Source organism: Romboutsia weinsteinii (genome assembly GCF_002250835.2).
In the GTDB taxonomy this organism is placed as follows: Bacteria; Bacillota; Clostridia; order Peptostreptococcales; family Peptostreptococcaceae; genus Romboutsia_A; species Romboutsia_A weinsteinii.
Window position 1 is genome coordinate 1 of the sequence record NZ_NOJY02000003.1, and the last position, 115,343, is coordinate 115,343.

The window sequence follows — 115,343 nt, forward strand, 5'->3', positions numbered from 1 at the left end:
TTGTTTGGTTGTTTCAAATTCTATAAATTAACCTACTGTTTAATTTTCAAAGTTCATTTAAGTCACCATGTTGGCGCTTGTTTTTTTCGACTCACTTAGTATATCAAAGCATTTTTTGCTTGTCAATACTTATTTTGTCGTTTCTTGTCTTTAAGTTTTCTGTGTTTCTTAAGGACAAGTTATACTTTATCACCTTATTTTACATTCGTCAACACTTTTTAATAACTTTTTTAAAATACTTTTATATTTTTTTATAATTATGCCGAAATCACTGTTATTATATTACATTTGTGTAACTGAAAAATACAGCAAACTTCGCTATAATCTAGTAGTATAAGCATGTTGATTTTAGACAATAATCAGAAACAAATATATTATGTGTAAGGGGGAATATAATTATGCTAAAAAAATCAATTTATTTTTCACTATTATGTTTAATTTGTGTAAACATAGTTGGCTGTAGTTTAAATAAAGACGAAAAATCAGATACCACAGACAAAAACAAACCTGAAAGTACTACTGAAACAAGTACTGTAGAAAAACCTTCAAAAGATAAAGATACTCCACCGCCATCAATAGAAAAAGTAGATGCCTCTAATTTAGACAATACTTCTATTAGTTGGTTTTTCACTCCAAATGATGATCACAAAACTCCTGGTGTTAATAATAATCTAAGCTTTGAATTAAAAGACTATGATGCAATATATACAGGTCCTACCACTAATGATTGTAAAACTTTGTACCTAACTTTTGATGAAGGCTATGAAAATGGATATACCTCTAAAATATTAGATGTTTTAAAAGAGAAAAAAGTACAAGCAGTATTTTTCGTAACATTGCCATACATAGAAGATAATCCAGATCTTATTAAAAGAATGGTTGATGAAGGTCATGTAGTAGGAAATCATAGTAATCACCACCCAGCTATGCCAGACAAATCTTCAGATGTGACTTCTTTTGATTCAGAGTTTACTGATGTTGAAGCAAAATATAAAGAACTTACTGGCAAAGAAATGGTTAAGTTATTCAGACCTCCTATGGGAGTTTATTCTGAGAAAAGTTTAGCTATGACTAAAAATCTTGGTTATAAATCAGTGTTCTGGAGCTTTGCTTATTATGATTGGGATCAAGAAAAACAACCTAAGCCTACAGAAGCAAAAGAAAAAATTATGAATCATCTACATGATGGATCTATATTGTTACTACATGCAGTGTCAGAAACTAATACTAATATCTTAGGTGATGTTATAGATTCTGCAAGAGATATTGGATATAAGTTTGAATTACTAAAATAATTTAAATAAGCCATAGTAATATCAATGAATGTATTATTTTATAGTAGTACATTCATTTTTTATGTATTTAAAATTATAAAAGTAAATAAAGCTAGAATATCTTAAATAAAAAAGTAGATATCAGCAATTAAGCTAATATCTACTCTCTATCTAAATAATAAACATAGCCACAATAGTAGTAACAACAAGACCAACCACTACCGGCTTAAAGTTTCTCTTAGCCAGCTCAATAGGACTAACACCACATATCGCTGCTGCTGGAATAAGTGCCCAAGGTACTAAACATCCTCCACCTACCCATACTGCTGCTATCTGACCAAGTGCACACAAAGCTCCAACACTTGCATCTATAGCTGTTCCAAATACTGAAGCAAGTGAACCTGCTAGAGACATTCCAGAGAATCCCGAACCATCCAACCCTGTTATTGCTCCAACCACAGTTTGAATACTTGCCGCAGCTACATTATTAAATGGAACTGCATTTGAAAGAGCCAGACCTATATCAGATAACAATCCACCTGAATTTGTAGCCAAAACATTTCCAAATACACCTGTTAAAGGTGCAACTTCTCCCATATAGAAAAATGCTGCTATTGGTATAATTATCCCAAAGATTTTTATTCCAAATACAAACCCCTCTACTAGATTGTCACATACCTTATCCAAACTTTTCTTACCGTGATTCATTGTATTTATAATTATAATAAGGATTACTGCTGTTCCTCCTAAAAGTGCTGATGCATCTCCACCTTTTAGTTGTAAAGCAGACATTGCTACTATATCTAATACAAAAGCAGTTAATACTATAAATGTTGCTATTTTAGCTTTTTTATTAAAATTTTTAACTTCAACTTTCTTAGCTTTACTTAATTCTTCTCTAAACATTCCTTTTTTTATATCTTTTCTTAGAGTATAAAAAGACATTGATATTGTTACTACTGCCATTACCCAAAATAGTATCATCCCTTGACTCATAACCTCTGCCACTTCAATACCTGCAGCACTGGCTGTTATAGCTGGAGCCCCTTGTATAACAAAGTCAGTAGATAAAGCAAGACCATGACCAAATAAATTAAGTGCTACTGCAACACCTATTGCAGGTAGACCACATCTTATTGCTACTGGTAAAAACACTGCACCTACAAGTGCTACTGCTGGCGATGGCCAGAAAAACCAAGATATTAAAAGCATTACTATACCAATTGTAAAAAATGCTGTAGTTGAGTTTTTTATTACCTTAGCAAAAGGCTTAACCATATAGTGTATCGCATTGTTATCTTCAAGTGCTTTCGATAAAGCTACCATAACGGTTATAATTAAAATAGTAGGTCCAAGTTCATTAAGTGCAATAATACAAGAATTAAATATTGCACCTACAGCTCCTGAAATACTTTGTGTGTAAAATAATCCTAAACAGAATACCCCTAGCATACATGGTACTATGGTATCTTTCTTTAATATCATGGTGATTAGTATTATGACCATGAATAAAATATAGATGTAATGCGCACCTGTTAGAGCCATATCTTATTCCCCCTTATTTGATATAAGATAGTAATATTATATGATTCATACAGATCACTAGTTCCAGTACCATGTCTTCAGAATATCCTATAGTAGGTCATCTTTACTCCTATTCCACTAGTATGATAGTATTTTACTTCAAAGTTCGATTTGCTTAACCTATTTTAGTCGATAACTCCATACCTTAAACAATATAAAATTATTCAGTAAGTATATACTCATCCATTATTTTATAATCTTCATACAGTGGATATTTTTCAGTAAGACCTATTACTAATTCTCTAGCCTTTTCTACATTTTTATGAGTCAGGCATAGATCTATAGCCTCTGCCACTGTAGACATATCTTCTTCTTTCATACCTCTTGTAGTAACTGCCGGAGTTCCAATTCTTATTCCACTGGTTATAATTGCACCTTGAGGGTCATTAGGAATAGTATTTTTATTTGCCGTTATATAAGCATTATCAAGAAGCTTTTCTGCATCCTTACCAGTTACATTTTTATTAGTTAAATCTAACAAAATTAAATGATTGTCAGTACCACCACTTACTAATTTAAAATCTCTTTTTGTTAATTCATCAGCCAATTTTTTAGCATTTTTAACTACTTCTTCTTGATACTCTTTAAATTCTTCCTGTAAAGCTTCCTTAAAACAAACTGCCTTGGCAGCTATTATATGTTCAAGTGGTCCACCTTGTGTACCAGGGAATATTGCCTTATCTATAGCATTTGCGTATTCTTTTTTACAAAGTATAGCTCCACCACGAGGTCCTCTTAATGTCTTATGAGTAGTAGTAGTTACAAAATCTGCTACTTCACATGGATTTTGATGAAGACCTGCTGCTACAAGACCTGCTATATGAGCCATATCCACCATAAGCATAGCTCCTACCTCATCTGCTATTTCTCTAAACTTTTTAAAATCTATTTCTCTAGGATAAGCACTAGCTCCAGCTACTATAAGCTTTGGTTTTACTTCTTTAGCTAGACTTCTTACCTCATCAAAATCTATTCTTCCATCTTCTTTACTTACTCCATATTCATGAAAATTAAAGTACTTACCTGATATATTTACAGGAGAACCATGAGTCAGATGTCCTCCTTGAGATAAATTCATACCCATTACAGTATCACCCGGTTTAAGGATTGCAAAATATACACCTATGTTTGCATTTGCACCAGAATGAGGCTGAACATTGGCGTGCTCTGCCTTAAATATCTTTTTTAGTCTTTCTATTGCAATATGTTCTACTTCGTCTATATACTCACAACCTCCATAGTACCTCTTACCACAATAGCCTTCTGCATACTTGTTAGTCAGATGACTTCCCATAGTCTCCATCACTGCTACTGAAACAATATTTTCAGATGCGATTAGCTCTATGTTTCTTTGTTGTCTTTGTAATTCTCTTTGCATACTTGTATACACTTCTCTGTCTGCATTTTTCAAATTATCAAACATAACAATCACCCTTTTATTAATTTATAATTTTTTAGATTTGGTGCAAAATATACTGTAAATAACTATCTATATAAATAGTTATATTATATACTTATTTACTCCTCTTTTAGTTAATACTAAATTTACACATATTAATGAATTTTTTGAAATAAATTAATTAAGAATCTTAACATAATAACTGTATAATCATAATGAAATATTTGGTATAATCTTTATATTAATTTTTAATTTGGAGGTGTGACATGATTGAAGATAATGCTACTAAATACAAGAAAAGCGTCTTAAGGCTTTCTTTATTTCTAGGAGAACTAATGCTTTCAAATGGTGCCGAGACATATAGAGTTGAAGATAGTATTGTTAGAGTCTGTAGATCAAGGGGCTTTAACCACGTAACTGTCTTTACTTCTCCTACCGTAATAATAATCTCAGATGAAAGATTTGATGGTTTTACCTTTATGAAGACTATCAAAAGTAGGTCTATAAATTTAAATAAAATTTCTCTATTGAATAACTTCTCTAGAGAATTTGTAACAAACAATGAATTATCTGTAGAAGAGGCAATGAGAGAACTTAAAATTATAAGCTCAGTTAATCCTTATCCATCTTGGGTTGTATCAGTAGCTACCGGACTTGCATCTGCATCTTTTGGTTACTTACTTGGTGGTACTTCTATGCTTGACTTTAGTTTTACATTTATAATTTCCATATTTGCTATGTATGTTTATGGTAAAATAATGAAACTTAGCGGTATACCCGCATTTTCAACAATGATAGCTTCACTAATAATATCTGTATCAGGGGTGTTATTAACTGAGATAGGTATACTAGATACACCAAGGATGTTAATAGTTGGTTCAATAATGCCACTGCTTCCAGGTATGTCATTTATTAAAGGTATAAGAGATTTAATTTCTGGAGATTTAATTTCTGGAGTAGCTCGTGCCTTTGATGCCGGTATGACTGCCGTATCCATTGCAGCTGGTGTTGGATTTGTTCTAGATATATGGTTTAGAATAGGAGGGTCTCTATAATGAGTGATATTCCTTTAATTGCACATTTTTTCTTTTCACTTGTAGCTACTGTAGGATTTGGTATATTTTTTAACTCACCGATTCAAGCTTTAGCTCCTGCCGGAATAACAGGTGGTCTAGGATGGTGTATTTATATACTACTAATGAAGTTTTCTTCTAGTGCTATTTTTGCAAACTTTGTAGCTGCTATGTTTGTATCATGGGTTAGTGAGTACCTTGCTAGAAAAATGAAGCATCCAGCTATTTTGTTCGTTATACCAGGTATTATACCTTTAGTTCCAGGACTTGGGCTATATAACACAATGCTTTATTTAGTTCAAGGAGATTACAACTTAGCTATATCTACAGGCGCGGATACTTTCTTTATAAGTGGAGCTATAGCTCTGGGAGTACTTGTTATAACTTCTCTTGCTAGAACTTTATTCTTAATAAACTTAAGAAAGAAGATGCCTATTAAGATAGAAAAAGAGTAAGGTAAATCATATAAGATTTACCTTACTCTTTTTTATAACCATTTTTATATAATAAATACTACTTTATACTTACTCTTTATACAGTTTTTTGTAGTTATATAAACTATTTATCATTTGCCTTACGTTCAGCTTCTATATTTTTATCTATAGTAGATTTTAACTTTTCGCCTTTTTCCTTAGTTATAACATTTTGCTCAACCATCTCATCTATTCTAGAATGTCTTTTCTTTTTCATTTCTTCCATCTTCTTAGTATTATAATTTTCTATATTTTTTATATCCTTGTCATCTAGTACTCCAGACTTTTTAAGTTCATCAACACTATTGTCAAATATTTCTTTACCTCTTTTCATATGTTGCCCATGAGATGGGGGACAACATCTATCTTCCATAGTTGTTGTATTGTTGTTTGTTTCTTCAGCATTTATCATCATAGCTCCACTTCCAAAAACTATTGCTAAAGACATTAACCCAGCTATTATTTTCTTATTTCTCATATTATACCTCCTTAAAATTTGTTTGTACTATTATAATGTGCTTTTTTCTTAAGGCAACCTTAAGTTTTAAGTTTTTTTATTTGGTATATATATGTAAAAACAACTTCCTTTTCCTAATTTAGAATCTACTTCTATACGTCCATTTAAATTAGATATTATTGTTTTGGCTATTGATAATCCTATTCCAGAACCTTCAATATTGCTTTTTCTTGATTTTGGAGATCTATAGAATCTATTAAATATGTGATTAACTTCATCTTCACTTATTCCAATTCCGCTATCACTAATATCTATTCTTAAATAACCTTTTACATCTTGAAGCTTAATTTTTATAATATCTTTGCTGCTGGTATACTTTACTGCATTGTCTATAAATATAGCAATCAATTGCCTAATTTTTTCTTCATCAGAATATATAAAGTTATTGTGCTTTAATCTATTCTCAGATATTATTTCTTTGTTTTGCATAGCTATCAAGTCTACATACTCATCTATTATTGCTTCTACAAGCTCAACTATATCAAACCTAGAGTAGTTGACTTTAACTATAGAGTCTTCTTTTGTAAGCTTCAATAAATCACTTATAATCTTTCTAAGACTTCTACTTTCCTTCATAATAATAGATAAATTATTTATCTCATCTTCAACAGTACTCTTTGGTCTTGTCATTATGCTTTCTAATTTTGCAAATATAATAGTCAAAGGTGTCCTAAGTTCATGAGATGCATCTTGAACAAACAGTATTTGATTTTCCCAAGAAGATTTTATTGGTTGTAGTGTTCTTTTAGTTAAAAAACAACTTACTAGATAAACACTACCCGAGAATATTATCCCAGATATTATCAAAACAAATCTTAATTGCTTTAATAAATCTACTTCAATATCTACTCTTTTTATAATCTCAATTGTATAATCTCCACTAGTTTTCTTAAGTTCTCTAAAGTAATATCCATTATAAAAATAAGAGCTTATTCCATCAGCAACCTTATCCTTATAATTATAAGGTCTTATAGTTTCTATACTTTCTCGTAAATGCCCTCTCATTTCACCAGTATCTATTAATGAATTGCCATTCCAAACATATACAATATATCCTCTAATATTGTTGGGTCTGTTTCTAACTTCTTTATATTCTAGTTGCTTAATAATAAAATCATATTGTCTATTCAATGCTATATCTATTTTTTTATATGTTAAATTATTAAAGTAAAAGTATATAAATATAATAAATATAAAAAACAAAACCCCTACTGCCAAAGTATTTATTCTTATTAAGTCTCTTCTTGTTTTAGATAAAATATTTTTATTTATCATCAAAGATATATCCTATACCTCTTTTAGTTTTTATATACTTATTATAATCATACTCACTTAAGCTTTTTCTCAAATTACTAATATGTACCTCAACAATCTCCATAGGTATACTACAATCACTTCCCCATACTCTGTCATATATTTTTTCCTTAAGTAACACAGTTCCTTTATTGATAAGAAGATACTCAAGTATATCAAGCTGTTTTTTTGGAAGCTCTAACTCTTCTCTTCCTATAAACAACTTCCTACTATCTATATCCAAATTTAAATCTTTAAATTCAAGTGTATTACCAATGGACATCATATTATTGGTTCTAAATATTGCATATATCCTCGCTACTAGTTCTTCCATATAAAATGGCTTAGTTATATAATCATTAGCACCCATATCAAAAGCACCCACCTTATCATCTAGTGCTTCTTTGGCAGTTAGCATAATTACAGGTAATTTCATTCCCTTACTTCTAATATTTTTTAAGATATCTATACCACTTATATCGGGTAGCATAATATCCAATATAATTAAGTCGTATATATTATCACTTATATTTTTAAGTGCTTCTATACCATTATTGATACTATCTACTTCAAAATGAGATGATAATTCTTGCTTTATAGTGTTTGCAAGTAATATATTGTCTTCTACAACTAATATTTTCACTAACACTCACCCCTTATTAATAAGTTTAATAGCTATAATTTTCCCATTTTTTGTTAGATATATCCATATTCTATAGTACTAATACGTCATATAAGAATATATATATAATTTTTTATATTTTTTTATAAAAATTGTCACAAATTATGAAGTTTTATTCGTTATATATAATAGATAGAAAATAAAAGGGGTTATTATATATGAAGATTAATTTTATTTTAGATTTGTTACTTGCATTTAGTGTACTTGGCTTGCTATTATCTATTTGTGTAATAGTTTATCTTTTTTAATAATCAATAGGGGGAAATCTGCATATGAACGTCTTTATCATAATAGGTGTTTTATTTATTCCTTGTTTTATATTTTATAATTTATGGTGTCTAAAAAATAGAAAAGTGTCAAGCTGGATAGGTAATAAACATCAAGTTACTCAAGATATTTATTTTAAATTTCAATTTATAAGCTGTATATTTACATGTACTCTTATGGCACTATTCGCTATTTTCGCTACTATTTCAAACTTAGGTAATGAGTATATTGTTTTACTAGTAATATTATTTCATATTTCAATTTCTATAACTAAGTTTGTTGCAACGAAAAAAAACTACATATCAAGAATCTAATTTCTTAATAATATAAAAAAGCTATCATAGTAGCAGTTCCTAAATCTGAAGTCATTTTCTCTTCCTTTGTCAGCAATAGTAAACTCACTTCCTCCATGACCTAAATCAACAACTAATTTTTTCATAAAAAATTCCCCTTAAATCTTATAATTCATTACTTTAATTATAAGATTTAAGGGGTTATTCTTTCTTATAAACTACAGAAAACTGTAATTTTAAAATATAAAATCATAATTTATTTTCTTTTTAAAAGATAAATTATAACTAATGATAATATTAATGATAGTATTGGAAGAAAAATACTCCATTGAGATAAATAGAATTTATCTCTAAATAGTTTTAAAAAGTAATTTTCATATACTAAATTAATTAATAGCGTTATTACTGGCGCCGCTATAGCTATTTTCGTATATACCGATATAAGTATACCTACTCCAATCGAAATAATTGGTACAATTATTATTTGCATGATAAAAGGATCTACTGCATTATTTATAAAATCTATTATATTCATTTATTGTTCTCCTGTATTATCTATTATCATATACCGCAATGCTCTCAGAATTAGCTCCTTTATAAGCCTTCACTGTTGAAAAGATTCTGTAACTACTACCTTTTGAAACTGATATAGTTTTGTTAAGCTTGCATGAAGTTGTATTTCTAAATTTGTCTCATATTCATTTGCAAATATTGGATTAGCTAATAAAACATTAAATGCTAATACTGATATACCTAAGCTGCTGATTATTTTTCTTTTCATCTATATAAAAAAACCATAAATTTCTTTACACTAAGTAAACGAATATTTTATGAGGATTTGTTTCATTTTTTATAAAATTAATTTATATTTTTTGCAATTTTTACTAATTCCGACTTAAAATCTAAATATTTTTCTTTATTAATATAGTCTAATTTTAAATCATACAAAGTATTTTCATCTTGCCATACTAACCTTATTTTATTTTCTTTTTCAATATAGTCAGCATCATAACTTCCTATTTTAACTTTACTTATTTTTGCATTCTCTGTATCCATGTATAAATTATTATTTTCAATTAGCAAGTAATTTAAAGTTACATAATCTTCTCCATTAGAATAAGTGATTGCTATATCATTGTTGTGCTCAGCTCTCTTAACCTCTTTAAAACCATTTGGTAAATAATTAATACTCTTATGCTCTAAAAAATTCACTTTTTCATTGTCATTTTCATCTATTTTAAATTTATATATCGTAAATTTTTCATAAACATCTTTAACCATATCAAATAACTTCGTTCTTAATGCATCAACACTCATAGTTATTGTAAATAAACTAATTAAAAATGCTATAAATACTACAGCTATCTTTTTTGTATATGAATATATCTTATTAAGAAACGGTCCCCTTTTCTCTTCTTTGATTATTTTTTTTATTTTCTTTTCAAATTCTTTAGGGTATTCATAATCAATATCTTCTTCATCCGGTATTTGTTCTAATATAAAATTTTCCACATTGCTGCAATGTTTAAAAAGCAATTCATCAGTAATTTCATATTTATCCATGTACTTTCTCCATTTCATCTAATATGATTTTCAATTTATCCTTACCCCTTTTTATTCTAGTCCTTACTGTAGAAGGACTTATATCTAACATATCTGCAATTTCATCATCCTGAAATCCATGAGAGTATTTTAAGAAAAATACTTGTTTATATCGTTCTGGGAGCTTTAATATAGCAACCTCTACTTTATTAGGTAAAATATCAATATCATATACTTCATTTTCAAGACATTGTATTTCTTTTTCAAGTCTTTGAGCTTTATTTTTTTCCATTTGTAGCTTTCTATATATGTCTATTGAAGAGTTCTTTACTATAGTAACGATAAATCCTTTCGTTTTGTTGCATTTTACATCTTCAATTTTATCAATATGCTTGATTATTTTTAAAAAACTATTCTGAACAGCATCATGTGAGTAATATTCATCTTTTAATATACTATGTGCTACATAATACATCATTTTTTTATAACTATTAAAAATATCTTCAAACTTTATCTTATCTTCTTCTTTCTCAATTAAACTTAAGTATAATAACATACTTCCCTCTCTCTTTTAATTGTAATAGTAACCTTAAATTTAGAATTATTCTAGATAAATAAAAAAGTAAAAACCATAAAGTTTTTACTTTTTATACTTTGCAAAATCAATTACTTGAGCTAAACTCTTTTTTACTTCTGCTACTGTTACTTCCTTCGCACCCTATGTAAAACAACCTGGCCACTTATTGAATTTGTCACTTTCTTTAGGTGTGTTACGTTCTATCATAAAATTTTACATAACCAAAATTCTAGTTATCTTAGGAATATACTCCCCACTATCTCTAAACTTCTTATCATTTTTTCTTATCATTAAAAATGCTACTGCTGTTGATACAAGTCCAACTACTCCACTTATAATCTCTATGCCTGAAGTTAATCCTATAGCTTGAAGTACAAAATATGCTACTATAGTTCCAGCAAGCAGTGCCACTAATGGAATCACATATGCTATAGCTGTAGCCTTCATAACACGAACACCATCCATATTAACTTCAACACGATCCCCAACTTTTGCTCCAATAGAATTATCAACCTCAACTACAATGTCCTTTGTTTCTGAACTAGTAATACATTTTCCACAATGTGCACATGCAGAATGACGTTGCATTTTCATTTTTGCAGTATTATCATCAACAATCTCTATTATAAATCCTTGTTGATTCATCTATCCATTCCCCCATTATTAATTATTTTGTAAATTTATTTATAGTATTTATAAGCTCATTTATAGTTTCTTCAGCTTGTTCTGAATCATCATTTTTTATACTAGACATTACGCATCCTTTTACATGGTTATCAAGTATTAAAGTACCAACCTTATTGATTGCGGATCTAATAGCTGATATTTGAACTAATATATCTACACAATAACGCTCTTCTTCAACCATATTTTGAATTCCTTTTACTTGTCCTTCTATACGCTTAAGTCTTTTTATAAGAGCTTCCTTATCATTAACTTCTGACATCTTTTTTTCTTCCATAGTACACCTCTTCTTATTGTGATATTTATATTATATCTTATTTTCACTTTATCTTACATACTAGTTATATTTTTGTTTGATGTGTAAATTATATTACTAAATTCAACTTTAGTAAAGGAGACATAAGATAATGAATAAACAACCAAATTCTAACGCAAAACAAGCTTTAAACATGTTAAAAATGGAGGTAGCAAATGAACTTGGATATAACTACAATTCAGTTAACGATAAGATAGAAAGTAATGCACCTCAAGGTACTTTAGAAGGTACTGCAAAAAATGTACTAGCAGGTGAGCAAGTAGGAGGTCAAATGACAAAAAACTTAGTTGCAATGGGTGAACAAGCTCTCCTTAATAAATATAATTCTAACCAGCAATAATTTATTCACTAATAATAAAAAGCTATGAAATACAAGAGTTAAACTCTGTTTTTCATAGCTTTTTATTTTGAAGTATTTTTTTTATTACATTACTAATCTATTATAAATACTCAGAAGTATTCTTTTTCCTATTTTCTATTACTAAAAATAACATCATAATCACTACTGATATTGATACCGCCGCTAGTAAATCTATTCCTATTTTTGTATAGCTCTCATTAAGTAATATCTTTTTAAAAGCAGAGCACACCCAAGTCAAAGGTGATATAAGAGAAATATTTCTAAGAGTGTCATTCATAAATTCTGTTGGAATAAATCCACCACTAAATAAAGCCATAGGTGTAGTAGTTATAGAAACCAAAGTATAATACATTGTTGAATTATTTGATATTGACATTACTAGTAAACCAACCACAATACCAACCAAAGAAAGTACTACACATAATACTAGCATCCATATAATACTTATATTGAAATTATTATTTAAAACATACATACTTATAACCATTGTTAAACTTTGCATCAATAATAATAAGAAACATCCTAATATATGACCTAACTGATATTCAACCTTACTTATTTTACTTACTAAAATCCTCTTATCTATTTTACTTTCTCTTTCCTTTAAAAGCGGACTAAGAGACTTAGCTGCTATAAATAAGAAAAGCATACTAAACATACCAAACATCATAGTGTATCTAATTATCTCTGCTAGATTATCCTCTTCATAATCAAAGCTATATTTTAAGTCATTATATAAATCAAAAGATTTTAAAACCTCTCCTTCACTATCTCCAAAAGATAAAATTTGGTTAATACCATTATTTATAATACTTAAAACATGCTCTTTATTCATACTATCATCGTATCCTAATATCTCAATTACTTCACTCTTATTATTTTTTAAATCCTTGTATATATTATCACTATCTATAATTACCCCTACAGATATCTCTTCTTTTTCTACCCTATCTTTTAATTCTTCTTTTGAATTTATTAACTCTATAGACTTAAACTTTTCCTTTGGAAGCAATTTTTCATATATTGCTCCAGAGTCTTTAGTGTATACTCCTAGTGTAGGTTTTGTACCTCCAGGTGCATCTACTGGTCCAAATAAAATAGGCATTATAATATTTACTGCTATTGGTAATACAAGTATTAAACAAAACCATCCTTTAAGTACGGATTTTAAGTTATGTTTTGCTATGTTAATAATATTTTTCATATTAATTCACCGCCTTTTTCTTTAAAAATACAACTGATACTAATCCTAATATAACTGTATAAATCAATGTCATTAAAATTGCAGTACTAATATTTACATTTATATTTCCTTCTACTAATGCAAACATAGCCTCATTTATCCATTTAACTGGATTCATATTAAAGATTATACTCTCCATACTCATTTCTAAATCAACCGTTATTTGACCTGAACTAAACATAATAATTAGTGTAATGAATGAAACTATATTCTCACCATGACTTTTCTTCTTTACAATTGATGAAACTAATATTCCTATGGACACAGTAAATAAACTAAAAGTTGCCATTAATACTACTATAGGTATTACATTTTTAAGATTTATCTGTAAATCATATAAAATAATATCAAGAACAATTATTATCATAGCTTGTAAAAATATACATATGAATGATCCTAACAACTCTAGAGTTATTAGCTTTGATACAGGCATAGAAGAAGAAAGTACTTTTCTTCCAATAGCCTCTTTTAAGTAGAATGTATTTTTAAATACAATTATAGAAGAGGTCATAGTCGTCATCAAAAGCATAGTAACTGAAAAATATTGCTTATAATCCATCGGTTCCTCAGATTTAAAGCTTGTCTCTTTTACATACTTATTTTCTCCTTCTTGTGGTAATGTACTTACCTTACTAGCTACTTCATAAATCGATATCTGATTAAAAAATTCTTCTGTAATATTTTCAATTATAACCGTTCCAAAATTCATAGACTCATTTGCCTTAAAACTTATCTTCTTATTCTCATCATCTATATTTACTATTAAGTCACTTTTATCTGATTGTGATTTATTTATATAATTTATTTTTATATTTTTATTATTTTTGTCAAACTCTTTTATAAAATCTACATATGACTTGCTTATACTACTTGTAGCACTTGATTCTATATACATATTTACCTCAAAATCTTCATTCTGAGAAGAATACATTACTGAGAATAAATATGGTAGGAATAATGCTACAAATATTATACTAAGTATGTTATTTTTATCTCTAAAGCATCTTTTTATTGAAGAAAAAATTATACTCATATGCTCACCCCCTAATCTCTAAGCTTTCTACCTGTAAGATTTAAGAAAACATCTTCAAGAGTTAATACCTGACTTTTTATATCAAGTATTTTCACATCCTTTGAAGATATATAAGTAATAAATTTATTTAAAGAACTTACTTCCCTGTCTAAGCTTATATAAATTTTATTTTCTTTAAATTCTACTGAATCTACCCCATTTATTTCTATAAGGTCACTTTCAGAAATAATTGTTATATCATCAACTAACACCTCAAACTTATTTTTATTACTAACTATTGACTTAAGACTTTCCTTATCTCCCTTTGCAATAACCTTACCTTTGTCTATTATGGCAATATTTTTACAAAGTGTTTCGGCTTCTTCCATATAATGAGTAGTATAAATTATAGTACATCCATTAGTATTTAGAGTTTTTATAGATTTCATAATATGATTTCTTGACTGTGGATCTATTCCAACAGTAGGTTCATCAAGTATTAATAGTTCTGGGTTATGCACTATTCCACATGCAATATTAAGCCTTCTTTTCATACCACCTGAAAATGTCTTACTTAACTTTTTAGTATTTTCAAGACCTACAAACTCTAAAGCTTTAAGTGATTTTTCTTTTAAGTCTTTACCATTTAATCCATATAAAGAACCAAAGAACATTGTATTCTCAAGGGCTGTCATATCTTCAAATATTGCTAATTCTTGAGGTACTATACCAAGCTTTCCTTTTGTTTCTCTATCATTTTTCTTAAGCTCTTTATTATCTATCTTTATACTTCCTCTGTCTTTTTCTAATATATTACATAAGATATTTATAGTAGTACTTTTGCCTGCTCCATTAGGACCTAACAGACCAAATATTTCGCCCTTTTCTATAGATAGATTTAGATTTTCTATTGCTACTGAATCTCCAAAGCTCTTATAAAGATTATTTATTTCAACGTATTTCATAATATATCTCCCTCCAATTTTTTTACTCCTTGCTTCTATACTTACATTATATTATTTTCATAAAAATTCCTTAAGTACATATGGTCATTAATCTTATATGACTAAAGTCATGTTCTATATAAAAGTTAAATTAATCGACTTAATCTTTAAATAATAATTTCTTTATAATAAAAAAGTGCTACGATTATATTAAACGTAGCACCTCTCTATTATTTTTATATATATTTTTTCAATGCCTTTGATAATTGATCTGGACAAGATGTAGCTTTTTCTCCGCACCTTACATTTTCCAATTTTGACACTACATCTTCTGCTTTTTGACCTACAACCAAATTCCTTATACCAATTAAGTTCCCCGCACATCCTCCTATAAAATCTATAGATGTTATTATATGATTTTCATCCATCTCTAAAATTATCTCCCTACAGCATGTTCCACTTGTTTGATATGTTATTTTCATATATCTTCCCCCCTTAATTAGCCAATACTAAAATATATTTATTATGGTATAGATATGTGAAATATATTTCAACAATCTTATAATTAAAATAATAAAAAAGGACTGTATTAAAGTTCTTTATAATTACTTAGGTACAGTCCTTTTTTTATAATATTTTATTTTGATTAACGTTAATTATGTACTTTACTTTTGAATTTACACTCTTTACAGTTACCTCTACATTCATCTACCATCTCTAAACATTCATTAAAAGCTACCTTGCTATTATTTTTATGTCTTATTATTGGAATATCAAGCTTTTCAGCTTGTCTTTCTGCTACTATAGTCATTTTATGAGAAACTGCTGAAGTAAATATAACCATAGCATCAGGATTGCCAATACTTTTATTTAATTTAGATGACATATTTAGAAATACTTTAGTCTTGTATCCTTTTTTCTTACCTATTTCTATATAGTCCTTCTTCATTTTTTCATTGCCCCCAATTACTACCAAAGTCATACTATTCACTCCCTTTTAATATTATTTATAGTTAAATGATATTATTTTTGAGTCGTCTAGTCAATACTTATTGATAATAATTATCAATTTTATTTATTATTTAAATACTCAATAGCAATTTGAGTTCTGTGCTTTAAATCCATCTTAGAAAGTATTGAAGTAATATGATTTTTTACAGTTCCTTCAGATAAATATACTTCTCCTGCTATTTCCTTATTCGATAATCCTGTAGCAATTAACCTCACTATATCTTTTTCTCTATCTGTTAATTCATATCTATTAAGATTCTCTTCCTCTTTATCATTATTACTTAATGCTAATTTTGAAACTATCTCAGATTCAAATACACCATTTCCAAGATACACAGATTTAATAGCACTTATTATTTTATCTGGCTTACTACTTTTTAAAATGTATCCACTGCTCTTATATTTTATTGCACTACTTATAAGATTGTCTTCATCAAAGGTAGTAAGTATAAGCACATTTACATCTATATTTCTTCTTTCAATCTCTGCCAGTACCTCTTCACCATTCATAACTGGCATTCTCATATCTAGTAGTATTACATCTACTTGATTTTCACTTATATAATCTATACACTCTTTCCCGTTTTCTAAAGTATTAACTACTTCTATATCTTCATCAATTCCTATTATTATCTTTAAGCTCTCTCTTATTAAAACATCATCATCTACTATTAATAGTTTTATCACAATCTCACCTCTTCAATATTATAAGAGTGGAAAATCCATCTTCATTGTTAAATGAAACATCTCCACCAATATTTATAACTCTCTCTTCTATCCCCAAAAGGCCCATACCTTTTTTTATTTTTCCATTACAAATTCCATTATCTTTTATATGTACTCTAATAATTTTATTTAATAAACTTATCTCCATACTTATCTTGTCACAGTTAGAATATTTTATTGTATTAGTTAATATCTCTTTTAGAGAATCCAATATAACCTTCCAATATACCATACTTATCTCCTGCAAATCACCTTCTAGGCTAAGTTCATAATCAATCTTGTATGACTTAGAAAACTCTTCTAACATAAGCTTTAAATTATTTATTCTTACTTCAGCTTGCTCTGGTTTTATTTTTCTTAATGTAGTTCTTATATCATCCATTCCATTTCTAAGATTATCTGTAATACCATCTAGCATCTCTATTCCTTTTTTAGAATCAGAGTTCATAATTATCTTAAGTGCTTCTAATTGCATTATACTTCCTGCTAGCGTATGACCTATCTTATCGTGAAGTTTTTGAGAAATGCTATTTCTCTCTTCTATTTTTATAGTCTCTATACTCTGGTGATTAAGCTTATTTTCTAAAACTCTACTCTCTTCTATATTGTATAGTTTTTCTTTAAGGTCATAATTAATCTTCTCTAGTTTTTCTTTCTTCTTATTATTAATTAAGTTTATATAAACAAAAATACTACTCACAACACCTAATGAAATCATAAGATAGCCAATATTTAGCCTTAATTGAATGAGTACTGCAACAAATACACCTATAGCAGCAATCATATCGCTATACCTCTTTGATAATATATACTCTACTATTACTGGACTTAGTAGCAATATTAATTTAGGAAAAATACTACACGAAATTATTATGAAAATAATATTAACCATTAATACTTTCCTCTTTATATCTTTGTCTTTAATTAGATTTGAATAAATATAAATCGCCATACTAATTGAAATTAAAATTATAGTGGTAGTATACTTTTGACTAACCTCTATCTCATAGAAAAATAAGTTTATTGATAAAATAAGATTTATTATAATACTGGATAACATTCTCTTCCTCCGATTTATTACTTCTATATTAGCATAATATAATATCCTTATTTATTCTAGTAGATGATTATATTTAGATTTTATTTACTACTAATATAATTAATTTACATGAATCTATACATTACTATACTATATAGTAGATAATAACAACGGGGTATTTCTACCAGTAAAATAACTAATGGGTCAAACAGTTTAACCCATTAGTTATTTTTTAATTTTCTATTATAAGTTAATTGGTACCGTTATCTCAAATAATTTGTGCTACTATATTTATATATAAGCTAAAACGTCTAATTTTCAATACTTTTAGCTTTTTATTTCTATTTCCAAGTATTTTGGCATGCTTATTGCTTAATATATTATATAAATTTAATGGAGGTATTAACTAATGACTTACAATTTTGATACTGTAATAGACAGAAGCAACAACTTCTCAGCAAAATGGTCTGAAATGGACAAAAAGTATGGATCTAATGATTTATTACCTATGTGGGTAGCTGATATGGATTTTAAGGCTGCTCCATGTATAATAGATGCTCTTAAAGAAAGATTAGAACAAGGTATATACGGTTATACAACTAGACCTGATTCTTATAATCAATCAATAGTAAATTGGGCATCAAGAAGATACAATTGGAATATAAAAAGTGACTGGTTAATATTTAGTCCAGGTGTTGTACCTACTATAAGCTTAGTAATACAAGAAATGACTTCTAAAAATGATAAGATAATGATTCAAGAACCTGTTTATAGTCCTTTTAACAGTGTTGTTAAAGATAATAGTAGAGAGCTAGTAATAAGTCCTCTTAAAAAGCTTGAAGATGGAAGTTATATTATGGATTATGAAGATATTGAATCTAAAATAGAAGGTGTTAAGTTCTTCATTCTTTGTAACCCACATAACCCAGCTGGTAGAGTTTGGAGTAAAGATGAATTAAAGAAACTTGGAGATATCTGCTTAAAGCATAATGTTAAAGTAATTTCCGATGAAATACACAGTGATATTATACTAAAGGGTCACAAGCATACACCTTTTGCTTCTATATCTAAAGAATTTGAACAAAATACTATAACTTGTATGGCACCTACTAAAACATTTAATATAGCTGGATTACAAATGTCTTACGCTATAGTACCTAACGAAGAAGACTTCAAAATAATAGATTCTGCATTTACAAGAATAGATATTAGAAGAAATAACTCTTTCAGCTTAGTTGCTACAGAAGCTGCTTATAATCAAGGTGAAGAGTGGTTAGAAGATTTCCTTACATACTTAGAAGGAAATATCGATTTTGCTATTAAGTATATTGAAGAAAATATGCCTAAACTTAAAGTAAAAAAACCTGAAGGAACTTACCTATTATGGGTAGATTTTAGTGAAATCGGACTTACTGATGAAGAATTAGCAAAGGTTTTAGTTGAAAAAGGTAAAGTTGCTTTAAATAACGGAACTTCTTTTGGTATGGGAGGAAATGGATATCAAAGAATAAATCTAGCTTGTCCTAGATCAATGGTTGAAGAAGCACTTAATAGGATTAAAACTGCTATAACTTTATAGTATCTTTAAGCAATATCTTTACAAAATATTTGAGTTTAAAATAAAAATCTAATATGGTTTCGATTATATATCTATCCCGTATAGTCGAAACCATATCTATAAAATTATAATTAACTTTTTTCTGAGGGGGAAAACGTTCTATGAGCAAAAACATAAATAAGAAAAAACCTAGCTTTAGGTTCGCAGCTTTAGTAATGCTTGCAATAATATCATTAACTACTGTTGGTATAGTTGTATTTGATGCATCTATAACAACAATGTTCTTACTATCTTGGTTAATAGTGGTTCCTGCTGCTATGAAACTTGGATATACAAATAATGAAATAGAAGAATTCGGATTCCAAGTCGGAAAAGATGCTTTCCAATCTAACTTAATAATACTATCTGTAGGTGTATTAATAGGTACTTGGATAGCTGCTGGTACTATACCTACAGTTGTTTATAGTGGACTTACAATAATAACACCAAAGTTTTTCTTACTTACTACACTAATAGTTTGTGCTCTTACATCAATAGCTACAGGTACTTCTTGGGGAACTTTAGGTACTTCTGGTATCGCAATGATGAGTATAGGTACTAGTATGGGTATACCTGCTGGACTTACTGCTGGCGCAGTTATTTCTGGTGCTTTCTTTGGAGATAAAATGTCTCCACTATCAGATTCTACAAATCTAGCTGCTGCTGTTTGTAAGACTGACGTTATTACACATATGAAGCATATGCTATTTACAACAGTTCCTGCATTTTTAATATGTATTGTTTTATATACTGTAATAGGATTTAAATATGCTGGCAACACAATTGATTATAATCAAATAAATGAAGTTATGAGTGTGTTAAAGTCAAACTTTAATATTGGATTTATTGCAATAATACCTATATTATTCTTATTAACAATGTTACTTTTACAAAAACCTGCAATCGTTTCTATTTTATCTTCATCTATTATGGCAGTACTTATTTCAATAATCCAAGAAGGCGAAAAAATAGGAGATTTATTAGGCTATATGCTTAACGGATACTCTATAGAAACGGGACTAGTTTATACTGATAAGTTATTAAATCGTGGTGGTATAATGAGTATGGCAGAAACTGTTTTACTAGTATTCATAGTATTCGTAATAGCTGGTATATTACAAAAGACAGGATTCTTAGAAGTATTACTTCAACCTATGATAGATAAAATAGGTAACTCTAGAGCTAAATTAGTAGGATCTACTTTTATAGTAAGTTATGCAGCAAATGCATTTAGTTCTTCTATGATGTTTACATCAGTATTTGTTGGGACTATAATGTCTCCTTTATATAAAGAGTTTAAGTTAAAGCCAGAAAACTTATCTAGAATAATTGAAGATACAGCAACACTAGGCGGTCCATTAATTCCTTGGAACTCTAATGCAATCTTCTGCTCACAAACATTAGGTGTTAGTCCATACGAGTTTATACCTTACTGCTTCTTAAGTTGGATAACTCCTATAATATCATTTATTTATGGTGTAACTGGACTTACTATGAAGACTTACACAGATATAGAACTTAAAGAATTAGAAACAAAAGAAAGCTGTATCTAATATTAAGAATAAGATAAGGGGTAATTAATATATGCAATTTCATTATTATTATTTGATTCAAGATTTTGTTGGAGTTATGTTAGCCTTTGTTGGAATTAGAATGCTTTTCTTATGTTTGAGATTAGCATCATCTAAAAAATTCACTAAGAATATAGTTTTACTTATGACTAAATATTCACTGTTTATCTTTGCAGGAGCTAATCTACTTATGAATACCTTTGGGCTTAACCACTGGATTTGTAGCATACTTCTAATGATTATTTCTATAGCTTTTACTCCTAAGATTAATAGTGTTTGTAGTTAAACTTTTATATTTATAAATTACTAATAAAAATAACTGTATCTTAATATATAGTCAATCTATATACTAAGATACAGTTATAAAATTTTACTTCTTATTAATTTTATCAAGATTATCCATTGCATTTTTTAATGATTCTACTATTTTCACTACTTCGTCGTCAGTAATATCATCATTATTTAATGCTTCTTTTGCTTTTTCTAATTCAGCTTTAAGTACTATCCAACTCTCTTCTGTATATTTATCTTCTTTTAGTTTTTCTGATTTATCTATTAACTTTTGCAGATCCTTTTTAACCCCTTTATTTGGTGTTATACTTAAGTCTGAGTAAGATTTTGTTAACTCTTCATAAGTATCATTGACTACCTCTTGACTTACATTATCATCACTCAATACCTCTTTTGCTTTTTCCAATGTTTTTACAAGATTTATCCATGTACTATTTATATAGTCATCTTGGTTTAGCTCTGATAATTTTTCTTCTATTGATTTTACTAAAGTTTCTAGATTCGATTTATCTACTGGCTCTTCATATTCTTGAACATCTATCTTATCTAGTATGACATTTGTTCCTGATTCATTGTAGAATCTTATTGTATTAGCACCCTCTAAAAGTGGAAGCTTAATTTCAATATTTCCAAGTCCTGAAGTTTTAGGAAGTATTACTTTATTTACTTCTCCAGCATTTATTGTATAACTTAACTCTACGTCTTGAGAGCTATTATATTGTAATGAAGTTGTATATTCTACACTTACTTTACTATCAATTGATATATCTACTGAGTTAGCCTTTCCTCCTGAAATACTAGTTACCCATCTTCCATTTGAAGCTGAATTATTATTTTCAATTTTTGCTAACCCACTAAATTTATTCAGGTAAGATTCAAATTCTATTGTTTTATCATCCATATCTATTGCATTACCTTCTAATATAACTCCTGCAACACCATTTGATCCTATAGAATCTACCTCAACTACTACTAATCCATCTTCAGTTACTGTTACTTCTTTTACTATTGGCTCTATATTAATAGTTGAATCAGTTGTCATAGAATATACTTTTGCTGTTACTTTTTCACCTTTTTGATACGGTACATTATTCATATTTATAACTACATTTCCATATTCATTAGATGAATAATTTGTTAAAAATGCTACTGGTTTTCCGTTAGCATTTATAGCTCCTATACCATCACTTATTTTACTACCTGAAACATCTGTTGATTTTACTTTGAAATCTCCATTACCTAGTTCTAACTTTTTAGATAGTAAGTTCCAAGTTTTTGTAAATGTTGCTAATGTCGGATTTCCATTATTCCAAGCATATACACCTTTTCCTCTTTCTATCCAACCTGAGCTTGCTTCATAATCATCCATTGGTACATCACTTGGATAACATGTGTAGTATCCTCCACCATCATAACCATCCAGCATCATATCTATCATTAGTCTACCATGATATGACATACTCTTTGCTCCAGTATGATATTCATGTGGTTGTCCTGTACTTGCATTATATTCATTTAAGAATATTGGCAGATCTTTACCTGTTTTTTGTCTTAACCAATACTTAAAGTTTCTACTGTTAGCTCCCTCATTTGATGTACTTTGATTTGCTGGTCTTTCTCCATATTTGTGAATCGATACAAATTCAACTCTCTCTTGCCATTCTTTGCTGTATTCACTCGAGAATAAAGTTCCTAAAACTCCATAGTCACCACCCCAACTATCATCAGCACCTCCACCTAATTTCATAGATGGTTTTTTTCCTTCTAGTTCATATATAGCATCAATTGCTTGATACATTGTATCTGATGCTATTAAGTTTACTTTATTACTATTTGGATATAATGTTCCATCTGGTCTTCTTTGTTCTCCACCTTTTGGTACATACCAATGTGGCTCATTTAAAAATTCATAGTAATCTGCATATGGCTTAACCATTTTGTATACTTTTTGAATTATATCTCTAAATATTTCCCAGTCCTTTGGAGCACTATTACACGCCTTTTCAGTATGAGGAGCTCCTGGTAATGGATAACCAGATGCTAGCCATTCTGGTATTTGGAATGTCATAACCATAACTTCAAAGTCCATTTCATCAGCTTTTTTTACCCAGTTCATAAGTCTTTCAGTATTCCAATTTTCTGGGTTTGACATACCATTTAGATATTGTCCTGTCTCTGCAAAGTGATCCATATCATCTCTATATCCTTCTACAGAAAACTGTCTTTTTTCTCCATCTGGTCCTGTTACATAATAGTAATCAGCTTCTACATAGTTTGGCTGACCTGGTTGAATATCAGAGTTTGATGCCCAATTTGTATTTGGAGTTTTTGTCCATATAGGAAGTATTTCTTGCAGACGAGCATCCGCTCTCATAAACTTTACTCCCATATCATCCCTTAACATCTCCCAAACTTTCGAGTGATCTCCTATATCATTATCTTCCTTATTTAAACTTGGATAATGAGTTACTCCAAATATTCCTGGTGAACCATTTGCTATTGTACTAGAATAATCTATATTTATAGTTCCTGATAATTCTGGCTTAGTAACTGTTATTGAACAAGTTGCTTCATATCCACCATCTTCAGCTATTGCAATTATAATAGCACTTCCACTTTCTCCAATAACTTTAATATTAGCTTCATTATTATTACTGTTCTCTATTCTAACAAGGTCTGGATTAGATGTCTTCCAAGTTATATTTTTATTCTCTGCATCTTCTGGTAAAACTTTTGCAGATATCTTAGCTGTTTGATTTTGCTTTAATGTAGTTGTTTTTGGAGTTACAGAAATTCCTGAAACTGCATTTTCAACTACTATTTTAAATGTATTATTTATATCTGTATTTCCTACTATATTAGCTGTAATTTCAGCTTCTCCTACAGCTAATGGAGTTAACAAACCTTGATTATTTACTGTTACGACTTTTTCATTATTTGATGTATATTCAAGATTATAAGAACTAGATACATTATCTGGGAATATTCTCCCATCAACTTTAAAATCTTTTCGTGCTAATGGAAGTATATATTTTTTACTACTTCCTTCTCCCGTTGATGGAAGTGTATTTAAATTTTGGAATCCTATTGATAATTTTACATCTTTTGCTACTAATACTAATTTATCAGGTCTTAATTCTCCTGATTCTGTATATACTTTTATATTATTTTCATTGCCTGCTTTTAAATCTATATCAAAATCTACAGAATTTGATATAGTAGCACTACTTCCATTAACACTTATTGGATCTTCTCCATTTACAGATACCTTTATGGATGAGTTTTTAGAACCTGTATATAGTTTAGCTGTATATTTCCCTGCACCATCAGCTGCTATTTTGTTTAAAGTAACAAAATTATTTGCTCCACCAAAGTTCTTTACAACTCTATTAAAAGAAGCTCCACTTTGCCATGTAATTTCAGTATCTCCACCAAAATGATTATCTTGGCTTTCAAATTCATAAATAGTTTGTGCCGGTAATTTTTTGTTAGTTCCACCTTTAACTATTACACCTGTTGCTCCACCTGCTGGAATCGAAGGAATTGTAGCATTTATCATTCCATTAACAACATTCGCTGATACTTTTGCATATGCTGTATCTGTTGAAATTCCCTCTTTTGCAACATAACATTCTAACTCAACCTTACCATCTTCATATGGTACATTTTTTAGTTCTATATTAACATCCGTCTTTTCATTTCCAAAGTTGCTTGCTAAAATTATAGATTCATTTTTACTATTTATCATTGCAATAGAATCATCAACTATCCAATTACTTCCCATATCTGTTGAAACTACCTTAAATTCCCCACTACCTAAGCCAAGCTTATTTGAAAGTAAATTCCAAGATTTTGTAAATGGATTTAATGTAACATTATCTCCATCAACAGTATATGAGTAACTTGCAGGAGAGTTTTTAGATGATGTTGTACTATTAAAAAGTACCATATCCCACCCATCTCTCATTGCTTTAAATAAGGCGTTAGCTTGTTGCTTTATTCCGCTATTTCCTGTTACATTATTATCCGGAGTATTAGCACCTTTTGATACTGTTGTCCATCCTGTCATAAATAAAGGAATATCTGCATTATTTGACCATTTACGAATCTTCTTCCTGCCTTCTTTAAGCTCTCCAAAATAGTCAGATGCATAATTATTAACATCTACATTGTATGCTCTTAAAGATATAAACTGTAAAAGACTTTTATCCGATTCACTATTATATTTAGTTACTAAATCTTGTATTTTACCTAAGTTGATGTCATTTACCCCTGATAGAGTATATCCTGGACCACCAATAGTATAATTAGACCCTAAGCTTCTAATAGCCTTTGCTGTTGTATAATAAACTTCAACAAAATCTGATGAGCTCAATGATTCATCTGGTGATATTTCAACAAACTTGATTATATCTTTATATTCAATAGCATCATTTAAGAATTCTTTAATCATTGATACATACTTAGTTTCATCATCATATTTTTTATCATTATTACTGTCTAACCATGATGGCAAGTTCACAAACTCTAACATAATATCCATGCCAGCTCCCCTAGCTCTTGTAAACTGACCTGATGCAACATGTAGATATTCTTCTTTAACATTTGTATCTACTTGTCCATCTTTATTTGGGTAAAGTTTTGATAAATCAACTGGTATTTTAACTAATTTAACTCCCATTTTACTATTCATCAAAGACCATGCTGAAGCTTCATCAGATGAAGGTATTCCCGAACCACCAAATATATATTTACTTCCAGTTCCTATATTAGTATTATAGTCCACAGTAATCTGTGGACTTTTTGCACTTTTAGGAGCAGCACTTGCATCTCCCATCATAGATGCTACCATTCCTATTGCTAGCATTGAAGACACTACTTTTTTTAAGGACTTTTTTACTCTCACTATAATCATCTCCCCAATTTCATATATATTTGAGCAACGTATGTAGCCTAATACATGAAATTTTTATCTTTAGTTATATAGTTTTACTTAACTGATCCAGCAATCATTCCATCTATTATATATTTTTGAGCAAATAAATAAATTATTAATATAGGCAGTATAGTTAATATAATAAATGCACAAACATAGTTCCATTTATATGTCATATATCCTACAAAATTATAAATCCCCATAGGAAGTGTATTTTTTGCACCATCAGTTATAAAATATAATGATATTTGGAAGTCATTCCAAACACCCATAAAGATTATTATTATATTAGTAAATGTTGCTGGTTTTAGTAGTGGGAATATGATTTTGAAAAACATTTTAATAGGTGAACATCCATCTAACATAGCAGCTTCGTCTAATGATTGTGGAATCCCCTTCATAAAACCTGTATAAAGCATAATACTTAAAGGCAGTTTAACCGAAACATGTATTAAAATTACAGACAAGTAGGTTCCACTAAGACCTAACGCTTTAATTATAGCTACTTCAGGAATTAATGCTATTGGAGCTATAAGACCTAGTATAAAGTAATTACCTGCAAATTTTGTAAGTTTATCATTTCTTCTTGCTATTATAAATGCAGCAAGAGAACCAAATATAACAGTTATAAAAACTGTACTACCTGTTATAAGTACACTATTAAGGAATGCTCTCAATAACTTACCCTCTTTTATAACATAAGGATAATTTTCAAACATAAATTTTTCTGGCATACTTAATCCTACTACAGCTGATTCTGGAACTGTCTTAAATGAATTAAGTAATACTAGATACAATGGTAATAAAACAAGGAATGACATAACAAGGCAAGCTGTATATATTGCAATCTTTGAGATAGATTCTTTATTTTTTAAAATAGGTGTTTTTTTTGTTCTACTTATTTCCATTATATGTCCTCTCCTTTTTTTAATAATTTTAAAAGCGGTGTTATCACGATTACAATTAATACTAATTGTATGACATTTATAGCTGATGCGTATCCCATCGTTCCAGATCTCATAGCATCATAAGATAATTTACTTATAACTTGTGTAGCACCATTTGGACCACCATTAGTCATAGACATTATAATATCAAATACATTAAATCCACCGATTACACATAACGTTATAGTTGTATTAATTGTCGGTCTTAAAAATGGTAGTGTGATTTTAGAAAACCTTTGAAAAGCATTGGCTCCATCAATACGAGCAGCTTCATAAACTTCTTCTGGAATAGATTGTAATCCAGCCAATAATATAGCTACGTTAAATCCTATCCATATCCAAGATTCAACTGCTGCTACTGAATATAAAGCTATATCTGGGTTTCCTAACCAATTAAGTGCTAGTGATTCTAGTCCTACCGAATTAAGAAATTGATTTAGTACACCAGTATCTGGTTGTAATATAAAACTAAATACATAACCTACAACTAAAGTTCCTATTGTACATGGTAAAAAAGATACTGCTCTAAATAAATTTCTTCCTTTAAATTTATTATTTAGTAAAAGTGCTATTGCAAGGCCTAATCCAACTTTAATTATAGTTGTAATTATTGCAAATATTGTTACATTCTTAAGAGCTGGTAAAAAGCTTATTGAAGTAAATAAATCTTTAAAATTTTCAAACCCTATAAATTGCGGATTACTAAAATTATATATATTCCAGTTAGTAAATGAAAATACTATACCTCCTACTAGGGAACCAACATAAAAAATTGTAAATACTATTAGTGCGGGTACAATTAAATAAAGTGGATAATATCGTTTTTGTAATTTTCCCATTCTTTCAATCTCCTTCTAAAAATTTCGCTAGCAAAATTGCTAGCGAAAAATATTTTTTAACTTATTCTATTTTGTAAATCCATCAAGCCCAAGTTGCTTTCCGTTTTTGATTATTTCATCACTCCAAATTTTTGCTGCTTCTTTTGGAGTTTTTTGTCCTAGTAAAACTGAAAGTAATGCACTTTCTGATTCTGCTGGTGGTATTATAACATACGTTTGGTTGTAATGTTTTTGACTCATTCCTTCATCAAAATAAACTTGAGAATCTTTTAATGTAGTACTAATATTTTCATTAGTTATACCATTCCATACAGATGTACAAGCTCTTTTATCTATATCGTATTTAATAGTATCTTCAGAAGACATATAGTTAAGGAAATCTTTTACTTCATCTAAATTCTTAGATTCATTTGAAACATATAATCCACCAGGACCTGCTGCTGCTAAATAACTCTTTCCATCTTCACTTGGTGCTGCAAACATTCCAATTTTACCCTCTGCTGATGGTTCAGTTTTTACATACTCAGGATCTGCCCAGTCTCCCATATACATCATAGCTGCTTGACCTGAACCTATAGCCTTTTGAGCCATTTCATAACTTGCTGTACTTAAATCACTATTTATATATCCTTTATCAACCCATCCCTTTATTCTTTCAAATAAATTTACAAATTCAGGAACTTCATCCCATCTTATCTCATTATTATTTAACTTTTCTAATAATCCAGGATTTTTAGCTAATATATTTGGCCATTCTCCATTTATTATTTGATTTACAGTCCAAGCATCCCCCATTGAAACATACATTGGCGTAATACCTTCAGCCTTCAATTTTGCACATGCTTTTTCAAACTCTTCATAAGTTTTAGGTATTTCTATATTATTTTTTTCAAATACTTCTTTGTTATAAACTATACCAAATGAATTTACTCCTCCTAATGGCATACAATATACCTTACCATCTGTATGAGTAACAAAATCTTTACCTATATCACTTAAATTACTAACCCATGCTTCTGAAGAAAGATCTTCTAAATTTTTCTCATGGTTATATTTAGTAGATTGTGTTCCTGTGTCTCCTATGAACATATCCCACATTCCACCAGAAGTCATTTTTGTAAGCATTAATTGTTCAAATTGATTATCATCAACTGCTTGAATATCAAGTTTATTACCTGTTTTGGCTTCCCACTGTTCTTTATGATAATTCATATTTGTTACTTCTAGCTGAGTTGCCTTCATACCTATCGTAATCGTTTTCCCGTCAGACGTATTCGAGCTTTCTCCATCTTTTTCATTTGTAGAACTACAAGCTACCATTGAGATTGATACTAATCCTGTAGTAAGTAATGCTATGCTGCGTCTTAATAATTTGTTCATATTGATTTCCCCCTTAATCTAATCATTGTCTATAATTTACTTTTTCTATGATTTCTTTAATTTAATTATATAACTATAAATAAATAATAAAAATGTAGTTTTCTATAAATTTTTGATGTATTTTTTTGCATTTATTTAATTATCCTAATTGTTGTGTTAAAATATTGCAGTAAACATTTTCTTGCGACAAATATGTTGGGGGTATTTAATATGAAAAGATCTAAATTTAAATATAAATTAGCTATAAACATTACATTAATTATAAGTACAATAATTTTTTTAAGCTTTTTACTATACGGATATCACACCTCAAAAAATTTGAAGACTAATGAAGTTAATAATTCTAGAATTATACTTGAAAATATTTCAACACAAATAGACCTTCTTTATAATGAAATGGATACCGCTATATCATCATTAGTTTATAATCCTCAGTTAAAAAATTCATTATATACTATAAATAATTCTGATATATCACAAAGTTCACTTGAATTTATACAACAAAAAAAAATAATTGAATCCAATTTGGGCACTGTTTTGTTTTTCCCTAATATCTCTAATATATTTTTATATAATTCTAAAAAAGATTATTTTTATTATTCTGGATACTACTTAAATAATTATAATCACATAAAAAAAACTCTTTCAAATAATACATATATAAATAATTTGAATGATTATTCCTCAAGAGTCATGCTAGGTCCACATATTAGCCCTTGGTCACCAACTCCTACACCTGTAATATCTGTTTATGGTAACTTCACTGATAATTTATTACTCAAAGATTCAATTATCGAAGCACAAATCCCTTACAATGTAGTTGATAATATATGTACTCAAAACTCCTTTGAAAATAATAAAGAGATAATTATCTTTGATAATAATTTTAATGTAGTCTACCCTCTTAAAAAGAATTTCAAATTTATAGATGATAAAAAATTAAATAATATAAAAAAAAATTTAAATAAAAATATATATGAAGACTACAGTAAGACTTACAATTATCTAATGAAAAAATCTGATTCTACTAATTTAAATATTATGTTGGTCTCTAACAATAGCTATATTAATAAACAAAACTTTGATTCTCTAGTTTTAACCTTTATAATCACATTGATAATACTTTGTGCTACGTTAGGAATTTGCTTTTTTATATTTAAAAAACTTCTAGATCCACTTCATGAATTAATTGATTATATTAATTCTGGTAGCAAAACGAAACTCTCTATAAAAGATAACGGAATAGATGAATTTAAAATTATAAATAATTCTTTTAATAACATGTTGGATGAACTTAAAGATTCAATGTCCCTAGCTTATGAATCTCAAATTAAAGAGATGGAGGCTAGTTTTACTGCACTTCAAGCTCAAGTTAATCCACATTTTTTATACAATACTCTAAACTCAATTAGTGCTGCTAGCGATATTTATGGCAGTGAAGTAACTCAAAAGATGTGCCAGGAATTGTCTCTTATGATGAGATATATAACTTCAAAGCATCAGGATACAAAATTAATTAATGAAATAAATCATACTAGAAATTATTTAGAGTTAATGAAAATATCTCATGTTGATGCTTTTGATTATGAAATCAACATTGACATAGAAGCGTACGATTTGATTATACCTAAATTAACTATTCAACCTCTGGTTGAAAATTGTTTTAAACATGCATTTAGTACTTGTACTCCACCATGGCATATTTCAATAAATTGTGAATTAATTGATGGATGTTACAAGGTTACTATTGTTGATAATGGTGTTGGGTTTACTGAAAAAGCTTTAGGAGATTTAAATGATTTTATTAAAAAATATGAGGTTAGTAAATATTTAAACTCTTATAAAGACTTGTCAATTGGTGGACTTGGTATTAAAAATATTTATTCAAGGTTAGCAATTTTTTATGAAGGAAACTTCTCATTTAAAGTCTCCTACGACAATGGATGTAAAATTACAATCGAAAGGATGATTAATATTGATTAAGATAATTATAGCTGAGGATCAACAGCTCATATTAAAAGATTTATGTAACAAAATTTCTAAAATAGATGATGATATTAATATTGTAGCAACAGCAATTAATGGAGCCGATGCATATGAAAAAATTATTGATTTAAGGCCTGATATAGTATTTACGGATATAAATATGCCTATTATGGACGGAATTCAAATGATAGAAAAAGTAAAAAGTAAAAATATTGATACTCGTTTTGTAGTAATTAGTGGTTATAAGGATTTTGAATATGCCAGAGCTGCTATTAAAGTCGGTGTTGACGAATACCTTCTAAAACCAATCTTAATAGAAGACATAAAAAAAATATTAAATAACTTGAAATCAAAAATTTCAATGAAACAAAATGATTATGAACAACACATTATAGATAAATTAATAAACTCAACAGTTACTGATAAGCCTACAATCAACACTAACTTTGATTACAAGTATTATTATGTAATACTATTTGTAGCTGGTCCATACTCAAGTTTTACAATTGATTTTGACACACAATTTACTCAGATTCTAAATAATATAGATTTAATGAATATATCCAAAAATTATCTTGGTATTGATGATAGAATGTTTTTAACTAAAGGTAAAAATAACAATGAAATGGTTGGTATATGGGCAAGTAATCATGATTATTCTAATAATATTAGATTATTCTGTGATGAAGTTATCTCTATATGTAATGAAAAAGATGTATTTTTAACTGTAGGATTAAGTAGACCTATTAAACATATCGATAATATCGGTATCACTAGTCAGATAGTTAGAACTGTATTAAAGAAGAAAATAGTCTTTTCACAATCAAATATTTTAGATTGTTCAAAAAATGATATGTACGTTCATAATCATAGAATTTTTCTTACAGATAATATAGAAAAAAGCATTAAATTTATGGTTCAAAATAATCAAAAAGATAACTTTATTAGTACATGCCTTGATCTTATAAAAACTTTAAAAGAAAATAGTGCAACTCAATTAGAGATTGATAAATGCCTAAAATCATTAAAGGATATTTGTAATACTTATATTCTATCTGAGTACAATATTTCCGATATTGATATTAAAATCGATGAATGTATCTCATCATCTAGCAATTATGATGAACTTTCATCTAATATAAAATTTATTTTCAATGAATTTATAGATGACTATAATAAGAATACTTTAAAAAATAACTCTATGAACGATATTATTCAGTCATCTAAAGAATATATAAAAAGCCATTTTTCTGAAGATATTAATATTAATGATATTGCCAGTTTATTTTCAGTATCTCCTACATACTTTAGTCGCTTATTCAAAAAAGAAGTAGGAATACCGCCTGTTGTTTATCTTACAAGATATAGGTTAGAAAAAGCATGTGAATACTTTGATAATACTGAGTTTACTGTAAAAGAAGTATCTGAGCTTTGTGGATATTCAGATCCATTTTATTTTAGTAAAGCATTTAAATCAATTATAGGTGTTTCACCTAAAACATATAAATCAAAAATTAAAGCCTAGCATATAAAAAACTACATATAAATTAATCAAAAAAACACATTTTAATCCCCCTCAAATTAACTTATTATAAATATTAAAGTTAGATTCATGGTAATACAATATGAGGGGGATATTTATATGAATAAATATAATTTTAAAATAGTTGGAGATACATCAAATATTGATATTGAAAATTTATATAAAGTTAATGATGGTATAGAATATATAACAATTAATTTTAAAGCTAAAAGTAAAACAGTTTTTCCCAAGCTTACATTAATGCTATCAGTACCTGCTATTGATATACATTATAAATGGAATCCTAAAATTCATATGTCAAAAGCATTAAATCTTGATTGGTTTAATAATCTTCATATATGTAATGGTTTTACAGGTGCCCCAGTTGAAACATTAATGACATACAACAATCAAAATAGATTTACATTAGCATTATCTGATACATTAAATACTATAGAATTTAAATCAGTTGTTAGTGAAGAAAATGCAGAATATGAATACCATATAACACTATTTGATAATTGTAATATATTAAGAGATTCTTACTCACTAACATTAAGAATTGATTCAAATAAAGTACCTTACTATGAGTCTCTTGATAAAGTAGCGAAATGGTGGGAAACATTAGATAATAATAAACCAGCATCAGTACCAGATCTTGCACGAAAGGCAATGTATTCATCTTGGTATAGCTTCCATCAACTTCTTGATGAAGAGAAAATATTGAATCAATGCCGACTTTCTAAAGAACTTGGTTGTGAGTCTATAATTATAGATGATGGTTGGCAAACAGATGATAATAATCGTGGATATGCTTACTGTGGTGATTGGAATGTAGCAAAATCTAAAATAAAAAATATGAAAAAATTTATTGATAATGTTCATAATGAAGATATGAAAATATTATTCTGGTACAGTGTTCCTTTTATAGGTAAGAAATCAGGTGCATTTGATAGATTCAAAGATATGCTTATAGATCCAGAAAATGATAGAGAATGGCATGTATTTGACCCTAGATTCCCTGAAGTTCGTGAATACATTATATGTATTTATGAAAGAGCTTTAAAAGAATGGGATTTAGATGGATTTAAGCTAGACTTCGTTGATGAATTTGTTGTTACTCCCTTTAGTGGTAATCCAAATGATCAAAGACGTGATTATGAATCTGTTGCAGATGCTTCAGATAGATTATTAAAAGACTGTATAAGTAGGCTAAAAGCATTAAAGCCAGATATTATGCTTGAATTTAGACAAACATATAACGGTCCAATGATGAGAACTTATGGAAATATATTTAGAGCTGTTGACTGTCCTTTAGATGATTTAGAAAACCGTATAAGAATCTGTGATATAAGACTACTTGCTGGAGATTCTGCTGTTCATTCGGATATGATAATGTGGAATACTAAAGATTCTTTAGAAAGTGCAGCATTACAATTTGTAAATATATTATTTAGTGTTCCTCAAATTTCAATGCTAATAGATGAACTTCCAAAAAATCAATACAATATGCTTAAGTTCTATTGTGATTTGTGGAATAAATATAGAGACTCATTCATAAATGGTAAATTTATTCCGCTAAACCCTCACTGTAGATATAACGTACTAGCTGGTTATAGTAATGATACTTTTGTATGTACTTACCATAGTAATGAAGTAATAAATATAGATAAAATATACAATAATATGGTTTTTGTAAATGGAACTTATAACTCAACCCTTCACCTAAACATTAATACAAACTATATAAATAAACATCTAGTTGTATATAATTGTGAGGGAAATATTGTATTTAAAGAAGATATTATTTTACATAACGGATATAATATGTTTGAAATTCCTCCTTGTGGTGTTGCTGAATTCAAGTAAACTAGTTTAAATTATATTAAATAAAAATAACCGAGTTCTATATTTTATAAATTAGAATTCGGTTACTTTTTATCTTAAAGTATATTATTTTATAATTTTAAACTTTGAAGGTAAGTCAATATTAGCCTTCTCTTTTATCTTAGCGGCTTGTACTTTAACCTTCTCAAGTAATTCCTTTTCATCTAAAACAACTATTTCTCTTTCCTTCATTAACCATTTACCATCACATATAGTAGACTCAACATTTTCGCTAGTCATTGAGTAAACTATATTTCCAATAGGGTTATGCATAGGTAAAGAATGTATGTTGTTTCCATTTAATATTATCATATCTGCTTTCTTACCTACTTCTAGGCTTCCGATCTTATCTTCCATAAGTGCACACTTAGCACCATTTAAAGTAGCCATCTCAAGAATCTGTTCTGCAAATACTACCTCAGGATTTAAAGTTCTTCCCTTATGAATAAGAGATGTTAAGTACATATCTCTCATCATATCCATTCTGTTATTTGAAGGTGCACCATCAGTACCAATAGAAACAGGTATACCCTTGTGTAGCATCTCTGGAATAGATGCAAATCCTAATACAACCTTCATAGCAGCAGCTGGATTGTGAGAAACTTTAACATCATTTAATCTGAATAAATCAAGTTCTCTGTTAGTTAACCAAACAGTATGAACAGCAAGTAGGTTAGGCCCTAATACTCCAAGCTCATTTAAGTGCTCAACAGTACCAAATCCTTTACGAGTCTTAGCAAAATCAATTTCATCAGCTATTTCAGCTATATGCATATGAATACCCGTATTGTATTTGTCAGCAAGTTCTTTAGTTTTTACTATTAGTTCATCTGAGTTGTTAAATATAGTTCTTAATCCAAACCATATTTTAACTCTCTCATTGCTAGTATTATTAAACTTCTCGAATAATTCAACTTGAGTGTTTAATTCTTCTTCACAAGTTTTTTGCCAAGCTTTTGGAAGTCCATCACCATTATCCATAACAGACTTAGCAAGACATCCTCTTATTCCTGTTTTATCAACAGCTTCAACCATAGCATCCACATATTGGCCACCTGATTCTAAGAATGTTGTAACCCCTGATTTTATCATCTCTATACAACAAGCAGTTGAAGAAATTAATGAATCTTCATAGTTAAAGCTACTCTCATATGGCCATACTCTATCTCTTAACCAAGTAAGTAGATTAACATCATCAGCAATACCACGACCTAATTGTTGTGATAGATGAACATGAGTATTTACAAATCCTGGCATTAATATTTTTCCACAAGCATCGTAAATCTCAGCATCATTATTTACTATAGATTCATCCACATGACCCACAGATTTTATTATATTATCTTCAATAAGTACACTACCATTTTCGTATACTTCTCTATCTTTATTCATAGTTATTAAATAACAATTTTTTATATATAATTGACTCATATCAATGTTTCCCCTCTTTTATATTTTCTTAGCTAAGCATAAGATTTATAACTGATAATGCACCTATTATCCAAAGTGTAACACTTATTTTATTTGTTTCTTTAGCAGCGATATGCATCACTATGTAAGAAATAAATCCAAAACATAATCCAATACTGATGCTATAAGTAAGAGGCATTAATAATATAGTAACAAATGCAGAAACAGCTACCTTACTATCATTAAAATCTATTTGTCTAATACTTGAGAACATGAATACACCAACTAAAACAAGTGCAGGTGAAGCTGCATATCCTGGAACAACACCTAAAAGCGGAGTAAATAATAATGTAACTAAGAATAATCCTGCAGTAACTACAGAAGCAAGTCCCGTTCTAGCTCCGGCAGCTATTCCTGCAGCAGATTCTCCAAAAGTGGTAACTGTACTTGTTCCAAGTAAAGCACCTATTAATGTAGATGTACAGTCAGCATATAACATTCTTGATAATCCTTTTATATTTCCATCCTTATCTTCTAATCCCATTTGCTTACAACAGCTTATTAAGAAAGCTAATGAGTCAAACATATCTATAAACATGAATGAGAATATCGGTCCTATTAAAGATAACTTAAGAGCACCTATTATATCAAGTTTAAAAGCAACAGGAGCTATGCTTGGTGGTGCAGATATTATTGCTGATGGAAGCTCTACATATCCTAAAGCTATAGATATAACAGTAGTAATTATTATACTTATTAGTATACCACCCTTTACTTTCTTAACTTCAAATATTCCCATAAGTAAAAGTCCTAATAAAGCTATTAAAACAGTTGGTGTGAAATCACCTAAAGCAACTAAAGTAGATTCATTTGCAACTATAACTCCCATTCCTTTAAGTCCAACAAAAGAAAGGAAAAGCCCAATACCAGCAGCTGATGCAACGCTCAGTTCTTTTGGTATAGCTTCAGCTATATATTTACGAACGCCAGTTACTGCTAAAATTAAAAATATCATTCCTGAAATAAATACAACTCCAAGTGCTTGAGTCCAGTGTATACCTTCTCCCATAACAAGTGAGTATGTGAAAAATGCATTTAACCCCATACCAGGAGCAAGTGCAAAAGGAGCATTTGCAACGAAAGCAAATATTAATGTTCCAATGGCTGTAGCTAAAATAGTAACAGTTATAAGTGCAGCTTTGTCCATACCAGCATCTGCTAAAATAGCTGGGTTAACAAATACAATATAAGCCATTGTTAAAAACGTTGTAACTCCCCCTATTATTTCAGTTTTTGCATTAGAACCACGTTCTGTATACTTAAATATCTTATCTAAAAAAGATAAAGAAGAATTAATCTGTTCTTTCTGTGCTATCATTTTCTACCTCCTAAAATTCGGTTTGATCATGCCGCCAATGTCTATCTGGCAGGCTCACATACCGTTGCTTAAAATTCATAAAAAAAGATATACATTCTACTAGAATAGAACGTATATCTTAGAGATAGAAAATAGATTATCTTAAAGTATTCGTAACTATTCATAGCAAACTCATTTACGGCGAGTTCGTAGAGACTGATGGACCATATTACCATGATATATGAATGTCTTATCTTAATTGTATTGATATTATATTATATAATCTATATTTTTTCAAGAAATTCCGACAAAATATTCGTTTTTTCTCTGTTGAATAAAAAACTCCATAACCCATTATCAATCTATATATGGAATTACGTTATTCTTTTAGATAATATCTTCAATATCTCCTACCTTTATAATCTCACCTTTTTCAAGTACTACTACCTTATCTGCTAAAGCCTTAGCATCCTCCTTGTCATGAGTTACAAATATAGATGTTATATTCGCCTTTTGTATTATCTCTTTAAGCTCCGTTCTTATTTTACTTTGTAAATTTGCATCTAAATTACTAAATGGTTCATCTAAAAGTAATATTGATGGACTTGGAGCAATGGCCCTAGCTATTGCTATTCTTTGTTGTTGTCCACCACTTAATTCATGTGGGTATTTATCTTTATATTCTTCTAGGTTTACAAGCCTTAGCATTTCAAGCATCTTTTTTTCTCTTTGAGTTTTATCCATTTTCTTTAACCCAAACATTATATTCTTAGAAACATTCATATGAGGAAATAATGCATAATCTTGAAAAACCATACCAATACCTCTTTTTTCAGGCTCTATAGATATATTTTCATCATATACTACACTTTCACTTATTGTAATCTTTCCCTTATATGCATCTTCAAGACCTGCTATTATTCTTAACATGGTACTTTTTCCACTACCACTTTCTCCTAAGATACTTACTATTTCACCTTTTTCTATTTCTAAATTGAAGTCCTTTATATTATCTTCTTTTGAATTTTTATATTTAAAGTATAAATTATTTATTTTAAGCATTCTAATTCTCCTTGTCTACTACTTTGTAAAGTACAAATATGGTAATAAAACTTAGTAATATTATTATTAAAGATGGTATCGATGCTTCTACAATCATCTCATCATTTGCATACTCAAATACTTTGGTTGATAAAGTATGGAAGTTAAATGGTCTAAGTAGAAGAGCTAAAGGAAGTTCCTTTACTATATCTACAAATACTAATGAAAATGATGCTAATATTGCAGGTTTTATCATAGGTAAATCTACCAAGAAAAATGTTTTTGTTTTTGAGTATCCTAATGTTCTTGATGCTTCATAAAACTTTTTACCTGTTTTTTCAAATCCACCTTCTATGCTTTGGTATCCTACTGCTAGGAATCTAACTAGGTATGCAAATATTAGCATAACCAAACTCATACTTAAAACTAAGGTTGGAGAATTTGGATCAAACATCTTATATAACCAACTTAAACTTTTATCTACATCTACGAAAAATATTACCATTGTTATTGCAATAACAGCACCTGGTATAGAGTAACCTACTAGGGTTATCTTTGAATATAACTTAGAAAGTAAATTGTCATTTATTCTTGTATAGTTTGCTATTATTATAGACATTATCACTATTAATACACTTGATACAACAGCTACCCATAAAGAGTTATACATTAATATAAAGAAGTCCGAGTTTAACACTTTTGAATAACTCATTATTGCCCAACTTATAAGTTGTAATGTTGGTATTATAAATCCTAGAGATAGTATTGCTCCACAGTATAAAAAAGCTAAAGTTCCATAAAGTTTATTGAGTTTTTTTCTACTTAAAGGTCTTATTTTAGTATTAGTAGCACTATATTTCTTTCTTCCTCTTAAGAATTTTTCTCCATTCATAACAACAAATACTGCTAATAATAATATTGCCGCAAGTCTTATTGCTGAGTTTACATCACTCATGCTAAACCAACTTTTAAATATGGCTGTTGAAAATGTTTGTATACCAAAATATGATACTACTCCATAATCACTTAATACTTCAAGTATTACTAATGTTACACCTGAAACTATTACTATTCTACTTATTGGAATTACTACTCTAAAAAATACTCCTAAAGAATTTTCTCCAAGTAATCTTGCATTTTCTATTAATGATGCAGATTGCTTTTCTAAATATGATCTAACTACAATATATACATACGGTAGTAAAAATATTGTGAATATAAATATAGCACCTGGAACACTCATTATGTCAAAGTACTTTTGACTAACTTCTAATTCTAAATTATTTCTTAGAAATGTCTGTATAGATCCTGTATAGCTAAGCATTCCTGCATATGTATATGCTGCTATATACGGTGGTATTGAAAGTGGTAATATCAATGCCCATCTAAAGAATCTTCTCATTGGGAATTCATATGCTGAAGTTAACCATGCAAGGCTTGTACCTAATATCATAGTTAAAATCCCTGTAAATATACATATAATTATCGTATTTACAATATAGTCTTTTAATAAAAATTCTTTTATATGATACCAGTTTTCATTTGGTTCACCAAATAAATACGAAATTACATTAATATTTGGTATAACTATCATAAGTATAAAAATTGTACTTAGTATAGCCCAACCATTAAATTTTATTTTTTTCATCTTAAACCTCTCTAAATTTAAAATTATGCCTTATATATTAAATACATTATTTAATATATACCCTGTATAGATAAAATTAAAGCAGCCTTAAATAAGACTGCTTTAACTTTATAATATATTTATATTATTTCCAGCCTACTTCATTAAATATTTCGACTGCCTTTTTGTTGTATTCTCCGATTTTAGTAATATCTATATCTTGAGGTTTAAATTCGCCCCAACTCTTTAATAATTCACTTGCCTCTACTGAAGGATTTACTGGGTACTCATAGTTAGCTTCTGTCATAGCTTTTTGAGCATATTCATCAGTCATAAACTCTATAAACTTAACTGCATTGTCTTTGTTCTTAGAGTGTTTACTAATTACTGCTCCACTTACATTTACATGAGTATTTTCTGGGAAGAATACTCCTACTTTTTCTGCCGCTTTTACTTCCTCAGCATCTTCTGAGTTTAACATTCTACCTACATAGTATGTATTAACTATTGCAAGTTTTCCTTCTCCAGCTGCTATAGCTTTAACTTGGTCTCTATCATTTCCTTCTGGTTGTCTAGCCATATTATTTACGATTCCTTGAGCCCAATTTTTAGCTCCTTCTTCACCATTTGATTCTATGAATGATGCTAATAATGATTGATTATAACTAGATTCTGATGATCTTGATAATATAGATCCTTTCCACTTATCACTTGTTAAATCTTCATATGTAGATAATTGTTCAGGGTTTACTGCTTCCTTATCATATGCAACTATTCTAGCTCTTGTTGTAAATCCAACCCACTCATTATTTTCGCCTCTTAAGTTTTCAGGTACATTTTTATTTACCACTTTTGATTCTACGGGTTGTACTAAGCCCGCTTCTATTGCTTGGTAAAGATTTGCTATATCTGCTGTTGCAAATAGGTCTGCTTGAGTGTCTTCACCTTCTCTTTTTAGTCTTTCAAGTAGTTCAGGTGCCTTACCTTCTACAACATTTACCTTTATACCTGTCTCTTCTTCAAACTTCTTGTATAATTCTTTATCTACATCGTAATGTCTTGCTGAATATATATTTACAACTTTATCCGTATCTGATGAAGATGTGTCAACCTTTGGAGCACATCCTGTTACTATTCCTAGCGAAAGGACAGCTACTCCTAATGATGCTATTATTTTTTTATTTAATGCCATTTTAATCAATCCTCCTCGAATTAGTAATATTTATTAGTTAAAACTGATAATTCTTATCACTTAAGTATCTTTATTGTATAATATTTATTATTTCATGTCAATTATTAATATATCATTATTTTTCAAAAAAAGGATACATCAAAGTTATATTTTATAACTTCAATGTATCCTAGGTATTATATATATCTATAGCCTATTTTGGAATAGTTATTTACTATTCTTTATCAGCTAAATCAACCTTTATACTTAACTCTTCAAGTTGAGCATCATCAGCTACAGCTGGAGCATTAGTCATAGGACATACTGCACTTTGATTTTTAGGGAATGCTATAACATCTTTGATGTTGTTAGTTCCTGTAAGTATCATTGTAAGTCTATCAAGACCGAAAGCTATACCTGCATGAGGAGGAGTTCCGTACTTGAAAGCATCTAATAAGAATCCAAACTTCTCTTGTGACTCTTCTTCAGACATTCCTAAAGCACTGAACATTTTTCTTTGAACGTCAGCGTTAAATATTCTAACACTTCCTCCACCTACTTCATATCCATTGATTACTATATCGTAAGCCTTAGCTCTTAAAGAAGCCTTATCGTCTCCATCAAGTCTTTCTAGGTCTTCATCAAGTGGTGAAGTGAATGGGTGATGCTTAGCTATCATTCTTCCTGTTTCTTCATCTTCTTCAAATAGTGGGAACTCAGTTACCCATAACATCTTGTATTCACTGTTATTTAATAAGTCAAGTCTTCTAGCAACTTCAAGTCTAACTTGTCCTAATGCATCAAATACTACAGAGTTCTTATCAGCAACAAATAGTAATAAGTCTCCTTCTTTAGCATTCATTCTATCTAATATTGCTGTCATTTCTTCTTCAGTGAAGAACTTAGCTATTGGAGAAGTTACTTCTCTATTAGCTCCTATTCTCATCCAAGCAAGACCTTTAGCCTTGTAAGTCTTAGCATGGTCTTCTATTTTAGATAATTGCTTCTTAGAGATTGCATCAGATTTACCTTCAATATTTATACCTCTAACACTCATACCATCTTTAGTAGCGTTGGCAAATACACCAAACCCACAATTAGCAACTATATCTGATATATTTGTAAGCTCGTAACCAAATCTAGTATCTGGCTTGTCACTTCCGTATCTTTCCATAGCTTCAGCGTATGGCATAACTGGTAGTGGAAGAGTTACATCTACGTCTAATATTTCTTTAAACATAACTTGTACCATTTTTTCCATTATAGACATAACATCTTCTTGCTCAACAAAACTCATTTCACAGTCTATTTGAGTGAACTCAGGTTGTCTATCAGCTCTTAAGTCTTCATCTCTAAAACACTTAACTATTTGGAAGTATCTATCCATACCACTTACCATTAATAATTGCTTAAATAATTGAGGAGATTGTGGTAAAGCGTAGAATTTACCTTCGTTAACTCTACTTGGTACTAAGTAATCTCTTGCTCCTTCTGGAGTTGGCTTTATTAAGAATGGAGTCTCTATTTCAAAGAAGTTGTTTGAGCTTAAGTAATTTCTTACAATGTTTGCTACTCTACTTCTTATCATTAACTTATTTTGCATAGATGGCTTTCTTAAGTCTAAGTATCTATACTTTAATCTTAATTCTTCAGAAACATTGTCGTCATCCTTTATATAGATTGGAGGAGTTTCTGATTTGTTTAATATTTTTAATTCAGTTGCAACTATTTCTATATCTCCAGTTGGCATGTTAGGGTTTTTAGAAGATCTTTCACTTACTTTACCAGTAACTGCTATAACAAATTCTGATCCTAATTTTTCAGCTTTAGCAAAAGCTTCTGCATTTACATCAGTATCAAATATTATTTGGCATATTCCACTTCTATCTCTTAAGTCAACGAATACTAATCCACCTAAGTTTCTTTTCTTTTGTACCCATCCCATAAGTACAACTTCTTCGCCTATGTTTTTGTCTCTAAGATCACCACAATAGTGAGTTCTTTTTAGTCCATTTAAAGTTTCCATATAGACCCTCCATTTATGTTTATTTTACTAGATACCCCACTCTCGTGAAACACGAGGGAGGGGCCTATTTTGGTATAATTTTATAATCTTTTCTTTAATTCATCTACTAATTCACTTAATTTCACTGTAGTTTGTTCTGATGCTCTCATATCCTTAAGTGTTACACTATCATTGTTAAGCTCATCTTCACCTATTACTACTGTAAACTTAGCATTTATTTTATCAGAGTATTTGAATTGTGCCTTCATACTTCTGTCTAAGTGGTCATTATCAGCACTTATATGATTATATCTTAATTCCTTAAGTAATTTAAAGCTTTTTGTTTTAGCATGGTCACCTATTGTAGCTATAAATATATCTGTAGACTTAGGGTTTTCGATTTCTATATCATTATTTTCAAGAGTTAATAATAATCTTTCAGCCCCAATAGCAAACCCTATACCACTTACTCCTTTAGGTCCACCTAATTGCTCAACTAATCCATCGTATCTTCCTCCACCACATACTGTGCTTTGGCTTCCGATATCATTAGATATTATCTCAAAAGCAGTCTTCTTGTAGTAATCAAGTCCTCTAACTATAGATTTATCAACTACAAAATTTACATCCATCTCTGTTAAGTACTCTTTTAATTTTTCAAAGTGAGTACTACAGTCATCACATATATGATCTATCATATAAGGTATATCTGTTAAGTTTTCCTGACAAGTAGGATTTTTACAGTCTATTACTCTCATAGGATTTTTATCTTTTCTATCTAAACAAGTCTCACATAGTACATCTACTTTTGCATCAAGATATTCTTTTAATTTAGCATTGTACTCTGCTCTACAAGTTGGACATCCAACAGAGTTTATACTTACTGCTAAATCCTTAAGACCTACTTCATTGAAGAATTGTATAGAAAGCGCTATTACTTCTGCATCTATAGAAGGATTGTCACTTCCTAATGCTTCTAAACCAAATTGGTTAAATTGTCTTTGTCTACCTGCTTGTGGTCTTTCATATCTGAAGCAAGGTGTTATATAGAATAACTTTGTAGGTTGAGTATCTGCATATAGTTTATTTTCTATAAATGCTCTAACTACACCAGCAGTGCCTTCTGGCTTAAGAGTTATATCTCTTTCACCTTTATCCTTAAAAGAATACATTTCTTTTTGTACTATATCAGTAGTGTCTCCAACACTTCTTTTAAATAATTCTGTATGCTCAAATACTGGAGTTCTCATTTCTTCGTATCCGTATAATGCACATATATCTCTAAATTTCTTTTCAACATAATTCCATTTGTAAGCATCTTTTGGAGTTATGTCCTTAGTTCCTCTAGGAGCCTTAGTTAACATTTTTATATACCTCCTCTTTCTTTCTCTCTATCATTTCATCTACTCTATCTATATATTGTTCAACATTTTTTACGTTGTCTACTCTTTCAATTCTATCTTCATCAACATATACAAATTTAGAAATAGCACCAGCACCTAATGCATAGTTACTTTGCTTTTCTTCCATTATTTGCATATTATAGATACACTCATATCCTTCTTTAGCATAGCCTATATTTTCTAAGTTTCCAAGCATTTGCTTTTGACGATATAAGTAGTATGGGTTAAGTCCCATTTCACCAGCATATTTCATTGATAAATCTATCATTTTTACCATTTCTTCAAACTGTGTAAGTTCGTAATCGTCCATCTTTTCCTTTAGCTTAGAAGCTCTCTTTATAGCTAAGGTATGAACTGTTAAGCTTTCTGGACTCAACTTTTTAATTTCCTCTAAAGTATGTCTAACCATCTCTAGGTTTTCACCCTCTAGACCTAAGATAACGTCCATGTTTATATTGTCAAATCCTATTTCTCTAGCTAAGTTAAATGATTCAACTATCTCAGAAACGCTATGACCTCTTCCTATTTTTTGTAGGGTTTCATCGTTCATAGTTTGAGGATTTATACTTATTCTAGTTACATCGTTGGCCTTTAAGCATTCAAGTATTTCTCTATTTATAGTATCAGGTCTACCTGCTTCTACTGTAAATTCTTTGATTTTACTTAAGTCTAACTCTTTAAATAAGGCTTTGATTAATGTATCCATCTCTTTAGCATCAAGTGTAGTTGGAGTACCTCCACCGATGTACAGTGTTTCTATTTCTTTATTAGTTTCTTTAAGTAATATAGCTAACCCCTTAATCTCTTCAATTAATTTAGACACATATTCTTTCTTTAAATGTCCAAATTGCTTTATAGGGTTTGCAGGGAATGAGCAGTAATAACATCTTGTTGGACAAAATGGTATACTTACATAAAGAGAAATTTTATTTTTATCTATAGGATAAATAAATGATCTTTCTCTCTTTGCTATACTAAGTGATAAATCTATTTTTTCATCGCTTATTAAATAATTTGTCTTAAGATTAGCTCTTATAGCTTCATCATCTAACCCCTTATCTAATAAATTATGAACTATCTTTACAGGTCTTATCCCTGTTAGAATCCCCCAAGGAACGTATGAGTTGAAGTGTCTCATAAGTACCTTGAACATACTTCTTTTTATCATTTCCTTAGTAGCCTTTTTTATTTCTTGCTCATTTAAATTGCTTATATTAATATTTTCCACACAATCAAATCTTACATCGTAGTTTTCAGTATACTCAGTTTTTGATATTAAAGTGTCTTTGTGAGATATAAGAGTGTTTGTTATACATCTTCCAAAGTTCTTTCTTTCTTCAAAATTAAATTGAGTAGTAAATAATTTTAATAGCTCTGCAACTTCGTATTTAAAATCATGTCCTTTTAAAATTACACTTATCATTTTAACTACTCCTTTATAATCGTATTATCCATGCATATTACTACTTAGATGTCATATAATACATTCTTAGTTACATATATGGGTTACTTCTTTTTTCTATACCTAAAGTAGTACTAGGTCCGTGACCTGGATGTACCTTTACGTTATCTTCATATCTCGCAAGCTTCTTAAGTGACTTATCTATTTGCTTGTAATCTCCGCTGTATAAGTCAGTTCTTCCCATACTTCCTGCAAATAAAGTATCTCCAGTAAACATATCGTCAGCTACTCTTATACACATTCCACCCTTAGTATGTCCTGGTGTGTGGATAAAGCTTACTCTTAACTCACCTAAGTTCATTTTTTCTTTATCTTGTACGTATATGTCCGCATCAAATTCTTGTCTTCCACAACGCATTGTTGTACTTAAGTTTTTTCTTCCATCTAGTAATATTTCTGCTTCATCAGCATGAGCTATTATTTGAGCATTAGTTTTTTCCTTAAGTCTTTTTACATTTGCTATATGGTCTCCGTGTCCATGTGTTAATATTATATATTCTATATTTAAATTGTGCTTGTTTGCAGCTCTTAATATATCATTAACATCTGCTCCAGGGTCTATAACTGCACATTTTTTAGTTTTTGTATCACCTAATAAATATGTATTTTCTCCAAAGTATGTATCAACTACTTTTTCTATTATCATAATTCTTCCCCCTTAGAAATTTTTTGATGAATCTAATAATATAGTAACTGGGCCATCATTAGTTAGGTCAACCATCATATGCGCTCCAAACTCACCTGTTCCAACAGTTACGCCTTGCCCTCTTGCCTTTTTTACAAACTCTTCATATAAAGGATTTGCAAGGGATGGTCTAGCCGCACTTGAAAAACTAGGTCTTCTACCTTTTCTAGCATCGCCATAAAGAGTAAATTGAGAAACAGCTAAAAGCTCCCCTCCTACATCTTTTAAAGACAAGTTCATCTTATCATTTTCATCTTCAAAGATTCTTAAATTTAGTACTTTATCTATAATATAATCAACATCATTGCTTGTATCTTCGTGAGTTACCCCTAGTAAAACAAGTAGTCCTTTACTTATTTCACCTGTTGTCTTTCCATCTACTGTAACTCTAGAAGAAGAAACTCTCTGTACTACTGCTCTCATAAAATCCTCCTAGTTTACAACTCTATATATTTCCTCAACACCTGGTATTGATTTTAACTTCTTCATTAAGATATTTAACTCTTCTATGTCATTAACTTCTACAAGTAAATTTACACTTACTACGCTATCTTTGTTCTTTCTAGCATTAATTCCATTTAAACCAATCTTATCAACTGCAACTATATGTGTTATTTCACTTATGATACCTTTTCTATCTACACACTTGATTTGAACTTCAGCCTCAAACTTGCCTTTCGTAGATATTGCCCAAGATACTTCTACTATTCTGTTTCTTAGGTTATCCCCTTTTGGCGTTGCATTTGGACAGTCTTCTCTGTGTATTGCTACACCTCTTCCCTTAGTAATATATCCTATTATATTATCTCCTGGAAGCGGATTACAGCATTTTGCAAATCTAACTAATATATTATCAAGACCTCTTACAATTATACCTTGTGATACGTTTTTCTTTCTCTTTTTTTTGTATTCTGCATCACTTAAATTATGTTTAGTATTTAGCTCTTCAGATTGATTTTGTTCTTTTTGAGTCTTCTTAACTTCCTTTTCATAGAAATCTCTAATCTTAGGTGTAACTTGAGATGCCATTATTCCACCATATCCAATAGTAGCAATTAAATCTTCTACACTTGGTTGGTTAAACTTTTTAGCGATTTGAATCATGTATTTTTCTATAGATGTATCTTTTCTTGGTAATCTATACTTTTTAAATTCTTGATCTAGTATCGCATTACCACGTTCTATATTTTCTTCTCTTCTTTCCTTTTTGAACCATTGTCTAATTCTACTTTTAGCATTTGGTGTTTTAACTATACTTAACCAGTCTCTACTTGGTCCATTAGAATTTGAAGAAGTAATTATTTCTACTATATTTCCATTTTGAAGCTTATAATCAATCGGAACTATCCTTCCATCAATTTTGGCTCCAACACATTTGTTACCTACATTAGTATGAACTCTGTATGCAAAGTCAACTGTCGTAGCGCCTGCTGGCATCTCTACAACATCTCCCTTTGGTGTAAATACATATACCTGGCTATTAAATACATCTTCTTTAAGTGCATCTAAAAACTCTTGTGGGTCTTTTAAATCTTTCTCCCACTCCATCATTTGTCTTAACCATTGAAGCTTATCTTCTACTTTTACTTCTTTTCCAGTAGACATACCTTCTTTGTATTTCCAGTGTGCAGCAATACCGTACTCTGCAATATTGTGCATCTCCTCAGTTCTAATTTGTATCTCTACAGGTTCTCCATCAGGACCTATTACAGTCGTATGAAGAGATTGATACATATTAGGCTTTGGCATTGCTATATAATCCTTAAATCTTCCTGGAATTGGTTTCCATAAAGTATGAACCATACCAAGTACAGCATAGCAATCCTTTACTGTATCTACAATTATTCTTATTGCCGTTAAATCATAGATTTCCTCAAAGTCTTTATGCTTGTTTTGCATCTTGCTATAAATACTATAAAAATGCTTAGGTCTTCCATAAACATCACAATCTATACTTACATCTTCAATCTTACCTTTAAGTAGATTAACGATATTTTCGATATAATCTTCTCTTTGGCTTCTCTTCATAGCAACCTTATCAACTAAATCATAGTAACCTTCTGGATCTATATATCTTAATGCTAAATCCTCAAGCTCCCATTTAATCATCGATATACCTAATCTATGAGCTATGCCTCCATAAATTTCAAGAGTCTCCTTTGCCTTTGAGCGTGCCTTTTCTGGTGGCATAAACTTTAAGGTTCTCATGTTGTGTAATCTATCAGCAAGTTTTATAAGTATAACTCTTATATCCTTAGCCATTGCTAAAAACATCTTTCTTAAATTTTCAGCTTGTGTTTCTTCCTTTGATTGATACTTAATTTGCCCTAATTTTGTTACTCCATCAACTAAGTCCGCTACATCTTTCCCAAACTCGTTTTGAATGTCCTCATATGAATATTCTGTGTCTTCCACAACATCGTGTAATAAGCCTGCAACTATTGTCTCTAAATCTAATTCCATATCAGCTAAAATATATGAAACAGCTACAGGATGAATAAAGTAAGGTTCCCCGGATTTTCTAAATTGTCCATCATGCGCATTTTGTGCAAAGTAATAAGCTTTTTCCACTAGGCTTACATCTGTATTTGGAGCGTAAGCTCTTATTTTATTTATTAGTTCTTGCAGTTGATTATCTTGCATAATACCACCTATTTTAAGTAAGAAATTTAATATATATGAAAATAGTTGGCGTTATACCAACTATTGTAAAAGTACTAGTATTTTATAAGAGAATTTACATCGTATTTAGATATTTTTTCTCTACCATTTAAGTCTTCTAGCTCTATTAAAAATTGCATAGAAACTACTTCTCCACCTAGCTTTTCTATAAGCTTAGCAGCTGCTATCATAGTCCCTCCTGTTGCCAGTAAGTCATCTACTATTGCAACTCTTTGCCCTGGCTTTATAGCATCTGTATGGATTTGTAATGTATCAGTTCCATACTCTAATCCATAATCATAACTTTCAGTTTCAAAAGGTAATTTTCCTGGTTTTCTAACTGGAACAAACCCTACACCCATTGCATAAGCTACCGGTGTTCCCATTAAGAAACCTCTAGCTTCTGGTCCTACTATTATATCAACATTTTTATCTTTTAAATCTTCTACTATTAAATCTACAGAGTGCTTGAACGCTTCTCCATCTTGAAGTAGTGTTGTTATATCTTTAAAACTTATACCTGGTTTTGGGAAATCTGGTATTTCTCTTATTACTTTTTTTAAATCCATGGGGAACTCCTCCTAATAACTTTTTGAGTATTCATTCTTTAATTGCTTTAGATTATTAAGTATCATGCTTTCGTTTAAGTCTAACTTTTTATCCGGCTTTGGTAATAAACTTATTAATATAGAATTATTTTCATCATTGAAACTAAAATCAAGTAGTAATAATTCTCTAAATACATTAATTATAGTAAATAGCTTTAGAGGTATCATATTAAATACCTTTTTTATATCTACTATATTTAGCTCAATTTCTTTTTTCATTAAAAGATTTTTATAAACATATATAAATTCTTCTCTATCTGGAACTATATTTGTCATCACATTATTTAAATACAATAAATCTAATTCAGTATAATACTTTATAATAGAAGCTTCGTCGTCTTTATTTTCATATAAGTACGAATATTCTCCTTTATTATATAAATAATCATAAAGAATAATATTATTATATCTTTTTAAGTCTATTTTATCAACATTAGGAGAAAATATAAGTTGAACTTTGTCAATATTTTTCTCTATTATATTATAATTCACTTCAAATTCCTCTTCTACAAGAGAAATATCTGATATAGCTCTATAAAAACCATTTATAGTGTTTGCTATTACCAATGTATTCTTTCCTATATACTCAAAGATATTGATATTTTTATCTCCTTCAAATATATTATCTCTTGTATTTTCAAGTGAACTCTCGTCAAATATAGTATATAAATTCAAGGCATCTTTTGGAACTATCTTAGAAAATAATTTTAGAGATAACTCATCAGTACTTGCGCTTTTAGGGTGAGCTAACCTCATATCCTTAAGTAAAAATTGTACCTTCTTATTTCCCATATAATTATTCTCATCTATCTGAAACAGCACATCTACTTTATCATTTACATTATACCCTTCTTTTAGGTATCCCATATTAAAGCCTATGCATTCATAAGTTTTCTCTTTTTCTATAGTAAACTTTAGATGCTGTTGTGTTTTTCCTATTTTACGTATATCTCTAAGTGTAGCATCTCTAAGTATAAACCTAGGACTTGGATTTGCAAGACCAAATGGCTCTAATTGATGAAGTTCGTCTACAAGATTAAGACTTATTGCACCCTCAGCTATCTCATACTCGACTTTCACATTTTCAATCAAATCCTCTTCAGTCAAGCTATAGTCTGCAAATTTATTTACCTCATTGGCTAAAATATCTACATTAGTTGCATCTAATGCAAGCCCTGCTGCTTGTTCATGTCCTCCAAACTTATTCATAAGATGTTTACATTTAACAAGTGCATCAAATATACTAAACCCTTTTATAGACCTAGCAGATCCAGTGGCTTCGCCATCTTCGATAGTTAAAAGTATTGTTGGCTTATAATATTTCTCTGTAAGCTTAGAAGCAACTATTCCAATTACTCCATGCTGCCAACCCTCTTTTGCTATTACTAATACCTTATCCGTGTTGTATCTTTCATTTTGCTGGATAATCTCTTCTGCTTCATGATACATTTTAGATTCTATCATTTGTCTTTCGTTGTTCTTCTCTTCTAGTAAGTTTGCTATTTCACTAGCTTCTTCTTTTGATTTAGTAGTGAAAAGCTCTACTCCTAAATAAGAATGTCCAAGTCTTCCAGAAGCATTTATCCTAGGTCCTATTGCAAACCCTATATGAGATGAACCTATTTTTTCAGTGTCTACACCACAGACCTTAATAAGCTCTCTTAAACCTAAATTTTTGCCTTCTTTCATGGTTTTTAACCCATTTTTTACAATAATTCTATTTTCGTCTATAAGAGGCACAATATCACAAATAGTCGCAAGCGTTACTATTTCTAAATAATCATACATACTAGTCTTAAATTCTTCTTCTGGTGTAAGTGCTTGTATTATTTTAAAAGCTACTCCACAACCACAAAGCATATCAAATGGATAATGACAGTCATCTTGCTTAGGATTTATTACTGCATAAGCCTCTGGTATCTCACTTTGGCATTCATGATGGTCTGTAATTATTACATCAATACCTAGCTCATTAGCTATTTCTACTTCTTTTACAGATGTTATTCCACAGTCCACACTTATAAGAATATCACAACCTTGTTCATGTATTAATCTTATTGCTTCTTCATTGATTCCATAGCCTTCCTCTAATCTATTTGGTATATAGTATTTAGCAGGATAGTCTATCGAATCAAAATATATACATAAAATAGATGTTGAAGATACACCATCTACATCGTAATCTCCATATATCCATATTTTTTCATTATTTTTTATAGCTCTCTGTATTCTATCGACAGCTTTTTTCATGTCTTTCATTAAAAATGGGTCTCTAAGGTACTCTAGAGATGGATTCATAAATATTTCCGAATCTTTTTCACTATTTATTCCCCTATTTTTCAATATCTGACTAATTTCCGGGGAAATTTTAAGTTTCTTGCTTAATTCATTTTCTTCTACATTTCCCGTATGTTTTAGTGTCCATTTCTTATTAAATATCAAACTACTCACCTCTATTTCTTCTTGTACTCATTTCTAAATGTCTTTATAAGTAATAAAATTCCTATAATAAATGATATAAAGAATCCTGTTCCAGCCATAATGCCTATCCATATATTGCTACCTATGCTTGGAGAAGCTATAATTAATGAAGATCCTACAATCATTGCTGCTAGTACTAAACTAAGAGACAATTGTGTAGATACATCAGATACAAGTTCCTCTAATCTCGGAAGTTTTACTTCCTCTATATTAAGTCTTATATTGTTTTTTTCTATCTGTCTTAATATAACCCTTAATTGCTTTGGTAATGTCTTAAGATCCATCATTGTATTTTCTATAGTGTTCTTTGATGCTTGAAATATTCTTTCTGGATTTAACTCATTTATATAGTAATATTTTACAAATTCTGCTCCTATAGCTGATGCTGAAAAATCTGGGTTTAATTCTCTAGCTGTTCCCTCTAAAGTTATGATCGTTTTAGCTAATGTAGCTAATTGGTTTGGCATAACTATCTTATGTCTTCTAAAGAATCTAAATAATTCATTTAGTATTGCCGCGATGCTTATCTTCTCTAAAGGAACGTCGTAATAATAGTGTATTAAATACATCATATCACTTCTAAGACTTTCCACATCTACATTACTTTCTATAGCATCTATTTCCATAAGTAGATGAATTATTTTATCTACATTTTTTTCAACTACAGCAAGTGCCATTTTATTCAGTATACTTAATGTTTTTTTATCAATTATTCCAATCATCCCAAAATCTATATAAGATATAGACCTATTGCTTGTTACAAATATATTTCCTGGATGAGGATCTGCGTGGAAAAATCCATTTTCAAATACCTGCTTAAATAAAGACCTTACTCCTATTTGACCAATTTCGTTAGTATCCCATCCTAATTTCTTTATATACTCAGTGTCACTTAGCTTTACTCCAATTATCTTTTCCATTACTAAGACTCTCTGTGTCGTATACTCTAGATGTATCTCTGGTATATAAACTTCTTTACTGTCTTTAAATATTTTTCTAAACTTTATTGCATTTATTGCCTCAAAATTATAATCTAATTCTCTTATTAACTGGGTCTGAAATTCTTCTATTATCTTACCTAAATCTATCTCTATATCTTTGTTAAGATCACTTATTGCAGTAGCTGCATTCTGTAGTATATCTAAATCTGACTTTATCGTTTCTTCTATATTAGGTCTTTGTATCTTTACTATTACATCTTCACCAGTTTTAAGTGTAGCTTCATAGACTTGTCCAATCGATGCTGCCGCTAAAGGTCTATCATTAAAGTCCTCAAACACTTCATCTACACTCAATCCTAATTCATTAATAAAGATAGTCTTAGCTATATCTGTGCTAAATTCTTCTACATTATCTCTAAGCTTTGCTAGTTCATCAATTATCTCTTGATCTAATAAATCAGTTCTAGTACTTAATATCTGCCCTAGTTTTACATATGTAGGTCCTAATTCTTCAAAGACTCTTCTAATCTTTTCTCCAGTAGACATATTTTTTATTTCTTCTGAAGGATTTGTCATAGGTATTTTATAAGCTACACCTTCTATATTTAGTTTTTCTATTAAATAGCTAAACCCATATTTAACAAGAACACGGACTATCTCTCTGTATCTTTTTAAGTTTTTATAGCTTATTCTCATAATCGTTCACTCCAATAGTTGAGATTAAAATTCGCTACGCTCATTCGCCAACGCAGTTGCTCCACAATTTGCTACGCTAATTATTTATTTAATCTGAAAAGGGGCAATATAATATATCGCCCCTTTAATTGTTTATTTATGATTATTTGCAGTTTCTATGTAATTCATAGCTGATTTAGTTAAACTTTTCTTTTCTTCTTCAGTAAGATCTCTTATTACCTTAGCAGGTGATCCCATTACAAGCACTCCAGAAGGTATCTTCTTTCCTGGTGGTACAAGACTTCCAGCTCCTACAAGAGTAAACTCTCCTATCTCAGCTCCATCTAATACTATAGCACCCATACCTATTAATGTATTATCACCTATTGTGCAACCATGTACTAAGGCCTTATGACCTATAGTAACATTATTACCAATTATTGTTTCTTTATCCCAACCAATATGAACAACTGAACCATCTTGTATATTGGTATTTGCTCCAATAGTTATAGATTGTTCATCTCCTCTTACAGTTGTGTTGTACCATATACTTGAGTTCTTTCCTATAGTTACTTTTCCTATTATATCAGCACTTTCTGCTACGAAAACAGATTCATCAATTTTAGGTTCTATTCCTTGGTACCCCTTAATCATGTTTTATTCTCCTTCAATCATCTTCTTTGCTTGGATCATTATAGAACATTCAGTACGTTTCTTTTGCATCTCACAACCTAATTCATAAGGCTTCATTACATCATTATTGAAGTTAGTTGCATTTGCATGACATCCACCTGAACAGTAGAACTTATTCCAACATTTTTTACATTCTTCTTTGCTGTATACGTGAGCACGTCTAAATGTATCAGTTATTTCTTCTGGTATTACTACCTCTTCATCCATTATATTAGCCAATTTGAATTCTTCATTCCCAACAAATTGGTGACATGGATATATATCTCCCTCTGGAGTTATTGCAAGATACTCATTACCTGCTCCACATCCAGTTATTCTCTTTATTACACATGGTCCTTGATTTAAATCTACTATAAAGTGGAAGAATTTAAAGTCATCACCTTTTACTTGCATGTCAGCATACTCTACTGCTAACTTTTCGTATTCTTCAAATACTTTTGGCATATCTTCTTCTCTAAGAGCGTATGGATTTGATTCATCTCCTACTACTGGCTCTATTGAAGTAAGTTTAAATCCTTCATTTGCAAAATGCATAACATCCTTAGCAAAGTCTAGGTTATCTCTTGTAAATGTTCCTCTAATATAATAATACTTATCCTTAGGTCTAGTTTCTACAAGTTTTTTAAATTTAGGTAAAATTATGTCGTGACTTCCTTTATCATTTAAAGTTGGTCTCATATTATCATTTACTTCTTTTCTACCATCTAAACTTAATACTGCATTATGCATGTGTTCATTTATGTACTCTATCTTTTCATCATCTAATAATATTCCATTTGTAGTTATTGTAAATCTTATTACTTTTCCGTTCTCTTTTTCTACACTTCTACCGTACTCAACAAGTTGCTTAACTACATCAAAGTTCATTAGAGGCTCTCCACCGAAGAAATCTATCTCTAAGTTTCTTCTGTTTCCAGAGTTAGCTATTAAGTAATCTATAGCCTTTTTACCAACTTCAAAGCTCATCATTTCTTTAGCTCCACCGAAGTCTCCTTGTGCAGCAAAGCAGTATTTACATTTTAAGTTACAGTCGTGAGCAACGTGTAAGCACATAGCTTTTACAACTTTCTTTCTATTTACAAAACTTGGATGCTCTTCATAAGTATCTTCTGTATAAAGAAGACCTTCCTTTTCTAAGTTTTCCATTTCTTCGTAAGCTTCGTTGATTTGCTCTACAGTATACTCATTTTTAAGTATCTCTACTATTTCTTCTTTAGTATTTTCCGTGTAAAAATCTAATACTTTATAAGCAACATCGTCTACAACGTGCACAGACCCTCCATTTACATCTAATGCTATATTATAACCGTTCATTGAAAATTTATGTATCATACCCATAATCTGCCTCCTAAGTTTTATTTTTAACTTAATCTATAATCAATATACTCACAGTGAATATATTTAAATGCCAATCTTCATTATATATCCTATGCCAGTTATAGGCAATAATATTATATAAAATTAAAGGGCATCAACTTAATAGTTGATACCCGTAAACTCTTACTACAAAACCAATATTATCCTATAAAATTAGAATCCTATATATAATCCTACTGTTAAAAATGCCATACATGTTACTAGTAATATAGCTAATAATGGTAATACAAATCTAAACCATTTATCCCAAGGAATTCTTGCAACTGCTAGAGCACCCATTAATACTCCTGATGTAGGAGTTATCATGTTAGTTAACCCTGTACCGAATTGGAATGAAGTTACTATCTCTTGACCAGATACTCCAACTAACTCTCCTAGTGGTGTAAGTACTGGAACAGTAAGTGATGCAAGTCCTGAAGATGATGGTATTAAGAATGCTAATGCATTTTCAAGTAATAATGTTAAGTTTATAAATACAGCTTTTGGAAGTCCCTTTAAGAATTCTGCTGCTGAATTTAATATTGTATCTATTATAAATCCATTTTGAGCAACTATTACTATACCTCTAGCTAAAGCTATTGCAAGAGCTGCTGATATCATATCTCCTGCTCCACCTATAAATGAAGATACTATTTGAGTTTGCCCTAATCCTCCAACTATTCCTGATAATAATCCTATTATACAGAATATCATTGCTATCTCTGGTATGTACCATCCTTGAGATAATACTCCCCATACCATAGTTATCATACCAACTATAAATACTACTAATACAGCCATTTCTTTTCCTGTAAATTTCTTTATCCCTGAATCATCCATTACGAAGTGAGACTTGTTCTTCTTATCTAAATCATAAACTATTGATTTCTTAGGATCTTTTTTAACTCTATGAGCATAAATCATAACAAATCCAATTGATATAGCCATTAATATAACAAACATTATTGCTCTATACTGCACTCCTGACCCTGGCGCTATATCTGCAAGTGCTTGTGCTATCCCTACTGAGAAAGGATTTATTGTAGATGCTGCAACACCTGTTGCTGCTCCCATAAATACTACTGCTATTCCTGTTAAAGAATCATAACCAAGACTGGTCATCAGAGGTATAAATATCATATAAAACGGAAGTGTTTCTTCACACATTCCAAATGTACTACCTCCCAGAGCAAATAAAATCATAGACACGGGAATAATTAAAAACTCTAATCCCCTCATCTTAGAAACTGCATGTCCAATACCAGCTTCTATAGCTCCGGTCTTATTTACAATACCAAATGCTCCACCAACTAAAAGTACGAATCCAACAACTTCTGCAGCATCAATAAATCCATTTATAGGAGCTGTAAATATATCTGTTACACCTTGAGGATTTGAATCAACTTCTTGATATGTCCCCGGTACAACTACACTTCTACCATCTACATCTTCTCTTGCAAACTCTCCACTTGGAACTATCCAAGTAAGCCCTGCCATAAGAACTATAAGTGAAAATATTATAGTAAATGTGTGAGGTATTTTAAATCCCTTTTTCTTTTCCTTTTCTTTTGCTTTTGAATTACTCATATTCAGTCCCCCATTTCCCTAATCTTGAAATATATATTATTTTAATAATTCATAAACTGAAAGTGCATATATTTCCGTAGCTTTCATAAGATCGTCTACAAATATATATTCATTTGCTTGATGCTCTGTTTTTGGCTTTCCTGGGAATACAGATCCAAAAGCAACACAGTTATCAAGCGCTCTTGCATAAGTTGCTCCACCTGAAGAAAGCGGAGTAGAATCTAATCCTGTCTCTTCTTCAAATACCTTTCTTAGACTCTTGACTAAGAAGTTATCTTCTGGAACATAGATAGACCCTAACCAATCATGTTCACTATATTCTAAGTTATGCTTACTAGATATTTCTTTTAAATTATCTACTACATCCTCTTTTTTATATGTAACAGGTATTCTTATATCAACACCTAAGCTCTCTTTTTCTTTTGTAAGCTCTAATTTACCTATATTGAAAGTTAACTTTCCAGACACATCATCTTTACAATCTTTTAATATATTGTTAGCATTTGCATCTTCACCAATTACTTGAGATATAAAGTCTATAGTATTGCTTCTTTCCCCTATATTATAAAGTGCTATACATAGCCTAGAAATAGCATTTTTACCAGTATCAGATACTGCTGAATGAACACCCTTTCCTATTACGCATACTTTACCATCTTCACAAGTATACTCAAACCCTAACTTCTCAAGCTCAGCTTTAAGTTCATCTACTTTTGATCCAGTATATATAGCTTTGTCTGGAACAGAATTTAATGCACCCCCACATTTTAACTCTATGTTAGATGAGTTTTCACTAGATAAATACACTTGTAAAAGACCCTTTTCTGCATTTATCATTGGGAATTTTGAATCTGGAGTAAATCCATAGTTTGGTATTTCTTCATTATTTTCTTTGTACTTAGCAATATCTCTCCAAAGATTTTCTTCATCTGTTCCAAATATAAATCTTACCCTTTTATCAAACTTAACCCCTAAATCAAGAAGTGCCTTAACAGCATATATACAAGCTATAGTAGGACCTTTGTCATCTTGAGTTCCTCTTCCATAAAGTTTACCATCTTCAATTACACCTTCATAAGGAGGATGTATCCAGCTTTCTAATTCCCCTTCTGGAACTACATCTAAGTGACCTAATATACCTATAAGTTCCTCACCTTCGCCAACTTCAGCATATCCATAGTAGCCATCTTTATAAACAGTTTTAAATCCAAAACTATCACAAAGTTTTAGAACTTGTCTTAAGCTCTTATCAATTTCTTCTCCAAATGGACAACCTTCTGTTGCTTCAGCAATTACACTAGGCATCTTTATACTTTCGCATATAGATGAAATTAAATCATCATGCAATTCATCAATTTTTTTCTTTATCTCTTCCTTCATACAACAAGCCCCCTTATTTACTATTTAGCCAGATTATACCATATTTATTTATATAAAAAAATATATTCATCGTTTTTTGACAGAATATTTCAAAAAAATAAAGTAATATATTATTTTCACTTATTTTATAAAAAATAAAAAGAGATAAATCATAATATAAATATCATGATTTATCTCTTTTTATTTGCCTAATAAATTAAATTATTATCTTTCACACTCTTGGTTAGCAACTGTACAAGAAGTTTTGCAAGCTGATTGGCAAGAAGTTTGGCATTCACCACATCCACCTTTAGCAGCACTGTTCTTTAAAGTAGCTTGAGATAAAGTTTTTACGTGTTTCTTTTCCATAAGTCTAGACCTCCTCTACAAAATTTATATACTGATTATATCATAAATTTCCCAGTTATGGAACTTATTTAAAGTTCACTCCTAGGACTCCACCGATGCCTCCAGCTATGCTTGTTAAGCCTACTTTGTATAGTATGTCAATTTCAAACACAAAATTATCTTGAGCTAAATATACTATTAATATAAGACATACTATGTACATAACACCTACTAAAAGTCCATATATAAGACCCTTTTCTTGTATGTTCTTAGAAGCATAAAAACCTCCAAAAGCTGCTGATGCTGTAGTAATAAATGATGATGCCATAGCTATTGTACTTCCGGACATACTTGTAAAAGTAAGTAGCAGGTTATATATTAATAGTACTACTAAAGTTAATATGTATGAATATCCCAGTCCTTTTAACACCGAATTAGTTTTTTCCATAAAAATACCTCCCCTCACAATATATTTATATTCAAGGGAAGGTACTTACATTACAAATTATTCAACTTCTTCTTTTTTAGCTTCAACAGTACCTATAGCCCACTTTTCAAATGGTACTTTAGTTCTGTTAGGACCTAATTCTAATATTACACAATCTTCTTCAACCTTAGCAACATTAGCGATTATTCCACCTATAGTAGTAACTTTATCTCCTACTTTTAAGTTTTCTCTCATCTCTTTTAATTGCTTGTCTTTTTTCTTTTGTGGTTTTATTAATAAGAAATAGAACACTGCAAATACAGCTACCCACATAACTATTCCCATTATCATTTGTTGTTGTGGCATTTTATTCACTCCTTCAGCAAATATCAAAATTTATTTCATTTCTATAAACATTATATATTAAAATGATTATAAATAATAGTCTAAATCTTATAATTCATATCCATATTTCTTGAAGAATTCATCCTTGAAGTCTAATAATCTATCTTCTCTTATAGCTTCTCTTACTTGTTCCATTAATTTAAGTAAGAAGTGTAAGTTGTGCGTAGTTATAAGTCTAGATGCTAGTATTTCATTAGCCTTAACTAAGTGTCTTATATAACCTCTTGTGTAATTTTTACAGCAGTAGCAATCACACTCTGGGTCAAGTGGCGAGAAGTCTCTTGCATATTTTGCATTTCTAACTACTACCTTACCTTCACTAGTCATTGCTGTACCATTTCTAGCTATACGAGTTGGAAGAACACAGTCAAACATGTCTATCCCTCTTATAACACCTTCTAATAAGTCATCAGGTGAACCAACACCCATTAAGTATCTTGGCTTATTTTCAGGCATTAGAGGTACAGTGTAGTCAAGTACTTCATACATTAAGTCCTTTGGCTCTCCAACACTTAAACCACCTACTGCGTATCCTGGTAAGTCTAATTCTAATATTTCTTTAGCTGATTGCTCTCTTAAGTCTTTGTACATTCCACCTTGTATTATTCCGAATAATGCTTGGTTTTCTGTATTCTTATGAGCTTCTTTACATCTGTGTAACCATCTAGTAGTTCTTTCTAAAGATTTCTTTACGTAATCTCTATCAGCTGGGTATGGAGCACACTCATCAAATGCCATCATTATATCTGAACCTAAAGCATTTTGTATTTCCATAGCTTTTTCTGGACTTATAAAATGCTTTGATCCATCTATATGAGATCTGAAGTTTACACCTTCTTCAGTTATTTTTCTAAGTGGTCCTAGACTGAATACTTGGAACCCACCACTATCTGTAAGTATCGGCTTATCCCAGTTCATAAACTTATGAAGCCCGCCTGCTTCTTTAACTAAATCATGTCCTGGTCTCATATATAAGTGATAAGTATTACTTAATATTATTTGAGATCCTATTTCCTTTAATTCCTCTGGTGTCATTGACTTAACAGTTGCTTGAGTACCAACAGGCATAAATATAGGAGTTTCTATTACTCCATGTGGAGTATGTAATCTTCCTAATCTTGCTCCACTTTGCTTACAAGTTTTTATAAGTTCGTATCTTACTGCGCTCATATTAATTCTCCTTAGTGTTAGTGTTTGTCACGAACAGTTTGCTTATCCTCTATACACTTTTCACGCTCTTCTTCTGTCTCACAGACTTCACAATCGTCATAGTGTATACTAGTTATGTTCATATTACTGTTGTCTTTAGTTAGTAAATATTTTCTAATAGCAAATAATCCTGCTATAGCTATTACCCCTATTAACACATCTGCCATACCCTCACTCTTAGGAAGTAAAAGCATCTTTCTCGCTATTGCATATAAAAGAACTTCTATCAATGCTCCTGGTATGTGAAGAGATAACATTACTACAAGTTCTACTCCTATAACTAAAAGCAGTATTTGTCCTAACATATCGTTCATTTGGCTGTATTGTACTATTGTATCAAATTCTACAATATATGCTTGCCAAATCATTCTAAGTATATCTATTGTTCCTAAAAATACAGCTATTAAAACTACCATAGCTAAAATTGATTCAAAAATATAAGCTATCCTTAATGATGTATTACTCTTATTTATATTATTCATTATTTTCCCCCTATTTTACTATCATTGCATCTCCAAAGCTGAAGAATCTGTATTCATTTTCTACAGCAGTTTCATATGCATTTAGCACGCTTTCCTTATTAGCTAGGGCACTTACTAACATTATTAATGTTGACTCTGGTAAATGGAAATTAGTTATAAGTCTATCCACAATCTTAAATTTGTAGCCAGGATAGATAAATATATTAGTCCATCCACTAGACTCTTTTATAACTCCATTTTCATCACTTGCTGACTCAACCGTTCTACAACTAGTAGTCCCTACACAAATTACATTCTTACCATTTGCTTTTGCTTTATTTATCTTTTGGGCTGCTTCTTCATCTACCATGTAGTATTCTGAATGCATCTCATGGTTTAATACATCGTCAACCTTAACTGGTCTAAATGTACCAAGACCTACATGTAAAGTAACAAAGGCAATATCTACACCCTTATCCTTTATTGTTTGTAATAGGTCTTCAGTAAAGTGTAGTCCTGCTGTAGGTGCTGCTGCCGAACCGTTATGTTTAGAATATACAGTTTGGTATCTTTCCTTTTCTTCTAGTCTTTCAGTTATATATGGAGGAAGTGGCATGTTTCCTAACTCATCTAAAACTTCTTCAAATATTCCTTCATAATGAAACTTCACTATTCTAGATCCTTCTTCAGCAAGTCCTACGACTTCTCCTACTAACTTTCCATTTCCAAAAGAAAATTTAGTCCCAACCTTTGCTCTTTTACCTGGCTTAACTAATGCTTGCCAAGTGTCATCTTCAGTTCTTTTTAATAGTAAAAATTCTATCTTACCTCCAGTGTCAACCTTCTCACCTATTAATCTAGCTGGTAAAACTCTAGTATTATTAAGTACTAGACAGTCTCCTGGATTTAAATAATCTACTACATCTTTAAATATCTTGTGCTCAATCTCTCCCGTTTCTCTGTCTAAAACCATAAGTTTAGAACTTGATCTATCTTTTATTGGAACTTGAGCTATTAATTCGTCTGGTAAATTAAAATAAAAGTCACTTGTTTTCAAAATAAAACTTCCTTTCAAAAAATATATGCACATACAATGATAACAAAAAAATCGTATTTTTTCTATACAAATATGCCTATACCTATATTTATCTGGTGTTTATTTAGTGTTTATTTTTGTAGTAGTTACTATATTTTTATCTTTAGATTATTTATTAGGGTATTGAATATTTAAATGTTCATAAGCTAGGGGCATAGCTATTCTTCCTCTAGGACTCCTATTTATAAAACCTAGTTGAAGTAAGTATGGTTCATATACATCTTCTATAGTATTTCTGTCTTCTCCAATAGATGCAGCTAGTGTGTCAAGACCAACTGGTCCACCTTTGAACTTCTGTATTATAGTAAGCAATAACTTTTCGTCTACATCATCAAGCCCCAAACTATCTACTCCTAGAAGTTCTAGCGCTTGATTTGCAACCTCATCAGTAATATTTCCATCTGCTCTTACTTGAGCATAGTCTCTTACTCTCTTTAGTAATCTATTTGCTATTCTTGGTGTTCCTCTAGAACGCTTTGCTACTTCCATAGCTCCTCCAGCTTGTATCTCTGCTCCAAGTATAGTAGCTGATCTCATAACGATTTGTGCTAATTCATCAACTGTATAATAATCTAGTTTACAAATAACTCCAAATCTATCTCTAAGAGGATTTGTAAGCATACCTGCTCTAGTAGTAGCTCCTATCAATGTAAACTTTGGTAAATCAAGTCTTATACTTCTCGCCGAAGGTCCCTTACCTATTATAATATCTAGGCAATAGTCTTCCATAGCAGGATAAAGTACTTCCTCGACACTTCTATTTATACGATGTATTTCATCAATAAATAAAACATCATTTTCATTAAGATTTGTAAGTATAGCTGCCAAATCCCCAGCTCTTTCTATAGCTGGTCCTGAAGTAATCCTTAGGTTAACTCCCATTTCATTAGCAATTATACTTGATAATGTAGTTTTACCAAGCCCTGGAGGACCATATAAAAGTACATGATCTAGTGGCTCATTTCTAGACTTTGCTGCCTCTATAAAAATGTTTAATTGTTCTTTTGTCTTTTCTTGTCCTAAGTAATCATCTAAAGATTTGGGTCTTAGATTGTTTTCTATGTCAACATCATCATTTTGCATTGTAGATGTAATTATCCTGTTTTCATCTTCAAAATCAAACATGTGCTTCCCCCTTTATATTTATCCATATGGATAATAGTTTATACATTCTATACTGCTATATTTAACTTATCTTAGCGACTTGCTCATTATATAAGTTAAAGATTTCTTTATAATATCTTCCGTATTCATACCATCTTTTTTGCACTTCTCTACAGCTTCCTTCGCTTCTGGTGCAGAGTATCCTAGTGCTAATAAAGCATCTACTGCCTCATCTTGTGATATTCCTATTGGTGCCTGGCTTAATAATGTAGGCTCAAACTCAACATTATTCTTGTCTACCTTATCTTTAAGTTCTAAGATTATTCTTTCAGCCGTCTTTTTACCAACACCTGGAGCCTTTGATAATTTTGCTATATCTTCGCTTAGTATAAAAGCTCCTATCTGTCCTGGAGATGCAAAAGATAATATTCCAAGACCTACTTTAGGTCCAATTTTTGATACAGATGTTAGTAATTCAAACATTTTTAACTCTTCTTGACTACCAAATCCACAAAGACTCATATCATCTTCTCTCACTATAAGCTTAGTATATATTTTAGCCATTTTTCCTAATTGTAAATCCTTTATCGTGTTTGATGAAACATTTATTTTGTAGCCTATATTATTATTTTCTACTACTATACTGTCTAAACGAATTTCTTCTATTGTTCCTTTTATATAACTATACATATTTGCCCCCTATGTTTTTTAAAGTTTTCTCTAATTTATTGGCATGAGCATGACAAATAGCAACTGCTAAAGCATCTGCCACATCATCTGGCTTTGGCACACTCTTTAAGTTTAAAAATGATGTAACCATCTGCTGTACCTGAGCCTTTTGAGCTCTTCCATAACCTACTACTCCTTGCTTTACTTGAAGAGGAGTATATTCATATACTGGCTTTCCATTATGAGCACAAGCGAGCATAGTAACTCCTCTAGCTTGAGCTACTGTAATTGCAGTTTTAACATTTTTATTGAAGAATAGTTCTTCTATGCCTATTTCATCTATGTTATATTTCTTTATGATTAAGTCTATACCTTTATAGACAAGCTCTAATCTTTGTAGCATATCCATACCTGCTGGTGTAGTTACTGCACCATAATCTATTACTCTAAACTTATTGTTCTTATACTCTACTATTCCAAATCCTACTATAGCTATTCCTGGATCTATTCCTAAGATTATCATTTTATTTTCCTTCCACAAAACTTATGTTCTAAATTATTATATCACAATATGGGCTCAATATAAAAATGTTCATGCTTACCTAAGCATATTACACTTATCAAATCAATCTTGTTAATATATAATATAAACTATATAACTATTTGGCGGAGGTAAGATATGCAACCATTATTTTTAAAACCTATTCTAATGGATAAAATCTGGGGTGGGGATTCATTAAAAACTAAATTCAATTACGATATACCAACTAACACTACTGGTGAATGTTGGGGGATAAGCGCTCATCCAAACGGTGACTCTGAAATCACTAATGGTGATTATAAAGGAAAGACTTTATCTTATCTTTGGGAAAACCATAGAGAGTTATTTGGAAATATGAAGGGGGAAAAATTCCCGCTACTTACAAAAGTACTTGATGCTAACGATAACCTTTCTGTACAAGTGCATCCAGATGATGAGTACGCTCAAGTACATGAAAATGGAGAGTTAGGAAAAACTGAATGCTGGTACGTAATAGACTGTGCAGAAGATGCTGATATGATAATAGGTCACAATGCATCATCAAAAGAAGAACTTGAAGAAATGATAAAGAATAATGAGTGGGACAAGCTTCTTAGAAGTATAAAAATCAAAAAAGGTGATTTCTTCTATGTTCCAAGTGGTACAATACATGCACTTTGCAAAGGTACTTTAATACTTGAAACTCAACAAAACTCTGATACAACTTACAGAGTTTATGATTATGATAGAAAAGACGATAATGGAAATCCTCGTGAACTTCACGTTGAAAAGTCTATAGCTGTCTCTACTACTCCTCACAAAGAAACTAATGAAGAGTTTAAGATTTCTAAGGGAGAAAACTTTACTTGCACTACTTATATAAGTAATGAATTCTTCAGTGTTTATAAGTTAGACATAGAAGGTAAAGCTGAATTTAACCATGACCAACCATTCTCTTTATACAGTATAATAGAAGGTTCTGGTAGCATAACAGTTGAAGAAGAGAACACTACTTTTGAATTAAAGAAAGGTGATCACTTCATACTACCTCACAACTTAGCTAAATTTACTTTTGGTGGAGAAATGGAAATAATCGCTTCTCACATGTAATTTATATATAAAATAGGCTGTCTAACACGAATTAATTTTGTGCTTGGACAGCCTTTATTATTTAATATATTAACTTCCGAAATCTTCTAATCTAGAATATGCGTCATCTTCTGTCTCTACTACTACACCTTTTTTAATTTCACTTTGTGCTGTTTTTGGAAGTGATTCTATTGATATAGAAGTTTTCTCTAATAACTTCTTATTTCCCTTAGCATCATATTTATAAAGTCCTATATTTCCCTCGTTGCTTTCTATAGTATATTTATTAGCTTTTGATTCATCATTTGTTGACATTACTTCTGATAATACGATTTCATATTTACTCATATTTTCAATTGTTCTATCTGGATACTTATCTTTTAAATAAGCAACTATTTCGTCTTTTGATTTATTTATTAATTCTTGTGGAATAGTTCCTATCATAATAGGTCCTTCCTTGCTGTCACTTCCATCTTCATTTTTCTTTTGAACCCACATTTCACAATCCTTGTTTAGTTCAAAAACTTCCTTGGATTTTTCATTACTAGTTTCCTCAACCTTAGCTTGATTTTTATTACTGTCAATATTTCTAGTTTTTATTCCTAAGTAGATTCCGCTACTTAATACAAGTACTCCTATTAAAATCAAAACTGGAATTCTCCATTTTGTTGGCTCTTTTTTTTCAAACATAACATAACCTCCTTCTACATATTATTTTTTCCACCTTAGATTTTCTTATACAATATAGGTAAATTTTAGTAGAATTATATATCTATATAGTTGTCTCATTTCTCTAATTTCATACATATTATAATGTATCTTTTTTATTTTATATGAGGAGGGGTTGGAATGAGTGCTTATATCAGAATAATCTACGATAAATTAGACTTTCTTGAGTTTAAACAAAACATACTTTTTTTAAAACAACCTCAGCATAAGGCCTCTGTTTTTAATGAACTTTCTCTCGATGATTTCTTGAAGATCCGAGATTTTACAAGGGATGTTGAAGAGAAAATTAATGACGGCAAAGTATTAAGCTTTGAAGATTATGAAAAGGGATTATTTGAAGTTTGGCCTCCTATAAGATCCTATCCTGCATCTTCTACTCTTATTGCTAAGGCTCTTATGAGTGCAGGGAACTATGACAAACTATTTCAACATAATAATTAATTGTGTTTATTCTTTCAACTTAAAGATGGTCTCTATAAATTTTATAGACTATCTTTTTGTTTGCTTGTTTTATAAATTCGAAAATTATAGCTATACTTTCTTAAAAATTTGGCGATACTCCTAAATGATTATATATTGTTAGGAGGTAATATTATGGAAAATATTAGTTGTAGTGTAATAAACTGTTCTCACAATGATGGTGGGACTTGTTATGCAAATAAAATATCTGTAAATGGTAAAAAGGCACGTACAAGCGTACATACTTGCTGTAGCTCATTCTTAGATGAGTCTGTATATAGCAATTTAACAAATAATACTAATGATAATGGATCTTGTAAAATAGCACTATGTAATGTTAAGACTTGCACTTACAATGCGGGTACAGTTTGCTCTCTTCATGACTTAGCTGTGACTGCAAATGCTAGCAATGCTAATCTTTATTCAGAAACTTCTTGCGCTAGCTTTAAATGCAAATAACATACTACATATGTTTTGAATTAAAAGAGGTGCATTTAGAAAATTCTAAATGCACCTCTTTTTTTTACAATCAATTTAATAATGTGATGTTACTTCGCCTTAGGCTTATTTTAATACTTTTACAAGCTCTCTTGTCGCCATAAGCTTAGCTTCATTTTCTTTTATATCATTTTGAATAAGAGCTATATATATAATATCTACTAGAGTTAGCATTGCTATTCTCGATGATATCGCCCCTTCTCTTAGGCTATTTTCTACATTTGAAACATATAGATTAATATCACATAAACTACTCAAACTACTTTCTCCAAACTTTGTAATACCAATACATGTAGCTTTGTTACACTTTGACTTTTTCATAGATTCTACTACTTCTTTAGATTCCCCAGAATAAGATATTCCTATTGCAACATCTCCTTCAGTAACATTGTTTGAGCTCATAAGTTGCATATGTGAATCAGTAAATGTGATAGTGTTCTTGTTGATTCTAACCAATTTCATTTGTAAATCTTGAGATACTAAAGAAGAACCACCTATCCCATATATATATACTTTTTTAGCTTTTTGAATATAGTCTACAGCATCTTTTATATCTTTATTATTATTAAGACTTACTGATTTATATATGGTATTAGCATTTTTATTACTTATACTTTCTATTATAGAGTCTAAGCTAGATTTTTCATCAATATAAGCATACTCTGACTTAGATTCATTATTATCCTTTTCTTTTGCAAGTTCAATTTTAAAATCTGAAAATCCATCATACCCTAATTTTCTGCAAAATCTAACTATACTAGCTGTACTCCCACCACAATTATTAGCAAGACCACTAACAGTCATTTTACATACTTCTTCTTTATTATCTAAAACGTAATCTGCAATTTTCTTATCAACTTCTGTTAAATTCTTATATACTTGATTTAATTTTAAAATACAACTCACCCTAAAAACCACCTTTATTATTATCTATTATTTTTAATAATATCAAATTTTACATCATCTGATATATACTTAATTAAAAATAAATCTTCATCTATTATTTGACCTATTACATTTATTCTATCATCTTTTGGCAGGTCTTTTCTACATATTTGTAATTCACACATATATCTAAGGTATTTTTTATTGTCTACAGTTATAGCCCCTTCTTTTCTTTCTATATTATTATTTTCCGGCTCTATAACACTCTTTAAGTTAAATCTCCCCTCAACAGCTCTAACAACATCACAAGCAGAATCACTTCTATCAGTAAGTATATTATTATTTATAAGATCTAATACTTCTTCATTTATTGTGAATAAATCGGCTCTAAGTTCTACACTACTCTTTATACTACCTACAGATTTTAACTCATCATAGCCCGCTATTGCATCTCCAAAATAAACATTATCACATCCAAGTGCAAATAGATGTCTAGCACTATTGTATGGCTTCTCATTTCTATGCATCTCTAACGTTGGTAATCCTTCGTATACTGGGCCTCTTTTATTTATTAAAGATGGTATAAATGCAGATACCTCAATACCTAAGTCCTGTATTATTTCATTCTTAATAACTAAACTTTCTTCTGATATGCCTGTGTTATTTCTTGGATAGTAGTTGTGACACGCTATAATATTATCATAATTTGGATTATGCTTATCTAATTTTTTTAGATACTTTTTAGTAAGCGTGCTAGCATTTAGTTCTATTTTTATACCTATATCATTATTACTAAAAGCTGCTACTTCTTCTTCGCTAAATCCAAAGTCTAATCTAAGTATCTCTACTCCCATCTCCTTAAATGAAGCTAAATTATTTTTCTCTATCTCTAAAAATTCAAATGCATTATTAGATATATCGCAACTAACTATCATATTAAGCTTTTTAGCTTCTTCTAAAAATATTTTTATATCTTTTGCTAGTACTTTGTAATCGGCTTCTGGTATGTGTAGAGATGTAAATACTCTATCAAACCCCAAGCTCTTTGCACTTTTCATATACTCTATGTTATCACTTAAGCTATTTTCTAACCCAAAATAAACTGAAATTCCTTTTTGCATAACTTTATCTCCTTCATATACAAAATGGCTAAAGACATAAAGCCTCTAGCCATTTTTATTTTTATTCAGCAGGATCTTCAAATCCTAATAAATTAGTAGCTATAAATCCACCTATATAAGCTGCAGCTATACCTAATAAATACTGCATCGGTAAGTTAGTAAGTATAGCTAAAGGAATACCTGATACACCCATTGCTATAGCCCCTACTTTGAATATTGCTATCACAGCGCCACCACAAGCTCCACCTATTGCAGCTCCCAAAAATGGCTTTCCAAGTGGTAATGTAACTCCATATATAAGAGGTTCTCCTATACCTAATACACCTATTGGTAAAGCTGACATTATAGTCTTCTTCAATCTAGCGTTTTTAGTTTTCATATATATTGCAAATGATGCCCCTACTTGTCCAGCACCTGCCATTGCAAGTATCGGAAGTAATGTAGTCATTCCAAAGCTTTCTATTAATTGAGCATGTATTGGAGTTAATCCATGGTGAAGACCAGTCATAACTAATGGTAAGAATAATCCTCCAAGTAAGAATCCTGTAAATGCTCCACCTTTTTCTATCGCTACAGTTGTTGCTACACCTATAGAGTCAGCTATGAACCCACCCACTGGTTGTATAACAAATATTGCCACAATAATACTTAATAATATTACTAATAATGGTGTTATAAATAAATCTAATGTTTCTGGAACTATTTTTCTTATCTTCTTTTCTAAGAAACATGCTAGAGCACATACTGCAAGCACTGCTAATACTCCACCACGTCCAGGGACTAAATTATTCCCAAATAAAACTATATCTGATAATGCAGCCGAGCTCATTATTGCAGCTAGTGTTCCACCTATCATTGGAGATCCACCAAACTCTTTACTTGCATTAACACCTACTAAAACATTTATTACTCCGAATACTCCATTACCTACAACAGCCATTAACATACCTATAGTTGTTGCAGACCATCCATCAACAAACTTACCTAATAAATTACTTAGAGCAAGCACTAATCCACATCCTATAAATGCTGGTATTAATGGAATAAATATATTTGCCACTTGTTTAAGAAGTAACTTAAACGGTGTTTGATTCTTTTGCTTTATTTCACTTCTTAAATCACTAGCAGTATCCACTTCTCCAACTTTTTTACCAGTCAACTTTGAGAATTCTTCACAAACCTTATTAACTCTACCTGGACCTAATATTATTTGAAGTTGACCCTCTTGTTCAACTACCCCCATAACACCCTCTATTTTTTTCAATTCATCTTGAGAGAATATGCTAGTATCTTTTATTCCTAATCTTAATCTTGTCATACAGTGAGATACAGATATTACATTTTCTTTTTCACCTACGATATTGTAGATTTGTAATGCAATTTCATAAGCTTGGTTCTTTGATTTGTCAGCCATCTTAGCTCCCCCTTATAAGTTTATTGTTTCTAGCGAATTTGATATATGACCTTTTTTCTCATCTAAAACTTTTTGACTCTCTTCTTTTGATAATCCTGATAATTTCATAAATATTGCTAGTTTTACATTAAAATCTGTAGCTTTTAATAAATTAGTAGCTTCTTCCTTATTCACTCCAGTTGCTTCAACCACAATATTTTTTGCTCTTTCTACAAGCTTTTCATTAGTTGATTTTACATCTACCATTAGGTTTCCGTATACCTTGCCTAGCTTTATCATCGTTCCTGTAGATAACATATTTAAAACTAATTTTTGAGCTGTACCTGACTTCATTCTTGTTGAACCTGTTACAACCTCCGGTCCTACAACTGGTGCTATAGATATTTCTACAACCTTTGATAATTCAGAGTCTCCATTACAAGTTACAGATATTGTTCTTGCACCTATTTCTTTAGCATACTCTACTCCGCCTATAACATAAGGTGTTCTACCACTTGCAGCAAGACCGCATACTACGTCTTTTGGAGTTAATTTTATATTTACTAAATCTTCTTTACCAAATTCCTTAGAATCTTCAGCTCCCTCTTTAGCTTTTAATATAGCTTCAGATCCTCCAGCTATAAGACCTTGAACTAATTCATCCGATACCCCATAAGTAGGAGGACACTCAGATGCATCTAGTATTCCTAATCTTCCACTAGTTCCCGCTCCCATATATATAAGCCTTCCACCATTTGATAAAGCTTCATATATTACATCTATGGCTTTTGCTATATTTTCAGATTCTTTCTCTACTGCAAGAGCAACCTTTTGATCTTCTTGATTTATAAGTCTAACCATGTCTATAGTAGACATTTTATCTATATTTTTAGTATTTTCATTTCTTGTTTCAGTAGTTAAGCCTTTTAAATTTAACATTACTATCTCCTCCAACATTTTATGAATTGATTTTTAAGCATTGTAATATTATTACAACTTAATTATATTTTATATGTAATAAAATTACAATACTTTTTTTGAAATCGCTTTCAAATAGAATTAAATCGTAATTTTTCATTCTTTAAATACATAATAAAAAACGAACCCGGGTTGAGTTCGTTTCTATAAGTCATGTTTCAATTATTCACTTTTAATATTAAACCCTAAGTATATTTCAAATATTGCACTTACTATAAAGTAAACCCCTATAACATATGGTACTGACATAAAAGATATTATAGGATTAGCAAGTATTACAATACCTAGAATTATTAATGCAATACTATATAATGTCTGCATATTTAGTCCAAATGTTTTTTCCTTTATATAGATTATAAATAGATATATACCTCTAATTATAGACCATACCCCATAGAAAGATATAAATATATCTATACTTGAAACTGGCGAAAATATTAATATAATACCAAATAATATATTTATTATTCCCATAAATATATCTCTTGGCTTTTTAAACATTCCAACAACACCAAGTATTATAAACATCCATCCTGAAAAATTAGTAAGTGCCAAAAGAGATCCTAAAGGATTCATAAAAAATAAAAAACCTAATATCCCAAATATAATACCTTCTATTATAAATAATCTTTCTAAGTATTTTTCCATAAAACCACCCTTATTTGTAATATTTTACTAATAGGTTTTACTTACTTAGAAAAATTTATACATATATAAATTCATTTATATGCTTACTTCATTAATTCATTATTTTCCATGATTATAGGCTTTGATGAACCATCATCAGCTTCATTAATATCTAATCTATCCATTAGATACGATTTTAACTCTTCTCTATCTTTGAATTTAGATACTTGATATGGCGTACCTACTCCATATTTTTCAATAAATAATAATCCATTATTAGCTTCTACTAATATTCCTGTGTGACCAACAAAAACATTACTTGTTTCAGCATAATTTAAAAATACATTTATCATAGATACATTTTTATTCTCTACAAATGATATATTTCTCTTTTTCCACTCTGACTTTATAGCCTCTGCGTTCTTATTTATATCATTTGACTTCTCAACTGGTATAGCAGAATATAGATTCGTAAATTTATCAGTATCATCTTCGCCAATCTTAACTATAGGATTATTCTTTATTGTATCTAAATCCATTGCAAGATCAATATCATCACCCTCAAATTTCCCCTGAGACTTAATATAGTCTTTAAATAATATAAAAGATGTTAATCTACAGTTAATATCCATATAGTTATATCCCTTTTCTTGCCATATTGAAGCAATTTTTTCCTCATCATATGATGCTTGTTGCGATTTTATTGTTGTAAATCCATCTTTTGATGTTTTTAATTTTCCTACAGTAGCATTATAATCTTTTACATTACTTATAAAGTATTCTACTTGCTTTTTATCAATTTTATTTGCTATTAATATATCTTTAACTTCGTTTTGTGTTTTTTCATCTATTAAATTTGAATAAGTAAGTTCTACGTTATTTGACTTATCATTGTTTCCAGTACCACTATTTGTACAACCCGTAACTAATAGTGCTGCTGATAGCATACTACATATAATACGTTTTTTCATATCTATTTTCCTCCATCAGAAAGTTTATTTTACTTCTAAATTAATCGTCGACAACTGTATTATAGTCTATATAAAGCCCTGATTTCAATGGAGTTTTAGTTACATATTTGATATATAAATCACTAACTTTTAAATAATGTTTCTAAGTTGTAAAATTTCATGTACAAGTCAAGGAATTTATATACACTATGTAAGGTTTATAATTATAATTCTTTATTTTTGGTAATTTATTTATCAAAAGTTTATAAGTGCATTAATGTTTTATAATTAAATTGTAAGGTTAAATAAATATCACATAATAAACTAATAGATAAATAGAAATTTGAGGTGAAATACTATGGAAACATATACAAGAGAAGAATTGGTGGAAGCACTAAAAGTTGTATCTTCAAGTATCAGTAATTGTGAAAAAATACATCCAAAATTTGCGGAAGGTACCTCTCAGCACACACTCCTTAAGAACAGGATAAAAGCTTTGTATATTTCAAAATCATTAATAGCAGATGAGGATATTATGAACAAATATACAAAAGAAGAATTGATAGAATCACTAGCCCCTATATCTTCCATTATTAGCAAATGTGAAAAAGGACAGCAAAAATTTGAGGATGGTACCCCTTTTCATACCCGCTTTAAGAAAATAATAAATGCTATGTATATTTCAAAATCACTGATAACAGATGAAATTAGTAAAAGAGGTTAATTTCTAACCTTCGGCTGATATTATATTTCAAAAAACTCTATCTTAGTGTATATTTCAACAACTATGATAGAGTTTTATATATATCATTAGAGTTTAGCAATGACAAGTTAGAATTTCCTGTTGAAAAATTAATAAAACCATAGCCATTAAAATGTATTATTTATGAAAAGATAAAAAAGATACTAAATCATTATGATGAAATTTAAAAATTCTCTAGAATAAAATACCGAATTTATTATGCGAAAGATATATCTAAATTATCTACTAGTGATACTATTTGAATTTCATCTGAAGACTTTTTTAGTCCTTCAATAATCTTTATTGTATTTAAAGACGTAGACCCATTAGAAATAGGTGAGCCTCCTTTTTCTAGACATCTTATTATATCTTCTATAGCATCAACCATTCTTTCATTTTTATTAATTTGGGGCTTGTTTTCAACTAACTGTAACGATTGATAATTAGTTCCAGCAGAATTATTATCTCTGGAGTACTTATATATATCAAAATCCTTACCATTATTGTAAATCTTTATACGCCCTTCTTCTCCTAATATATCTAGTTCATACATGTATCTATATTGTGAAGTACTAGTAGCTTTTATAAATCCTATTATATTTGATTTAAACTTAACAATTCCTATTCCTCCATGGTCTTCTACTCCATGAGCAACTCTTATGAAGTCATTTTGCTTTGTACCTACTACCCACTCAGGAGACCCTGCAAAAAAACACATCATATCTATTAAGTGGCTCGCACTTGTGTGCAAAGCTGTATCTCCATACCCTACTATACTATAGATATCTCCAATAGCCTTATTCTCTATTAATTTCTTTATAGTTATATTTAGGTTATCCCATCTTAGTATATGATTTACAGCAAGAACAACATTATTATCTTCGCATAATTTTATTATTTTTTTAGCATCTTCAACAGAGTTACATAATGTTTTTTCACAAAATATCGCCTTTACTCCACAGCTGACACATTTTTTTATAATATCATAATGAGATGATATGGGTGTGCATATACTTACTATATCAAATTTATTATAATCTAACATTTTATTATAATCACTATATCCCAACTTAATATTGCAATCATTTTTTACTTCTTCAACGACATCACTTGATATATCACAAATAGCTTTTATCTCAATATTTTCAAATGTTTTATAAGCACCAATATGAGACCATATTATATCTCTATTTGGATCCTTATCAATACTATATGCAATTTGGCCTAACCCTACGATTCCAACGGTATACATTGGCATTCCTCCTTAGGGTCTTTCTTTTTTAAAGCCACAATGCATCCAATAATTACAACAATAGCCCCTATACCTTGTATCAAATTAATTTTTTCATTTAATGCAAAATATCCTACAATCGCAGTAGAAACAGGTATTATTAATTGTATAATATTAAAAACAACTACTCCCTGTTTTTGAAGAATATAAAATGCCATTAACATTCCTGTAAGCATTCCATACATTCCTGCTAAACTTAATCCAGTAAGCATACCTGTTGATACAGCTTTCAACTCTAATATTTTTCCAGTAGAGATAGCTATAACTAAAAATACAATTCCCGATAAAGTAGCTGTAGATGCGCTTATTACTACTGAATGTAATTTTTTTGAAACATTTTTTACAACTAAATTTTGAATTGATTGAATAAAAATCGCTGCTGCTAAAAATAAAGATCCTTTTAAAAAGTCAGAACTTTCACCATTTCCGCCAGCATTTATAACAAAAATTAATGATCCTGTTATTGCAATTAAACTCCCTATATAAAATCTCTTTTGCTTTACTCTATCTCTTTCATCTTTAAAGAAAATAGCTGCCATACTTATTGCTAATGGCATAGCTAATATACTAAAAATACTTCCAGTTAAAGCTGATGTATATTTTAATCCAGTTATAAAACAATACATATTTCCAGTCATAAACCCAGCTAATATCAGTAGCTTGAAAATTAGTTTTGGTTCTTCTACTATCTTTTTTAATTCATCTCTAAACTTGAATAAACAGATAATAAGTATAAGTATTCCCCCTGATAAAAACCTAACTGCATTATTATTAATAGTATCAAAATTCATACTCATATAACGCATTATCGGAAATCCAAATCCCATAAGCACTATATATGATAGTCCCAATTTTTGATTATTTTTCATATAATCCCCCTTTTTTAAAAATTTATTTCACATTCAATATAATCCTAGCAGAATAAAATCCTTACATCAACTTATTTCCACATATTTATGAAATTTTATTGCATTTTTTTGATTATTAGTTTTTTCTATAACTTTTGGTGTTTATCCGCTTTTAATATATTGACTGTATACATACAAAAAACACCTCTAAACCACTTATATGGATTACTTCCATATATCGTAGTCTAGAGGTGTTTACATATACCTTAACCAAAGAAATTATTCAGCTATTTCCCAGTTGTGGTACACATTTTGAACATCATCATCATCTTCAAGCATATCAACTAATCTATTCATAAACTTTAAGTGTTCTTCAGTAGTTAACTCTGTAGTAGTTTGAGGTATTAACTTAACGCTTGCTGATATAAACTCATATCCTTTAGCTGCTAACTCATCTCTTACTGCCTGGAAATCTTCAGGAGTTGTTATTACTTCATATCCATCTTCTTCAGTTATGAAATCTTCTGCTCCTGCTTCTAAAGCAACATCCATTAATTCTTCTTCAGATACTTCATCAGAAGCTTCTATTAATATTTGTCCTTTGTTATCGAACATGAATGATACACATCCACTAGTTCCTAAGTTACCACCATTCTTATCGAAGAAGTATCTTACGTTACCAGCAGTTCTGTTTTTGTTATCAGTTAAAGTCTCAACTATAACTGCAACTCCACCTGGTCCGTATCCTTCATAAACTATTGTTTCATAGTTTTCGTTAGCTCCAGCACCTGCTCCTTTAGCTACTGCTCTATCTATGTTGTCATTTGGCATATTGTCAGCCTTAGCTTTGTCTATTGCCGCTTTAAGTGCTGCATTGTATTCTGGAGATGCTCCACCTTCCTTAGCTGCAACTGCTATTGCTCTTGCATGCTTAGTGAATACCTTAGCTCTTTGTGCATCTTGTTTACCTTTTTTGTTTATTATGTTTCCTATACGTCCCATAATTCCACTCCTTAATACGTGTAATTTATCTTTCTATATAGGTATATAATTACCTTATATACTCAACTTTTTAATTTATATTAACTAAATTTTACTACTCGTAAATTTTAGCATAAATTTTGCATTTAGTAAATTAGAACTTAGGAGGTGCAGGAGCAGTTTCTCTCTTATGCTGACTTATTCTATGAAGCCTTGCTATTATCTCCTGGTCTTTTTGAGGAACCTCATCTAATCTACCTTCTACTACTGCATCTATCATATCATATGTAGTACCCATTTCAGCCTCATCAGTTTGTCCTTCCCATAGACCTGCTGAAGGTGCTTTGTTTATTACATCTTCATGTACTCCTAGAACTTTAGCCCATTCATATACTTCTCTTTTTGTTATATTTGCAATAGGTATTAAATCTACTCCCCCATCTCCATATTTAGTGAAATATCCAGTATGTACTTCTGCTGCATTGTCCGTTCCAACAACTAAGTATCCTAAATTATTTGCTACAGTATAAACAGTACTCATTCTAACTCTTGCCCTTAAGTTTGCATCACTTATCTTTTGGTTATTTTCATTGTATAAATCATTATCTTTTAATCCAGCTACAACTGTATCTAATATAGATGTTTGCTCTTTTGTAAGATCTAAATCTAAATATTTTATCCCACATCCATTAATAACTTTAAGTGCATCTTCTCTATCTTGAGGGTTGCTTTTTATACTCATTATAACTCCTACAGAATTATCTGGAAAAGCCTTCTTAATTAAGTAACAAACAACAGCAGAATCTATTCCACCAGATACTCCTACTACTAAACCATTACAGTTTGCTTCTTTAACTTTTTCCCTTAACCAATCTACGGTTTTATCTATCTTCATGTTTATATCCATTATTTGTATCTCCTCTCATTTTTTTCTATTTTATACTTTATTATATCATATATTTAACAATCTAAGATGTGTACTTACATATATAAAGAATTTAGTACAAAAAAATCCATCTACACTTTTAAACCAAGCATAGATGGATTTTTTTATGAAAGGCTTTGAGATATAGTAACTAATATTTTACTACACTCCCTTGCAATAACATTATGCTCTACCCTAGCATCAAAAGGTAAAAAATCTCCAGCTTCTAGCACAAATTTTTCCCCTGTTAAAAACTCCATATCTACTATTCCACTAACAACTTGTATTGATGCATATCCATTGTGAGAGTGATTTGGTAACCCCTTACCTTCTTCAAATTTAAAATATATTGTTTTAAATTTCTCATTCTGAGCTAGAAATTCTCTTTCTGACTCTATTTTATTAATATTTATTGGGTCAAACGTAAAGTTATCTACATGAGACATAATTATTTCTCCTTAAATAAAATTAATTAAATTATCTACCATAATATTTGATTTTAGTATTCCCTATTGGCTAAATTTTCATAAGTTACTAGTTTGATAAATATATTTTTCTCTTTTGTAAAAACTAAAGTGAGAGGGTGATTAATTTGAAAAATAAGCAAAATAATTTTGATTTTAAATATGTATCAAAACATTCATTTAAAGATTTTATAACTAATACATTAATAGGTTCTTTTACAGGATTTATAAATGGTCTATTTGGGTCTGGCGGAGGTACCCTTCTTGTACCCATATTAAATAATATTGTAAAAATAGAAGAGCATAAATCTCATGCCACAGCTCTTGCAATAATAGTATTTTTAACTACTGCAAGTTCTGCTGTATATATATCTAGAGGTACTTATGATATAGGTATTACGTGGCAAGTTGCATGTGGAAGTATCATTGGTGGTGTGGTTGGTGCTAAGCTACTCAGTAAGGTAACGGGTACATGTCTTAGAATTTCATTTGGAATAATTATGATTGTAGCAGCTTTAAGGATGGTGTTTTAATGTTATTTGCTATTATTGGATTTTTTGCAGGAATAATCGGAGGTATGGGAATGGGTGGTGGAACTATTCTTATCCCAGCACTAATATTATTTACAGGAGTTGACCCTAAAATAGCCCAAAGCGTTAACTTGATTTCATCTATACCGATGACTATTATAGCCTTATATATACATATCAAAAATAAAAATGTAGTCTTAAAACTTGTTGTTCCTATCGCATTATTTGGAGTACTCGGAGCTATCGTTGGATCTTTTGTTGCCAATGATTTATCTTCTGATGTTCTAAGAAAGGTATTTGGACTATTTTTACTACTAGTTGGAGGATATGAAATAAAAAAAGGTATATGTCCTCCTAAAAATAAGGATTAATTGCATAATAAAAGGCATCTTAACTTTTTAAAATGCCTTTTTATATTGCTTATATAATTATGTAAACAATATAATATAGTGTTTACTCGCTTAATCTTTTAATAATAGATTTATATCTATCATCTTCTCTTAAGAAATCATATACCTCATCTAACTCCATTCCCATTTTTATTATCTGCATCATATATTCTTTTGATTGCATTGATTTTGGAAATTCAAGAGTATTAAACATCTTATTGTCGTATATAGACTTATCATTATCCATAAGCTTTTCTACTGCATCAATATATTCTTCATAGTAATCTAATGCTTTTTCTAAATCTTTCTCTTTAGCATAAATTCTAGAAAGTGATGCACTATTTGTACCTAAACTTATATCCTCAATATTAAACAATTTTATAAGATTTCTTTGAGTAAATAAAAGCTCCTTTGCATAATCCATCTTATTTTCTCTTACACTTATATTAGAAAAGCTATCTAAAAACAATTTTATTCTATTTATACTCATTAGCATATTACCTTGAAGTATTTTTTTTGCTTCATCATATCTTTCTTGTTTTATATACAACGGAACTAACATATCATCTCTATTTATGACTTTGTTTGGAACAAGTAGTAATGCTTCCTCTGATTTATCATCTTCTCCTATCATAGAGTATAATGAACTTAAAACATAGTTAGACCCTTCACTTATCTCAACATCATCACTAAGTGCTGATTGCTCAATTAATTCTATTGCCTTTTTTGCAAAATCTTGCATTCCTTCCTCAGTTTTAGCCTTTGATAGATACGTCATATATAAAGAACCTATCCTAAATTTTAAAAAGTGACTATTAGGATACTTCTGTATATAGTCATTACAAGCCTTGATTGCATCCTCTAAATCTTCAGTTTCAAATAATTTAGCACACTCTGCTGCAATTTCCATAACTTCTTCCTTAGTTATTTCCATTTCAAATCTTAGCAAACTATCTATACTAGTGTTGAAATATCTAGCAATAGATGGAAGTAAGCTAATATCTGGATAAGCATTTTTACTTTCCCACTTAGAAACAGCTGCTGTTGATACTCCTACAGCTTTGGCAAGTTGTTCCTGAGTAATTCCATTTTCTTTTCTTAATTTATATATAACTTCACCAATAGGTAATTTCATACTTAATACCCCTTCTTAATTTGTATTTATAAGGCCTTATACTATAGATTATATCTGTGAATTCTTATCCCTACAATGGACACATAATTAAGTATTGGTTATAATTTCTTAACTACTGGTTAAGTTTATTTATAATATTATTTTATATCTATAATATTAACTGCCCTTCTTTTTCAGATAAATAGAATTCTTCACCTAAAATAATATCAGCAGTTGCACTAGTTATATCCGTCATCTTAGCTATTAAATCATCTTTTTCTTCTATTCTTGAATAAACAACTATTTGCACATTTTCTTCATAAATAGTGTCCTTAATAAAGTACCCCATATTCATTATCTCATTTTGCACCTTGCCAAGTTGATTATAATCTATACCAATTTTAACCTCTTGATACATTATCTTTTCAATAACTTTACCTGCTTCTAGACCTATTTTCGCTCCCTTTGTGTAAGCTCTAACTAAGCCCCCAGCACCTAGTTTTATACCGCCAAAATATCTAGTAACAACAACTACTACATCTCTTAAATCTTCCTTTTTTATAACTTCTAATGTTGGTATACCAGCTGTTCCTTGCGGTTCTCCATCATCACTATACCTTTGTATATTCATATTTTTACCAACTGTATATGCCCATACGTTATGTGTTGCATCCTTATGTTTTTTCTTTATCTCATTTACAAATTCTACAGCCTCTTCTTCTGTTTTTATTGGTTTTGCATATCCTATAAAAGTTGATTTTTCTATAATTATTTCATCTTGTCCATATTCATGTAAAGTTTTGTATCCGCTCATTTCCTACCTCCTACTACCTTATCTATTACTTATGTAAAATTTATCTATTAAATAATAATCCTCTTATACTAACGTATCACTTACTTATATAAAATACACAAACTTATAAAATTATTATAGCCAATAAATATTTTAAATACAATAAAGGAGTGGCATTTATCATGCCACTCCTATTTTTTAGATTCCATCATCTGCAAATGTAACTGTTTTAGCTTGCGGTCTAATACTATTTATACCTGCATCCTTAATACCATCACAATCAATGTCGCATCCTAAAGATAACATCATTGTAGATTCTACAAGCATAGGTAGATTAGTTCCGCAAAATACTTCTATATTATCATAATCTAGTGTTAATTCACTACTTACCTTAAATGGAGTACCACCAGCTAAGTCTGTGAATATATAAACCTTTTTATCAGTTTCTCTTACTAGACTTCTTATTTCTTCTTTTAAACTCTCTGGAGATTTTTCCTCAGTAAAATCTATAGGGTTAACAAAGTTATATTCGCCAACTATTAGGTTTAGGCTAGTTTTAAGTCCAGTCCCAAACTTTCCATGTCCTGTTATTATAATCATTAGTATCCTCCTAGAATTTAAATACTCCTATAAATGCTCCTATTAATCCAATTAATACTAATACTAATATATTTACTAATGGAGAAACATTCTTCTTAACTAACCCATACATACCAAATGTTACTGCAAGTGGTAATACACAAGGCATTATAGAATCTAATATTTTTTGTAAATCTATAGTTCCAGACATACTTAAAGATTCCGGAGTAACTAAAGTAATACTTACATATGAAGCTATTAACGCACCTGCTACTATCATACCAAGTACTGTAGCTGCTCTAGTAAATTCTTTAGCATTTTTAGTAAGTTTAGATATTCCTTCAACCCCTACTTTATATGACCAATGCATTAAACCAAATCTTAGCCCTAAATGAACAACGTTGAATAATACAAAGAATATGATTGGACCTAATATACTACCTTGAAGAGAAAGGTTTGCCCCAATACCTGCTGATATTGGCAATAATGTAAACCAGAATATAGCATCCCCTATACCACCTAAAGGTCCCATTGCCGCAACTCTTAGTGCACGTATAGTTTGAACATCAGATTTCTTTTGCTCAAGCGATAATATTATACCCATAACAAATGTTATTAAGAATGGATGACAGTTGAAAAATTCTAAGTTGTGCTTCATTGATGTGCTTAAATCTTCTTTGTTTTTGTGTATTTTTTTAAGTCCTGGAAGTATAGAATATAGCCATCCACCAGCTTGCATTCTTTCATAGTTAAATGATGCCTGTAAGAACATTGATCTCCAAGCCATTTTATTTAATGTTTTATTATCAAGAGTTTCCCCTTCAGTCTTATCTATATACTCTTTTTGACCTCTCATCATTGTTTCTGTATTAGATGCCATCGCTCATACCTCCTCCTGTATTTTTAGTTTTCATACTTACATGGAAGTCATAGATTGCTGCAGCTATACCAACCATAGCTATAGCTAAAAGTGGTAATTTTCCATATGCTACTAATACAAATCCTAATATCATAAATATTGCATATTCTTTACTTAACATAACTTTAAGTAACATTGCAAATCCTAATGCTGGCATCATCTTTCCTGCAGCTGTTAATCCATCCCAAACCCATAGAGGTAATATCTCTGTTAACTTTTGACCTATTGCTTGACCTGCCAATAATCCAGCTAAAACTATTAAAGCAAAAGATACTGCTAATATTCCCATTGCCATATAGTTTACCTTATCTATACCTTTAGGATTAGCATTATCAGCTGCTTTGTCGCATAGACCCATTAATGGTGACATTACTGTAAATAAAAGTGTAACTGCATATTGGCCAAGTAATGCAAATGGTATTGCAAGTGGTAATGCAGCAGAAGTATCAAGACCTGATTGTATTGCAAACACTGTTGCCATTATTCCACCTATAACAGCATTTGGTGGTTGTGCTCCACCTACTGGCATTGCACCTATCATCATAAGTTCATAAGAACCACCAACTATAAGACCTGTTTGTAAATCCCCCATGATAGCTCCAATTATTGGTCCAACTACTATCGGTCTATATAACGACTCTAAGAAGTTGAATTGATCTACGGCAGCTATCATTGTTACTATTAGAATAAGAACAATTTGTATGACGTTTAAATCCATAAAATTTACCCCCTTATTTGAATAATTCTTCTATATTCTCAGCAGACTCACTTGGAACTCTCCTGATTTCTAGCTCTACCCCTAATTCTCTAAGACGTCTAAATGCATTTACGTCATCACTATCTACACAAACCGCTTTTGATACTTGTCTTTTACCTTCTGCCATATGCATATTTCCTATATTAACTTTTTTTATAGGTACTCCCCCCTCAACTAACTTAACTACATCTTGAGGATTTTCACATATTATTGCAATATGTTGTGACTCACTTGCTCTCCCTATAATGTTTATTGTTTTTTCTATTGAAAAATACCTTGTTTGTGCAAAACTTGGTGCTGCCATATCCATAAGCCCTTGTCTAAAATCATTTGTAGAAACTTCATCATTTGCGACTAATAATAGGTTAGCTCCAACACTAGAAGACCACATTGTCGCTACCTGTCCATGAATAAGTCTGTTATCAATTCTTGTTAATACTATATTTGGCATAATCTCCACCCCTTATAAATTACTAAATTTTGTTACTATGTATTTGTTAATTAAAGTATAGTCCATTTCATCTTAGGCTGTTTATCATTTTATATTTCGTATTTGTCTTTTTGTATTTTAACTTTAATTTCTTTTTATAATAAATATATAAAAAAAAGAAAGGGAATATTCCCTTTCTTTTTATATATTTATTTACAATTTACAGCCAGGCTTTGATCCTCTGAGCCTTTTTTCTTAATTTCTTTATATTTTTTATAAGATAGTTCAACCAATGATTTTTCTTTACTGTGTGTAAGCATTTCTACTGCTTCCTTAACTTTAAAGAATCCACCCTCTTTAAACTCATCCTTAAGTATGTATTTCGATTCATTAGATTCCATAATATACCAAACAACAGCATTACATACTTCTTGTTGTCTACTTCTTGAGTAGAACTCATACATAGTATCTCCTGCTACATCTAGTACCTTAGCAATTGCACCTGTTTCTTCTGCTACTCTTTTTACTGCACTATCAACTGGTAAACCATTTTCATATATTTTACCTTTTGGAAGTGTCCATTCATTTCTATCATTTTTTAATATAAGTACTTTATTAGCATAAAATACTACACCACCTGCACAATGTCTCACTATCATTTTAAACCCCTCCTATTAACTGTTTTTTTATGTTAACTTCTGGAGAAACATACTCTGCCAATAACTTGTTTTGTTAATTATATGTTAACATTAAAGCTATTATGTTATTAATCTTCTTTTTCTAGTATGTCAATGGCTTCATCGTAAGCTCTTAATACATAGTCTTTTTCAAACTGCTTTTTGTTCTTTAATTGCTTTAACATTTTTAAGCTGTTTTTATTTCCTATTTTCGCCAGTGCCTTTGCACAGTATTGACGTGTTTGTGCATTAGTGTCGTATAAACCTCTCTGCAAATACTCTCTACTACTTGGTGATTGTATCTTTCGAAGTGCTGAATAAGTTACTCTTCTTACACCAGAGTGCCTATGTCCAGTTAAGGTATGTAGTAAATTTAAGAATTTGTCTTCTTTAAGCTCTCCAGTTACCCAGATTAAAGTAATTAAATCTTCAGCATTTCGCTCTGTGATAATTCTTTTATAAAGCTTTCTCTTAAAATCTACCATCCTTTCTGCATCTAAGCCTACAATAAAATCTAATCTTTTTTGTTTATCAAGCTCTAAAAACCTATCTAGGACATCTTTAGATAACTCTAACTTGTCTTTTAACATAGACTTTATTTCAAGCTTTGCCCTTATTAATTGATCATTTACTTCTGAGACTGATAAATTTCTTATCTTGCTTATTTGAGATACTGTTTTAGATTCTTTGTATAAAAGATAGGTTATAAAGTAATCTTCTAAAGAGTCAATATTGTCCCAGGTTATATTCATATTATTACCTACTTATCCAATATATACTCTTTATATATATTATAGTCTTCTTCATCTAAATTTACATCAACCGTTATTCCACTTTCCCCATATTCAAAATTATCTACGTTATATTTATCCTTAACCTTACTAAATATATCTCCTCTTTCATAAGGTAGTGAAAGTGTTACTGAATAAGTATTTTCCATTAACGCCTCTTCAATCATATGAATTAATTTATCCATATTTATACCTTTTTTAGCTGATATATAAACTGCATCTCCTTGGTTTTTCGGATATATATCTAGTTCTAGTCTATCAATCTTGTTATATACAAGTATAGTAGGCTTTTGATCTGCCTTTAGCTCCTTAAGTACCTTTTCAGTAGTATTCTTTTGTAATTCATAGCTATCATTAGTAGCATCAATTACATGTATAATTAAATCTGCATACTGAACCTCTTCTAAGGTTGCTTTAAAAGCTTCTACTAAATCATGGGGAAGTTTACTAACAAATCCAACAGTATCTACTACTAAAAATTCTTTTTTATTTGGTAGTAGGGCTTTTCTAAGAGTTACATCAAGCGTTGCAAATAGCATATCTTTTGCAAGCACTTCTTTTGCTTGCTCATAATCTTTATGTGTCTTTATTAATTCGTTAAGTAAAGTTGATTTTCCTGCATTTGTATAACCTACAAGGGCAACTATCGGTATATTAGACTTTAAACGTTGAGTTCTTTGAGTCTCTCTATTTTTCTTAACATCTCTAAGCTCACGTCTTATATCAGCAGCTTTATTAAGTATATGTCTCTTATCTACTTCTAACTTTTGTTCACCTGGCCCTCTTGTACCTATACCAGCACCAGTTCTACTCATTGCTCCACCCATTCCGTATAGTCTAGGAAGTCTATACTTTAACTGAGCAAGCTCAACTTGAAGCTTACCTTCTCTACTTAGAGCTCTCTGTGCAAATATATCTAATATTAGAGTAGTTCTATCAATAACTTTTACTCCAACTATTTCTTCAATATTTCTTATCTGAGCTCCTGATAGCTCATCGTTAAATACTACTAAAGTAGCTTCTAAAGAATCACAATATGCTCTTATTTCATCTACCTTACCTTTACCTATAAATAATGCAGCATCTCTAGTCTGCTTATTTTGTATAAGACTTCCAACTACCTCTGCTCCAGCAGCTTTAGCTAATTCTTTTAGTTCGTCCATAGATTCATTTATATCTATATCATCAATTCTTCTTGCTGTCGACGTTATATTAAGTCCTACAAGCAATGCTTTTTCTATTACTTTGTCGTTGTTTTCTTGCATTCTTACACCTCATTTTCGATATGGTTTATTATTATCTATTTATTATACCACTAACTTTATATTCTCACCCATACGCAAATTTATCAATACCTAAATTGTAAAAATTTAGTATAATCATAGTATGACCAAATCTAGGAGGAAATAAAATGAGTGATAATTATAAATTTTTCAATCATAAAAATTGCGAATATTTTCCATGCCACAAGACAAGTAAGCCCGAAGAGTTTAATTGTCTATTCTGCTACTGCCCTTTATATGCTTTAGGTAAAAACTGTGGCGGTAATTTTAAATATAGTGAAAGTGGTATAAAGGATTGCTCTAGTTGTATGTTACCTCATAATAAGAAAAATTATGAATATATTATGAGTAAGTTTCAAGATATAGTTAAGGTGGCTAGTAAAGAAGATTAATAGATCACTTATACAAATACCCTCTATTTCATAGCTGATGAGATAGAGGGTATTTTTTAGCATAAAATCAGGTTATGTACTATATTAGCTAAAGACTAGGCTTATTCCTTTACTAGTACTTAATGATTAAGTTTAAATGTATTTGCTTTTAAATATTTATATATCGCGTATATTATAATGCTAGAAATAAATATCAATACAAGTATCATAATACCAGCATGTAAGAAAAACTCCTGAGGTAATATATTTATAACAGGATCAAGCATTGGGTCAAATATCCAATAATCATTATCGAATAATAGCTCATGGAATATTACAAAACTTTTATCAAAATTTATTAGTATTGGTATGGCTAAAGTTATTGGTAATATAATTAATGTTCTTGATGTCCACTTTAATATCTCTATATTTTTATCTTTCATACTTACAAATGCTCCAACTATACAAACAATAATACATACTATAAATAACTTAATTACATTTTGAACAATTTCTCTTACCTCTTCAAAATGAATTTTCCCTTGTGGCGAAGATTTTATAGTAGGCATCTCGAATTCACCAGATACCTTGCCAAGGTTGTAATCTATAAGATAGTCATAATTAAGCTTTATTTCTTCTTCACTAATATTTGTGATTTCAGGTATATGTAAGTAATCTATATCAAAATAATAAAGCTCTTTAAATCCCACAGTAAATCTAATTATACCCCCGATAATTAATAAGCTAAAAAATATAGAAAAAACTACATTTTTAAAAATCCTCAATATACTTCACCTTCTTCTCTAATAATTAATTATTTATTCTACCTTATCCTATAATATAAATCTATAAATAATATTAAATTCTTTAATTATAACATTTCGGAGGAAAGCAATACAATATATTCTCAGGTATAACGCACTGTAGACCTTATTGCCAAAAGTATCAGCCCCTTATCGCACTAAGAATTGGTATATACATGCTTGTTAAATAGTAAATATTAATGGATACGAAAAGTACAGATAAATATTTTCAAAGGAATGTTTAATACTTTTATGACTAGCTTATAAATTAAGATTAGGTATGAGAAAGGAGATTATAATGAAAAAGTTTGCTCTTTATATGTCAGATATTGATAATTATCATCTCACTAAAGATGTAGGACTAATCCCCTTTATAATGCAAAAATATTATGGATTTGATTCCTGTATATTAATACCAGAAAATAATAAGCAATATACAGATAATGATAAGTATTTAGAAAATCTAAAAATAATTAAGTTTGAAGATAACAATAAGCTATTAAATTATCTTAAAGAAGTCGATGTTCTTATGGTTATAGGTATCTATGATTTTAATATATCAATTATAAATTCATATAAATATTTTAATCCAAATGGAAAAGTATATTTAAAATTAGATGCTAATCTATACTGGTTAAATGAATTAAATTCTAGTATTACCGAAGATACTTTAAATACTTTAAAAAAATGTGACTTAATAACTTGTGAAAGTAGAAAAATACAATACTTTATAAAGTCACATTGGGACTTGAGTTCAGATCTAATGCTAAACGGATACTATGAGTTTGTCGATGATACTTTTATTACTTACGAAGAAAAAGAAAATATAATATTATTTGTAGGTAGAATAGGATCATATCAAAAATCAATAGATATTTTACTAAATGCATTTAAAAATATAGAAAGTAAAATCCCAAACTGGAAGATAGAGCTAATAGGAAATATGGAGGAAGGTTTTATACGTTTTATATATAATTATTTTAATGAAAATCCTCATCTTATGGAGAGGGCAATAATTACAAATTACTTAGATAAAAAAGAATTGAAACAAAAGTATAAAAGGTCAAAGGTGTTTTGTCTAACATCCATATGGGAAGGCTGTCCAAATGTATTTGCTGAGGCCATCTCTAATGGTTGCTATTTAATAACATCAGATGTAACCAGCGCTATTGAAATGATTGATTATGGTAACTATGGTAGGATATTTCCCGTTAAAAATACCACAGAGCTAGAGAATGAGTTAATTAGAGTCTGTAATGATAATAAACTTTTACAAAATAATTGTGAAGCATCTCAAATATACTCTAGAAATAATTTATGTTGGATAAATCTATGTGGAATTATTAATAACAAGTTAGCATTATAAAATAAGTGGCTTAAAATATATGCTAACTATGTCAAATCCAAATTTAATAATTTATGTCCCATAATTTAATAAGAGTACCTAATTAGGTACTCTTATTTATTATACTATTTTAGTAGTAAAGTCTTCTATATTCCAAACATCATCTACTAATCCCATGTAGAACTCAGGCTCATGGCATACTAGTAAAACAGTTCCTTTGAACTCTCTTATAGCTTTTTGTAACTCATCTTTAGCTTCCACGTCTAAGTGGTTAGTAGGCTCATCTATTACAAGGAAGTTTATATTTTTAAGCATTACCTTACATAACCTAACCTTAGCAGCCTCTCCTCCACTTAATACTCTCATCTGACTAGTTATATGCTCATTAGTAAGTCCACATTTAGCTAGATGTTGTCTAACTTCAAAGTTTGAAAGACCTGGGAATTCAGACCATACTTCTTCCATAGGAGTATTGTAGTTATCTCTTGAACTTTCTTGCTCAAAGTATCCTACCTCTAAATAGTCTCCCATTTGAACGTTTCCATCAAAAGGTTTAACTATTCCAAGTAAAGTCTTTAGTAGTGTAGATTTACCAACACCATTCATACCCTTTAAAGCTATTTTTTGTCCTCTTTCTAATTGGAAGTTAAGAGGCTTAGTTAAAGCTTCATCATATCCTAATACTAAGTCTTTAGTTTCAAATATTATTCGACTTGCAGCTCTAGCTTCTTTAAATCCAAAAGTAGGCTTAATTTTCTCTTTTGGTCTCTCTAATATTTCCATCTTGTCTAATTGTTTTTGTCTACTGTTAGCCATACCACGAGTAGCAACTCTTGCTTTATTTCTAGCTACGAAGTCTTCAAGTCTTTTTCTTTCTTCAACTTGCTTATCATAAGCATTTTCTTCTTGACGTTTCTTTATATCATTAAGTCTCATAAACTCATCATAGTTACCCTTGTACCTGTTTAACTCCCCATTTTCCATATGGTAAATTACGTTACAAGTGTTATTTATAAAGTCTATATCATGAGATACTAGTATGAAACTATTTTCGTACTCTTGAAGGTATCTTGTTAACCAAGTGATATGCTCTTCATCTAAGTAGTTTGTAGGCTCATCTAGTATTAATATTGTAGGATTTTCAAGTAATAATTTAGTAAGAAGTACTTTTGTTCTTTGACCTCCACTTAAATCAGTTACATCTCTATCTAGTCCTATTTCTCCAAGTCCTAAACCATTAGCTACCTCTTGGATTTTAGCATCTATCATATAGAAACCACTGTTTTCTAATATAGTTTGTATCTCAGCCGTACCTTCAAGAAGCTTCGTCATCTCATCTTCATCAGCTTCTCCCATTTTATCGTACATTGCTATCATTTCTTGCTCTAAATCAAACATGTGCTTAAATGCATCTCTTAATATATCTCTTATAGTATTTCCTTTAGAAAGTACTGTGTGTTGGTCTAAGTAACCAACTGTTGCTCTTGATGACCATTTTATATTTCCGGCATCCGGCATAAGTTTTTTAGTTATTATATTTAAGAAACTTGATTTCCCTTCTCCATTTGCTCCAACTAATGCTATATGTTCACCTTTTTTAAGTCTAAACGAAACATTCTCTAGTATAGTTCTGGCTCCGAAACCATGACTTACATTTTCTACTACTAGCATTTAAACACCTCTTCTCAAAATTTATTGTCTACATTCTATACTATAATATATTCTTTTTAGACTTAAATCAAGTGTTACAAATAGCCCTGCTAAACTTTCCCTAATTTTTTTACATAAATAATAAATCCTCATAAAACATTAACATACATCCTGCGGTAGTTCTTTGAGATAATGTTATACTTTTAATAGCAGTTAAATAAAATTTTGTAGTCAAATCATCTATATTTTTATACATATAATCTATATTAAGTGCATTTGATGCATTGTAGTTTACATACTCTTCTATGCTCTCCATATTTATGGGTTTGTCATGACTCCTAAATCTTTTTATTTTTTTATAATTTGATTTAACATATACTTCAAACTGTCTATGGTTATCTAATAATTTTCCCTTAGCATGTTGCGGTATAGTTAAATCTTGAATAATATGACATGACGCTCCAAAGTAAAACATAGCTCTATTATAGTTTCCAAGTGCAAAATATTTTATCGCTCTATTATAGTAGTTTTTAGCTACTGTTAAAGCATTATCATCATATCCGAATTTGCCTCTTTCACTATTTGGATTATAAAAATGATGGTAACTTTTAAAGTCTTGGTCTGCCCAGACTAATCCAGCATTAATTTGAGCTTGGTGTTCTTTAAATAATCTATATTCATTTTCATATCCATATCTTCTTAAAATATTTAGAGCATTACTTTGTATAAATAAATGTACCTCACAGTCTGTAGTAATAACGCTCTTTTTAACGGGATTTATTACCTTAAAAGTCCCCGATAATGCTGCTGCGTATGCATTTTCTATCACTTTTTTCATATATATCACCTATTTATTTTGTCGTAAAATAATCCTCTACCCCGTCTGCAACACTTTGCATTAACTTTCTTTGATATTCTGGATTTGACATCATCTGGTCTTCATTATAATTGCTTAAAAATCCCATTTCTACTAATATTGCTGGTACCTTAGACCAGTTAAACCCTGTCAAGTCTCCCCTTTGGAATATTCCATTAAGCTGTATTCCAGATTCTTGCATACTTTTCTTTACTAGTTCTGCACACTTATTACTTTCTTCATAAATATTTGAAGTATATTTCCCTCCTTTTTCAGGAATTAAAATAGATGCTCCTGTTTTCGAAGAATTGTCCAAACTATCTGCATGAACTCTTATTACCATATCTGCATTTTTTTCATTGGCAAGTATTGCTCTTTCAGAATTACTTATATTAACATCGTGACTTTCTCTCGTCATTATTACATCATACCCTTTACCTTCTAATATATGCTTAAGGACTACAGATGCCTCTAAATTTAGTATATACTCAGGCTTTTTTGTTGCAACTCCTGTGGCTCCAGACGATACTCTAGCCTTTTGATACGGTGCTCCAGGTCCTACTGGTTCTGCGTTTGGGTCACCTTTTTGCTGGTGACCAGGATCTATACAAATCAAATATTTTTTATGATTGCTTGGCTCTTTAGCATCTTTAGATTCCCCCTTAGTCGAATCTTTATTATCTTCTATCTTATTAAATCCCTTATTTAATAAGTTTGTGCTCTTATAAAGATTAGTAATAGGAGTTGAGGTTCCAATAAGTATTACTCCAATTGCGATTATTGCTGTAACTATTAATTTATATTTTTTCATATATTTACTCCTTTCAATTTATGTATATCTTTATTTTAGCAAAAACTTATATTTTTAATTCACTTTCTACGATGTATTAATTTTAATTTTCTAACTTTAATTTGTACTACTAGTTTTTATTTTCTAAAACATTCATATATATATTTATATAGACTTATTTTGGGAGGTGAGTAACAGTCATTAAATTTTATAGTTCATGACTATTTCTATGAGATCAAATTACTTTAAAAATATTAATAGAAATCAAGAAACTCCTGAATCTAAGTTGTGCTGCTTCGGATATGTTGATTATATCGTTTTAGCATCTACACTATCTGTAGCTTTAGCTGAAGAGCTTACAGTTAATGATTTAAATATATTAGCAGGTTTTTTTGCAGTATTATCTGATGAATTAGCCCTTATAGCATCAGTTGAATCTTGCCCTTCAGGTAATGATGATGATTTTGCTGCTCCAGCTCCTGCAGTTGCTATTACTTCTTCTGACGAAGTCATCAAAAAAAATCCACAAAATCATAAAAAGAAAAAAACTCGAGTAAAAAAAGTTATACGAAAAAAAGTTAAAAAAAAACGAAGCACTTAGTTTTCTATATGAAATTAAGTGCTTTTTATTTTGTGTTCATTTGGTTATTTTGCATTATTTTTTTTAGTATATAAACACTAAACTCATAAATATTTAATTTGCATTGAATGAGCTCGAATATTACCCTATATATTCCCTTATTAGTTTGTTGTTTATAGTCATAATTTTTCTATTATATATAGCTATTGCTTATACTATTCTTTTTTTGAAAACAACGGTTTAACTGTGACCTTCTTCCAAGGATTAAAATCTAATTCCTGCACACTATAATGTTAAAGCACCGATTAAATACACTTAAGATTAGACAGAAAGAAGGTGTTTTATGTTTTCAAAAAATTTATGCCATAAACATCAAAACTTCATTAAATTAAAAGTACTTACATTAACTTCTTTTTTATTTTTAGTATATTTTTTCTCAAACAGCATTATTTATGCACAAACTGAGCAAAAACATACTCCAGATTACTTAATACCTATTGGTAATGTACTACAAATCGATGCTGAACTAGAAACCATAATTGTTAGAAACTCAGTTGAAAATTCTCCCTTTCAAGTAGGAGATTCAGTTTTAAAAGTTAAAGATTCTTCTATTAATAGTTATGCAGATTTTTCTAAAATTCTTTATACATTAAACGAAGGCGAAATGGTTCCTGTTTTAATTAATAGAGGTGGTCAAAGCCTTACTCTTACTTGTACTAAAGATGTACTAGAAAAAATAAATTTTAATAATTTACTTTCAGGCTTTGCTACATTAACTTATATTAATCCTGAGACTTCTGAATTTGGTGCAGTAGGACACCCTATAAACATAGGAACCTCCAAAAGGATACCAATTAAAAATGGGTCAATTTCTACAACTACAGATTTAAATATTCAAAAATCATGCAAAGGAAATGTAGGATGTATAAGTGCAAAGCGTATAGAAACAATTGGTGAATTTAATAAAAATACTTCATTTGGTATAAAAGGTCATATTAGTAATTTTGATACAACAAATCTACAAAAATATAAAGTTGCATCACTAAATGAAATCAAAACTGGAAAAGCACAAGTAATATTACAAGGTACAAATGGTAAATGTGAAAAATATGATATAGAAATTATTGCAATAGAAAATCAAAGGACTCCAGAATCAAAAACATTTAAATTGAAAATTACAGATAAAGATTTGCTAATTAGAACAGGTGGTATTGTTCAAGGTATGAGTGGTACTCCAATTGTTCAAGGAGATAAAATTATAGGAGCAGTTTCTCATGCAGTAGAAAATGACCCTACACTTGGTTACGGAGTGTATATAAAATGGATGTTAGAAAATAATTAATTTTTAATTCCAACAAAAAATATGTTGCCTCAAATTTATATATATTTTGAGGCAACATATTTTAATTGTTATTTGTTTTAGTATCCGTACCTGCATCTGGTAAAACATTTGGTATATTTTCTTTAGGAATATTTATATAACTATTTGGGACATCACCTACTATAACAGTCTCACATATAGGTATTTGTGCTTTTATTTCTTTTGTAGATGTAGTTAAAGGTATTACAACTCTTACTTGTGTTTGAGCCTCTAAATATATTCTATGTCTTGTTTGGTTAATACCAGAGGATTCAAATTCGGTTTTAAAGTTTACTGTTACAGTTCCTATTGGCTCAATGGCCACTTTTAGTTTTGGTCCATACTTAGCTAATATAGGACTCCCTAAAGCAGTTCCTATTGGTATGTATGCACTTGTGCTTTTTACTTTTTTTAGTTCGTCTTGTATCTCCAGTGCCACTGCTGATGCAATTTCATTCATCATAATTGTATTTGCTTGTATCATTGTTATCTTGTCATTTGCATCCACTCTTATATTCATAAGATCTTCATAGTTTACCTTTCCTTCTACCATTTCTGCAACAGATTTATTTATAGATCTGTTTGCTAATTCTAAAGCTTTAGTCTCCGCTAGAACTGTTATAGTTGGTCTTAAAGTTCTATCTATGTATAAAAAACTGCCTATGAACACAGACAATATAAATAAGATTAATAGTATGGCTACAGTTTTTCTAAAATCATTTATATTTTGATTATCTTTAACTTTTTTCATAATTTACACCCCCTAATATTTTATGTGGATTAATTTTAAATATTTCATTTATTACAGGTAATTTGCATTCCACATAATTTTTATGTTATTAGTAAAAAATAATTAACATATATATTTCAAATAGGTATCTACTGACAAAATTTTGACTGTGTATATTTTTTAAAAGGGTTTATACAAAGATTAGCGAAATTTATATAATTGAGGTATCTTACAAAAGCTTACAATATATTCATTTTTCTCTATAAATTACAAAATTACTAACATATGTGGTATAATATTGCATTAAGTAAGGAGGTTAAACTTATGAGCAACGATAATAACGAAGATAGAAATAAAATCAGAAGAAAAAAAGTTAATTCTTCTGCTAATAGTACTAGCTCAACTAGTCGTAGTAAAAAGAGATCTTCCTCTAGTAAGAAAAGCAATGTATATAAAATTTTGAGAGTTACAGGAATAGTCTTTTTAGTTACGTTAGTAGCTGGAGTTGCTGGAGCAGCTGGTTTAGTATTTTCATCTCTAAGAGATGTTCAACCAGTTACAAAAGCTATGTTAGATGAAAAAACGTACCAAACAACTAGTATATACTACTCTAATGGTGAACTTTTATCCAAAGCCGCTAGAGTAAATAAGAAAGAACCTGTGAGTATCGATGATATCTCAAAGGATTTACAAAATGCCGTTGTAGCTATAGAAGATGAACGTTTCTATGAACACAGTGGTGTTGATATTAAAGGTCTGTTTAGATCTGTAGTTAAGACATTAATGGGTAATAAACAAGGTGGTAGTACAATCCCTATGCAGGTATCAAAGATGCTACTTACTACAACAGATCAAACTCTGCCTCGTAAGATAAAGGATATTTATTACGCATATGAAATGAGTAAAACTTTATCTAAACAACAAATTTTAGAAGCTTATTTAAATAACTTCTTCGTAGGTAGAGGTCTTATAGGTGCTGAAGCTGGAGCTCGTGGTTATTTTAGTAAATCTGCATCAGATCTTACTCTTGCTGAGTCAGCTTTACTTGCTGGATCAACTAAAAACCCAAATAAATTATCAGCATATACACCAGCAAGATTTGATGGTAATGAAACTAAAGAAGATTTAGAAAATAGACTTGTATATTATATTCATACTGAGGGTGATGGTCTAGAAGATCCTAATGAAGTAGACTTTACAATGATTGATAAAATAAACTCTTGGGGACTTCTTCCAAACGAAGATGTATATAAACAACTAAAATCTGGAACTATGGTAGTTAGAAAAGCCATAAATAATCCAGCTGCAAAACAAAGACAAGAGGTTGTCTTAGGAAAAATGTTAGAAGTTGGTTATATAACACAACAAGAACATGATGCAGCAGTTGCTGAGCAAATATCAATAAAATTACCTAAGTCAGCAGATACTGTAGTTTCTTCAGTTGAAGACCTTATAGAATACGAGGTAATAGATGCCTTAATGGATCAAGGTAATACTTATGATGAAGCTTACAATCTATTCTCTAATGGTGGATTAAAAATAGAAACAACTATAGACCCTAAGATGCAAGATATATTAGAGGATGAATACGAAAATAATAACAACTTCCCTGGACATACTCCAGGTACTGATGGTATACCTCAACCTCAATCATCAATGGTTATATTAGATTATAGAACTGGTCAAATTAAAGCCTTAGTTGGTGGTAGACATATTAAAGGTAGAAAAACTCTTAACAGAGCAACTACTCCACAACAACCTGGTTCTACTATAAAACCATTATCAGTCTATACTCCGGCTATTGATACTATGAAGCTTACTCAAGCTACAGCTTTAAGTGATGTTGAGGGCGGTTATAAATTTAAAGAAAATAACAAATGGAATCCTAACACAACTACAGCGGGAACAGGATCTATGAGTTTACGTAAAGGTCTTGCTTACTCTTCAAATACAATTGCAGTAAAAACTGCTGAATTGTTAGGAGAAAATTATGAAGAATGTGTAGATATAATGATAGACTACTTAAAGAACTTTGGTATTACAACAGTAGTAGATAACAAAGCTTCTGCTGATAAAAGTAAATCTTCAGATAGAACATTCTCAGCACTTACTCTTGGTGGTATGACAAAAGGTGTTAGTCCACTTCAGATGGCAGCAGCTTATGGTACACTTGCAAATGGTGGTATTTATAAAGAGCCTACTATATTTACTACAATAACTACTTACGATGGTCAGTTATTAGTTAAAAATACACCGGCTGAACAGAGGGTAGTTGATCCTCAAGTAGCATATGTATTAACAGATATGTTACAAGCAGTTATAACTGAAGGTATTGGTGGCGCAGCTTCTATACCTAACATGCCTGTAGCTGGTAAGACAGGTACAACTAATAAAAACTTAGATGCATGGTTTGTTGGTTATACTCCATACTATGTTGGTGCTACTTACATAGGTGATGATGCCGGTAGAAAAAATCCGGATACAGGAACAACTATAGCTCGTAGAGGTGTTCCAAGTGGAAGTACAACAACAGCTAGATTATGGTCAAAGGTTATGGGTAGAGTTCATGAGAACTTAACAAAAACTAAATTTAAACAACCAGACGGTGTTTACTTTAAGAGTATTAACTTAATAGATGGTGGTGCTTCTTCTTCTGGATCTAGTGCAGCATTTGTAAAGGGAACTAGTCCAAGTAGACAAAGTTATATACCAGCAGAGCCTCAAGAACCTGAAGCTCCTGTAGATGAAACACCTACAGAAGAGACACCTCCTCCAGCAGGTGGTGGTGAAAATCCAGCTCCTCCAGCAGGCGGTGGTGAAAATCCAGCTCCTCCAGCAGGTGGTGGTGAAAATACAACTCCTCCGGCAGGTGGTGGCGAAACTACTCCAACTCCTCCGGCAGGTGGTGGCGAAACTACTCCAACTCCTCCAGCAGGTGGCGGTGGAAATACTGGTGGTGCTACAGATCCAAATGCTGCACCTCCAACACCATAATATCTTAAATAAACATAATTTAAATAAATTAAAAGGTGAACTCATATGAGTTCACCTTTTTTTAATATCTACTATATATTTTATGGCTTAGCCTTTGGAGTAAATATAACTGCCATTACATATCCAAAGAATATTGCAGCCGCAATACCTCCTGCAGCGGCTGTAGTACCTCCTAAGAATATCCCTAAAAATCCATCAGTTTTTATAGCTTCCATTACTCCATTTGCAAGTAAATAGCCAAAACCTATAATAGGAACTGTTGCTCCTGAGCTACCAAAACTAACTAAATGTTCATATATACCTAGATATGTTAATATAACACCAGCAGTTACATAAGTTACCATAACGTAAGGAGTTTGCATTTTGAAATAGTCCATCATAATTTGAGCTATTAAACATATGACTCCTCCTACTAGAAATACTTTTAAATAATCCATTAACATAAGTAATACCTCCTACTCATTAACAATTACCACTGCGTGTGCCACACATGGTATAGTTTGTTTTTGTAGCGTACTAGTCGGTGATAATAATGCTCCTGTAGATACAAGCATTACCTTATTAAATTCTTTTTTCATTAATTTATCATAAATATATGCTGAGAATACAGTGGCTGAGCATCCACATCCACTTCCACCACAATGTACATCCTGTTCTTCAAGATTAAATATTTTTAATCCGCAATCAGTATATACTTTAGATATATCAAGACCTCTTTCTTTTAATAAATCTTGTGTAATCTGCTTACCTAGTTTTCCTAAATCTCCAGTTACTATCATATCGAAGCTATTAGGATCATCTTTTGTATCATCAAAATAAGAATATATAGTATCTATAGCAGCTGGTGCCATCGCAGCTCCCATGTTATTACCATCATCAATTCCCTTATCTATGACTTTTCCTATAGTTACATACTTTACATACGGTCCATTACCTTCAGCAGCCATAAGTATACTTCCAGCTCCTGTTACAGTCCACTGAGCAGTCATAGGTTTTTGATTACCTAACTCTAGTGGGAACCTAAATTGTCTTTCTGCTGTACAGTAATGACTTGAGGTTCCTGATAATATATAATCTGCAAATCCACCATCTATCATCATTGCATTTAAACACATTCCTTCTGCCATTGTTGAACATGCTCCGTATATCCCTAAAAATGGTATCGCCAGCTCTCTAGCTGCAAATGATGCTGGAAGTATTTGGTTTATCAAATCTCCACCTATTAAATAATTAACATCGGATAGTTTTTTTCCAGCTTTTTTTACTGCTGTTTCCATTGCTGTTTGAACCATTTTACTTTCAGCTAGTTCCCAACTTTTTTCTCCAAATAAATCATCACTTAAAACTAAGTCAAAATAATCCCTAAGAGGACCTTCTCCTTCTTTAGGACCTACAACAGAAGCTGAAGATATTATCTTAGGTTTATTTTGTAATTTTACTGTTCTTTGTCCAATTCTCTTACTCTTCATACTCACACCACCTTATACAAAAAGCTTATAAATATAATAAATAAATCCAAATAAAATAGAAGATCCTATTCCATAAACTAATACTGGTCCTGCTATTTTAAATAAGTTTGCTCCTACACCCAATACATATCCTTCTCTCTTATATTCCATAGCTGGAGACACTATTGAGTTAGCAAATCCTGTTATAGGAATTATAGATCCAGCTCCTGCTCTTTTACCTAGAAGATCATATACTCCTAGTCCTGTAAGGAATGAACCTATAAAAATTAGAGTTATGGTCGTAGCTGCTGCTGCACTTAATTTTTCTAAATCAAAGAAATTCATATATACATCATTTATGCCTTTACCAATCATGCAGATTATTCCTCCTACAATAAAAGCTAAGATATAATTTTTTGCATATGTAGGTTTTGGACTTATTTCATCTACATATTTTTTATAATTCTTATCCATATAAGATACCTCCTTAAATTATTATCCATCCTAGTAATGACCCAATAACTTTGCCGATAATCAATGATATTATTATGTATTTTAAACATATTGTAGGTAACTTTAGCCTTCTTGAAATAGTTGGAATATAATCTATTACCTCAGCTATTCCAGAGCTTAAGAAACCTAAAAAAATACCATATGCTATCCCTGCTATTATGACTATTACTCCATCCATTTTTAGATTATGATTTTGAAGTGACAGTACACTTCCTAAACAAGTGCCTATTATTAATAGTCTTTCATATACACCTATAAATGGTATGGTATTACTTACATGAGATATTCTTGGTACAAGACCTACTAATACTAACATTGCTATGACTCCTGCTCCTACCATTACTCCTGATGATAAGCCAAATACTATTAAAAATATCTTCACATTATCTACCTTTATTCCTTAATTGATTTTCTATCTCCTTATTCAAAGAAACCATCTTTAAATCCATTGGACTTGGTTCATGCTTTGAGTATGTCGGAATAAACTTATTAAAAAAAAGAGCCACACCTATTCCTATTCCTACAGAGTATGGTATCTGAAAATAGGGAAGATATGTCTTAGCGTCTCCAGTCAATAAATTTACCATTTTAGATTGAGATTGATCCATATTTACATCTGCATGGAAATTCATAATTCCCATAATTGACCCCATTAATACTACTATAGACACTACTAACACCCTTAGATACTTTGTCCTATCTTTCTTTCCTTTATCAAAATATATGACTATATCATCAGGCTTCAAAAAATTTATATGAGCCCTAGGAAGTTCTTTCTTTAAAACTTCTATTACTTCTCCTAGATGTATTACATCATATATTAAATCGTTATTTTCATATTGTCTAAATATGATGTCATTCACCTTAACTTCATACTCTTTGGGGTATATAGAGTAAATATCTTTTAAATAAATTTCTCTTTTTTTTATATCAAAAGGCTTCATAGACTTTGGTATTAAGTAAATTTCTTGCATAAACTTATTCCTCCCTCGTTGTTATTATTTGTAAATATAAAAAAAATAAACCCTCATTTTTGAGGGTTTATTCAATAACATGCATTTTATTAACTTCTCTTTATTTAATTCTTAACTTTAACTTATATATGTTTTTAATTTTGATAATACTTTCTTCTCTATTCTAGATACCTGAACCTGAGAAATATTTAGCATTTCTCCAATCTCACTCTGTGTTTTATCTTCAAAGTATCTAAGCATAATTATCTGTCTTTCTCTCTTTTCTAACTTTCCTAATACCTCTTTAAGCAGTAAATTATCTATAACATGCTCTTCTTCACATTCACCTTTTAAGCTTATTTTGTCAATAAGACATATCGGAGATCCTTCTTCCTCGTGTATAACGCCATGAAGATATTCTACATTGAAATTAGATTCCATTGCCATTACTAAATCTTCTTTTTCTACTTCAAGTACTTTAGCTAATTCATCAATATTAGGTTCTCTTCCAAGTTGCTTAGTTAAGATCTCACTTTGTATTCTAGCTTTAATAGCAATTTGCTTAAGAGATCTAGATACCTTTATCATTCCATCATCTCTTAGATATCTTTTTATTTCACCTAAGATCATTGGTACTGCATACGTTGAAAACTTAACATTGAACTTTGGATCAAACTTATATATAGACTTTATTAGACCTATAGATCCTAATTGGAATAGATCATCTCTATCATATCCTATATTTAAAAACTTTGACACAACACTTCTAACTAATCCTAAATTATTCGATATTAAAATTTCTTTAGCCTCTTCATCACCGTCTTGAACTCTTTGTATTAACGCTAGAGTTTCTTCATGGCTAAGCAGTGCTTTTTTTTCTTCTTTTCTAGCAGTTATCCCCATAATAAAACCTCTATTCCTTTGGACCTTATTTAGGTAAGTTTATTTTTTTAGTCATAACTACTTTAGTGCCTTCATTTTTTATTGAACTTACCTTTACATCATCCATAAAGCTTTCCATGAATGTAAATCCCATTCCTGATCTTTCAAGCTCTGGTTTTGATGTATAGAGTGGTTGCATAGCTATATCTACATCTTCTATCCCTTTACCTCTGTCTTCTACTACTATTTTGATTGTATCATCTAAGATTTTACATCTTAAATATACCAGCTTTGATTCATCTTCTTCATAACCATGTATGATAGAATTTGTTACGGCTTCCGAAACAGCTGTTTTTATATCAGCTAGTTCGTCTAGCGTTGGGTCTAGCTTCGCAGCAAATGACGCTACTATAACTCTTGCTAAGCTTTCATTTTCGGATTTGGCAGAAAATTTAACCTCCATAATGTTACTCATCATATATTCCCCCTTACAAAGAACTTACTGCTTCTTCATATGTGTCGTAAATATTTATTATCTTGTTCATGCCAGATAAATCAAAAATTTTCTTAACACGTGGACTAACGTTTACTACAAATACCTTTCCACCTTCGCTAGAAATCTTTTTATATCTGCCTATGATGACCCCAATACCTGAAGAATCCATAAAGTTAATATTTTTAAAATCAAATATTATATTTTTAACTTGCTTTGAAATTAGAATATCATCAATCTTCTCTCTAACCTCACCTGCAATGTGGTGATCTAATTCTGTAGCCATAAAATCTACCAATAGATTTTTATGCTCTAAAGAATAATTTATCATTTGTCTTCCCCCCCCATAATCTACAAAAGTAATTAACTATTATTGAATTCTATAATTATAGTACATGTCCCTTCAATGAATTTTAACTACTTTTGTTTAATTATGTCTACAAATGTTTCGTTATAGGTTATCTGACCTCCAATATCTGATATACCACTATCAGTTATGAAATTTGGGTTACCATGCTTCTTCCACCATCCAACGTACATTTTTACCACATAATCACTTACGCTATCATCTATATTTATTTCTACATCTATATTGAATTGTTTGCATTTTAGACTTACAACCTCTTTATTCTCTACATTTAAGTTTATTGCCATTTTTTTATTAATATATGCCTGTGAAATTCCTTTTTTATCCATATAGTGTTGGCTAAATAGAGTATCTCTATGATGATTAGTTAAAAGTCTAAATTTATTTTCTTTTTTACCACTTATATATACTGGTATAGGACTTATTCCTAGGTATTCAACCTGCCTTGAATATAATTCGTATTTTCCTGATGGAGTATCAAATTTTTTATCATCCCATGCAACAGGCTTATGTATTGTAAAATAATTATTTGCTATCCACTCAAGACTAATGATCTCATTAAACTCCTTTAGTGGCTCTATTACCTTACTTAAGTATTCTCTTTTATCCACAATAGGATAGTTTTTAATCCCCATAACTTTTGCCAACTCAGCAAAGAAATAATATTCATCCATTAATTTATTCTTTGGCTCTACTATCTTTTCATTATAAGTAATATAAGGATTAGTCATAGAACTATATAGTATATCTTCACTTTCTAATGTATTTGTAGCTGGTATAAATAAATCACATGCACTTGCTGTGTCAGTCATGAACATATCAATGCATACTTTAAATTCTATCTTAGAGAAAGCATCTTCTAGTTCAACTAAATTTGGTAATTGAGCTAGTAAGTTACTTTTTACTACCACAGCCATTTTTATAGGAATATTATCACCTTCTCCTACACAGTTATCATTAGGATTTTTTATAAATTTGCTTATCTTACTTACATAAAATTCTCTATTATTCCCATAATCCAAACTTTTATATGGATCAGAATTTAGTATATTAGGATATACTCTATTAGCATAGTTTACGCCTCCACCACTAAAACCTACCTGCCCAGTAATTGCGCCCAGTGCATCAATAGCTCTTATAGTATTTCCTCCATTTTTATACTTTTGCATTCCATAACCTAGATGGATAGTACAATATTTATCTGTATAAAGATTTACTAGCTCTCTAATATCATCTAAATCTATCCCACATTCTTCTATTAAGTAATCCAACTCTAAGGTATCTATGTATTCTTTATATTCTTCAAATCCAAGTACATAATTATTTATATACTCTTCATCATGTAGTTTTTCCTTTATTATAATTTTTGCCATAGCCATAGCCAAGGCTCCATCCGTTCCAGGTTTTATTCTTATATATTTATCTGCTATTTTAGCTGTTGATGTACATATTGGATCTATTACTATAACTTTACTTCCTTTTTGCTGAGCCTTTTTTAATATTTGCATAGTATGTATAGTTGTATATGCTGGATTTTTTCCCCATATAAAAATACTCTTACTATTTAGCATATCTTCAAGTGCATGACCTTTTACATCACCAAAATCATATGTTTGAGCTTTTATTCCTGCACTCCAACATGGCCCACCCTTTTGTTTAGAAGCTCCTCCATAAAAATTAAAGAATATGTCTCCTATACTTTTTAATACAGATCCATTTCCATACTGCTCATAATACATAACTGACTTTGATGAATATTCTTCTTTATAGTAGTTTAACTTCTTTGCCATTATATCAATAGCTTCCTCAAAACTAATTTCTATCCACTTCCCATCTACCTTTAAAAGTGGTGTATATATTCTATTCTCATGGTTTAATCTATCTAAATGAGCTCTACCCTTGCTACATATAATCCCCTTAGTGTAAGGATGTTCTTTATCTCCTTCTATTTTGATGATATTTTTATTATCATCTACATAAACATTAAATTTACATGCATCAAAACAATCAAGTGTACATCCATGACTTAATTTTTTTATATCAGAATCCATACTAACACCTAACCTTCTATATAATTAACATTTTATTTATTTTCACAAATATATTTTTTATTATATTTTAGCATAAATAAAAAATAAGCCGTAGCCTTTATTAGGCTACGACTTGTTTTTTAAGAAATTATTGCTTTTTCTTTCTGTTAGCTTGCTCTATGTTTATCTTGTTTCCTTTTATCTTTATATCTTTCATCTTTTCTAATACTTTCTTAGCATTTTCCTTAGGAACTTCAACGAAAGTATACTTGTCATATATATCTATTGTTCCAACTAATTTACCTGGTATTCCAGCTTCTCCAGCTATAGCACCTACGATATCCTTAGCTTGAACTCTTTGGTTTCTACCTACATTTATAAATAGTCTTACCATACCTTCTTGAGCACCAGTTGCGCCTCTACGCTCTCTACGTTCGCCACGCTCACCACGTTCTCTACGCTCTCTTGGTTTTTCTTCAACTATTTCTTCTTTTAATTCTTCACCTAATGCTAACTTAACTAAAGCAGCAGCTATATCTACTGTTGAGTAGTTTTCATCATTACAGAAGTTTTCTAACCATTGTAATTGCTTAGTTAAATGACCAGCTTCTATAGTTTCTTTAACTTGTGCGAAGAATGCTCCAACTTTCTTTTCTTCAACATCAGCTATTGATGGTATATCATGCTTAACTAACTTAGCTTTAGTATATCTTTCGATATCCTTCATTTTTCTCATTTCTTTTCCGAATACGAAACTGAATGATATACCATTTCTACCAGCACGACCAGTTCTACCTATTCTATGAACATAGTATTCTTCGTCTTGAGGTAAATCATAGTTAAATACTGCTTCAACATCATCAACATCTATTCCTCTAGCTGCAACATCTGTAGCAACTAGTATATCTATAGTACCATTTCTGAACTTGTCCATTACTATATCTCTTTGAGTTTGCTTTAAATCCCCGTGTAATGCATCTGCAAAGTATCCTCTAGCTTGTAGGTCACTAACTAATTCATCTGCACCTCTCTTTGTGTTACAGAAAACAACAGATAGCTTAGGATTGTAAACGTCTACTAATCTACATAATACTTCTAATTTGTTAGAGTTTCTAGTTTCTATATAATATTGAGATATATTAGGAACTGTTATTTCTTTTCTAACAACCTTTATATGTTCTGGGTCTTTTTGGAATTTCTTAGTAAGATCTAGTATTCCTTTAGCCATAGTTGCTGAGAAGAAAGTAGTTTGTCTATTTTCAGGAGTTTGATCTAATATCATTTCGATATCTTCTCTGAATCCCATATCTAACATTTCATCAGCTTCATCTAATATAAGCATTTTTACATTATTCATTTTTATTGTTTTACGGTTTATATGATCTATTACACGTCCCGGTGTTCCTATTACTACTTGTACCCCACCCTTTAATGATCTTATTTGTCTATCTATTGGTTGTCCACCATAAACTGGTAGTGTCTTTATTCCGTGCATGTATTTAGATAATTTTTTTATTTCAGCTGATACCTGAATCGCAAGTTCTCTAGTAGGACAAAGTACTACTGCTTGTAGACTCTTATCCGATGGATCTACTGTTTCTAATATAGGTATACTGAAAGCTGCTGTTTTTCCCGTCCCTGTTTGAGCTTGTCCTATAACATCTTTTCCTGATAATATTACAGGTATAGATTGTGCTTGTATAGGAGATGGTTCTTCAAATCCCATCTCCGCTATTGCTTTTTTAATTTCGTCACTTATTGGTAAATCTTCAAATTTTGTTATATTCATAAGTTGTTTCCTTTCCGTTATCAATTAATCTTAACCTATCCATTATATATTTATTTAGGATAATATGCAATTAGTATTTTGTACACCATTGCTAGCCTAAGCTTTAAATATGTATATATCTATTTTATTTATACTTATAATATGTAGTTTAAACAACAATATGTATTTTAAACAATAATATGTATTTTAAACTATATACATAGAATATAAAGTAAATATGTAGAAGAAATATGTTCCAAGCATTAATACTCCTTGTACTCTATAAAGCTTATTCTTTTTAATAGTAGGCAATATTAAAATAAGTAGTAACAATATCATAAACGGAAAATCAATTTTTACATTTTGAGAAAGTATTGGTATGTCATTTGGTATTGAAGATAGACCTATAACTGATACAATATTTAGTATATTCGCACCTAGAATATTTCCAACAGAAATTGCATGATGCTTTTTCCTGATTGCAGTAAGAGAAGATACAAGTTCTGGTAAAGAAGTTCCAAGAGCTATCACAGTTAAGCTTACAATACCTTGAGGTATTCCCAAGATATCTGCAATCTTTACTCCATTGTCTATCAACAACTTAGACCCAACCACCATCATTATTAGCCCCAATATAAATAATGTACCTAACTTTAGCTTCTCTCCTATTACGAAATTATTTTTGCCATCTTTTCCTCTATTACTCTTTGTTCCTTTGTTATTATTTCCCACTACACTCCTATAGTTATTGACCATATATATAATAAGAACTGTAATTAAAGCTATTGCATCTAATCTCCCTATAGATCCATCAATCCCTAATATCACCAAAATCAACACTGAAATTAATAATAATGTTGATTTTGAGAAGAATAGGTTTTTATCTACTTTAAATGGACTTATAAATGCTACTAAACCTAATACTAGCCCTGTATTACATATAATTGATCCTATAGCGTTTCCCAGACTCATAGTAGAGTGACCTTCTATAGAAGCAAACATCGATACCGTAAGTTCTGGAAGTGTAGTCGCAAAACTCACTATTGTTGCACCTAATATAAGTTCTGATATATTAGTTCTCTTACCAATCTCTACAGTACAATTAATAAATATATCCGCTCCCTTTGTTATCAGTATAAAACCAGCTAGAAAAAGTAATACTATTGTTAGCATTAAATCACCTCCCCATATTTATAAATATTCATGTACAACTTATATATGCTATGGGTTTTATAAGTGAATAAAAAATTATATATTTTATGTTTAAGTTAATAATACTCGGGTATTTATATAGTAAGAAAATTTATCCAATAGATATAAACTTTATAATGTATAAATCGACATTTTTGCACAGAAATTTTGTATACAAAATACTAGGTTTATGTTATCATTATATTGTTCAAAAAATATCTAGCTAGATTTTTAAATTAATATAAATTTTAAAAAGGTTGTTTAACCTTACTTAACCAAGGAGGCTATCTATATGAATGCATGGCAAGGATTCAAAGGTGGAAGATGGAATAAGGAAATAGACGTTCCTGGATTCATCCAATTAAACTACACTCCATACGAAGGAGATGACTCTTTCTTAGCTGGAGCTACTGAAAACACTAAAAAATTATGGGATAAAGCTATGGTTTTATTCAAGCAAGAAAGAGATAACGGAGGTACTTTAGACGTTGATGTTGATACAGTATCAGGTATAAATGCTTACGCTCCTGGATATTTAGATAAAGAATTAGAAACAGTTGTTGGTTTCCAAACTGATGGACCATTAAAGAGAGCTGTTATGCCATACGGTGGTATAAAGATGGTTGAAAACTCTTGTAAAGCTTATGGATATGAAGTTAATCCTGAAATAAGCGAGATATTCTCTAAGTACAGAAAAACACATAACCAAGGTGTATTCGATGCTTATACTGCTGAAATGAGAGCTGTTAGAAAATCTGGTATAATAACTGGATTACCTGATGCTTACGGTAGAGGTAGAATAATAGGAGACTACAGAAGAGTTGCTCTTTACGGTGTTGATAAATTAATACAAGATAAATTAGATCAAAAAGATAGCTTAGACGTTTCAACTATGGATGAAGGCGTTATAAGATTAAGAGAAGAAATATCTGATCAAATAAAAGCTTTACAAGAATTAAAAGGAATGGCTCAATCTTACGGATTCGATATATCAGCTCCTGCTACTAACTCTAGAGAAGCTGTACAATGGTTATACTTTGCTTACCTTGGTGCTATAAAAGACCAAAATGGTGCTGCAATGTCACTTGGTAGAACTTCTACTTTCTTAGATATATACTTCGAAAGAGATTTAGCTGCTGGTACTATAACTGAAGAAGAAATCCAAGAAATAATGGACCACTTCGTTATGAAATTAAGAATGGTTAAATTCTTAAGAACACCTGATTACAATGACTTATTCTCTGGTGACCCAACTTGGGTAACTGAGTCAATAGCTGGTATGGGTGTTGATGGTAGAACATTAGTAACTAAGAACTCATTCAGAGTTTTAAATACATTATATACATTAGGACCATCTCCAGAACCAAACTTAACAGTTTTATGGTCAACTAAATTACCTCAAGGATTCAAAGATTTCTGTTCTAAAGTATCTATAGATACAAGTTCAGTTCAATACGAAAACGATGATTTAATGAGACCTTACTGGGGAGATGATTATGCTATAGCTTGTTGTGTTTCTGCAATGAGAGTTGGTAAACAAATGCAATTCTTCGGAGCTAGAGTAAACTTAGCTAAGACATTATTATACGCTATAAACGGTGGAGTTGATGAAAAATCATTAGCTCAAGTTGGACCAAGATTTGAACCAATAACTTCAGAATACTTAGATTACGATGAAGTTATGTCAAGATTTGAACCATTCACTGATTGGTTAGCAAACTTATATGTAAATACATTAAACGTAATCCACTACATGCATGATAAGTACTCTTATGAAGCATTAGAAATGGCTTTACATGATAGAGACGTATTCAGAACTATGGCTTGTGGTATAGCTGGTTTATCAGTTTGTGCTGACTCATTATCTGCTATAAAGCATGCTAAAGTTAAGACTATAAGAAACGAACAAGGAGTAGCTGTTGACTTCGAAATAGAAGGAGACTATCCAAAATACGGAAACAACGATGATAGAGTTGATGATATAGCTATATACTTAGTTGAGTCTATGATGAACAAGATAAGAAAGAACAAAACTTACAGAGATTCAGTTCATACTCAATCAGTATTAACAATAACTTCAAACGTTGTTTACGGTAAGAAAACTGGTAACACTCCATGTGGTAGAAGAGCTGGTGCTCCATTCGCTCCTGGGGCTAACCCAATGCACGGAAGAGATAACAGCGGAGCTTTAGCTTCATTATCTTCAGTTGCTAAATTACCATACGAGCATTCTCAAGATGGTATATCTAATACTTTCTCTATAGTACCAGGTGCTTTAGGAAAAGATATGAATGAAAGAATAACTAATCTATCAGCAATGATGGACGGATACTTCGGAGACGGAGCTCATCACTTAAACGTTAACGTATTCGATAGAGCTACTTTAGAAGATGCTATGGAGCATCCAGAAGAATATCCACAATTAACAATAAGAGTTTCAGGATACGCTGTTAACTTTATAAAATTAACAAAAGAACAACAATTAGACGTTATAAATAGAACATTCCACGGAAAAATGGCTTAATTATAACTAATAATTTGTAACTATAAAATCAATCAAAGTATATATATTTTTAAGAGCATAGGATTCATCACCCTATGCTCTCTTTTTATATATTTGTAAATTATCTCTCAACCATCTGTATATTTTTTTAATAATCATTTGATTTCCAGTTTCAACCTACTATTCCATGGGTATAATTAACAGTATAGAAGTTAGTTATTATAATTAATTTCTGTAGACTTTGGTTATAAAATATCATATAATTTAATTGTAGTCGCACTTTGTATACAATATATTATATGTAAGATTGATTATAAATAAACTTTATTATAAATTAAGAGGTGGAAGTTATGGTAAAAGGAAGAGTTCATTCAATAGAAACATTTGGTACAGTAGACGGACCTGGAATAAGATTTATATTATTTTTACAAGGTTGCCCATTAAGATGTAAGTACTGTCATAACAGAGATACATGGGATACAAAAGCTGGTACAGAATACACAACTGATGAAGTAATAACACAAGCACTTAAATATTCTTCTTACATGAAGTTCTCTGGTGGTGGTATCACTGCTTCAGGTGGTGAAGCGACGTTACAACCTGAGTTCTTAACAGAGCTATTTGCTAAGGCTAAGAAAAACGGAATACACACTTGTCTAGATACTTCTGGATTTGTAAATATAGATACTGTAGACCCTATACTTGATAATACCGACCTTGTATTACTTGATATTAAGCATATGGTTGACGAAAAATCTAAGGATTTAACTGGTGTTAGTATCGAAAAAACTTTAAAACTTGCTAAGCACTTAGATGAAAGAAATATACCAGTTTGGATAAGACACGTTCTTGTTCCTGGTGTTACAGATGATGTTGAGAATTTAGAAAAATTAGCTGAGTTTGTTTCTACCCTTAATAATGTTGATAGATTTGAAATCTTACCTTACCATACAATAGGTGTTCATAAGTGGGAAAGTATGAATCTTAACTATGAATTAAAGGATGTACCAGATTGCACTATTGAAGATGTAGATAGAGCTATCGATATAATGTCTAAGTATGATGTTGAGATATTCAATAAGAAGTCAGCTTAGTATTTGTTACTAATAAACATAACTATCTTAAATATAAAAGGTATGAAGTTAGAGCCTAAGCTCTATTTTCATACCTTTTTAGATTAATCATTTGCATATCTTAATCCCAATTACTACCCCTAATATACTTAGTAATACATTTAACAATATATTTATGCCTGCCAATAAATAATGCTCTCTGCTAAATAAATTTACAGTCTCATAACTAAATGTAGAAAATGTAGTTAATCCTCCCATCAATCCCGTTGTTAAGAAAAGCTTTAATTCATCAGATATAACATTGCTATCCTTAGTAAGTTGCATAATAAAACCGATAAGTAGCCCTCCTAATATATTTACTATAAGTGTACCTGCTGGCAATTTACTATCTATATACTTAGCTGCTTCAACAGAAACTAGATATCTCAATATAGCTCCTATAAATCCTCCTAAACCTATATATAACACTTTTATCACAATACTCTCACCTACTTATATAATTAATCCTTCTAAGTTAGTTTTTATAATAAGTTATAGATATTATACATATACAAAAGGCTATCTCTATTTAAGTAAGTTAGTCTAGCTTAAATAAGAGATAGCCTTAAATGTCTTTATTAAATTATCTTATGGTTGTAAGTATATCTCTATACTTCTTATGCCCCATTCATTACAATGTTCTTCTGTATCCATAAATATATCAATCCTATTTCCCTTTATAGCACTCCCTGTATCTTCAGCTATGAATACTTTATCAAATTCAGGTATATAAACCTTAGTTCCATAAGGTATAATAGTTGGGTCAACAGCTATTGTTCCCCATTTTGGCACTGTTCCTGTAGATGTAATAGTATCTCCAGCATAAGCTGTAGCTTTTACATTAATCTTATTTGACTTATCTATAGATGCCTCTTGAGATGATACATCTTCATTATTTGAAACATAATCAGAATGAATATACCCTACGGTTTCATTGTGGTTAACTTTAGTCCAGTCACCTTCAACTTTGATTATATCCACAGATTCATCCTTGTTAAGTGAATAATTTACACTATGACTCATACTAGGTCCTGTTCTAAAATTTACAGAATTTGCACTTATCTGTCCATCTTGAGTGTTCTCTATAGTTATTGATGTATTTTCTGAAGTAGTCATCTCTGCAAAAGATTTTATATTTTGTATAGCTAATAGCGACAATGTAGTTATTGTTATTAGAATTTTCCTTTTCATATGTTATTTCCTCCTGAGTCTTTCCGTGATGTCAATCAAACTTAGGGGTCTCCCCCTTCTCATTAGGTTATTATACATGAAAAGTTACAATTTTGTTACCTTTTTGATATATATACTTATATTTACTATTATTGTAATAATTTAGATGCTACTCTTTTATTTGCAAATAGAAGTTAGTTATAGTAGCTTGATAGTATGGAATTACATATAAACCAGCAATTCCAAATGTGAATATCATCAATATATACCATAATATAAAACTTAAAGACAATACAAAGTAGTCCCACTTTCTTCCTTTCATAATCTTACCACTTTCTTTTAAGCACTCCACAATTCCTATATCAGGATTTTCAGCTAAAATATAGTATACTTGTGAATATCTAAAAGAAAGAATTATTCCTGGAATTATAAAAAGAATAAATCCAATAAATACTATGATATCTACTAATATTGTAATTCCCACAACTTTTAAAATCTTATTAAATCCTGAAAATAAATCTCCATACTTAGCTTCTCTCTTATTTGCTATGTTTAAAAATAGTATTGCTACTCCAAGATTTAATGGTGCAGTCACTATCGCTATTACTACTGATTCTACAGTTAGTATTGATGTTACATCTTGATACCCTCTAAATATATATCCTATCAGTGCACCAATTAAAGATAAAGTAATTATAACCCCAATTGCCACTCCCCAGTTGTTTCTTAATTGCTCTTTTGCATTAAGTTTTAATTCTTTTCTTGTAAGCATGATTAATCTCCTCCTCATACTTATAAGATATTTTATATAATTATTTTTGTTACTTCTAAATTTACAGCAAAAAATCTTAGTAAAGTTAAATACCCTACTAAGATTTTTATAATGATTATATTATTTAATTAAAATTCTATATCTTCTACCTCTATATTATCTATTGCATCTTGTATTAATTTTTCAACATCTAATTTACTTTCTGACTTTTCTATTCTTTCTAATCTTGGCTTAGTTACAGGCTTCTTTGGAGAGAATACTGTACAGCAATCTTCTTCTGGTAATATAGATGTTTCAAATGTTCCTATTTTTTGAGCTACTTCTATTATTTCAGTCTTATCCATAGCTATAAGAGGTCTAAATACAGGTATACTTACAGATGCATTTGTACAA

Annotated in this window: 115 protein-coding genes and 1 riboswitch (1 of these 116 running past the window's edge); of the genes, 24 read left to right on the forward strand and 91 right to left on the reverse strand. The window is 30.2% G+C overall.

From position 1 onward, the window contains the following. The first annotated feature begins 398 nt into the window (after positions 1-398). A complete protein-coding gene (pdaA, locus tag CHL78_RS02055; protein WP_094367895.1) occupies positions 399-1,295 on the forward strand; it encodes a delta-lactam-biosynthetic de-N-acetylase in 897 nt (298 codons plus the stop codon). A gap of 150 nt (positions 1,296-1,445) precedes the next feature. Here the strand turns inward: pdaA and CHL78_RS02060 are convergent, their stop codons facing one another. Together CHL78_RS02060 and CHL78_RS02065 are read right to left on the reverse strand one after the other, a co-directional pair. Beyond that, positions 1,446-2,819 (reverse strand): hypothetical protein, encoded by a 1,374-nt coding sequence (locus tag CHL78_RS02060; protein ID WP_094367894.1) that lies wholly within the window; start codon positions 2,817-2,819, stop codon positions 1,446-1,448. A gap of 199 nt (positions 2,820-3,018) precedes the next feature. After that, the gene (locus CHL78_RS02065) at positions 3,019-4,281 is read right to left on the reverse strand and encodes a serine hydroxymethyltransferase (RefSeq protein WP_094367893.1); all 1,263 of its coding nucleotides are present in this window, start codon (positions 4,279-4,281) and stop codon (positions 3,019-3,021) included. 242 nt (positions 4,282-4,523) lie between these two features. Between CHL78_RS02065 and CHL78_RS02070 the strand changes: the two genes are divergently transcribed. Both CHL78_RS02070 and CHL78_RS02075 read left to right on the forward strand, forming a co-directional pair. Further along, a complete protein-coding gene (locus CHL78_RS02070) occupies positions 4,524-5,312 on the forward strand; it encodes a threonine/serine exporter family protein (RefSeq protein ID WP_094367892.1) in 789 nt (262 codons plus the stop codon). Next, on the forward strand, positions 5,312-5,785 hold the full coding sequence (locus CHL78_RS02075; protein WP_094367891.1) for a threonine/serine exporter family protein: 474 nt from the start codon (positions 5,312-5,314) through the stop codon (positions 5,783-5,785). Before CHL78_RS02070 ends, CHL78_RS02075 begins: the two co-directional genes overlap by 1 nt. A gap of 103 nt (positions 5,786-5,888) precedes the next feature. On the opposite strand, the gene CHL78_RS02080 is transcribed toward CHL78_RS02075, so the two are convergent. From CHL78_RS02080 to CHL78_RS02090, 3 genes are all read right to left on the reverse strand, one after another. Then, positions 5,889-6,281 (reverse strand): hypothetical protein, encoded by a 393-nt coding sequence (locus CHL78_RS02080; protein ID WP_094367890.1) that lies wholly within the window; start codon positions 6,279-6,281, stop codon positions 5,889-5,891. A 66-nt stretch (positions 6,282-6,347) separates the two neighbouring features. Continuing rightward, the gene (locus CHL78_RS02085; RefSeq protein WP_094367889.1) at positions 6,348-7,595 is read right to left on the reverse strand and encodes a sensor histidine kinase; all 1,248 of its coding nucleotides are present in this window, start codon (positions 7,593-7,595) and stop codon (positions 6,348-6,350) included. Beyond that, positions 7,585-8,256 carry a response regulator transcription factor gene (locus CHL78_RS02090; protein WP_094367888.1) on the reverse strand — a complete coding sequence of 224 codons (672 nt, stop codon included), beginning with the start codon at positions 8,254-8,256 and terminating at the stop codon, positions 7,585-7,587. The genes CHL78_RS02085 and CHL78_RS02090 overlap by 11 nt, the downstream gene beginning before the upstream one ends. 311 nt (positions 8,257-8,567) lie before the next feature. On the opposite strand from CHL78_RS02090, the gene CHL78_RS02095 reads away from it, so the two are divergent. Further along, a complete protein-coding gene (locus CHL78_RS02095) occupies positions 8,568-8,876 on the forward strand; it encodes a hypothetical protein (RefSeq protein WP_094367887.1) in 309 nt (102 codons plus the stop codon). Here CHL78_RS02095 and CHL78_RS21260 read toward each other — a convergent pair. From CHL78_RS21260 to CHL78_RS02120, 7 genes are all read right to left on the reverse strand, one after another. Continuing rightward, on the reverse strand, positions 8,873-9,001 hold the full coding sequence (locus tag CHL78_RS21260; protein ID WP_274541832.1) for a hypothetical protein: 129 nt from the start codon (positions 8,999-9,001) through the stop codon (positions 8,873-8,875). The two genes, CHL78_RS02095 and CHL78_RS21260, sit on opposite strands and share 4 nt — an antisense overlap. 110 nt (positions 9,002-9,111) lie before the next feature. After that, complete coding sequence (locus tag CHL78_RS02100) at positions 9,112-9,390, reverse strand: hypothetical protein (protein ID WP_094367886.1); 279 nt, start codon at positions 9,388-9,390, stop codon at positions 9,112-9,114. Positions 9,391-9,459: 69 nt separating this feature from the next. After that, positions 9,460-9,636, reverse strand: a complete 177-nt coding sequence (locus CHL78_RS20640) for a hypothetical protein (protein WP_158540618.1) — start codon at positions 9,634-9,636, stop codon at positions 9,460-9,462. A gap of 77 nt (positions 9,637-9,713) precedes the next feature. Next, a complete protein-coding gene (locus tag CHL78_RS02105) occupies positions 9,714-10,418 on the reverse strand; it encodes a DUF4367 domain-containing protein (RefSeq protein WP_158540619.1) in 705 nt (234 codons plus the stop codon). Continuing rightward, positions 10,411-10,953 (reverse strand): RNA polymerase sigma factor, encoded by a 543-nt coding sequence (locus CHL78_RS02110; RefSeq protein ID WP_094367884.1) that lies wholly within the window; start codon positions 10,951-10,953, stop codon positions 10,411-10,413. The genes CHL78_RS02105 and CHL78_RS02110 overlap by 8 nt, the downstream gene beginning before the upstream one ends. 234 nt (positions 10,954-11,187) lie before the next feature. Then, positions 11,188-11,619: a SoxR reducing system RseC family protein gene (locus tag CHL78_RS02115; protein WP_094367883.1), complete on the reverse strand. Its 432-nt coding sequence runs from the start codon at positions 11,617-11,619 to the stop codon at positions 11,188-11,190. Positions 11,620-11,641: 22 nt separating this feature from the next. Next, a complete protein-coding gene (locus CHL78_RS02120) occupies positions 11,642-11,935 on the reverse strand; it encodes a metal-sensitive transcriptional regulator (protein WP_094367882.1) in 294 nt (97 codons plus the stop codon). Between the two features lie 130 nt (positions 11,936-12,065). On the opposite strand from CHL78_RS02120, the gene CHL78_RS02125 reads away from it, so the two are divergent. After that, the gene (locus CHL78_RS02125) at positions 12,066-12,314 is read left to right on the forward strand and encodes a small, acid-soluble spore protein, alpha/beta type (protein ID WP_094367881.1); all 249 of its coding nucleotides are present in this window, start codon (positions 12,066-12,068) and stop codon (positions 12,312-12,314) included. Positions 12,315-12,414: 100 nt separating this feature from the next. Here the strand turns inward: CHL78_RS02125 and CHL78_RS02130 are convergent, their stop codons facing one another. The 7 genes from CHL78_RS02130 to CHL78_RS02160 all read right to left on the reverse strand — a co-directional run bounded on the left by CHL78_RS02130 (position 12,415) and on the right by CHL78_RS02160 (position 18,331). Beyond that, the gene (locus CHL78_RS02130) at positions 12,415-13,539 is read right to left on the reverse strand and encodes an ABC transporter permease (RefSeq protein WP_094367880.1); all 1,125 of its coding nucleotides are present in this window, start codon (positions 13,537-13,539) and stop codon (positions 12,415-12,417) included. 1 nt (position 13,540) lies between these two features. Next, on the reverse strand, positions 13,541-14,611 hold the full coding sequence (locus tag CHL78_RS02135) for an ABC transporter permease (protein WP_094367879.1): 1,071 nt from the start codon (positions 14,609-14,611) through the stop codon (positions 13,541-13,543). Positions 14,612-14,622: 11 nt separating this feature from the next. Continuing rightward, positions 14,623-15,555: an ABC transporter ATP-binding protein gene (locus tag CHL78_RS02140; RefSeq protein ID WP_094367878.1), complete on the reverse strand. Its 933-nt coding sequence runs from the start codon at positions 15,553-15,555 to the stop codon at positions 14,623-14,625. A 215-nt stretch (positions 15,556-15,770) separates the two neighbouring features. After that, positions 15,771-16,016: a TIGR03905 family TSCPD domain-containing protein gene (locus CHL78_RS02145; protein ID WP_094367877.1), complete on the reverse strand. Its 246-nt coding sequence runs from the start codon at positions 16,014-16,016 to the stop codon at positions 15,771-15,773. A gap of 170 nt (positions 16,017-16,186) precedes the next feature. Further along, positions 16,187-16,516 (reverse strand): DUF2325 domain-containing protein, encoded by a 330-nt coding sequence (locus CHL78_RS02150; RefSeq protein WP_094367876.1) that lies wholly within the window; start codon positions 16,514-16,516, stop codon positions 16,187-16,189. A gap of 89 nt (positions 16,517-16,605) precedes the next feature. Further along, positions 16,606-17,232 carry a response regulator gene (locus CHL78_RS02155; RefSeq protein ID WP_094367875.1) on the reverse strand — a complete coding sequence of 209 codons (627 nt, stop codon included), beginning with the start codon at positions 17,230-17,232 and terminating at the stop codon, positions 16,606-16,608. Positions 17,233-17,236: 4 nt separating this feature from the next. Further along, positions 17,237-18,331 carry a sensor histidine kinase gene (locus CHL78_RS02160; protein WP_094367874.1) on the reverse strand — a complete coding sequence of 365 codons (1,095 nt, stop codon included), beginning with the start codon at positions 18,329-18,331 and terminating at the stop codon, positions 17,237-17,239. Positions 18,332-18,719: 388 nt separating this feature from the next. On the opposite strand from CHL78_RS02160, the gene CHL78_RS02165 reads away from it, so the two are divergent. From CHL78_RS02165 to CHL78_RS02175, 3 genes are all read left to right on the forward strand, one after another. Continuing rightward, on the forward strand, positions 18,720-19,889 hold the full coding sequence (locus CHL78_RS02165) for a MalY/PatB family protein (RefSeq protein ID WP_094367873.1): 1,170 nt from the start codon (positions 18,720-18,722) through the stop codon (positions 19,887-19,889). A 140-nt stretch (positions 19,890-20,029) separates the two neighbouring features. Continuing rightward, positions 20,030-21,460 carry a Na+/H+ antiporter NhaC gene (gene nhaC / locus CHL78_RS02170; protein WP_094367872.1) on the forward strand — a complete coding sequence of 477 codons (1,431 nt, stop codon included), beginning with the start codon at positions 20,030-20,032 and terminating at the stop codon, positions 21,458-21,460. A gap of 31 nt (positions 21,461-21,491) precedes the next feature. Then, complete coding sequence (locus CHL78_RS02175; protein ID WP_094367871.1) at positions 21,492-21,764, forward strand: hypothetical protein; 273 nt, start codon at positions 21,492-21,494, stop codon at positions 21,762-21,764. A gap of 84 nt (positions 21,765-21,848) precedes the next feature. Here the strand turns inward: CHL78_RS02175 and CHL78_RS02180 are convergent, their stop codons facing one another. The 4 genes from CHL78_RS02180 to CHL78_RS02195 all read right to left on the reverse strand — a co-directional run bounded on the left by CHL78_RS02180 (position 21,849) and on the right by CHL78_RS02195 (position 29,871). Next, positions 21,849-26,675: an Ig-like domain-containing protein gene (locus CHL78_RS02180; protein WP_158540620.1), complete on the reverse strand. Its 4,827-nt coding sequence runs from the start codon at positions 26,673-26,675 to the stop codon at positions 21,849-21,851. A gap of 83 nt (positions 26,676-26,758) precedes the next feature. Beyond that, on the reverse strand, positions 26,759-27,613 hold the full coding sequence (locus CHL78_RS02185; RefSeq protein WP_094367869.1) for a carbohydrate ABC transporter permease: 855 nt from the start codon (positions 27,611-27,613) through the stop codon (positions 26,759-26,761). Next, a complete protein-coding gene (locus tag CHL78_RS02190) occupies positions 27,613-28,491 on the reverse strand; it encodes a carbohydrate ABC transporter permease (RefSeq protein WP_094367868.1) in 879 nt (292 codons plus the stop codon). The genes CHL78_RS02185 and CHL78_RS02190 overlap by 1 nt, the downstream gene beginning before the upstream one ends. A 66-nt stretch (positions 28,492-28,557) precedes the next feature. Further along, complete coding sequence (locus CHL78_RS02195; RefSeq protein ID WP_094367867.1) at positions 28,558-29,871, reverse strand: ABC transporter substrate-binding protein; 1,314 nt, start codon at positions 29,869-29,871, stop codon at positions 28,558-28,560. Positions 29,872-30,081: 210 nt separating this feature from the next. Between CHL78_RS02195 and CHL78_RS02200 the strand changes: the two genes are divergently transcribed. From CHL78_RS02200 to CHL78_RS02210, 3 genes are all read left to right on the forward strand, one after another. After that, positions 30,082-31,854, forward strand: a complete 1,773-nt coding sequence (locus CHL78_RS02200; protein ID WP_094367866.1) for a sensor histidine kinase — start codon at positions 30,082-30,084, stop codon at positions 31,852-31,854. Beyond that, on the forward strand, positions 31,847-33,382 hold the full coding sequence (locus CHL78_RS02205) for a response regulator transcription factor (RefSeq protein ID WP_094367865.1): 1,536 nt from the start codon (positions 31,847-31,849) through the stop codon (positions 33,380-33,382). Before CHL78_RS02200 ends, CHL78_RS02205 begins: the two co-directional genes overlap by 8 nt. Before the next feature lie 117 nt (positions 33,383-33,499). Further along, a complete protein-coding gene (locus CHL78_RS02210) occupies positions 33,500-35,248 on the forward strand; it encodes a glycoside hydrolase family 36 protein (protein ID WP_243446353.1) in 1,749 nt (582 codons plus the stop codon). Between the two features lie 84 nt (positions 35,249-35,332). Here CHL78_RS02210 and CHL78_RS02215 read toward each other — a convergent pair whose 3' ends face one another. The 27 genes from CHL78_RS02215 to ruvC form a co-directional block, all read right to left on the reverse strand. After that, on the reverse strand, positions 35,333-36,697 hold the full coding sequence (locus tag CHL78_RS02215; protein ID WP_094367864.1) for an amidohydrolase: 1,365 nt from the start codon (positions 36,695-36,697) through the stop codon (positions 35,333-35,335). Between the two features lie 28 nt (positions 36,698-36,725). Then, positions 36,726-38,054: an NCS2 family permease gene (locus tag CHL78_RS02220; RefSeq protein ID WP_094367863.1), complete on the reverse strand. Its 1,329-nt coding sequence runs from the start codon at positions 38,052-38,054 to the stop codon at positions 36,726-36,728. 143 nt (positions 38,055-38,197) lie between these two features. Beyond that, a riboswitch (purine riboswitch) is annotated at positions 38,198-38,298 on the reverse strand. Between the two features lie 122 nt (positions 38,299-38,420). After that, the gene (locus CHL78_RS02225) at positions 38,421-39,095 is read right to left on the reverse strand and encodes an ABC transporter ATP-binding protein (RefSeq protein WP_094367862.1); all 675 of its coding nucleotides are present in this window, start codon (positions 39,093-39,095) and stop codon (positions 38,421-38,423) included. Between the two features lies 1 nt (position 39,096). Beyond that, positions 39,097-40,722 carry an ABC transporter permease gene (locus CHL78_RS02230; protein WP_094367861.1) on the reverse strand — a complete coding sequence of 542 codons (1,626 nt, stop codon included), beginning with the start codon at positions 40,720-40,722 and terminating at the stop codon, positions 39,097-39,099. Between the two features lie 124 nt (positions 40,723-40,846). Beyond that, the gene (locus CHL78_RS02235; protein WP_094367860.1) at positions 40,847-41,893 is read right to left on the reverse strand and encodes a Fe(3+) ABC transporter substrate-binding protein; all 1,047 of its coding nucleotides are present in this window, start codon (positions 41,891-41,893) and stop codon (positions 40,847-40,849) included. A 214-nt stretch (positions 41,894-42,107) separates the two neighbouring features. After that, a complete protein-coding gene (gene aspS / locus CHL78_RS02240) occupies positions 42,108-43,898 on the reverse strand; it encodes an aspartate--tRNA ligase (RefSeq protein WP_116041179.1) in 1,791 nt (596 codons plus the stop codon). A gap of 80 nt (positions 43,899-43,978) precedes the next feature. Continuing rightward, positions 43,979-45,241: a histidine--tRNA ligase gene (hisS, locus tag CHL78_RS02245; protein ID WP_094368624.1), complete on the reverse strand. Its 1,263-nt coding sequence runs from the start codon at positions 45,239-45,241 to the stop codon at positions 43,979-43,981. Then, entirely contained in the window at positions 45,231-46,703 is a 1,473-nt protein-coding gene (hemZ, locus tag CHL78_RS02250; protein ID WP_094368625.1) for a coproporphyrinogen dehydrogenase HemZ, read from the reverse strand. Before hemZ ends, hisS begins: the two co-directional genes overlap by 11 nt. Positions 46,704-46,773: 70 nt before the next feature. Further along, complete coding sequence (locus tag CHL78_RS02255) at positions 46,774-47,388, reverse strand: MBL fold metallo-hydrolase (RefSeq protein ID WP_094368626.1); 615 nt, start codon at positions 47,386-47,388, stop codon at positions 46,774-46,776. A gap of 12 nt (positions 47,389-47,400) precedes the next feature. Next, a complete protein-coding gene (gene dtd / locus CHL78_RS02260; protein ID WP_094368627.1) occupies positions 47,401-47,850 on the reverse strand; it encodes a D-aminoacyl-tRNA deacylase in 450 nt (149 codons plus the stop codon). 9 nt (positions 47,851-47,859) lie between these two features. Next, the gene (locus tag CHL78_RS02265) at positions 47,860-50,070 is read right to left on the reverse strand and encodes a RelA/SpoT family protein (RefSeq protein WP_094368628.1); all 2,211 of its coding nucleotides are present in this window, start codon (positions 50,068-50,070) and stop codon (positions 47,860-47,862) included. Positions 50,071-50,144: 74 nt separating this feature from the next. Then, complete coding sequence (locus tag CHL78_RS02270; RefSeq protein ID WP_094368629.1) at positions 50,145-50,657, reverse strand: adenine phosphoribosyltransferase; 513 nt, start codon at positions 50,655-50,657, stop codon at positions 50,145-50,147. Between the two features lie 12 nt (positions 50,658-50,669). Next, positions 50,670-53,138: a single-stranded-DNA-specific exonuclease RecJ gene (gene recJ, locus CHL78_RS02275; RefSeq protein WP_094368630.1), complete on the reverse strand. Its 2,469-nt coding sequence runs from the start codon at positions 53,136-53,138 to the stop codon at positions 50,670-50,672. Positions 53,139-53,149: 11 nt separating this feature from the next. Continuing rightward, positions 53,150-54,814 (reverse strand): ABC1 kinase family protein, encoded by a 1,665-nt coding sequence (locus CHL78_RS02280; RefSeq protein WP_094368631.1) that lies wholly within the window; start codon positions 54,812-54,814, stop codon positions 53,150-53,152. 132 nt (positions 54,815-54,946) lie between these two features. After that, positions 54,947-55,447, reverse strand: a complete 501-nt coding sequence (locus CHL78_RS02285; protein ID WP_094368632.1) for a gamma carbonic anhydrase family protein — start codon at positions 55,445-55,447, stop codon at positions 54,947-54,949. Positions 55,448-55,450: 3 nt separating this feature from the next. Further along, positions 55,451-56,824, reverse strand: coding sequence for a thioether cross-link-forming SCIFF peptide maturase (gene scfB, locus CHL78_RS02290; protein ID WP_094368633.1), 1,374 nt, complete (start codon positions 56,822-56,824; stop codon positions 55,451-55,453). 192 nt (positions 56,825-57,016) lie between these two features. After that, complete coding sequence (locus tag CHL78_RS02295) at positions 57,017-58,429, reverse strand: YfcC family protein (RefSeq protein ID WP_094368634.1); 1,413 nt, start codon at positions 58,427-58,429, stop codon at positions 57,017-57,019. A gap of 36 nt (positions 58,430-58,465) precedes the next feature. Then, a complete protein-coding gene (locus CHL78_RS02300) occupies positions 58,466-59,809 on the reverse strand; it encodes a M20 family metallopeptidase (RefSeq protein WP_094368635.1) in 1,344 nt (447 codons plus the stop codon). A gap of 204 nt (positions 59,810-60,013) precedes the next feature. Further along, the gene (gene scfA, locus CHL78_RS02305) at positions 60,014-60,157 is read right to left on the reverse strand and encodes a six-cysteine ranthipeptide SCIFF (RefSeq protein ID WP_094368636.1); all 144 of its coding nucleotides are present in this window, start codon (positions 60,155-60,157) and stop codon (positions 60,014-60,016) included. A 64-nt stretch (positions 60,158-60,221) separates the two neighbouring features. Beyond that, on the reverse strand, positions 60,222-60,584 hold the full coding sequence (locus CHL78_RS02310; RefSeq protein ID WP_094368637.1) for a TIGR04086 family membrane protein: 363 nt from the start codon (positions 60,582-60,584) through the stop codon (positions 60,222-60,224). A 57-nt stretch (positions 60,585-60,641) separates the two neighbouring features. Then, positions 60,642-60,929 carry a preprotein translocase subunit YajC gene (yajC, locus tag CHL78_RS02315; protein ID WP_094368638.1) on the reverse strand — a complete coding sequence of 96 codons (288 nt, stop codon included), beginning with the start codon at positions 60,927-60,929 and terminating at the stop codon, positions 60,642-60,644. An 87-nt stretch (positions 60,930-61,016) separates the two neighbouring features. Next, on the reverse strand, positions 61,017-62,138 hold the full coding sequence (tgt, locus tag CHL78_RS02320) for a tRNA guanosine(34) transglycosylase Tgt (protein WP_116041181.1): 1,122 nt from the start codon (positions 62,136-62,138) through the stop codon (positions 61,017-61,019). 17 nt (positions 62,139-62,155) lie between these two features. Then, positions 62,156-62,659, reverse strand: coding sequence for a phosphate-starvation-inducible PsiE family protein (locus tag CHL78_RS02325; RefSeq protein WP_116041183.1), 504 nt, complete (start codon positions 62,657-62,659; stop codon positions 62,156-62,158). A 10-nt stretch (positions 62,660-62,669) separates the two neighbouring features. After that, positions 62,670-63,695: a tRNA preQ1(34) S-adenosylmethionine ribosyltransferase-isomerase QueA gene (gene queA, locus CHL78_RS02330; protein WP_116041185.1), complete on the reverse strand. Its 1,026-nt coding sequence runs from the start codon at positions 63,693-63,695 to the stop codon at positions 62,670-62,672. Between the two features lie 147 nt (positions 63,696-63,842). Then, the gene (gene ruvB, locus CHL78_RS02335; RefSeq protein ID WP_116041187.1) at positions 63,843-64,859 is read right to left on the reverse strand and encodes a Holliday junction branch migration DNA helicase RuvB; all 1,017 of its coding nucleotides are present in this window, start codon (positions 64,857-64,859) and stop codon (positions 63,843-63,845) included. Between the two features lie 66 nt (positions 64,860-64,925). Next, a complete protein-coding gene (ruvA, locus tag CHL78_RS02340) occupies positions 64,926-65,528 on the reverse strand; it encodes a Holliday junction branch migration protein RuvA (RefSeq protein WP_094369182.1) in 603 nt (200 codons plus the stop codon). Then, positions 65,521-66,030: a crossover junction endodeoxyribonuclease RuvC gene (gene ruvC, locus CHL78_RS02345; RefSeq protein WP_094369181.1), complete on the reverse strand. Its 510-nt coding sequence runs from the start codon at positions 66,028-66,030 to the stop codon at positions 65,521-65,523. Before ruvC ends, ruvA begins: the two co-directional genes overlap by 8 nt. 156 nt (positions 66,031-66,186) lie before the next feature. Between ruvC and manA the strand changes: the two genes are divergently transcribed. Further along, positions 66,187-67,137: a mannose-6-phosphate isomerase, class I gene (gene manA, locus CHL78_RS02350; protein WP_094369180.1), complete on the forward strand. Its 951-nt coding sequence runs from the start codon at positions 66,187-66,189 to the stop codon at positions 67,135-67,137. A gap of 69 nt (positions 67,138-67,206) precedes the next feature. Here manA and CHL78_RS02355 read toward each other — a convergent pair whose 3' ends face one another. After that, entirely contained in the window at positions 67,207-67,806 is a 600-nt protein-coding gene (locus CHL78_RS02355; protein WP_094369179.1) for a BofC C-terminal domain-containing protein, read from the reverse strand. Positions 67,807-67,965: 159 nt separating this feature from the next. Here CHL78_RS02355 and CHL78_RS02360 point away from each other — a divergent pair, with 159 nt between their 5' ends. Together CHL78_RS02360 and CHL78_RS02365 are read left to right on the forward strand one after the other, a co-directional pair. Then, on the forward strand, positions 67,966-68,286 hold the full coding sequence (locus CHL78_RS02360) for a hypothetical protein (protein WP_094369178.1): 321 nt from the start codon (positions 67,966-67,968) through the stop codon (positions 68,284-68,286). Positions 68,287-68,439: 153 nt separating this feature from the next. Further along, on the forward strand, positions 68,440-68,763 hold the full coding sequence (locus CHL78_RS02365; protein ID WP_094369177.1) for a DUF1540 domain-containing protein: 324 nt from the start codon (positions 68,440-68,442) through the stop codon (positions 68,761-68,763). Positions 68,764-68,868: 105 nt separating this feature from the next. Here the strand turns inward: CHL78_RS02365 and CHL78_RS02370 are convergent, their stop codons facing one another. From CHL78_RS02370 to CHL78_RS02395, 6 genes are all read right to left on the reverse strand, one after another. Beyond that, complete coding sequence (locus CHL78_RS02370) at positions 68,869-69,708, reverse strand: MurR/RpiR family transcriptional regulator (protein ID WP_094369176.1); 840 nt, start codon at positions 69,706-69,708, stop codon at positions 68,869-68,871. Positions 69,709-69,728: 20 nt separating this feature from the next. Then, the gene (locus CHL78_RS02375) at positions 69,729-70,808 is read right to left on the reverse strand and encodes a DUF871 domain-containing protein (RefSeq protein ID WP_094369175.1); all 1,080 of its coding nucleotides are present in this window, start codon (positions 70,806-70,808) and stop codon (positions 69,729-69,731) included. A gap of 61 nt (positions 70,809-70,869) precedes the next feature. Next, complete coding sequence (locus CHL78_RS02380; protein ID WP_094369174.1) at positions 70,870-72,222, reverse strand: PTS transporter subunit EIIC; 1,353 nt, start codon at positions 72,220-72,222, stop codon at positions 70,870-70,872. A 12-nt stretch (positions 72,223-72,234) separates the two neighbouring features. Then, positions 72,235-73,140 carry an N-acetylmuramic acid 6-phosphate etherase gene (gene murQ / locus CHL78_RS02385; RefSeq protein ID WP_330408565.1) on the reverse strand — a complete coding sequence of 302 codons (906 nt, stop codon included), beginning with the start codon at positions 73,138-73,140 and terminating at the stop codon, positions 72,235-72,237. 201 nt (positions 73,141-73,341) lie between these two features. After that, positions 73,342-73,827 (reverse strand): HdeD family acid-resistance protein, encoded by a 486-nt coding sequence (locus CHL78_RS02390; protein WP_094369173.1) that lies wholly within the window; start codon positions 73,825-73,827, stop codon positions 73,342-73,344. 83 nt (positions 73,828-73,910) lie between these two features. Then, positions 73,911-74,777 carry a DUF4300 family protein gene (locus CHL78_RS02395; protein WP_094369172.1) on the reverse strand — a complete coding sequence of 289 codons (867 nt, stop codon included), beginning with the start codon at positions 74,775-74,777 and terminating at the stop codon, positions 73,911-73,913. A 337-nt stretch (positions 74,778-75,114) separates the two neighbouring features. Here CHL78_RS02395 and CHL78_RS02400 point away from each other — a divergent pair, with 337 nt between their 5' ends. Next, entirely contained in the window at positions 75,115-75,480 is a 366-nt protein-coding gene (locus CHL78_RS02400) for a hypothetical protein (protein ID WP_094369171.1), read from the forward strand. 235 nt (positions 75,481-75,715) lie between these two features. Here CHL78_RS02400 and CHL78_RS02405 read toward each other — a convergent pair whose 3' ends face one another. The 5 genes from CHL78_RS02405 to CHL78_RS02425 all read right to left on the reverse strand — a co-directional run bounded on the left by CHL78_RS02405 (position 75,716) and on the right by CHL78_RS02425 (position 79,989). Continuing rightward, positions 75,716-76,750, reverse strand: coding sequence for a Gfo/Idh/MocA family protein (locus tag CHL78_RS02405; protein WP_094369170.1), 1,035 nt, complete (start codon positions 76,748-76,750; stop codon positions 75,716-75,718). Further along, the gene (locus CHL78_RS02410) at positions 76,729-77,658 is read right to left on the reverse strand and encodes a DMT family transporter (protein WP_094369169.1); all 930 of its coding nucleotides are present in this window, start codon (positions 77,656-77,658) and stop codon (positions 76,729-76,731) included. The genes CHL78_RS02405 and CHL78_RS02410 overlap by 22 nt, the downstream gene beginning before the upstream one ends. Positions 77,659-77,916: 258 nt before the next feature. Further along, positions 77,917-78,639 carry a YebC/PmpR family DNA-binding transcriptional regulator gene (locus CHL78_RS02415; RefSeq protein WP_116041189.1) on the reverse strand — a complete coding sequence of 241 codons (723 nt, stop codon included), beginning with the start codon at positions 78,637-78,639 and terminating at the stop codon, positions 77,917-77,919. Between the two features lie 133 nt (positions 78,640-78,772). Beyond that, entirely contained in the window at positions 78,773-79,525 is a 753-nt protein-coding gene (gene nadE, locus CHL78_RS02420; protein ID WP_199533974.1) for an NAD(+) synthase, read from the reverse strand. Between the two features lie 143 nt (positions 79,526-79,668). Then, the gene (locus tag CHL78_RS02425; RefSeq protein ID WP_094368154.1) at positions 79,669-79,989 is read right to left on the reverse strand and encodes a cupin domain-containing protein; all 321 of its coding nucleotides are present in this window, start codon (positions 79,987-79,989) and stop codon (positions 79,669-79,671) included. 146 nt (positions 79,990-80,135) lie between these two features. On the opposite strand from CHL78_RS02425, the gene CHL78_RS02430 reads away from it, so the two are divergent. Further along, the gene (locus CHL78_RS02430; protein ID WP_330408566.1) at positions 80,136-80,540 is read left to right on the forward strand and encodes a sulfite exporter TauE/SafE family protein; all 405 of its coding nucleotides are present in this window, start codon (positions 80,136-80,138) and stop codon (positions 80,538-80,540) included. Continuing rightward, on the forward strand, positions 80,540-80,908 hold the full coding sequence (locus CHL78_RS02435; protein WP_094368155.1) for a sulfite exporter TauE/SafE family protein: 369 nt from the start codon (positions 80,540-80,542) through the stop codon (positions 80,906-80,908). The genes CHL78_RS02430 and CHL78_RS02435 overlap by 1 nt, the downstream gene beginning before the upstream one ends. Before the next feature lie 82 nt (positions 80,909-80,990). Here the strand turns inward: CHL78_RS02435 and CHL78_RS02440 are convergent, their stop codons facing one another. From CHL78_RS02440 to hflX, 9 genes are all read right to left on the reverse strand, one after another. After that, on the reverse strand, positions 80,991-82,061 hold the full coding sequence (locus CHL78_RS02440) for a helix-turn-helix domain-containing protein (protein WP_094368156.1): 1,071 nt from the start codon (positions 82,059-82,061) through the stop codon (positions 80,991-80,993). 148 nt (positions 82,062-82,209) lie between these two features. Then, the gene (locus CHL78_RS02445; RefSeq protein WP_094368157.1) at positions 82,210-82,854 is read right to left on the reverse strand and encodes a YigZ family protein; all 645 of its coding nucleotides are present in this window, start codon (positions 82,852-82,854) and stop codon (positions 82,210-82,212) included. Between the two features lie 177 nt (positions 82,855-83,031). Then, positions 83,032-83,433 (reverse strand): PTS sugar transporter subunit IIA, encoded by a 402-nt coding sequence (locus CHL78_RS02450; protein WP_094368158.1) that lies wholly within the window; start codon positions 83,431-83,433, stop codon positions 83,032-83,034. A gap of 10 nt (positions 83,434-83,443) precedes the next feature. Beyond that, complete coding sequence (locus tag CHL78_RS02455; protein WP_330408567.1) at positions 83,444-84,292, reverse strand: PTS system mannose/fructose/sorbose family transporter subunit IID; 849 nt, start codon at positions 84,290-84,292, stop codon at positions 83,444-83,446. Next, positions 84,282-85,049 carry a PTS mannose/fructose/sorbose/N-acetylgalactosamine transporter subunit IIC gene (locus CHL78_RS02460; protein WP_094368159.1) on the reverse strand — a complete coding sequence of 256 codons (768 nt, stop codon included), beginning with the start codon at positions 85,047-85,049 and terminating at the stop codon, positions 84,282-84,284. The genes CHL78_RS02455 and CHL78_RS02460 overlap by 11 nt, the downstream gene beginning before the upstream one ends. 13 nt (positions 85,050-85,062) lie before the next feature. After that, complete coding sequence (gene agaB / locus CHL78_RS02465) at positions 85,063-85,539, reverse strand: PTS galactosamine transporter subunit IIB (protein WP_094368160.1); 477 nt, start codon at positions 85,537-85,539, stop codon at positions 85,063-85,065. A 188-nt stretch (positions 85,540-85,727) separates the two neighbouring features. Continuing rightward, positions 85,728-86,177, reverse strand: a complete 450-nt coding sequence (locus CHL78_RS02470) for an NUDIX domain-containing protein (RefSeq protein ID WP_094368161.1) — start codon at positions 86,175-86,177, stop codon at positions 85,728-85,730. Positions 86,178-86,284: 107 nt separating this feature from the next. Beyond that, a complete protein-coding gene (locus CHL78_RS02475) occupies positions 86,285-86,947 on the reverse strand; it encodes a HEAT repeat domain-containing protein (protein ID WP_094368162.1) in 663 nt (220 codons plus the stop codon). A gap of 8 nt (positions 86,948-86,955) precedes the next feature. After that, complete coding sequence (hflX, locus tag CHL78_RS02480; protein WP_094368163.1) at positions 86,956-88,251, reverse strand: GTPase HflX; 1,296 nt, start codon at positions 88,249-88,251, stop codon at positions 86,956-86,958. Between the two features lie 146 nt (positions 88,252-88,397). Here hflX and CHL78_RS02485 point away from each other — a divergent pair, with 146 nt between their 5' ends. Then, positions 88,398-88,661 (forward strand): cysteine-rich small domain-containing protein, encoded by a 264-nt coding sequence (locus CHL78_RS02485; protein ID WP_094368164.1) that lies wholly within the window; start codon positions 88,398-88,400, stop codon positions 88,659-88,661. A gap of 119 nt (positions 88,662-88,780) precedes the next feature. On the opposite strand, the gene CHL78_RS02490 is transcribed toward CHL78_RS02485, so the two are convergent. After that, a complete protein-coding gene (locus tag CHL78_RS02490; protein ID WP_094368165.1) occupies positions 88,781-89,425 on the reverse strand; it encodes a TIGR01906 family membrane protein in 645 nt (214 codons plus the stop codon). 316 nt (positions 89,426-89,741) lie between these two features. On the opposite strand from CHL78_RS02490, the gene CHL78_RS02495 reads away from it, so the two are divergent. Further along, positions 89,742-90,809: a glycosyltransferase family 4 protein gene (locus tag CHL78_RS02495; RefSeq protein WP_158540621.1), complete on the forward strand. Its 1,068-nt coding sequence runs from the start codon at positions 89,742-89,744 to the stop codon at positions 90,807-90,809. A gap of 99 nt (positions 90,810-90,908) precedes the next feature. Here CHL78_RS02495 and CHL78_RS02500 read toward each other — a convergent pair whose 3' ends face one another. The 3 genes from CHL78_RS02500 to CHL78_RS02510 all read right to left on the reverse strand — a co-directional run bounded on the left by CHL78_RS02500 (position 90,909) and on the right by CHL78_RS02510 (position 94,105). Further along, positions 90,909-92,459, reverse strand: a complete 1,551-nt coding sequence (locus CHL78_RS02500; RefSeq protein ID WP_116041191.1) for an ABC-F family ATP-binding cassette domain-containing protein — start codon at positions 92,457-92,459, stop codon at positions 90,909-90,911. 109 nt (positions 92,460-92,568) lie between these two features. Next, positions 92,569-93,276: a zinc dependent phospholipase C family protein gene (locus CHL78_RS02505; protein WP_094367463.1), complete on the reverse strand. Its 708-nt coding sequence runs from the start codon at positions 93,274-93,276 to the stop codon at positions 92,569-92,571. Positions 93,277-93,289: 13 nt separating this feature from the next. Beyond that, positions 93,290-94,105, reverse strand: a complete 816-nt coding sequence (locus tag CHL78_RS02510; RefSeq protein ID WP_094367464.1) for an N-acetylmuramoyl-L-alanine amidase — start codon at positions 94,103-94,105, stop codon at positions 93,290-93,292. Positions 94,106-94,301: 196 nt separating this feature from the next. Here CHL78_RS02510 and CHL78_RS02515 point away from each other — a divergent pair, with 196 nt between their 5' ends. Together CHL78_RS02515 and CHL78_RS02520 are read left to right on the forward strand one after the other, a co-directional pair. Beyond that, the gene (locus CHL78_RS02515) at positions 94,302-94,685 is read left to right on the forward strand and encodes a hypothetical protein (protein ID WP_094367465.1); all 384 of its coding nucleotides are present in this window, start codon (positions 94,302-94,304) and stop codon (positions 94,683-94,685) included. A gap of 322 nt (positions 94,686-95,007) precedes the next feature. Then, positions 95,008-96,006, forward strand: coding sequence for a SpoIVB peptidase S55 domain-containing protein (locus tag CHL78_RS02520; protein ID WP_094367466.1), 999 nt, complete (start codon positions 95,008-95,010; stop codon positions 96,004-96,006). A gap of 61 nt (positions 96,007-96,067) precedes the next feature. Here the strand turns inward: CHL78_RS02520 and yunB are convergent, their stop codons facing one another. Continuing rightward, entirely contained in the window at positions 96,068-96,775 is a 708-nt protein-coding gene (gene yunB / locus CHL78_RS02525) for a sporulation protein YunB (RefSeq protein WP_116041193.1), read from the reverse strand. Positions 96,776-97,078: 303 nt separating this feature from the next. Between yunB and CHL78_RS02530 the strand changes: the two genes are divergently transcribed. After that, positions 97,079-99,748 (forward strand): transglycosylase domain-containing protein, encoded by a 2,670-nt coding sequence (locus CHL78_RS02530; protein WP_116041195.1) that lies wholly within the window; start codon positions 97,079-97,081, stop codon positions 99,746-99,748. An 80-nt stretch (positions 99,749-99,828) separates the two neighbouring features. On the opposite strand, the gene spoVAE is transcribed toward CHL78_RS02530, so the two are convergent. The 11 genes from spoVAE to CHL78_RS02585 all read right to left on the reverse strand — a co-directional run bounded on the left by spoVAE (position 99,829) and on the right by CHL78_RS02585 (position 109,375). After that, positions 99,829-100,191, reverse strand: a complete 363-nt coding sequence (spoVAE, locus tag CHL78_RS02535) for a stage V sporulation protein AE (protein ID WP_094368902.1) — start codon at positions 100,189-100,191, stop codon at positions 99,829-99,831. Positions 100,192-100,203: 12 nt separating this feature from the next. Continuing rightward, positions 100,204-101,217 carry a stage V sporulation protein AD gene (spoVAD, locus tag CHL78_RS02540; protein WP_094368901.1) on the reverse strand — a complete coding sequence of 338 codons (1,014 nt, stop codon included), beginning with the start codon at positions 101,215-101,217 and terminating at the stop codon, positions 100,204-100,206. 12 nt (positions 101,218-101,229) lie between these two features. Next, positions 101,230-101,670, reverse strand: a complete 441-nt coding sequence (gene spoVAC, locus CHL78_RS02545) for a stage V sporulation protein AC (protein WP_094368900.1) — start codon at positions 101,668-101,670, stop codon at positions 101,230-101,232. Positions 101,671-101,683: 13 nt separating this feature from the next. Beyond that, a complete protein-coding gene (locus CHL78_RS02550; protein ID WP_094368899.1) occupies positions 101,684-102,091 on the reverse strand; it encodes a stage V sporulation protein AB in 408 nt (135 codons plus the stop codon). 1 nt (position 102,092) lies between these two features. Next, entirely contained in the window at positions 102,093-102,683 is a 591-nt protein-coding gene (locus CHL78_RS02555; RefSeq protein WP_094368898.1) for a stage V sporulation protein AA, read from the reverse strand. 117 nt (positions 102,684-102,800) lie between these two features. Continuing rightward, complete coding sequence (gene sigF / locus CHL78_RS02560) at positions 102,801-103,565, reverse strand: RNA polymerase sporulation sigma factor SigF (RefSeq protein ID WP_094368897.1); 765 nt, start codon at positions 103,563-103,565, stop codon at positions 102,801-102,803. A gap of 25 nt (positions 103,566-103,590) precedes the next feature. Next, positions 103,591-104,019: an anti-sigma F factor gene (gene spoIIAB / locus CHL78_RS02565; protein WP_094368896.1), complete on the reverse strand. Its 429-nt coding sequence runs from the start codon at positions 104,017-104,019 to the stop codon at positions 103,591-103,593. Between the two features lie 13 nt (positions 104,020-104,032). After that, positions 104,033-104,368, reverse strand: a complete 336-nt coding sequence (gene spoIIAA, locus CHL78_RS02570) for an anti-sigma F factor antagonist (RefSeq protein WP_094368895.1) — start codon at positions 104,366-104,368, stop codon at positions 104,033-104,035. 86 nt (positions 104,369-104,454) lie between these two features. After that, entirely contained in the window at positions 104,455-106,455 is a 2,001-nt protein-coding gene (locus CHL78_RS02575) for a molybdopterin-dependent oxidoreductase (RefSeq protein ID WP_094368894.1), read from the reverse strand. Positions 106,456-106,582: 127 nt separating this feature from the next. Continuing rightward, positions 106,583-108,223 carry a DEAD/DEAH box helicase gene (locus CHL78_RS02580; RefSeq protein WP_094368893.1) on the reverse strand — a complete coding sequence of 547 codons (1,641 nt, stop codon included), beginning with the start codon at positions 108,221-108,223 and terminating at the stop codon, positions 106,583-106,585. 186 nt (positions 108,224-108,409) lie between these two features. Continuing rightward, the gene (locus CHL78_RS02585) at positions 108,410-109,375 is read right to left on the reverse strand and encodes a calcium/sodium antiporter (protein WP_094368892.1); all 966 of its coding nucleotides are present in this window, start codon (positions 109,373-109,375) and stop codon (positions 108,410-108,412) included. A gap of 310 nt (positions 109,376-109,685) precedes the next feature. On the opposite strand from CHL78_RS02585, the gene pflB reads away from it, so the two are divergent. Further along, a complete protein-coding gene (pflB, locus tag CHL78_RS02590) occupies positions 109,686-111,917 on the forward strand; it encodes a formate C-acetyltransferase (RefSeq protein ID WP_094368891.1) in 2,232 nt (743 codons plus the stop codon). A 329-nt stretch (positions 111,918-112,246) separates the two neighbouring features. After that, positions 112,247-112,990 (forward strand): pyruvate formate-lyase-activating protein, encoded by a 744-nt coding sequence (gene pflA, locus CHL78_RS02595; RefSeq protein WP_094368890.1) that lies wholly within the window; start codon positions 112,247-112,249, stop codon positions 112,988-112,990. Positions 112,991-113,077: 87 nt separating this feature from the next. Here pflA and crcB read toward each other — a convergent pair whose 3' ends face one another. The 4 genes from crcB to thiI form a co-directional block, all read right to left on the reverse strand. Continuing rightward, a complete protein-coding gene (gene crcB, locus CHL78_RS02600; RefSeq protein ID WP_094368889.1) occupies positions 113,078-113,446 on the reverse strand; it encodes a fluoride efflux transporter CrcB in 369 nt (122 codons plus the stop codon). Positions 113,447-113,596: 150 nt separating this feature from the next. Continuing rightward, on the reverse strand, positions 113,597-114,199 hold the full coding sequence (locus CHL78_RS02605; protein WP_094368888.1) for a 3D domain-containing protein: 603 nt from the start codon (positions 114,197-114,199) through the stop codon (positions 113,597-113,599). 148 nt (positions 114,200-114,347) lie between these two features. After that, the gene (locus CHL78_RS02610; protein WP_158540622.1) at positions 114,348-114,950 is read right to left on the reverse strand and encodes a DUF975 family protein; all 603 of its coding nucleotides are present in this window, start codon (positions 114,948-114,950) and stop codon (positions 114,348-114,350) included. Between the two features lie 128 nt (positions 114,951-115,078). Further along, positions 115,079-115,343, reverse strand: the 3' portion of a protein-coding gene (thiI, locus tag CHL78_RS02615; protein WP_199533975.1) for a tRNA uracil 4-sulfurtransferase ThiI. The gene runs 908 nt beyond the window's last position; the window shows 265 of its 1,173 coding nt (coding positions 909-1,173); its start codon lies beyond the right edge, outside the window; it ends in the stop codon at positions 115,079-115,081.

Excerpts from the sequence above, each read along its gene's own strand:
- spoVAC (WP_094368900.1), bottom strand. The coding sequence starts at position 101,670 with ATGGATAAGAATTATAAAAAATATGTAGATGAAATAAGTCCAAAACCT.
- CHL78_RS02455 (WP_330408567.1), bottom strand. The coding sequence starts at position 84,292 with ATGGCATCTAATACAGAAACAATGATGAGAGGTCAAAAAGAGTATATA.
- CHL78_RS02555 (WP_094368898.1), bottom strand. The coding sequence starts at position 102,683 with ATGCAAGAAATTTACTTAATACCAAAGTCTATGAAGCCTTTTGATATA.
- CHL78_RS02185 (WP_094367869.1), bottom strand. The coding sequence starts at position 27,613 with ATGGAAATAAGTAGAACAAAAAAAACACCTATTTTAAAAAATAAAGAA.
- CHL78_RS02210 (WP_243446353.1), top strand. The coding sequence starts at position 33,500 with ATGAATAAATATAATTTTAAAATAGTTGGAGATACATCAAATATTGAT.
- agaB (WP_094368160.1), bottom strand. The coding sequence starts at position 85,539 with ATGCCAAATATAGTATTAACAAGAATTGATAACAGACTTATTCATGGA.
- CHL78_RS02120 (WP_094367882.1), bottom strand. The coding sequence starts at position 11,935 with ATGGAAGAAAAAAAGATGTCAGAAGTTAATGATAAGGAAGCTCTTATA.
- CHL78_RS02360 (WP_094369178.1), top strand. The coding sequence starts at position 67,966 with ATGAGTGCTTATATCAGAATAATCTACGATAAATTAGACTTTCTTGAG.
- CHL78_RS02070 (WP_094367892.1), top strand. The coding sequence starts at position 4,524 with ATGATTGAAGATAATGCTACTAAATACAAGAAAAGCGTCTTAAGGCTT.
- CHL78_RS02115 (WP_094367883.1), bottom strand. The coding sequence starts at position 11,619 with ATGAATCAACAAGGATTTATAATAGAGATTGTTGATGATAATACTGCA.
- hflX (WP_094368163.1), bottom strand. The coding sequence starts at position 88,251 with ATGCAAGAAAACAACGACAAAGTAATAGAAAAAGCATTGCTTGTAGGA.
- yunB (WP_116041193.1), bottom strand. The coding sequence starts at position 96,775 with ATGAAAAAAGTTAAAGATAATCAAAATATAAATGATTTTAGAAAAACT.
- spoIIAA (WP_094368895.1), bottom strand. The coding sequence starts at position 104,368 with ATGATAAATTATTCTTTAGAGCATAAAAATCTATTGGTAGATTTTATG.
- CHL78_RS02440 (WP_094368156.1), bottom strand. The coding sequence starts at position 82,061 with ATGAAATTACCTATTGGTGAAGTTATATATAAATTAAGAAAAGAAAAT.
- CHL78_RS02375 (WP_094369175.1), bottom strand. The coding sequence starts at position 70,808 with ATGCAAAAAGGAATTTCAGTTTATTTTGGGTTAGAAAATAGCTTAAGT.
- CHL78_RS02130 (WP_094367880.1), bottom strand. The coding sequence starts at position 13,539 with ATGAAAAATATTATTAACATAGCAAAACATAACTTAAAATCCGTACTT.
- CHL78_RS02080 (WP_094367890.1), bottom strand. The coding sequence starts at position 6,281 with ATGAGAAATAAGAAAATAATAGCTGGGTTAATGTCTTTAGCAATAGTT.
- CHL78_RS02165 (WP_094367873.1), top strand. The coding sequence starts at position 18,720 with ATGACTTACAATTTTGATACTGTAATAGACAGAAGCAACAACTTCTCA.
- CHL78_RS02095 (WP_094367887.1), top strand. The coding sequence starts at position 8,568 with ATGAACGTCTTTATCATAATAGGTGTTTTATTTATTCCTTGTTTTATA.
- CHL78_RS02405 (WP_094369170.1), bottom strand. The coding sequence starts at position 76,750 with ATGTATACCGTTGGAATCGTAGGGTTAGGCCAAATTGCATATAGTATT.
- CHL78_RS02285 (WP_094368632.1), bottom strand. The coding sequence starts at position 55,447 with ATGATTAAGGGGTACCAAGGAATAGAACCTAAAATTGATGAATCTGTT.
- CHL78_RS02505 (WP_094367463.1), bottom strand. The coding sequence starts at position 93,276 with ATGAAAAAAGTGATAGAAAATGCATACGCAGCAGCATTATCGGGGACT.
- CHL78_RS02175 (WP_094367871.1), top strand. The coding sequence starts at position 21,492 with ATGCAATTTCATTATTATTATTTGATTCAAGATTTTGTTGGAGTTATG.
- CHL78_RS02220 (WP_094367863.1), bottom strand. The coding sequence starts at position 38,054 with ATGATAGCACAGAAAGAACAGATTAATTCTTCTTTATCTTTTTTAGAT.
- CHL78_RS02380 (WP_094369174.1), bottom strand. The coding sequence starts at position 72,222 with ATGGCTGACAAATCAAAGAACCAAGCTTATGAAATTGCATTACAAATC.
- pflB (WP_094368891.1), top strand. The coding sequence starts at position 109,686 with ATGAATGCATGGCAAGGATTCAAAGGTGGAAGATGGAATAAGGAAATA.
- CHL78_RS02300 (WP_094368635.1), bottom strand. The coding sequence starts at position 59,809 with ATGAAGGAAGAGATAAAGAAAAAAATTGATGAATTGCATGATGATTTA.
- CHL78_RS02435 (WP_094368155.1), top strand. The coding sequence starts at position 80,540 with ATGTTATTTGCTATTATTGGATTTTTTGCAGGAATAATCGGAGGTATG.
- CHL78_RS02400 (WP_094369171.1), top strand. The coding sequence starts at position 75,115 with ATGGAAACATATACAAGAGAAGAATTGGTGGAAGCACTAAAAGTTGTA.
- CHL78_RS02110 (WP_094367884.1), bottom strand. The coding sequence starts at position 10,953 with ATGTTATTATACTTAAGTTTAATTGAGAAAGAAGAAGATAAGATAAAG.
- CHL78_RS02100 (WP_094367886.1), bottom strand. The coding sequence starts at position 9,390 with ATGAATATAATAGATTTTATAAATAATGCAGTAGATCCTTTTATCATG.
- yajC (WP_094368638.1), bottom strand. The coding sequence starts at position 60,929 with ATGCCACAACAACAAATGATAATGGGAATAGTTATGTGGGTAGCTGTA.
- CHL78_RS02520 (WP_094367466.1), top strand. The coding sequence starts at position 95,008 with ATGTTTTCAAAAAATTTATGCCATAAACATCAAAACTTCATTAAATTA.
- nhaC (WP_094367872.1), top strand. The coding sequence starts at position 20,030 with ATGAGCAAAAACATAAATAAGAAAAAACCTAGCTTTAGGTTCGCAGCT.
- scfB (WP_094368633.1), bottom strand. The coding sequence starts at position 56,824 with ATGGGTATGATACATAAATTTTCAATGAACGGTTATAATATAGCATTA.
- CHL78_RS02265 (WP_094368628.1), bottom strand. The coding sequence starts at position 50,070 with ATGCAAGATAATCAACTGCAAGAACTAATAAATAAAATAAGAGCTTAC.
- CHL78_RS02325 (WP_116041183.1), bottom strand. The coding sequence starts at position 62,659 with ATGAATAATATAAATAAGAGTAATACATCATTAAGGATAGCTTATATT.
- CHL78_RS02145 (WP_094367877.1), bottom strand. The coding sequence starts at position 16,016 with ATGAAAATAACATATCAAACAAGTGGAACATGCTGTAGGGAGATAATT.
- CHL78_RS02575 (WP_094368894.1), bottom strand. The coding sequence starts at position 106,455 with ATGGATTCTGATATAAAAAAATTAAGTCATGGATGTACACTTGATTGT.
- murQ (WP_330408565.1), bottom strand. The coding sequence starts at position 73,140 with ATGTTAAATTTAAAAGGCTTAACTACTGAAACAAGAAATGAAAATACT.
- manA (WP_094369180.1), top strand. The coding sequence starts at position 66,187 with ATGCAACCATTATTTTTAAAACCTATTCTAATGGATAAAATCTGGGGT.
- CHL78_RS02140 (WP_094367878.1), bottom strand. The coding sequence starts at position 15,555 with ATGAAATACGTTGAAATAAATAATCTTTATAAGAGCTTTGGAGATTCA.
- pflA (WP_094368890.1), top strand. The coding sequence starts at position 112,247 with ATGGTAAAAGGAAGAGTTCATTCAATAGAAACATTTGGTACAGTAGAC.
- CHL78_RS02450 (WP_094368158.1), bottom strand. The coding sequence starts at position 83,433 with ATGATTATAATAACAGGACATGGAAAGTTTGGGACTGGACTTAAAACT.
- CHL78_RS02200 (WP_094367866.1), top strand. The coding sequence starts at position 30,082 with ATGAAAAGATCTAAATTTAAATATAAATTAGCTATAAACATTACATTA.
- CHL78_RS02105 (WP_158540619.1), bottom strand. The coding sequence starts at position 10,418 with ATGGATAAATATGAAATTACTGATGAATTGCTTTTTAAACATTGCAGC.
- CHL78_RS02445 (WP_094368157.1), bottom strand. The coding sequence starts at position 82,854 with ATGAGCGGATACAAAACTTTACATGAATATGGACAAGATGAAATAATT.
- spoIIAB (WP_094368896.1), bottom strand. The coding sequence starts at position 104,019 with ATGAGTAACATTATGGAGGTTAAATTTTCTGCCAAATCCGAAAATGAA.
- scfA (WP_094368636.1), bottom strand. The coding sequence starts at position 60,157 with ATGGAAAAGAAACACGTAAAAACTTTATCTCAAGCTACTTTAAAGAAC.
- tgt (WP_116041181.1), bottom strand. The coding sequence starts at position 62,138 with ATGAGCGCAGTAAGATACGAACTTATAAAAACTTGTAAGCAAAGTGGA.
- dtd (WP_094368627.1), bottom strand. The coding sequence starts at position 47,850 with ATGAGAGCAGTAGTACAGAGAGTTTCTTCTTCTAGAGTTACAGTAGAT.
- CHL78_RS02295 (WP_094368634.1), bottom strand. The coding sequence starts at position 58,429 with ATGAGTAATTCAAAAGCAAAAGAAAAGGAAAAGAAAAAGGGATTTAAA.
- CHL78_RS02215 (WP_094367864.1), bottom strand. The coding sequence starts at position 36,697 with ATGAGTCAATTATATATAAAAAATTGTTATTTAATAACTATGAATAAA.
- CHL78_RS02390 (WP_094369173.1), bottom strand. The coding sequence starts at position 73,827 with ATGGAAAAATACTTAGAAAGATTATTTATAATAGAAGGTATTATATTT.
- CHL78_RS02500 (WP_116041191.1), bottom strand. The coding sequence starts at position 92,459 with ATGCTAGTAGTAGAAAATGTAAGTCATGGTTTCGGAGCCAGAACTATA.
- aspS (WP_116041179.1), bottom strand. The coding sequence starts at position 43,898 with ATGGAAACTTTAAATGGACTAAAAAGAACTCACTATTGTGGTGATCTT.
- CHL78_RS02410 (WP_094369169.1), bottom strand. The coding sequence starts at position 77,658 with ATGAAAAATAATCAAAAATTGGGACTATCATATATAGTGCTTATGGGA.
- nadE (WP_199533974.1), bottom strand. The coding sequence starts at position 79,525 with ATGGATATAAACATGAAGATAGATAAAACCGTAGATTGGTTAAGGGAA.
- CHL78_RS02065 (WP_094367893.1), bottom strand. The coding sequence starts at position 4,281 with ATGTTTGATAATTTGAAAAATGCAGACAGAGAAGTGTATACAAGTATG.
- hisS (WP_094368624.1), bottom strand. The coding sequence starts at position 45,241 with ATGTTAACTAAGGCTCCTAGAGGAACTAAGGACATAACTCCAAAAGAT.
- CHL78_RS02470 (WP_094368161.1), bottom strand. The coding sequence starts at position 86,177 with ATGATAGTGAGACATTGTGCAGGTGGTGTAGTATTTTATGCTAATAAA.
- CHL78_RS02580 (WP_094368893.1), bottom strand. The coding sequence starts at position 108,223 with ATGAATATAACAAAATTTGAAGATTTACCAATAAGTGACGAAATTAAA.
- CHL78_RS02085 (WP_094367889.1), bottom strand. The coding sequence starts at position 7,595 with ATGATAAATAAAAATATTTTATCTAAAACAAGAAGAGACTTAATAAGA.
- CHL78_RS02475 (WP_094368162.1), bottom strand. The coding sequence starts at position 86,947 with ATGAATATAACCTGGGACAATATTGACTCTTTAGAAGATTACTTTATA.
- CHL78_RS02460 (WP_094368159.1), bottom strand. The coding sequence starts at position 85,049 with ATGGATTTAAACGTCATACAAATTGTTCTTATTCTAATAGTAACAATG.
- ruvA (WP_094369182.1), bottom strand. The coding sequence starts at position 65,528 with ATGTATAGTTATATAAAAGGAACAATAGAAGAAATTCGTTTAGACAGT.
- CHL78_RS02255 (WP_094368626.1), bottom strand. The coding sequence starts at position 47,388 with ATGATAATAGAAAAAGTAGTTGATACATACTTTGGAGAAAATACATAT.
- CHL78_RS02515 (WP_094367465.1), top strand. The coding sequence starts at position 94,302 with ATGACTATTTCTATGAGATCAAATTACTTTAAAAATATTAATAGAAAT.
- CHL78_RS21260 (WP_274541832.1), bottom strand. The coding sequence starts at position 9,001 with ATGAAAAAATTAGTTGTTGATTTAGGTCATGGAGGAAGTGAGTTTACT.
- CHL78_RS02190 (WP_094367868.1), bottom strand. The coding sequence starts at position 28,491 with ATGGGAAAATTACAAAAACGATATTATCCACTTTATTTAATTGTACCC.
- sigF (WP_094368897.1), bottom strand. The coding sequence starts at position 103,565 with ATGGGGATAACTGCTAGAAAAGAAGAAAAAAAAGCACTGCTTAGCCAT.
- CHL78_RS02160 (WP_094367874.1), bottom strand. The coding sequence starts at position 18,331 with ATGTTATCCAGTATTATAATAAATCTTATTTTATCAATAAACTTATTT.
- CHL78_RS02585 (WP_094368892.1), bottom strand. The coding sequence starts at position 109,375 with ATGCTAACAATAGTATTACTTTTTCTAGCTGGTTTTATACTGATAACA.
- CHL78_RS02225 (WP_094367862.1), bottom strand. The coding sequence starts at position 39,095 with ATGCTTAAAATAAATAATTTATACTTTAAATATAAAAATTCAAAAGAA.
- CHL78_RS02270 (WP_094368629.1), bottom strand. The coding sequence starts at position 50,657 with ATGGATTTAAAAAAAGTAATAAGAGAAATACCAGATTTCCCAAAACCA.
- CHL78_RS02510 (WP_094367464.1), bottom strand. The coding sequence starts at position 94,105 with ATGAAAAAATATAAATTAATAGTTACAGCAATAATCGCAATTGGAGTA.
- CHL78_RS02280 (WP_094368631.1), bottom strand. The coding sequence starts at position 54,814 with ATGAGAATAAGCTATAAAAACTTAAAAAGATACAGAGAGATAGTCCGT.
- CHL78_RS02075 (WP_094367891.1), top strand. The coding sequence starts at position 5,312 with ATGAGTGATATTCCTTTAATTGCACATTTTTTCTTTTCACTTGTAGCT.
- CHL78_RS02135 (WP_094367879.1), bottom strand. The coding sequence starts at position 14,611 with ATGAGTATAATTTTTTCTTCAATAAAAAGATGCTTTAGAGATAAAAAT.
- spoVAD (WP_094368901.1), bottom strand. The coding sequence starts at position 101,217 with ATGAAGAGTAAGAGAATTGGACAAAGAACAGTAAAATTACAAAATAAA.
- CHL78_RS02150 (WP_094367876.1), bottom strand. The coding sequence starts at position 16,516 with ATGACTTTGGTAGTAATTGGGGGCAATGAAAAAATGAAGAAGGACTAT.
- CHL78_RS20640 (WP_158540618.1), bottom strand. The coding sequence starts at position 9,636 with ATGAAAAGAAAAATAATCAGCAGCTTAGGTATATCAGTATTAGCATTT.
- CHL78_RS02355 (WP_094369179.1), bottom strand. The coding sequence starts at position 67,806 with ATGTTTGAAAAAAAAGAGCCAACAAAATGGAGAATTCCAGTTTTGATT.
- CHL78_RS02530 (WP_116041195.1), top strand. The coding sequence starts at position 97,079 with ATGAGCAACGATAATAACGAAGATAGAAATAAAATCAGAAGAAAAAAA.
- CHL78_RS02610 (WP_158540622.1), bottom strand. The coding sequence starts at position 114,950 with ATGCTTACAAGAAAAGAATTAAAACTTAATGCAAAAGAGCAATTAAGA.
- CHL78_RS02195 (WP_094367867.1), bottom strand. The coding sequence starts at position 29,871 with ATGAACAAATTATTAAGACGCAGCATAGCATTACTTACTACAGGATTA.
- CHL78_RS02485 (WP_094368164.1), top strand. The coding sequence starts at position 88,398 with ATGAGTGATAATTATAAATTTTTCAATCATAAAAATTGCGAATATTTT.
- CHL78_RS02425 (WP_094368154.1), bottom strand. The coding sequence starts at position 79,989 with ATGTCTCATGTAGATAACTTTACGTTTGACCCAATAAATATTAATAAA.
- CHL78_RS02415 (WP_116041189.1), bottom strand. The coding sequence starts at position 78,639 with ATGGGACGTATAGGAAACATAATAAACAAAAAAGGTAAACAAGATGCA.
- CHL78_RS02235 (WP_094367860.1), bottom strand. The coding sequence starts at position 41,893 with ATGGCATTAAATAAAAAAATAATAGCATCATTAGGAGTAGCTGTCCTT.
- hemZ (WP_094368625.1), bottom strand. The coding sequence starts at position 46,703 with ATGATAAGTGTAATTTTAAAAGGACATGATTTTAAATACGAAGTTGCA.
- CHL78_RS02605 (WP_094368888.1), bottom strand. The coding sequence starts at position 114,199 with ATGAAAAGGAAAATTCTAATAACAATAACTACATTGTCGCTATTAGCT.
- ruvC (WP_094369181.1), bottom strand. The coding sequence starts at position 66,030 with ATGATAATCTTAGGAATAGATCCAGGAATAGCTATAGTAGGATTTGGA.
- CHL78_RS02395 (WP_094369172.1), bottom strand. The coding sequence starts at position 74,777 with ATGAAAAAACGTATTATATGTAGTATGCTATCAGCAGCACTATTAGTT.
- CHL78_RS02365 (WP_094369177.1), top strand. The coding sequence starts at position 68,440 with ATGGAAAATATTAGTTGTAGTGTAATAAACTGTTCTCACAATGATGGT.
- CHL78_RS02495 (WP_158540621.1), top strand. The coding sequence starts at position 89,742 with ATGAAAAAGTTTGCTCTTTATATGTCAGATATTGATAATTATCATCTC.
- CHL78_RS02230 (WP_094367861.1), bottom strand. The coding sequence starts at position 40,722 with ATGAAAAAAATAAAATTTAATGGTTGGGCTATACTAAGTACAATTTTT.
- pdaA (WP_094367895.1), top strand. The coding sequence starts at position 399 with ATGCTAAAAAAATCAATTTATTTTTCACTATTATGTTTAATTTGTGTA.
- ruvB (WP_116041187.1), bottom strand. The coding sequence starts at position 64,859 with ATGTTTGATTTTGAAGATGAAAACAGGATAATTACATCTACAATGCAA.
- CHL78_RS02060 (WP_094367894.1), bottom strand. The coding sequence starts at position 2,819 with ATGGCTCTAACAGGTGCGCATTACATCTATATTTTATTCATGGTCATA.
- spoVAE (WP_094368902.1), bottom strand. The coding sequence starts at position 100,191 with ATGTTAATGGATTATTTAAAAGTATTTCTAGTAGGAGGAGTCATATGT.
- CHL78_RS02310 (WP_094368637.1), bottom strand. The coding sequence starts at position 60,584 with ATGGAAAAAACTAATTCGGTGTTAAAAGGACTGGGATATTCATACATA.
- CHL78_RS02125 (WP_094367881.1), top strand. The coding sequence starts at position 12,066 with ATGAATAAACAACCAAATTCTAACGCAAAACAAGCTTTAAACATGTTA.